The following is a 113,029-nucleotide window of genomic DNA, read 5'->3' on the forward strand; positions in this document are numbered from 1 at the left end:
CCGCGTTGCGAACGTCCTCGATCGCCATCGACAGGCCGCGCAGCTCGCGGCCGTCGGGCTGCGCGTCGCGTAGGCGGCCCATCTCGAAGGAGAGCGAGGAAACCTGTTGGGACAGGTCCTCAAGCCGCTTATCGCCGCTGCCGGCTTCGAGCAGGTCGCGAAGCTCGGCGATGTCATGCAGAACAGGCGCGAGGATCGTGCGATCGCCCCCGCGCGCCGCCAGAGCATCGACCTTGGCCGCCAGGTGAGCGATCTCCTGCTCGAAGCGCTGGTAGCCCCCGCCGGAACGATCCTGCGACAGGCGCGACACCTCGGATTCGATCCGCGCCAGCGGCTTCATGATCGGCTCGAGCCGGTCACGCTTGTCGAGCCTGTCGAGGCGGCTGCCGAGCTCGGCGAGCATCGCTTCGATCTGGCCAAGCTGCGGTTCGCGCTGGGCAGGCTGCGCTTCCTGTCGAACGGCCGTCGCGCGCATCGGCGGATAGGTTGGCTCGGCGCGTGCGCTGGCTGGCGCGATGCGGGCGCTGAGTTCGCGCAAATCGTCGCGCAGGGCGGAAATGCGGCTTTCGGGAATGCGGCTTTCGGGAATGGTCGCGCTGCCGGGAATGGTCGAGCTGCGCGAAGCCGGATCCTCGTCAAGGGCGCGCTGGCGCGTGCGGATATCGGTGACGGCGGCGGCCAGCCCGTCCCGGCTGAAGGCGAGGCGGGGCGCCTGTTCCGGCTGGACCGGCGCGCGCTGCGCTTCGGCGGTCTTGCGCTCGATGTCGACGATGCGCTCGCCCATCGTCTTGATCGCCTCGGCGATGACGCTGGTGGCGCGCTCCTGACGCTCGGCGGCAGCCCGTTCGCCGGAGCTGATGCGATTCTCGGTCTTTTCGATCCAGCGCGCGATGGAATCGAGTGCGCCGGCGGTCTTGGCGCTTGATTCGCGCGTCAGACGCTCGGCGCTGGCGGCCTGGGTGATGACGGCGTCGATCTCGTTGCGCGAGGGGACGGCCCTGACAGCCTTCGGCGGGGCGCTGAACGCCTCCTGCGGAGAGGTGTCCATCTGGCCCTGGGAGAGCTTGGCGAGGCGCTCGGACAAAGCCGCTATGTCGAGCTGCTCCGGCGGGGGGGCGGGCTGTTCGGCGCCGTCCTCGTCGCGAATCTTGAAGTCGAGCCATTCGCCGAGCGTCATTCCGGCGCGCCGCGCCGCTGCTTTGGCTGCGTCGCGGGTGCGGGGGTCGACGCCCTTGACGCTCCAGGGCAAGCTAGTGGCCATGTTGACGCTCGCCTACGGGGCTTGTCCTTGATCGGAAAGCGCAGGCCCCTGGAACCGCTGCCTTCCTCGCGAACCCGGTCAATCGTGAAAATAGCGTTGCTGATGCCACGATGCTGATCCGCGATGCCGACTTTTGGCCGCCGTGGTAAACAGCCGGTTAAGATTTCGGCCCCATCGGTTAATTTTTCACGAACGCGCCCTCCGAGGGGCCGCGAGCGTGGGGCGTGTAACGGTAACTTACCCGCCTCTTTAGCCACATTACCTGACGCTAGGAGATGTCTTCGCCTATATGGGGAGCAGCCATGGTCGCCGCTGTTTGCGCGGCGAGCCGATGCAACCCTCAAGGATTGACAATCAATGTCGCGCCACAGCCTTGCTCTGGCGGCCGCTCCGAATCGTGAAGGCCGCTCCAACAGTTCCACCGCCGACGAATCCGACACGACCGGCGGTTTCACCATCAGCGACCTCGCTCGTGATTTTGGCGTTACTCTTCGCACCCTCCGCTTCTACGAATCGCGTGGCCTGATCGCTCCAGCCCGCTCCGGCATGACGCGGATCTATTCCGGTCGCGACCGGGCCCGCCTGGCCCTGATCCTCAAGGGCAAGCAGCTCGGCTTCACCCTTGTCGAGATTCGCGCCATGCTCGCCAACGAGGACAAGAAGGGCGGCGAGTCCGGTGACAAGTCGGCCTCGGTCGGCGGCCTTCAGCTCAGCCAGGCGCAAGTCGTCGAGCAGCTGGAATTACTGCGCAGCCAGCATTCCGAGATCGAGGACGCCATTGCCGAACTCGAAGCTTCGCTTGCTCGCTTTGCCAAAGCCTGAACGCGCGAAGGCTTGAACGCGCGCAAGTCTGAACACGCACAGGTCTGAATACCCGCTGGGATCGCGCGGAAGCGAATACCCCATACGGTCGATCCCAGGCGTATCAGCTGACAGTCATGTGAAAACCCCGGCTTCTCGGCCGGGGTTTTTTGTTGCTTGATGTCGACCGCGTTCCCGTCACGACCCGGAAGCGCGCGCCATGAAAATAACCCGCCCCCGTTGCAACGTCAGAGAGATTGTTTATATATGAACTATTCGGACGGGCCGCCTGCGGGTGGCGCGCCGCTGCACGACGAGAGGGAGGATCACCATGCCGGTCTACAAGGCGCCCGTCGAAGACACGCTTTTCCTGCTCAACGACGTCTTCAACATCGAACGCTACAACAACCTGCCCGGCTTTGCGGATGCGACGCCCGATGTGGTCGAGGCCGTGCTGGGCGAGGGAGCGAAGCTCTGCGAGGAGGTGCTGCAGCCGCTGAACCATTCCGGCGATCAGGAAGGCTGCAAGCGTAACGCCGATGGCAGCGTGACCACGCCGAAGGGCTTCAAGGAGGCGCACAAAGCCTATGCCGAGGGCGGCTGGATCGGCCTGGCGATGGACCCTGAATATGGCGGCCAGGGCCTGCCCTATACGCTCGGCGCCGTGATGAACGAATATGCCTCCTCGGCGAATATGGCCTTCGCCATGTATCCCGGCCTGACCATGGGCGCGATCGCCGCGCTTTATGTCCACGGCTCGGACGAGCAGAAGCGCACTTACCTGCCCAAGATGATCGAGGGCACCTGGTCGGGCACCATGAACCTGACCGAGCCGCATTGCGGCACCGATCTCGGCCTGATCAAGACCAAGGCCGTGCCCAATGGCGACGGCTCCTACGCGATCACCGGCACGAAGATCTTCATCTCGGCCGGCGAGCAGGACATCACCGAGAACATCGTCCATCTCGTGCTGGCCCGCATCGAAGGCGCGCCTGCGGGCGTGAAGGGCATCTCGCTCTTCGTCGTCCCGCGCAACAAAGTCGGCGCCGATGGCTCTGTCGGCGAAAACAACCACGTCTCCTGCGGCTCGATCGAGCACAAGATGGGCATCCACGGCAACTCGACCTGCGTCATGAATTATGACGGCGCCAAGGGCTGGCTCATCGGCACCGAGAACAAGGGCCTCAACGCCATGTTCGTGATGATGAACGAGGCGCGGCTCGGCGTCGCGATCCAGGGGCTGGCTCAATCCGAGGTCGCCTATCAGAACGCTGTCGTCTACGCGAAGGAGCGTATTCAGGGCCGCTCGCTCACCGGCGCGAAGAATCCCGACAAGGCTGCGGACCCGATCATCGTCCACCCCGACGTGCGCCGCACGCTGATGTCGATCAAGGCCTTCAACGAGGCGGCCCGCGCCTTCGTGATCTGGAACGCGATCAAGTCCGACATCGCGCATCGCTCCGGCGACGCCGCCGAGCGCCAGGCGGCCGACGATCAGCTCGGCCTGATGACCCCGGTGCTCAAGGGCGTGCTGACCGATACCGGCTTCGACAATGCGGTAAAGGCCCAGCAGATGTTCGGCGGCCATGGCTACATTGCCGAGACCGGCGTCGAGCAGTTCGTCCGCGATGCCCGTATCGCCATGATCTACGAGGGCGCCAATGGCGTGCAGGCGATGGACCTCGTCGGCCGCAAGCTTGGTCGCGATGGCGGGCGTGCCATCATGGCCTTCTTCAACGAGGTCGGGGGCTTCCTGAAGGACAATGCCGAGGACGAGGCGCTGCGGCCCTTGCTCGCGCCCCTGCAGGTCTCGCTGGGGCATCTTCAGCAGGCGTCGATGTGGTTCATGCAGAATGCGCTCGCCAAGCCCGACAATGCCGGTGCCGGCGCACATGACTACATGCATCTGCTCGGCCTGGTCTCGCTCGGCTATATGTGGGCCAGGATGGCCAAGGTCGCGCAGGACAAGCTCAATGCCGGTGCCAATGGCGCGACCGAGCGCATGAACACCAAGCTGGCGACCGCCCGCTTCTTCATGGAGCGCTCGCTGCCCGAGACGGCCGCACATCTGGTCAGGATCACCAGTGGCGCGGATTCGACGATGGCGCTGAGCGCCGAGCAGTTCTGACGACAGCCGTCATGGTCGGGCTTGACCCGACCATCTCTTGCAGAATTTGCATCTCTTGCAGAACCCGCTGGATGACGAGATGGTCGGGTCAAGCCCGACCATGACGTCCGGCACGAGAACAAGCCGCCACGCTGCGGCCAGCCCGGGAGGCCCCGAATGGCAGACGCATTCATCTACGACCATGTCCGCACGCCGCGCGGCAAGGGCAAGGCCGATGGCTCGCTGCACGAGGTCACGGCGATCGAACTCGGGACCCAGACCCTGCGCGCCATCAAGGCCCGCAACAAGCTGGACACCAAGCTGGTCGAGGACGTCGTCTTCGGTTGCGTCGACCCGGTCGGCGAGGCCGGCGCCGATATCGCCCGCACCGTCGCGCTGAAAGCCGGCTACGGCCAGGAAGTGCCGGGCGTGCAGATCAATCGCTTCTGCGCCTCGGGGCTCGATGCTGTGAACCTCGCAGCGGCGCAGATCATGTCCGGTCAGAAGGACATGGCGATCGGCGGCGGCGTCGAGAGCATGAGCCGCGTCGGCATGGGCGCTTCGGGCTTTGCGCTTGCAGTCGATCCGTCAGTTGCGATCGACACCTACTTCATGCCTCAGGGCGTCTCGGCCGATCTGATCGCGACGAAATACGGCTTCTCGCGCGATGATGTCGACGCCTTCGCCGTGCGCTCGCACAAGCGCGCCGCCGCTGCCTGGCAGGAGGGCCGCTTCAAGAACTCGGTCATCCCCGTCACCGACGTCAACGGCCTGATCCTGCTCGATCGCGACGAGACCATCCGCCCCAACACGGATATGCAGACACTGGCCGGGCTGAAGGCCTCCTTCGTCCAGATGGGCGAAATGGGCGGATTCGATGCGGTCGCCACCGCCGCGCATCCGGATGTCGAGTTCGTCAACCACGTCCATCACGCCGGCAACTCCTCAGGGATCGTCGATGGCGCGGCGGCCGTGCTGCTCGGCTCCAAGAAGGGCGGCAAGGCCGCCGGCCTGAAGCCCCGCGCCCGCATCCGCGCTTTCGCTACGATAGGCTCGGATCTCGCGCTGATGCTGACCGGGCCGGTCGACGTCACCGAACTCGTGCTGCGCAAGGCCGGCATGACCACCAAGGACATCGACCTGTTCGAGCTGAACGAGGCCTTCTCCTCGGTGGTGCTGCGCTATCAGCAGGCCTTCGACATCGATGACGCCGTGCTCAACGTGAATGGCGGCGCGATCGCGATGGGGCATCCGCTTGGCGCGACCGGCGCGATGATCCTCGGCACCGTGCTCGACGAGCTGGAGCGCACCGACAAGACCGTCGCTTTGGTGACGCTCTGCGTCGCCGCCGGCATGGGCGTCGCCACCATCATCGAACGGGTTTGAGGAGAAAACAGATGAACCTCACCAATTTCCGCTTCGAGACCGACGCCGACGGCATCGCCACCGCGACCTGGGACATGCCCGGCCGTTCGATGAACGTCATCACGCCCGAACTGATGGCAGAGCTCGACCAGATCATCGACAAGGTCGCAAGCGACGACGCGATCAAGGGCTGTGTCATCACCTCCGGCAAGGAGAGCTTTTCCGGCGGCGCCGACCTGACCATGCTTCAAGGTCTGCGCGATCTCTATGTCGGCCTGGCCAAGGAGAAGGGCGAGCAGATCGCGATGCAGACCTTCTTCGACGAGAGCCGCAAGCTCTCGCTGCTCTATCGCAAGCTCGAGACCTGCGGAAAGCCCTTTGCGGCTGCGATCCACGGCGTCTGCCTGGGCGGCGCCTTCGAGCTTTCACTGGCCTGCCAGTATCGCGTCGTCTCGGACGACGCCTCGACGCGCGTCGGCCTGCCCGAGATCAAGGTCGGGCTCTTCCCGGGCGCGGGCGGCACCCAGCGCGTCTCGCGCCTGATGCAGACCGGCGACGCGCTGCAGATGATGTTCAAGGGCGAGCAGATCAAGGCGCTGCCGGCGCGCAATACCGGCCTCGTCCATGCCGTCGTGCCGCGCGACCAGTTGATCCAGAACGCCAGGGACTGGCTCAACGCCAACCCGCAGGCGAAGGCGCTCTGGGACGATCCCAAGTTCAAACTGCCCTCCAACAAGGTCTATTCGCCGGCCGGCATGCAGATCTGGCCGCCCGCCAGCGCGATCTATCGCCGCGAGACCAACGACAACTACCCGGCCGCCCGGGCCATCCTGTCGGCTGTCTATGAGGGGCTCCAGCTGCCGATCGACCTCGCGCTCAAGGTCGAGAGCCGCTACTTCGCGAAGATCCTGCGGACGAAGGAGGCGGCGTCGATGATCCGCTCGCTCTTCGTCTCGATGCAGGAGCTGAACAAGGGCGCGCGCCGTCCCGCCGATGTGCCGCCGAGCAAGCTGAAGAAGATCGGCGTCGTCGGTGCGGGCTTCATGGGAGCCGGCATCGCCTATGTCACGGCGCTGGCCGGTATCGAGGTCGTGCTGATCGATCGCGACCAGGAGGCGGCCGACAAGGGCAAGGCCTATTCGCACAAGCTGGTCTCCGACCAGATCATGAAGGGGCGCGCCAAGACGGCCGATCGCGATGCGCTGCTCGGGCGCATCAAGGCCAGCGCCGACTACGCCGATCTCAAGGGCTGCGACCTCGTCGTCGAGGCCGTGTTCGAGGATCCCAAGGTCAAGGCCGAGGTGATCGCCAAGGTCGAGGCCGTGATCGGCCCCAAGGCGATCTTCGGTTCCAACACCTCGACCCTGCCGATCACCGGCCTCGCCGAGCATGCGGAGCGGCCGAAGAACTTCATCGGCATCCATTTCTTCTCGCCCGTCGAGAAGATGCTGCTGGTCGAGGTCATCATGGCCAAGAAGACCGGCAAGAAGGCGCTCGCGGTGGCGCTCGATTTCGTCCGCGCGATCAAGAAGACGCCGATCGTCGTCAACGACACCCGCGGGTTCTATGCCAATCGCTGCGTCGGCAACTACATCCGCGAAGGCCATCTCATGCTGATGGAAGGCGTACCGCCGGCGATGATCGAGGCTGCCGGCAAGCAGGCGGGCATGCCGGTCGGGCCGCTCTCGCTCAATGACGAGGTCGCGGTCGATCTCGCCTGGAAGGTGCTGAAGGCGGCCAAGGCGCAACTCGGCGACGGTGCCGTCGACCCGGCGCAGGAAAAGCTGCTCTCCGACATGGTCGAGAAGCACGGTCGCCTCGGTCGCAAGAACAAGAAGGGTTTTTACGATTACCCCGAGGGCGGTCCCAAGCGCCTCTGGCCGGGCCTCGCCGATCTCGTCGGCAAGAGCCTCGACCCAGACACTGTCGACATGGAGGAGCTGAAGCACCGTTTGCTGGTGACGCAGGCTTTGGAGGCCGCCCGCACCTATGAGGAGGGCGTCGTCACCGATCCGCGCGAGGCCGATGTCGGCTCGATCATCGGCTTCGGCTTCGCCCCCTATTCCGGGGGCACCCTGAGCTATATCGACAATATGGGCGCCGCCACTTTCGTGAAGCTCTGCGAGGCCCTGGCGAAGACGCATGGCGAGCGCTTCAAGCCGAACCGGCAGCTCAAGCGCATGGCAAAGACAGGCGAGAGCTATTACGGCGCTGCGGAGAAGAAGGCGGCGGCCTGATCGTCCCTTCTCCCCTCGGGGGAGAAGGTGGCAGTGCGAAGCACTGACGGATGAGGGCCGAACCACATCCAAAAGCAAGAAAGGGCCGCATGCGCAGCCCTTCCCTCATCCGCCTCACTGCGTTCGGCACCTTCTCCCCCGAGGGGAGAAGGAAAGACCCTCAGTTCGCCACCGACCGAATTCCCCGGCGCAGCTTGTCGACCAGCTCGCCGACCTGGCTCTCGGTGATGATCAGCGGCGGTGAGAAAGCGATCGTGTCGGCGGCGGTGCGGACCATCAGCCCTTCATCGCGGAAGAGCCGGTCCATCGCCTCGAAGGCGCGCTTGCCGACGCCATCGGCTCGCGGCGCGAGATCGATGGCGCCGACCATGCCGACGGTGCGGATATCGACGACATTGGGTTCGCCCTTCAACGTCATCAGGGCATCGGCCCAGGCCGGCTCCATCGCGAGGGCGCGCTCGAACAGGCCCTCCTCGCGGTAGACATCCAGCGTCGCCAGGCACGCGGCGGCCGCCAGCGGATGGCCGGAATAGGTGTAGCCGTGGAACAGCTCGATGGCGTTGTCGGGGCCGTTCATGAAGGCGTCGTAGATGTGCTTGCGCACGATCACGCCGCCCATCGGCACCGTGCCGGAGGTCACGCCCTTGGCGAAGGTGATCATGTCGGGGGTGACGCCGTAGCGCTCGGCGGCGAAGGCATGGCCGAGGCGGCCGAAGCCGGTGATGACCTCGTCGAAGATCAGCAGGATGCCGTGCTTGTCGCAGAGTTCGCGCAGCCGCTTGAGATAGCCCTTCGGCGCCGGCAGGCCGCCGGTCGAGCCGGCCATCGGCTCGACGATGACGGCTGCGATGGTCGAGGCGTCATGCAGCGCGACGATACGGTCGAGATCGTCGGCGAAATGCGCGCCGTAATCCGGCTCGCCCTTGGTGAAGGCCTGCTTGTCGCGGTCGTAGGTGTGGGGCAGGTGGTCGGTGCCGGCCAGTAATCCACCGAAAAATTTGCGGTTGTTGACCATGCCGCCGACCGAGATTCCGCCGAATCCGACGCCGTGATAGCCCCGTTCCCGGCCGATCAAACGCGTCTTCGAACCCTTGCCCTGCACGTTCCAGTAGGCGAGCGCGATCTTCAGCGCGGTGTCAGCCGCTTCCGAGCCGGAGCCGGCGAAGAAGACGTGGTCAAGATCGCCCGGTGCCAGCGCAGCGATGCGGGCGGCGGCGGCAAAGACTTTCGGATGGCCGAACTGAAAGGAAGGTGCGTAATCGAGTTCTTCGGCCTGGGCCTGAATGGCCTGGATGATCGGCTTGCGGGCATGGCCTGCATTGCAGCACCACAGCCCGGCCGTGCCGTCCATCACCGGCTTTCCTTCCGGCGTATAGTAAAACATCCCCTCGGCCCGCGAAATCATGCGCGGATTTTGCTTGAACGACCGGTTCGCGGTGAACGGCATCCAGAAGGCTTCGAGGTCGTTCGGCGTATTGATCGGGCTCGGGGCTGAGGTCATCAAATTGTCCTGTTGGGATTATGGCCCCCTCAACCTAGCAGCACGGTACGGGCTGTAAATCGCCGGCCCGGCGGGGCATCCCTGCGCCCGGCGAGAGTCGGGTCATTCGCCGGCAACAGGGTGACGTTGCGTCGCGGATGGCGTAGTCTCAGGCGTAGGGGGAAGCAAACTGAACCGGACCCCTATGACCGACGGCCTTCCCGAACGGCTGGACGAGCAGTCCGTCGCGACTATTCGCGCGGGCCTGCGGCGCGTGCTTGCCGCCGACGCATTCCGCGCCGCGCCGCAACTTTCAGCCTTTCTCGCTTTCATCGTGGAGCGCACGATCGATGGTCGCGGCTCCGAGTTGAAAGGCTATACGATCGCCGTCGAGGCCCTCGGCCGCCCTGCGGAATTCGATCCGCAATCGGACCCGATCGTCCGGGTCGAGGCCGGCCGCCTGCGGCGAACGCTCGGCCAATATTATGCCGGCGAAGGGCAGGGGGATTCGGTGCGGATCACCATGCCGGTCGGCGGCTATGTCCCTGTCTTCGAGTTCACAGAGAACGCCCCAATCGATCGGCTCCGAACTGAGCCGGTCGGGGAGTCTTCGTCCCCTGCAAGGGACGAGTCGATAACCGCATCGCCCGACGAAATCTCCACCTCGCCCGCAGAGGTCGCCGACGACGTCATATCCCGCCGCTGGCCTGCGGCGGCGATCCTTGGGCTCGCCATCGCGCTGATCGCGCTTGGGGCCTGGTACTTCGCTTTCCACGCCAGCGGCCCGGTTGAGCCCGAGCGCCAATCGCATGCACCGCTCGCTGCAACGACTGCGTCGCGCGCGCCCATCGCGCAATCGCCGAGCAATCTGATCGTCATCGCGATCACGGCGGCGGATGTCCCAGCCGATCCGAAGCTTGCTGAAACACTGCGCCGGTATTCCAGGCTGCTCGTCGACGCCATGGCGCGTTTCGACGATCTGGTCACGATCAAGACCCCGCCAGTGGGCTCTGCCTTGACGCCTGATGTCGATTATGTGTTCGAAATTACCGCCCAGTTGGTCGACGGCACAGCCGAGGGTTTCGGTCGGCTGCGGTCCGTGCGGGATGACCGCATCGTCTGGACGGCCTCTTCGAGCCGCGCCCTGCCGACGGGCAAGGATCCGGAACAGGCAGAGCGGGCGCGTCGGCTCGCCATCAGGCTGGCGGAGCCCTTCGGCATCATTCATGCCGATTTCCGTCAGTATTCGGCGTCTCCGGTGATGAGCTGCATTTTCCAGGCCCTCGACTACCGGCGTACGCCGAAAGCGGACGATTATGGCGGTGCCCGGACTTGTATCGAGGAGCTGATCGTAAAGGAGCCCGGCTTTTATCCTGCCTGGGCGCAGCTGACGTTCCTGCTCCTGGGTGACTACGCATCCAGCCTCGACCCGGTGGCGGGACCTCCGCTCGACCGCGCTCTCAATGCTGCGGTGACGGCGGTGCGGCTCGCGCCGTCCAGCGCGCGTGCGCAGCAGGCGATGATGGATGCGCTGTTCGCGCGGGGGGCGACCGAAGAGGCGATCAAGGCCGGGCGTGAGGCCTTGACCCGCAATCCCTATGATCCCGCCATCATGGCCGATCTCGGCGCGCGCTACGTTCAGTTGAACCGACCTGCCGAGGGCCTTCCGCTGCTGGAGCGGGCGATCGAATTGAGCGCGGGGCGGCCGTCCTGGTATGACTTCTTCGCTTTTCTCGGAGCCCGCCTGATCGGCGCGAGGCGCTCGTCCGAACCCTTTGCGGCGGTGCTAGGCGCGGATTCCACTCCCCTCAGCCTTCTGGGGCGTGCTCTCCAGGCCGCTGATAGCGGGGACCGGCGGGGGCTGGAAATGGTGCTGAAAAACCTGTCCGCGAAGGCACCGCTATTTGGCATGGACCCGGGGCTCTATCTGTCGCGCAGCGGCTTCAGCGGGCCGGTCGTCGATCGGATACTGAGCGATCTCGGCCTCGAGACGAGATTGCGATAGCGCTCGCGGTCGCCAGGATGCCGCTTCCCCCAATTTTCTTGCATTTGGCGCGTCGCTTGCACCTGCATTGCTCGCATGAGGTCAGACGCCCGGTTAATGTAGCGAAAGCGTTGTGATTCGTTTTCGTCCCGATCAACCTCCCGCGCGAACGCTGCCTTGGCCCCTGTCCGCCTGAAAGCCCTTCACCCTCTCGCCAGCGCCGTCACCGGTTTGTCGATCGGCGCGGTCGTGACCATTCTCCTGCCGAGCGGGCTGGGCTCTGGGCTGGGCCTGCTCGCGGCAGGCGCGGGATGGATCGGTTCGGCGATGGTCATGGAACGGCGCGGCCAGTCGCAGCGCGAGCAGGTGCTGGCAGCGATCGGCGAGGTCAAGGTCAGGCTCGCGACCAATGCGATCCGCCTCGATTCACTGTCGCAGCGCGTCGAGCAGATGCCGATGCGCGATGTCGACGCGGCGCCAGCGCGCGCGGCGATCCACGAGCTGACCGCCGAGGTCGGGCTGCTCGGCGATCTCATCCACCAGGTTGCGACGACATTGTCTGATCACGACAATGTACTGACGTCCCTGTCGCGCGCGCCGACGCCGGTCGTGACCGCGCCCGAGGTCGTGATCGACCCGGAGGCGGCCCGCAAGGCGCGGATCGAGGCCCTGGCGGCCGAACGGGCGGAAGCGGCTCGCCTCGCGGAGGAACGCGCTGCCGGTGAGCGGGCCGCCGTGATCAGCGCAGCCCTCACCGAAGGCCGCGTCGAGGTTCATCTGCAGCCGATCGTCCAGCTGCCGCAGCGGCGCACGCGTGGCTATGAGGCGCTCGTGCGCCTCAGGCTGGACGAGAACACGCTGCTTTTGCCGCATGAGTTCATCGCCACGGTCGAGGAACGCGGTTTCGGGCCGACGCTCGATGCGCTCGTGCTGACGCGAGCACTGGCAATCGCCCGCCATCTCGGCTCGAAAGAGGGCGGCATCTTCGTCTCCTGCAATTTCAGCGCGGCGACCTGGAACTCGTCGAAGGCTCTGGCGGCGTTGTCGCGCATTCTCGACAAATATCGCGAGCATACCGGCCATCTGGTCGTCGAGATGCCGCAGAGCGTTTTCCGCGCGCTGGATCCGACGAGCCTGGGCCTCCTGGGCGCCATGTCTGCCAATGGCGTGCGCTTTGCGCTCGACCAGCTCAATGATCTCAGGCTCGACCCCGTTTCCCTGTTCGATCGCGGCATTCGCTTCGTCAAGGCGCCGGCCGAGCTGCTCCTGGCCCAGGTCTCGGCCCAAGCCAGCGGCCAGACGGCGACCGACATTGCCGCTGGCGATCTCTCGGCACTGCTGGCACGGGCCTCGATCGTCCTGATTGCCGAACGGATCGAGGACAACCCGACCGTTGCCGACATGATCGACCTTGGGGTCACCATGGCGCAAGGGTTGGTCTTCTCGCCGCCGCGCCCGGTCAAGCCCGAGGTCTTCGCCGAGCCCGAGGCGGCTGCCGAACTTGCTCCGGCTCCCCTGCCAGCAGCGCAGATCCCGGCGCGTCCAGCCGCCGACATCGTCGGCTACCCCGCGCCCGCAATTGCGCCGACCGGGGCGGGGCTGGTCGAGCCGAAGCCCGAACGCCTGCCGTTCCGCTCGGTGCTGCGCCGCGCCACGGCCTGAACAGGCGCAAGGTCCGCGAAACGCGGCAGCCGGGCATGCCGAGTTCGGGTTTCCTCTTGTTTCCATCTGCTCTAGAGCGGTGTCACCCAGCCAGAGGGAGTAACCGTCTTGTCGTCAGAGAGCCCCGCCACCCGCGCTTTATCGGGCTTTTCCGAGATCGCTGACCGCTTCGATCTGTGCCTTTGCGATGTCTGGGGTGTCGTTCACAACGGTGTCGTGGCGCATCGCGGCGCGATCGATGCGCTGGTTGCCATGCGCGAGCGCGGCACCAGCGTGGTTCTGGTCACCAATGCGCCGCGTCCGCGCGAACTGATCGCCGCGCAACTGGCGATGTTCGGAGTTCCGCAGTCGGCCTGGGATGCGATCGTGACCTCGGGCGATGTCTGCCGCGCGCTGATCCAGGCGCGCGCCGGCGAGCCGATGTACCGGCTCGGGCCGGACCGCGATCTTCCGCTGATCGCCGGCCTCGACGCTCCGGAAGTTCAGCCGGAAAAGGCGGGTTACGTGCTGTGCACCGGCCTGCTCGATGATGAGACCGATACGCCGGCGACCTATGCCGACCTGCTCACGGGCTTTGCCGGGCGCGGCCTCACCATGATCTGCGCCAATCCCGATCTCGTGGTCGAGCGTGGCGGCCGTATCGTCCCCTGTGCCGGCTCGGTGGCGCTCGCTTACGAGGAGATTGGCGGCAAGGTCATCTATGCCGGCAAGCCGCACAAGCCGATCTATGAGCTTGCGCTGGCAATCGCCGAGGAGAAGCGTGGGGCGCCGATCGCGAGAGACCGCGTCTGCGCAGTCGGCGACGCGATCCGCACCGATATTGCAGGCGCCGAGGCCTTCGGCGCGGCCGGCATCATGGTGCTGGCCGGGATTCACGCCCAGGATCTGATGGAAGCGTCATGGGATGAGCGCCATGGCTGGTTCGGGCAGCAGAGCCACCGTCCGGCCTACGCGCTGCCGCATCTCGTCTGGTGACGGCCGCTGCCAAGCAGGCGACCCTTCACTGAGCCCTCATCCTGAGGAGCCAGTCCGCAAGGAGTGGCGTCTCGAAGGATGCTCGAAGGGGCTCCGGAAACATCTGGATCATCCTTCGAGACGCCGCTTCGCGGCTCCTCAGGATGAGGGCTGAATTTTAAGCGGCCGTCAGGCCGGGCAGACCGACTCGATCTTCGATTTCAGCGTCTGCGCGTTGAACGGCTTGACGATATAGTTGTTCACGCCGGCCTTCTTGGCCGCGATGACGTTCTCGGTCTTCGACTCGGCGGTGACGATGATGAACGGCGTGCGCGACAGCGTGTCTTCCTCGCGGACGCGTTGCAGCAGCTCGAAACCCGTCATCGGCTCCATGTTCCAGTCGGAGATCACGAGGCCGTATTTCTTGTCGCGCATCTTGGCGATGGCGGTCGATCCGTCGGATGCGTCGTCGACATTCTCGAAGCCGAGCTGCTTCAGCAGATTGCGGATGATCCGGACCATCGTCTGATAGTCGTCGACCACCAAGATTGGCATGGAGGGGTCTAGAGCCATTGTACTGCTCCACGGAAAGACGGTTACGGCGCTGGGCAATACCTGCGCCGCGCCGCCTTACGAAAGGCGGCGGCTAGTGGCCACCCTCTTAACCGGGCGGCGTTTCAAAGCGGTTAATCCAATGCCGGAGTGACGCAGCGGCACGCGGGTCGTCGAGGGCGGTTACCAAAGTCCAATTGCGCTCATGCTGCAGTTGCGAGATGTTCGTGTCACGACAGATCAATCGCACGGGCGCGGCAATGCCCCGACCGGCGCCCAGACGGGCAAGGCTGATGCACAGCACCCTGTACAATGTCCATGCATTCGAGGATTTGGCCCTTGGCCAGAGCGAAAGCCTGATGCGGACAGTGATGGAGCGCGACGTTTCGCTCTTCGCCGAATTGTCGGGAGACGCCAACCCGATCCATCTGTGCGACCGCTTCGCCGCCAACACCAAATTCGGCCAGCGCATCGCGCATGGCATGCTGACCGCGAGCCTGGTCTCGGCGCTGCTGGGCACGCGCCTGCCCGGCCCCGGAGCGGTCTATCTCTCGCAGACGCTGACCTTCCTTGCCCCGGTCAAGATCGGCGACGTCGTCACCGCCCGTGTCGAGGTGGTGGAACTGGTGACCGAGCGTCGCCGGGCTCGGCTGTTCTGCGAGTGCCTGGTCGACGGCAAGGCCGTGCTTGAAGGGGAGGCCTGGGTCGCCATGCCTCCGACCCGGGCGAAAGCCTGAGGGCTTGCCCGTTCCCGTGGCCTACCTGCTCCCGATGCAAGGCGGGGACCGGGTGACGGCGCTTGACGCCTTCGCGGCCTTGAGGCCAAAGACTGTGCCGGCTCGGGGCTTCCCGGGCAGTCGGACGCTTTCGATCGATGAAATCCCCTGCTGATGTGCAGCCGGACGATGCGCATGCCGCCTTTGTCCTCGACCTCGAGAAACCTGCCCCGGATGCCTTGCGCGGCGCGGTCCTCGCGCTTGGCAATTTCGACGGCGTCCATCGCGGCCATGCCGAACTGGCGCGGGTCGCGGTCGCCATGGCGCGGGAGCGGGGCACGACAGCTGCGGCGCTGACCTTCGAGCCGCATCCGCGCAGCGTGTTCCGGCCGGATCAACCGGTCTTCCGCCTGACGCCTCCGGTGGTGAAGACCGAGTTGCTCGGGCGCGTCGGCCTGCCGCTGACCTTCGTCCTGCCCTTCGACCGCTCTATCGCCGCGATCAGCGCCGAGCGTTTCGTCGACGAGCTTCTGTTCGGCAAGCTCGGCGCGGCCGGGCTGGTCTGCGGCTACGATTTCCATTTCGGTCAGGGGCGCGCCGGCTCGCCGGAGATGCTGCAGGCGAGGGCGGGCGCCGCGAACATTCCCGTCACCGTGGTGCCGCCCTATGCGTGGGCCGGCGAGCCGGTCTCCTCGACCCTGATCCGCACGGCGCTGGAGCAGGGCGATGTCGCCCGTGCCGCCGATTTTCTGGGCCGGCCCTGGTTCGTGCGCGGTGTCATCGCCCATGGCGACAAGCGCGGCCGCGATCTCGGCTATCCCACTGCCAACATGCATCTCGCTCGCGACTGCAAGCTGCGCTACGGCATCTATGCGGTGCGGATGAAGATCGACGGTGTCTGGCATGACGGGGTCGCAAGCTTCGGCAGCCGCCCGACCTTCGATGACGGTGCGCCCCGGCTCGAAACCTTCGTCTTCGATTTCTCCGGCGATCTCTATGGCAAACAGGTCGATGTCGCGCTGGTCGAATGGCTGCGCGGCGAGGCGAAGTTCGATACGCTCGATGCGCTGATCGTGCAGATGGATGCCGACAGCGTCCGCGCACGCGACATCCTGACGAAGACAGCGCCCTTCCTTCCCTAACGCGCCTTTGCTAAAGCAGGCTGGAATTCAAGACCGCGTCCGTCATCCTGGGCGATCGTAGATCGACCCGGGATCTATCGTAGAGCTCAGTACCCTCCGATGGATCCCGGCGCTCCGCTTCGCTGCGGCCAGGATGACGAAGAGGTTCCTGACAGAGCAGTTGTGATCAAGAAGCCCGTGATGACCTCGTTCCGCGCCAAGACAAGAAGCATTGACCGGCGAATTACGGGCCCGGCTGCCGCCTCGCGCTAGACCGGCGCGGGCGCCGCGCAAGCCGGGATGACCATCGCCTTCCCCTGAGTTTCACGGATGGACCAGCGCAGCGCCTTTTGACATGGCCCGCTTGTCCGCATTGCCCCGAGCCGGACCCGAAATGACCGAAAATACCGCCGACAAGGCCGCCGCCGTCGATTATTCGCAGACGCTGTTCCTGCCGCAGACCGAGTTCCCGATGCGTGCCGGCCTGCCGCAGCGCGAGCCGGAACTGCTGGCGCGCTGGGCCAGGATGGACCTCTACCGCAAGCTGCGCGAGGCGGCGAAGGGACGGGACCGCTTCATACTGCATGACGGCCCTCCCTATGCGAACGGCAACATCCATATCGGCCATGCGCTCAACAAGATCCTCAAGGACCTCGTCGTGCGCTCGCAGCAGATGCTCGGCCACGACTCAAATTATGTGCCCGGCTGGGACTGCCATGGCCTGCCGATCGAATGGAAGATCGAGGAGCAGTATCGCGCAAAGGGGCTGAACAAGGATGACGTTGATGTCGTCGAGTTCCGCCGGGAATGCCGCGCCTTCGCCGAGAGCTGGGTCGATATCCAGCGCAACGAATTCAAGCGGCTGGGGGTCGAGGGCGACTGGGCCGATCCCTATCTGACCATGGCCTATGGCGCGGAAGCGCAGATCGCCCGCGAGATCATGAAGTTCGCCGAGACGGCGCAACTCTATCGCGGCTCCAAGCCGGTGATGTGGTCGGTGGTCGAGAAGACCGCGCTCGCCGAGGCCGAGGTCGAATACGAGGAGCATGTCAGCGACACGGTGTTCGTGGCGTTTCCGGTGCTGGGCGAAGACCTGCTGGCCGGCACCTCCGTTGTCATCTGGACGACCACGCCCTGGACGATGCCGGGCAACCGCGCGATCTCCTTCCACCACAAGATCGCCTATGGCCTTTACCGCGTCACCGCGGCGCCCGAGCAGAACTGGGCCAAGGTCGGCGCGACCTATGTGCTCGCCAAGAACCTGGCAGAGTCCGTGTTCAAGGCGGCCAAGGTCGACGCCTTCGAACTGGTTCGCGATGTCGATGCGGCAAGCCTCGCCGATCTGACCGCAGCCCACCCCCTGCGCGGCAATGGCTACGACTTCGACGTGCCCCTGCTCGACGGCGACCATGTCACCGACGAGGCCGGTACGGGCTTTGTCCACACCGCGCCCGGTCACGGCCGCGAGGACTTCGACATCTGGATGGCCAATGGCCGCCAGTTGCAGGCACGCGGCATCGAGACCCACATTCCCTACACCGTCGATGCCGATGGCCGCTTCACCAGGGATGCCCCAGGCTTTGAGGGGGCTCAGGTCATCACCGACAAGGGCGAGAAGGGCAACGCCAACGAGGTCGTCATCAAGGCGCTTGCCGCCTCTGGAAATCTCGTCGCGCGCGGCCGCCTGAAGCACCAGTATCCGCATAGCTGGCGCTCGAAGAAGCCGGTGATCTTCCGCAACACGCCGCAATGGTTCATCGCCATGGACAAGGCGATCGGCGAGGCTCCGTCTCCCACCGGCATCGGCGAGATCGCCCCATCGCTCGGCGGCAATGTCGACACGCTCCGCAACCGCGCGCTGCGGGCGATCCAGGAGACCCAGTGGGTTCCCGCCGCCGGCGAGAACCGCATCAACGGCATGATCGCCAACCGCCCCGACTGGGTGGTCTCGCGCCAGCGCGCCTGGGGCGTCCCGATCACGGTCTTCGTCGAGAAGGAAACCTCTGCGATCCTGGTCGATGCCAGGGTCAATGCAGCCATCGCCGCCGCCTTCGAGGCTGAGGGCGCCGACGCCTGGTTCACCGACACCGACGGCGCGCGCTTCCTTGCGCCTTTCGGCTACGAGCCCGCGAAATACGAGCGCGTCACCGACGTGCTCGACGTCTGGTTCGATTCAGGCTCGACCCATGCCTTCACGCTGGAGAAGCGGCCCGATCTGCGCGCCCGCCGGCGTGGCGACGGCGGCAACGACCGCGTGATGTATCTCGAAGGCTCCGACCAGCATCGCGGCTGGTTCCATTCGAGCCTGCTCGAAAGCTGCGGCACGCGCGGCCGCGCGCCCTATGACATCGTCCTGACCCACGGCTTCTGCCTGGACGAGAAGGGCGAGAAGATGTCGAAGTCGAAAGGCAACGTCACCGCGCCGCAGGACGTCATCAAGGACAGCGGCGCCGACATCCTGCGCCTCTGGGTGGCAGCGTCGGATTATTCCGACGATCTGCGCATCGGCAAGGAGATCCTCAAGACCTTCGTCGAGACCTATCGCAAGCTGCGCAACACCACCCGCTGGATGCTCGGCACGCTCGCCCATTTCAGCGAGCATACCCGTGTCGAGGAGCCTGCCTCGATGCCGGAGCTGGAGCGGCTGATGCTGCACCGGCTGGCCGAACTCGGGCCCCAGGTCGCGGATGCCTATCGCACCTACGACTACAAGAAGGTCGTAAACCTGCTCTCGCAGTTCATGAATACCGAGCTTTCGGCGTTCTATTTCGACATCCGCAAGGACGCGCTCTATTGCGATCCCCTGTCGAGCCATGTTCGCAAGAGCGCGCTGACGGTCGTCGACCATCTTTTCCGTTGCCTCGCCACCTGGCTGGCGCCGATCCTGGTCTTCACGACCGAGGAGGCCTGGCTGGAGCGTTATCCCGAGCTGAAGGGTCTGGACGGCTCCGTCCATCTCGAACTCTTCGCCGAGGCACCCGAAAGCTGGCTCGATCCGGAACTCGCCGAGCGCTGGAGCAAGATCCGCCGCGTCCGTCGCGTCGTCACCGGCGCGCTGGAGCTGGAGCGGGCGGGCAAGCGCATCGGCTCCTCGCTGGAAGCGGCGCCGACCGTCTTCATCAGCGATCCTGACCTGCATGCGGCCCTGTCGGGGCTCGATCTCGCCGAGATCAGCATCACCTCGGGCATTGCGATCATTGCCGGCGAGGGGCCCGAAGACGCCTTCCGTCTGGCTGATGTCCCGGGCGTCGCGGTGGTTTCGACCCGCGCGCCGGGCGTGAAATGCGCCCGGTCGTGGAAATATTTCGATCCAGCGACGGCCGATCCGGCCTATCCCGAGGTGACCGCGCGCGATGCCAAGGCGCTGCGCGAACTCGGGAAGCATGCGCGATGAGCCCAGTGCGTCGTCTGGGGCTTGCGATCGTGGCCATCGTCTTCCTGGCCGACCAGGCGCTCAAGCTATGGCTGCTCTTCGGGGTGCGGCTGGCCGAGACCGGCCCGTTCGCGGTCACGCCCTTCATGGACATCGTGCTCGCCTGGAATCGCGGCATCTCCTACGGGCTGTTCCAGCAGGATGGCATGATCGGGCGCTGGTTCCTGGTCGTCGTGTCCTTCATGGCGGCCATCTGGCTGTGGCGCTGGATGTGGCGCGCCGAGGGCCGCCTGACGGTGGTGAGCCTTGCGCTGATCATCGGCGGCGCGCTCGGAAACGGCGTTGACCGCGCGGTTTACGGGGCGGTCGTCGACTTCGTGCACCTCTATTACGGCAGCTTCAGCTGGTACATCTTCAACATCGCTGATGCGGCCATCGTTGTCGGGGTGCTCGGTCTGCTATATGAGTCCTTCCGTCCGAATGCTGAAAAGATGGCTTAACCTGGGTTCCGCCATCGTTTTGCCGTTCGTCTAGGGTTGAGACGGGGATGAGATTTTCCCGAGGGAGATTTGACATGGCTCATCGCACCCGCGTGACGCATCTTCTGCTGGCCGGCGGGCTTCTGCTCGCTGCGTCGCCGGCTTTCGCGCAGGAAGGCGTCCTTTTTCAGAATCTGATGAAGGGCGTCATCGGCACTGGCGGTGCCGACGACTCGATCGAATATCGTCAGCGCCCGCCGCTCGTCGTTCCCCCCGGTTCGGCCTTGCCGCGCCCGCAGGAGCCTTCGAGCACGCGCAATGCCGCCTGGCCCAACGACCCCGACGTTGCCAAGAGGCGCGCCGACAGCGCCGCTGCCCGCGTTCCGGCGGGAACGAAGGAGGCGTATCGCAACAACCCGATGCTCAGCCAGGAAGAGCTGCGGCGTGGCCGGATCGCCCGTGGCGAAGAGGCGCCGATGACGGTTGAGGAGCATAGCAACTACAACAACCAGATCGCTCCGATCCGGATCGGCAAGGAAGTTGCCTCCCGCCGCAACCAGACCGAGATCGACACGCTCGCCTATGGCCAGGAGCCGCCGCGGCGCCTGCTGTCCGAGCCTCCTGTCGGCTATCGTCGTCCCGCCGGCAGCGCGGCGCTTGGCCCCGGCCAGGGTGGCCCGGTCGAGGACAAGCAGGCGGTCGGTCAGCGTGAATTCGCGACGGGCGCCGGCCCGGTCATGCAGTAAGACGCAGCCGCTCGTTCCGCGTCGGTGGAAACGAGCGGTCGCCAATCGGCAGCCGGGCTCTGGCGCCGCCGGAGCTGCAGCACTATGTCCTGAGCGACGGGATGTCTTCCCGCACGATCCATTGCGATTCTCGATCCGTTGCGATTCATTCCATTGCGATTCATGGAGACGGCTTCAGGTGAACATGCATTCGCGCCAATCCCAGGCCGCCCAGCCGGTCGAATCGTTCCGGCTCGGCAATGGGATGGATGTCGTGGTTGTGCCCGACAGGCGCGCGCCGATCGTCACCCACATGGTCTGGTATCGCAACGGCTCCGCGGATGATCCGGCGGCTAAGTCCGGCATCGCGCATTTCCTCGAGCATCTGATGTTCAAGGGCACCGCGCGCTGGCCGGCCGGCGAGTTCTCCAAGATCGTCGCCGGCTTCGGCGGCCAGGAGAACGCCTTCACCTCCTTCGACTACACCGCCTATTTCCAGCGTGTGCCGAAGGAGCATCTGCGCGCGATGATGGATTACGAGGCCGACCGGATGACCGGGCTGGCCTTCGATGAAAGCGTCGTCGGACCCGAGCGCGACGTCGTGCTGGAAGAACGCCGCATGCGCGTCGATTCCGACCCGGCAGCTCAACTCGGCGAGGAGTTCTCCTCCGCGCTCTTCGTGCACCACCCTTACGGCACGCCGATCATCGGTTGGGAGCACGAGATCGAGGGCTTGAGCCGCGACGACGCCTTCACCTACTATCAGCGCTTCTACACACCCGAGAACGCGATCCTCGTGGTTGCCGGCGATGTCGAGGCCGCGGAGGTGCGCAAGCTCGCCGAAGAGACCTATGGCGCGATCGCCGCACGCGGCGCGCCGCCGGTCCGCAACCGCCCGATCGAGCCCGATCCGCGCGCCTCGCGTCGCGTGACCCTAAACGATCCCCGCGTGCACCAGCCCTCGCTCAGGCGCGGCTGGCTGACACCCACCTACACGAGTGGCGACCGCAACGAGGTCTTCGCGCTGGAAATCGTGGCCGAGATCCTCGGCGGCGGCACGACGTCGCGGCTCTATCGCAAGCTTTGCGTCGAGGACGAACTTGCCGCGGGCGCCAACGCCTATTTCATGGGCTCGATGGTCGATCGCGCCGCCTTCCAGCTTTCGGCGAGCCCGCGACCCGGCGTCGAGATGGCGGCGCTGGAGGCTGGGCTCGATGCGGCGCTGGCAGCCTTTCTCGCTGACGGTCCCAGCGAACTCGAATTAGCCCGTGCCCGCACGCGGCTGGTGGCCGAGACGATCTTCGCCCGCGACAGCCAGTCCTCGCTGGCTCGCATCTTCGGCTCCTCCCTGGCGGTCGGCGAGACGGTCGCGGACGTTCTGGCCTGGCCCGAGCGTATCGAGGCGGTGTCGCGCGACGCCGTTGTCGAGGCGGCCCGTCGCTATCTCCGGCCCGACCGCTCGGTCACCGGCCTTCTGCTGCCGGCCTGACCGGACTGCTCCATCTTGAACAGGCGGGGCGATGTACTCCCGCCGACAGGAAGCGACATGAACGCGCCCATCCCAGCCGCTCTTTCGACGCTTGCCGGCCCCTCGGTCGCCGTGCAGAAAATCCGCTCTCCCGCCGGGGTCGAAGCCTGGCTGGTTGAGGAGCACAGCCTGCCGCTGATCGCCGTCGACTTCGCCTTCGATGGCGGCGCGGCGCGTGATCCAGAAAATGCCGCCGGCAGCGCCTATCTGATCTCCGGCCTGTTGGACGAGGGCGCGGGCGATCTCGATGCCGAGGCGTTCCAGGGCAAGATGGCCGACCATGCCATCAGCCTGGGTTTCGACGCCCGCCGCGACGATTTCCATGGGCATCTCCAGACGCTGTCGCGCCATCGCGACACCGCCTTCGATTTGCTCGCGCTTGCCGTCAACGCGCCGCGCTTCGACACTGACGCGGTCGCGCGGGTGAAGTCCCAGATCATCGCCGGCCTGCAACGCCAGGCGCAGAATCCCGAAACGCTCTGCCGCAACGCGCTCTTCGCCGCCGCCTATCCCGGCCACGCCTATGGCCGCCCCGAAAAGGGCGATGTCGACAGCGTCTCGCGGCTTGAGCCGGCTGCGCTGAAGACCCTGTCGCGCAATTTCCTGAGCCGTGCCGGCCTGAAGGTGGTCGTCGTCGGCGATATCACGCCTGAGGAACTGTCGGCGCGTCTCGATCAGATCTTTGGCGCGTTGCCGGTCGGAACGCCGCGCGCGCTGCCGGGCGAGGCCCTGCCCATCCAGGGCCTCGGCCAGACCCATGTCATCGATCTCGACGTGCCGCAGACCGTGCTGCGTTTCGTCGGCCCGGGCCTGATGCGGCACGATCCTGACTTCATCGCGGGCAACGTGCTCAATCATATCCTCGGCGGTTCGGCCTTCACCTCGCGCCTGTTTCTCGAAGTGCGCGAGAAGCGCGGCCTCGCCTATGGCGTCTCCTCCAGTCTGCTGCCGCTGCGCGAAGGCGCGATGCTGGTCGGCGGCACGGCGACGCGCAACGATCGCGCCGCGGAATCGCTTGTCGTCATCCGCGAGGAGATGGCCAAGCTCGCGAATGAAGGCCCCAGCGAGCATGAGGTCCAGGAAGCCAAGAACTACATCATCGGCTCCTACCCGCTGCGCTTCGACACCTCGCCCAAGATCGCGGCGGAATTGCTCGGCCTTGCGATCAACGGCTTCGAGCCCGAGTTCCTGGCGGAGCGCAACCAGCTTTTCGCAGCCGTGACGCTGGCCGATGTCCAGCGCGTCGCCCAGCGCCTCTTCGGCGATCCGCGCCTGCTCGTTCAGGCCGTCGGCCGCCCGGCCGGCCTGGTCTGAAACCTGCTTCCCATCCTCCACCGCCTAGTGACGGATTGTCTCCAATGCTCCAGCAAAGCTTCGATCTCGCGCTCGAATCCAAGGTCGGCAAAGGGGGCATTCCCGATGCGGCTTTCGAGAAGGCGCTGGCGGATGTGGCGCCCGCGCTGGCAAGGCTGAAGGGGCAGGCTGACGATCGTTCGCTGCCGCTGCTGCACTTGCCGTCCGACACCGCCGATCTGCCGCCGGTCCATGCCGCGGCAAAGCGCTTGAAGCAGGGCGCGACGGATATCCTTGTGCTCGGCACCGGTGGCTCCAGCCTCGGCGGTCAGACGCTGGCGCAGCTTGCCGATTACGGCATCAGCGGCATTTCACGCTTCGCGCCTGACCCGCGCGTGCATTTCATCGATAATCTCGACCCGGAGACCTATTCGAAGCTCCTTGCCGATCTGCCCTTCGCGACGACGAAATGCGTCGCGATCTCGAAATCGGGCGGCACCGGCGAGACATTGCTGCAGAGCATCGCCGTGATCACCGCCATGCGTGCGGCCGGCTTGAGCGATGGCGAGATCGGCGAGCGCTTCCAGGGCCTGTCCGAGCCTGCCAAGCCCGGCAAGCTGCATCCTCTGCGGGCGCTGCTCGAACCCTTCGGCGTGCCCTTTCTCGAACACCACACCGATATCGGTGGCCGTTATTCCGTCCTGACCAATTGCGGCCTGCTGCCGGCTGCCGCCCTCGGTTTGAACATCGAGGCTCTCCGTGCCGGTGCCGCCAAGGCCGTCGCCCCCGTGCTGGCGGGCAAGAGCGTTCGCGAGACGCCCGCTGCCATCGGGGCTGCCCTGCATCTCGCGGCCATGCGTTCGGGCAAGAACATCGCCGTGCTGATGCCCTATGCCGACAAGCTGGCGCTGCTGACGCGCTGGTGGATGCAGCTCTGGGCCGAGAGCCTCGGCAAGGACGGGCAGGGGACGCAGCCCGTCGGCGCGCTTGGACCCGTCGACCAGCATTCGCAGCAGCAGCTCTATCTCGCCGGTCCCAAGGACAAGTTCTTCACGGTCCTGACGGTCGGCGCCAAGGGCAAGGGCCCCAAGATCGATGCGGGCCTGGCCGGCAAGATCGGGCAGGATGATTTCGCCGGCAAGACCATTGGCGATCTCGTGGCGGCCCAGGGCGTCGCGATGATCGACACCTTCGCCAAGAACGGCTGTTCGGTGCGGCGCTTCCATACCGACCACATCGACGAGACCGTTCACGGCGAATTGCTGATGCATTTCATGCTGGAGACGATCCTGACCGGTTACGCGATGGGTGTTGATCCCTTCGATCAGCCGGCGGTCGAGGAAGCGAAACTCCTCGCCAAGCGCTATCTTGCCGAAGGGCGCAGCTGAACGATTCGTCGCCGGTCGCGTCATGCTCGGGCTTGTCCCGAGCATCTCCTGCAAGAGATTCTCCGGGGTCTGCGGTTCGCATCGCCCGAGAATGACGAGAGCGCTTTGAAGCCATGACCGTTCGCCGCCTCGATCCTGTTCTCGTCGACCGCATCGCCGCCGGCGAGGTGATCGAGCGGCCGGCTGCTGCCGTGAAGGAATTGGTCGAGAACGCGATCGACGCCGGCGCCCGCGCGATCACGGTGACGATCGCCGCCGGCGGGCGCGAACTGATCCGCGTCGTCGATGACGGCGCCGGCATGACGCCCGAGGATCTGGTGCTCGCGGTCGAGCGTCACGCCACCTCGAAGCTGCCGGATGGCGACCTGTTCGCGATCAACTCGCTCGGATTTCGCGGCGAGGCCCTGCCTTCCATCGGCTCGGTCGCGCGGCTCTCGATCGCCACCCGCCGGCATGATTCAGCCCATGGCCACGGGCTCGTGGTCGAGGCGGGCGAGAAGGGCGTGGTGCGCCCGGTCGCGGCGGCGCCCGGCACGCGCATCGAGGTCAGCGATCTCTTCGCCTTCACCCCGGCCCGCCTCAAATTCCTGAAGAGCGACCGCGCCGAGGCGCAGGCCGTTTCCGACATGCTGCGGCGCCTCGCCATCGCCCATCCCGCGATCCGCTTCGCTCTGGAGGGCGAGCATGTCAGCCCCTTCGACTGGGCGGCCGAGGCGCTGGGCGAAGATGGCCAGCTGCGCAGGCTTGGCCGTGCGCTCGGCCGCGATTTCCCCGAGAACGCGCTGAAGCTCGACGCCGCGCGCGAAGGCTTCCGCATCACCGGCTTTGTCGGCCTGCCGACCTTTCATCGCGGCACCTCGGCGGGCGTGCATCTGGCGGTCAATGGCCGGCCGGTGCGTGACAAGCTGCTGCTCTCGGCGGTGCGCGGCGCCTATGCCGACGTCGTCCCCCCCGACCGCCATCCCGTGCTGTTCCTCGACGTGCTCTGCGAGCCGCGTCTGGTCGACGTCAACGTCCACCCGGCCAAGAGCGAGGTGCGCTTCCGCGACCCGGCTTTGGTGCGCGGGCTTGTGGTTTCCGGACTGAAGGCGACGCTGGCCGAGGCCGGCCACCGCGCCACGACGACGGGTGGCGCGCGAACGCTGGAGGCCTTCCGCGCGGTCTTTTCCGGCGGCTCGGGAAACCTCTCCGTACCCCGGCCGAATTTTGCCGCAGTGCCCGCCTGGCCGCTGCCTTCGGACGGGTTTGGAGCAGTTCCGCAGCACGGTTTCGAGGGTTTCGCCGCCCCCTCCGCCGATGCTCGCGCCCATGCGGCCGAGCCGGCCCCGGACGCTTTTGATCGGCCGCTTGGCGCTGCGCGAGCTCAGTTGCACGAGACCTATATCGTCGCCCAGACGCGCGAGGGCGTGGTCATCGTCGATCAGCATGCCGCTCATGAGCGATTGGTCTATGAGCGGCTGAAGGCCGAGCGCGCCAGAACCGGCATAGCCCGGCAGGCACTGCTGCTGCCCGAGGTCGTCGAACTCGACCCGGTCGATGCCGACCGGCTGAATGCCTCCTCAGACGAGCTTGCGACATTGGGGCTCGGCATCGAGCCCTTCGGTCCGGGCGCGGTGCTGGTGCGCGAGGCGCCGAGCCAGCTTGCCGGCGGCAATCTCCAGAAGCTGGTGCGCGATGTCGCCGATGCGCTGGCCGAGCATGGCACTGCAGGCTCGCTGGAGCGCCGCCTCGACCATGTGCTGGCGACGATGGCCTGCCATAATTCGGTGCGCGCCGGCCGGCGCCTGCGGCCCGAGGAAATGGACGCGCTCCTGCGTGAAATGGAAGTCACGCCCAATTCCGGCCAGTGCAACCACGGCCGGCCGACCTATGTCGAGTTGAAACTGTCGGATATCGAACGGCTGTTCGGGCGGCGGTAAGCGCTACTCAGCGCGCAGGATCATGACCTGCGTTTCGCCATAGTCGCGTCGTTCGAACGTCTCGAAGCCCTCAGGCAAGGTGATCTCCACGCCAGTCGCTTCTTCAAGGACGACGAGCGCGTCCTTCGTCAGCCACCCTCCGTCGCGCGCAGAGATCAGCGCCTTTTCGCCCAGCTCCTTGCGATAGGGCGGATCGCAGAAGATGAGGCTGAAAGGCGCCATCGGGCCGATTGCGCCGAGCTTCGTCGCATCGCGCCGGAAGACGCGGCTGTGGCCCGCAAGGCCAAGCGCCATCTGGTTTTCCCGGATTAGCCCACGCGCTTCGGTGCCGTCATCGACCAGCAGCGCGAATTCCGCACCGCGCGACAGGGCCTCGAACGCCATCGCGCCGGTGCCGGCGAAAAGGTCGAGCACGCGCGCGCCCTCGACCACGTCGTCATAGGCGTGCGCCAGCACGTTGAAGAGCGATTCCCGCAGGCGATCCGAGGTCGGGCGAATGGTCCCGATCCCCGGCTTGGGCCCGACGAGCGGCCGCCCGCCGAAGCGTCCGCCGACAATACGCATATCGCTTAAGCCTCAGTCACGCTTGCCGCCGGGACGGCCACCACCGCTGGGGCGACCGCCAGGGCGCCCACCACCGGAAGGACGCCCACCACCGGAAGGACGCCCACCGCCTGGTTTCCCGCCGAACGGCCGGCCACCGGCGGGTTTTCCTCCAGACGGCTTGCCGCCGCTGCGCTCGCCACCGGCGCTGCGGCCAGCAGGCCGCTGGCTCGAGCGCGCCGCATAGCTCTGGCCGGCCGGTTTGTCGCCGAAGCTGCGACCGCGTGGCTTGTCGTCGCCACTGCGCTCGGTGAAGCGGCGCGCGGGGCGCTCCGCACCCTCACGCGGGGCACGTTCCGGGCGGTCTCCGCGCGGCGCGCTGTCCTGCCAGGGCCGCTCATCGGCGCGGTCGCGTCCCCCTGCACCCTCGTCGCGGGGACGGCGCGGCGGCCGTTCGCCACCAGCCGCCCGGTCGAAAGAGCGCGGCGCGCGCGTGTCGGCCCCACCGCGCTCGTCGCGTGGCTTGCGGGAAGGCGGCCGCTCGCGGGCCGGAGCCTCATCCCTCGCGGTTGAGCTGACGCGCTCGACCAGCACGCGGCGGCCCTTGGGATCGGCGATCGCCTTGCCGCGCTTGCGCTCGACCTGGCCTGTCGCTTCGCGTGTCTGGCGCTCAAGCTTGGGGTCGGCGCCGCGCCTTGGCGGCGCCTTGCGCTCGCGCTGCGGCTCGGCCTCGGCATCGCGCCAGACGGTGCGCTTCCACGGCTTCTCGCTGCGATCGTCCTGCGACGGCGTGCGCACGACATCGCTGCCGCGGTCGCCGCGCTCTGCCCCGTCACGGCGGCGCTGACGGTCGTCTCCACCGGGCGCGCGCCGGCTCTCGCTGCTCGCAGGCGGCTTGGCCGCCGGCATCTCGTCGCGGCGCGGCGCTTCCAGATCGACGCCGGCCCGGGCGATCAGATCCTCGCCGAGCTGATCCCGGATCACGCGCGAGCGGACCTCGTCGGCCTCGCCCTCGGACAGGTCGCCAAGCTGGAACGGCCCGAACGAGACCCGGATCAGCCGGTTCACGACGAGGCCGAGATGTTCGAGGACCGTCTTGACCTCGCGGTTCTTGCCCTCGCGCAGATCGACCACCAGCCAGGTGTTCGCGCCCTGCTCGCGCTCGAAACGCGCGACCACCGGGCCGTAATTCACACCCTCGATGGTGACGCCATCGCGCAGCGTGTCGAGCCTGTCCTGCGTGATCGAGCCGAAGGCGCGCACGCGGTAGCGCCGCAGCCAACCGGTTTCCGGCAGCTCCAGCATCCGCGCCAGACCGCCATCATTGGTCAGCAGCAGCAGGCCTTCGGTGTTGATGTCGAGCCGGCCGATCGAGAGCACGCGCGGCAGGTCTTCCGGCAGGGCGTCGAAGACGGTCGGCCGGCCTTCGGGGTCATGATTGGTCGTCACCAGCCCACGGGGCTTGTGATAGAGCCAAAGCCGTGTGCGCTCGCGGGCCGGCAAGGGCTCGCCATCGACCAGCACGACATCGTCGGGGCCGATATCCAGCGCGGGGCTTTCCAGCACCTTGCCGTTCACGCTGACGCGGCCTTCAGCGATCATCGCCTCGCTGTCGCGGCGCGAGGCAACGCCGGCGCGCGCCATCACCTTGGCGATGCGCTCGGGCTCCTGGATCAGCGAAGGCAGCAGTTTCGCTTCGGTGGCCGGATCCGCCTCGCGCGCATGCCGGGGCCGCTCGCTGGCGCCGCGCGAACGCTCGGGCCTGTCGGAGCGCGGCCCGCGCGGAGCACCGCCCTCGCGCGAAGGCCTGCTCGAACTGCGCTCGCCATCGGGCCGTGCACGGAACGGCCGCTCGCCGCCCTCGCGCGGCGGCCTGCTCGAACTGCGCTCGCCATCGGGCCTTGCGCGGAACGGCCGCTCGCCGCCCTCGCGCGGAGGTCTGCTCGAACTGCGCTCGCCCTCGGGCCTTGCGCGGAACGGCCGCTCGCCGCCCTCGCGCGGAGGCCTGCTCGAACTGCGCTCGCTATCAGGCCTGGCACGGAACGGTCGCTCACCGCCCTCACGCGGAGGTCGGCTTGAGCTACGCTCGCCATCGGGCCGGGCGCGGAACGGGCGATCACCGCCCTCGCTGGCACGCGGGGGGCGCTCGCCGCCTTCGGGCCGGCTGCGGAACGGCTTGCGTTCGCCACCCGCCGACGCGCCGGAGCGCGCGGGGCCGCGGCCGTCTGCGCTACGGCCGAAGCCGCCGCCGCGAGAACCGCCATCCTTGCCGCCACCACGGCCGCCGGTGCCGCCGCCCTTGCGCGGGCCCCGGCTTTTCTGGTTGTTATCGTCGCTCATCACCGCTCCTGACATGTTCCGCAAAAGTGGAATGCTCTTTTGCGAAAAGGACATGCCCGAATTTTTGCTATAGCCGGCGCTTGTAGCAGACCCCCCCGGCCCCTGCGAGCGCCAAAGCTGAGGTTCGATGACGCAATTGAGGCCGATGCCGACGATCGACGCGATGGCGCTTGCGCTGGACGAAGCTCGCAGCGCAGCCGCGCGTGGCGAGGTGCCGGTCGGCGCTGTCGTGATGCGCGACGGCGCGGTGCTCAGCCGCGCGGGAAATCGCACGCTGGAACTCAAGGACCCGACCGCCCATGCCGAAATGCTGGCGCTGCGCCTGGCCTGCGAAGCGATCGACAGCGAGCGGCTCGTCGGCTGCGATCTCTATGTCACCCTCGAACCCTGCCCGATGTGCGCGGCGGCGATCTCGTTCTCCCGCATCCGCCGGCTCTATTTCGGCGCGGGCGATCCCAAGGGCGGCGCGGTCGAGAACGGCGTGCGGCTCTATGCCAGCCCGACCTGCCATCATGCGCCCGAGGTTTATGGCGGCCTGAGCGAGAGCGAAGCGGCGGGGTTGCTGCGGGAGTTCTTCAGGGCGAAGCGTTAGGACGTGCGATCTAGCGCCGTAAGGTCGGCGGACTGCTATGGGTGGGAAGCGGAAGTCGAGGGCTTGCCCGGAACCGGACGCTGGCAATTTCGGTCCGCCGCTCAGACCAGCTACCTATCAAGTCGCAGCGTATGATCTCCTCAAATGCGACCCGTCGGCATGCTCAAAGCCGCTCGGAGGGATGCCATCGACGATTTCAGACGCCGCGAGACGACCCAGGAGCGGCGCCAGTATCACCCCCGGATGACCAACGGCGAAGTAGAGCCCCTTGCAGCCGTCAGCATAACCCGTTCTGGGAAGGTTGTCTGAAAACACTGGGCGATGACCGATGACGCCGTCCTCGAACTCAATGCGTTCGCTACCCGAAACGAGTTCGCGAATACGCATCAGCATCTCCAGCCCCATGCCATCGATGGCTGAGGTGTCCGGCAACGGGTCTTTCAGGCTTTTGGCGACGAGCATCATGTTGTCCGGTAACTGCCTTATCTCCAGTTCTGGGCTTTTGATGATGTGCGACAGCAGCTGCCGATCCGAGGAGTAGCGCAGCAGGAGTGCTGGCGAGACAAGAAGGCCGAGCGACAAACCGAGCGGCCGCAACAGTTCCTCGGTCCACGCTCCGGCAGCCAGGACGACGAGATCGAACTCGACCGTCTCGCCCCCGATGATAAGGCCGGTTACGGCACCGTTGGAGGTGTGAAGGCTGGTGACCCGACTGTTTGCGAAGAACTTCGCGCCACGCTCGACCGCAGCCGCCATCAGGGCTGAGGCCAAGGCTGGCGGCTGCAAGGCCATGTCCTTGGGCGACGCAAGCGCGCATACAGGCACATTTCGGATGAGCGGCTCGCGCCTCACGAACTCGGCTCGCGCGATGAGTTCCACGTCCAGGCCCTCTTTCCGAAGCACCTCGACGAGGCTCTCGGTTTCGTCAGGCTCGCTTTTCCACAACAGCGAGCCGCGGCGCATGTATTGGAACGCACTTGGCAACTGTTCGGCGAGGCGTTCGTACTCGGCCGTGGCAGCGCGGCGCAGCGCTAAGACTTCTTGGTCGGACGGATCGACAAAGAGCGTGTTGACCCAGCCGAAGGCGTTACCGGTCGTGCCCGACGCAGGACCCGGTCCTCTTTCGACGACGCACACATCGATATCGCGCTGAACAAGGTGATAGGCGATAGAGGCGCCGATGATGCCGGCCCCCACGATGGCGACGCGGCGCTTCTGTTGGTTCGGCATTAATTCGGCGGGCTCACTATGATCGGCTTTTAGCCTAGGCAAGCCAGCAGAAAGAGCAAAAACAGGTGACCGCGATATGACAGAAGGGCACCTACCCAGATCAACAGGCTAGCGCACCGGCCAGGCTGCTTGCCAGCAGACATGCGCGAGGTCCGACTTGGGTCGATTGCAGACCTCGCTGCCAGCAAATCCCAGCGTTGTCTGGCAATCCCAATTGCCCGCAACGCTCAAGGTCGAGACGTCGATGACGACGACAGGGCAGCCCTCGCCTGCGCTTCCAATTCCCTCTCGTGCCGTCGTAGGAAGACGATGCCTGCCGCAACCAAGGCGATTGCGCAGGCGAGGATAAGCAGCCCTGCCGGCCCCGCGACGAGCTTGATCTTTTCGCCGAACAGATAGGCCGCGCCGCCAAACAATGTGGCCCAGACGATCCCTCCGAGCGCGTTCATGAGCAGGAAGCGCGGCCAAGGCATGCGGTTGGCTCCGGCGAGGAGGGCAGCGAAGGCCCGGAGGAAGGCGACGAAACGGCCGAAGAAGACGATCTTGCCGCCATGCCGCAAGAACAGATACTGGCCGATCTTGAGCCGGCCCTCGTCGAGGCGAACGTATTTGCCGTAACGGACGATCAAGGGCAGCCCGATCGACCGGCCAATGAGATAGCCGATATTGTCGCCGATGATGGCGGCAGCAGCGGCAACGCTCAAAACCGCGAGAATATCGATGTGATGCGTGGAGCCAGCGTAGAGGGCCGCCGTCAGCAGCACGGTTTCTCCGGGCATCGGCACGCCAATGCTTTCAAGCATCACCACTGCGAAGACCACCCATAGCCCATAGCTCTGGATCAGCTCCTGAATCCAAATGGGTGACATCGGCGGCGCGCCCTTCCGGTCGGTGGCCGGATGGTAGCAGCAGTGCCGACCACCGTCAGCGGGCGCGGAGTCGAGGGAACAAGAGCCCAAACCGCGCCTCGCCGAGACCTACCTCATCCCAACGCCCGCACCACCAGATACCCGCCCAGCAGCAAAAGCCCGGCGAAGAAGCACATCTTGAAGGTCGCAGCCGAGATCCGCTGCCTGATGAACTGCCCCACGGACATGCCGGCGAGTGCCGGGAGCAGGGCCAGCAGCGAATTCTGGGCGACGCCGATATCGAGCGCACCGGCGCCGATCAGTCCGATCGACAGGGCCAGCGTCGAGACGATGAAGGAGATGCCGAGCGCCTGGACCAACTCGTCCTTGTCGAAGCCGAGCGCCTGCAGATAGGGCACGGCCGGCAGCACGAAGACGCCGGTGGCGGCGGTGGCGATACCGGTCGTGATGCCGATGATCGGCCCCAACCAGCTTTCCGCCTTTGCCGGGACGCGCAGCTTCGCCGCCTTGAGCCCGACTAGCGCGTAGAGCACCAGCGCGACGCCGAGCCAGAGCGTGGCCGAGCCGTCCTTCTGTTGCTGGAGCAGGCCGGCGCCGGCCCATGTGCCCAGGCAGATGCCGGCCAGCATCGGCCAGAGCCGCAAGGCGATCGCCTTCAGGCCCGGCCCGGTCGCGATCTGCCAGCCATTGGTGATCAGGTTGGGCACCACCAGCAGCGCCGCGGCCTGTGCGGGCGCCATGACCACGCCGAGAATGCCGACCGCGATGGTCGGCAGGCCCAGCCCGATGACGCCCTTGACGAAACCGGCGAGCAGAAAGGTGGCGGCGATGAAGAGAATGAGAGTTGTGCTGTCCATGGCTCGCTTGTGGCATCGGCGCGCGCCTTTGTCTCCGGTCGATGCTACGGCCGTGGCCGTATCGTTCCCGCTTGCCCGGCACCATGGATGGCGCAAGATGGTGGTAGGAGACGACTGCCAGCATGGTCGTAGGAGACGACTGAAATGAGCACCAACGGACCCTATCTCGCCGAAATCGCCCATCTGATGGGCGATCCCGCTCGCGCCAACATGCTGCACGCCCTGATGGACGGGCGCGCGCTGACGGCCAAGGAACTGGCCTGGCTGGCTGGCGTCGCGCCGCAGACGGCGAGCGGCCACCTTGCCAAGCTGATGCAGGGCGCCCTGCTCGCGGTCACCGTGCAGGGTCGCCATCGCTACTACCGGCTGGCGGGGCCTGAGGTTGCGGCGGCGCTCGAAGGCCTGATGGTGCTGGCCGGCATGGAGCCGTCGCGTCGTCGCCTGCCGTCGCGCGTCGGCGAGGAGTTGAGCCAGGCGCGGACCTGCTACGACCATTTCGCCGGCCGGCTCGGCATCGGCATCCATGATGCGCTGGTCTCCGGCGGCCACCTCACGGTCAGCGAAGGCGGCTATGGTCTTACCGGATCGGGCGAGGCGGTATTCGCAGCGCTCGGCATCGAACCGGTACAGGCCAGCAAGGGGCGCCGCGCCGCCTTGCGGCCGTGCCTCGACTGGAGCGAACGACGGCCGCATCTGGCGGGGCATCTCGCCGCGACTCTGGCCTGCCGCTGCTTCGAGACCGGATGGGTGCGCCGCAAGAAGGACAGCCGTGCCGTCGTTCTGACCGAAGAGGGCAGGGTGGCCTTGACCAGGGCTCTGCCGGGTTTCCGCTGCGACGAGCCCGAAGCGCTCAGGCCCGCTTCTCGAAAGCCCGAGCCAGCGCTCGCTTGACCTCGTCCTTGACCGGCTCGGACGCATCCAGGATTGCCTGCGCCTTGAAGAAATCGAGCCCGCCGATGCCGTCGACCCCGGCGCGGATCAGGATATCGGGCGGCTGGCGTTCGATCATGCGCTGAACGATCGAGCGCGTCAGGATCTGGCTGACCCCAACCATCGCCTCCAGCGGCTCGGGGATGCGGCTGTCGCTGACGGTCGCCGGAGCGCTGGTGTCGACCGCCATCACGATACGTCCCGGCGCCAGCAGACGATCATAGGGCAGGGGGTTGATCGCCCCACCATCGATCAGCACGCGCCCGTCGATGACGACCGGCCGGATCAGACCGGGAATCGCCAGCGATGCCGCCACTGCCGGCGTCAGCGGACCGCTCGACAGCGAGACTTCGGCGTGGAGATGATAATCGGCCGCCAGCGCCGCGAAAGGCGTCTTCAATTCCTCGAAACGGTCCGGAACGGCTTCCGGCCAGAACAGGTCGAGCATCCGCTCGCCATCGATCAGCACGGGGTTGCCGAGGCCGCGCATCAGATCCGTGAACTTGCCGACGCGGGCGTCGAGCAGCCGCGCGATCACCCTTGCCCTGTCGCGGAATGTCAGCGCGACATGCTCCCGCAGCTCTTTGCCGGATAGTCCGGCGGCGTAGGCTGCGCCGACGATCGCGCCCATCGAGCAGCCGACGATCAGGGCTGGCTTGATGCCGAGCTCGTCGAGCGCTTCGAGCACGGGGATATGGCTCAGCCCGCGCGCGCCGCCGGCGCCCAGCACCAGAGCAAGCTCCGGCTCGCGCCGTTCGGGCTGACGTATCGCAAGTAGGGCAGGCTGAGACATGGCGCGACTTTGGGCCTGCGGCCGGTATCAGGCAACGGTCTTCGCCAGGAAAGGTTCGAGAAGAGCCAGCGTCGCCGACGGGTTCTCCTCGGGCAGGAAATGGCCGCTGGCGATGGCCTGGCCCTCGGCTTGTGGAGCAAAACTCTCGCGCCAGACATCGAGCGGGCTTGAACCCTTCGCCGGAATCCCGCCATCGCCCCACAGGATCAGCGTGGGACACAGGATGCGTTTTCCGGCCGCCCGGTCCTGCGTATCATGATCGAGATCCGTGGTCGCGCCGGCGCGATAATCCTCGCAGGCCGCGTGGATGCGAGCGGGGTCGTTGAAGGATTCGCCATAGGCCTTCAGGGCCAGAGGATCGAAAACGTCGAGCTTTTTGGCGCGCGTCCAGCTTGCGATCGTATGATCGAGCCAGCCGAGCGGATCGGCCTTGATCAGGTTCTCGGGCACGGGCTCGGGCTGGGCCAGGAAAGTCCAGTGATAGACCTCCATGGCGCGCGCTGCACTCATGCCCTCCCACATCGAGAGCGTCGGCAGGATGTCGAGCAGCGCCAGCCGTTCGACACGGCCGGGATGGTCGAGCGCCAGGCGATATGCCACCCGCGCCCCGCGATCATGGCCGACGACTGCGAAGCGCAGATGTCCGAGCGCCTGCATCACCGCGACGATGTCCTCGCCCATGCCGCGCTTGGAATAGGTTTCCTTGCCGCCGTCGCCATGCGGCGCCGCAGACCAGCCATAGCCGCGCAGGTCGGGACAGACGACCGTGTGGGTCTTGGCCAGCTCCGGCGCGAGCCTGTGCCATTCGGCATGGGTCTGCGGAAAGCCATGGATCAGCACGAGCGGCGGCCCCTCGCCGCCGACGCGGGCGAAGATCTTGCCGATGGGGCCGTCGATCCAATGCGCCTTGAACCCGGGGAAGAGGGAATCGAGATTGCTCATGGACGGGCTCCCGTAACGAGGGCGGAGGCGATGTCGGTCCGGCTGAAATCGTCGCCCTTGAAGAGGAGAGGGGCGTTCAGCGATTTCGCCAGAGCATAGGAGAAGCAATCGCTCATGTTGAGGCGGGCCGGGTGGCGGCCCTTGCCGAAGCGGAGGAAGGCGGTTGAAGCTGCCATTGCCTGTGCTTGGTCAAGCGGCACTGTGGCAATCCCGAGATCGTCGAGCAACTCGGCATGAAGTTCTGGCGGAGAGCCTGCGTTGCGGCTTGTCGCGACCATGTAGCTCTCGACGAAGGTGACCGTCGAGCAGAAGCTGCCTGCGCTCGCGTTCAAAACCGCCTGGAAATCCGGACTCTCCGACTCGCCCCGGAGGATCGCGATGATGGCGGAACTATCGACGACAACCGGCGAGGCCATCAGGAAGGCAAGCCATTTTCGTCATATCCAATGATCTCGTCATCGGTCAGATGGTCGTTGATCCTCGGATAGGATCGGATTCTGGCTAGGGTTTGCTCCAGTTTCGCTTTGTCGATGCGGCCTCTTTGCGGTGGTAGCCGCGTCAGTCTTTCGGCGGCCGCGATCTTCACGGCCTCAGTAATTGTCTCACCCGTGCGTGCCGCCAACTCTCGCACGATCCGGTCGGCTTCCGGGTCCTTGATCAGCACCGCCATTTCGGCCTCCAGGGTATATATCGGTAGTGTCCCAGTATATACTGCGCGGAGCCTTCTGTCAGCCTTCGCGCTCGCGCTTTACTGCCTGCCAGCCGATATCGCGGCGACAAAAGCCTTCCGGCCAGTCGATCGCGTCGACCGCCGCATAGGCGCGGTCTTGAGCCTCGCCGACGCTTTTGCCGAGGCCGACGACATTGAGCACGCGCCCGCCATCGGCAACGAGATCGCTGGCCGTCTGCTTGGTCCCGGCATGGAAGACCAGAACCTTGTCCAGGGCCTCCGCCTTCTCGACATCCCGGATGACGCTGCCCTTCTCCGGAGAGGCAGGGTAGCCCCTGGCTGCGAGCACGACCGTCAGCGCCGCCTCGTCCGACCAGCGCAGGTCGACTGCATCGAGCACGCCGTCGCAGGAGGCCAGCAGGGCCGGCACGATGTCGCTGCGCAGGCGCGGCATCAGCACCTCGCATTCCGGATCGCCGAAGCGGACATTGTATTCGATCAGCTTTGGCCCCTGCGCGGTGATCATCAGCCCGGCGAAGAGCACGCCCTTGAATGGGGTGCCTCGCTCGGCCATGCCGGCAAGCGTCGGGCGTATGATTTCGACCATCACCCGCTCTTCCAGCGCCGGTGTCATCACGGGGGCGGGCGAATAGGCGCCCATGCCGCCGGTGTTGGGGCCTGTATCGCCGTCGCCGACCCGCTTGTGATCCTGCGCCGAAGCCAGGGCCAGCGCATGCGTGCCGTCGCAAAGGGCGAAGAAGCTCGCCTCCTCGCCGATCATCCATTCCTCGATCACGACCTCGGCGCCAGCCGCGCCCAGCCCGCCCGCGAACATCATCTCGATCGCGTCATCAGCCTCGGCCAGGGTTTCGGCCATGACCACACCCTTGCCGGCAGCGAGCCCGTCGGCCTTGATCACGATCGGCGCGCCCTGGGCGGCGACATAGGCCTTGGCGCTGACGGCGTCGCTGAAGCGGCCGAAGCCCGCTGTCGGAATATTGAACTGTGCGCAGAGCTCCTTGGTGAAGGCCTTCGAGCCTTCGAGCTGGGCTGCCGCTTTCGACGGGCCGAAGACCTTGATGCCGGCGGCCGAGAGAGCGTCTGCGATGCCGTCGACCAGCGGCCCCTCGGGGCCAACGACGACGAATTCGATCCCTCGCAGCTTGCAGAAGCTCGCCACAGCCTGATGGTCGGCAATATCGATCACGACGTTCTCGCCGCATTGCGCCGTGCCGGGATTGCCCGGAGCGATGTAGAGCCGGTCGCAGAGCGGGGAGGCCGATATCGCCCAGGCAAGCGCATGCTCGCGTCCGCCCGAACCGATCAGAAGAATCTTCATCGCGTTGTCTCCGCCGGTCCGGCCATCTGCGTTGAGCCGCACCCTCATCGTGCAAAGGGCGCAATAACCCTCGTCCGCGCCCGGAGCAACGCTTCAGCTATCGCGCCCGCGCCGCTATGGTCGCGCGATGGACACCGAGTCGCCCGACACCCTCCCTTCCAATGCCCCCGAATGGTCGGTCTCCGATCTCTCCGGCGCACTCAAGCGAACGCTGGAGGATGCCTTCGGCTTCGTGCGGGTGCGTGGTGAAATCTCAGGCTATCGCGGCCCGGTCGCCTCCGGCCACGTCTATTTCTCGCTGAAGGACGTCAACGCCAAGATCGATGCGGTGATCTGGAAAGGCGTCTTCGGTCGCCTCAAGACCCGGCCGCAGGAAGGGCTGGAGGTGATCGCCACCGGCAAGATCACCACCTTCGCCGGCAAGTCGAGCTACCAGATCGTGATCGATTCGCTGGAGCTTGCCGGTGCCGGGGCGTTGATGGCGTTGCTGGAGGAGCGTCGCAAGCGGCTCGCCGCCGAGGGCCTGTTTGCCGAAGAGCGCAAGCAGCTCATCCCCTATCTGCCCCGCGTCATCGGCGTCGTCACTTCGCCGACTGGCGCGGTCATCCGCGACATCCTGCACCGCCTGGAGGATCGTTTCCCGCGCCATGTCCTGGTCTGGCCGGTGCGCGTGCAGGGCGAGACCAGCGCGGCCGAGGTCGCAGCCGCGATCAACGGTTTCAACGCGCTCCCGGTAGGCGGGCGTATCCCGAGGCCAGATGTCATCATCGTCGCACGAGGCGGTGGTTCGCTTGAAGACCTGATGGGCTTCAACGAGGAAATCGTCGTCCGCGCCGCCGCGAATTCGCAGATCCCGCTCGTCTCGGCCGTCGGCCATGAGACGGACTGGACGCTGATCGACCATGCCGCCGACCTGCGCGCGCCGACGCCGACCGGCGCCGCCGAGAAGGTCGTCCCCGTCCGGGCCGAGCTGATGGCGATGGTCGCCGATCTGTCGCGCCGACAGGCGGGCGCGATGCGCCGCCTGTCGGATCGTCGCCGCGGCGATCTGCGCGCGCTCGCCCGTGCCTTGCCGGGGCCCGAGGCTGTGCTCTCCGCGCCGCGCCAGCGGCTGGACCTCGCCGCGACGCGGCTGGCGCCGGCTCTGGCGCGCAATGCGCGGGCTCATGAGATGCGGTTGGCAGGCGTGGCGCAGCGGCTCGGCCGGCATTCGCCGACAGCTCGGCTCGCCGGCTATGCGGCCCGGCTCGATGGGCTGTCGAACCGCCTGCGCGCTGGCCGTGACGCCCTGCTGCGCGCGGAAAGGTTGCGAGTCTCGCGCGCCGGAGAACGTGTCGAGGATCTCGCCCAGCGCGCCGCTCGCGCCTTCGCGCAGAATATCGGCCGCCGCCGCGATCGACTGGGTTCGCTCTGGGCGCTGGTGCGCTCGCTCGGTCCCGATGCGGTGCTGGCGCGTGGCTATGCGCTTGTCCGTGACGAGGCCGGCACGCTGCTGCGTGGCGTGGCGCAGGCGCAGCCCGGGCATCTGCTGAGCGTTCAGGTCAGCGATGGCCGTTTCGATGTGACGGTGGCCGGAGGCGGTGAAGCGCCGCCGAAAGCGGCCCGCCTGCCGCGCAAGGAGCTGCCCAAAACCTCGCAGGGCGATCTGTTCTGAAAGGTTGAGGCCTCAATGCCCTCTGAGGAATGCGCTGACGCGCTTCAGCGCATCTTCCCGCGCGGCCGGGTTGGTGCCGACCATCGCCTTGCCGGTTCCGGTCGCAGAATAGGCGATGTCGCTGCGCTCTTTGACGTCGAGCCGGGGGTGGTCGAAATCATGCAGCGCGCCGGGATAGACGACGAGCTCGACCTTTTCGCCGCGCGCCTGCGCGGCCTTCGCGAGGTAGCCGCAGGGAGCGGCGGGCGTCCAGTCGTCGGCATCGCCCATCAGGATGAGGGTTGGCATGCGCGCTGCGAAGCTCGGCGATTCCGACTGTATCCGGCAGCTCGGGTAAAAGGCAGCCGCCCGGGTGAAATCTGGCTTGTCGTCGCCCGGTCGGCGATCCCTACGGATTGCAGCAAGGACTGTCGAGCCGCCGCCCGACCAGCCGAGCAGCGCGATCATGTTCGGGCGGATGTCGCTGCGCGTCTGCAGCCAGCGCCGCGCGGCCCCAGCGTCCGCGACGCGCTCCCGACTTGCCCGGACCGTCAGTTCCTTGACGCCGCATTGCGAGCCGAGCCCGCGTGAGCCGTAGCTGTCAGGCATCAGGACGGCGAAACCCTGATCGGAAAGCCGCTCGCCCCAATCGGCGTGCCGCATCGAGAGCTTGCCATTATCGCGCCACAGACCTCCGCAACCATGCAAGGCGACGACTGCCGGAAACGGACCCGGTCCAGCCGGCCTGTAGAGCACCCCATCGAGATGCCCGTTATCCATGGGGATATGCACGCGCTCGTAACCGCCGGCCTGGGCGGCGTTGACATGGAGCAGTGCGAGGCCGATCACGGCCGCCGCGAGGCGCAAGGGACTGGACATCATCGGCCGGAACGCTATCACAAACTCTAACTATCCTGATATTTCGTTTCACAATCAACGGTTTCGATGCAATCCCGATGAACATCAGCGAACGCCCTCCGGTTCCAGGCCCAGAAGCGACCCTCGATTACGGTCATGGCGAGTTCCGCGTCGTGCGTCCGGGCGCCTTCGTGCGCTGCGCGGTGACGGGTGCGCCGATCCGCCTGGAAGAGCTGCGCTACTGGTCTGTCGACTGGCAGGAAGCCTATGCCTCCCCCGAGGCCGTCCAGCTAAGGTTGCGCCGCGCGGGCCGGGCCTAAGGCTGCCGCGACGATCGCGGCGATCTGTGCCGGCTTCTCGAAGACCAGGGTGACCGGCACCACGACGAGCCTGTCGCGTTCGGCCGGGGGCCAGAGCGGCCCGAGCTTGGTGAAATCCTTTTCCGTCGTTGCGATCAGGCAATTGCGCGCCTTCGCGTCGGCGATCATCGCCGCGACATCGCCCGCGTCATAGGCGTGATGATCGGCGAAGGCCCGCTCCGCCACGACATGCGCGCCGGCCTCGCGCAATGTGGTGCTGAATTTATCGGGGCGACCGATGCCCGCAACCGCGATCACGGCTTGGCCCTTCAGCCGGGCCTTGGCCTCGGTCGCCGGTTCGAGACGCGCCTTTACCACCGCCACGCCGCGCGAGCGCGCCATTGCCGCGACGGCTTCGCCCGGTGCTCCGGCGCCGATGACGATGACCGCATCCGTTGACGCCAATTGGCCGCCAACCGGCGCACGCAAGGGGCCGGCGGGAACGCACAGGCCATTACCGACCCCGCTCGCGCCGTCGACGACGGCAAGGCGCAGCGTCTTGGTGAGCGCCGGGTTCTGCAAGCCGTCATCCAGCACGATCACGCTGGCCCCGAGCGCTCTGGCGAAGGCCGCGCCGGCCGGACGGTCTCGCGCGATGATCGTGCGGACATGTCTTGCCATCAGCAGCGGCTCGTCGCCGACATTGCCCGCGGCATGGTGCGCGGGGTCGACCTCCACCGGTCCTGCAAGCGCGCCGCCATAGCCGCGCATCAATACGAACGGCGTCTCGCCGCGTTGCGCCAGGAGCGCTGCGAGCGCCATCGCGGTCGGGGTCTTTCCGGCGCCGCCGGCGACGAAATTGCCGACGCAGATAACGGGCACTCCGGCCTCGCTGCCGGTGCCCTGCATGCGCCGCAGCGTGATCGCGCCATAGAGCCATCCCAGCGGCCAGAGCAGCCAGGCCAGCGCTCCAGGCGTCGCTCGCCACCAGAAGCGCGGCGCACGCATCAGAGGCTGCTGTCGCGCTGGCCCAGCGCCATGCGCATCAGCAACGGCTCGAGCGCCTGCATGGTCCGCCCCAGCGCGCCGCCGAGCTGCGTGCTCGTCTGGGCTGAGGCACGCGCCGCCTGCCTTGCGCTCGCGGGGTCGCTGAGCCAGCGATGCACGGCACCGGCCAGCGCCTGCGCATCGGCGACTTCGCGTGCGCCGCCGCCCTGGTCGAAGGCGGCGAAGATCTCGGCGTTGTTGTGGACATACGGCCCGTGCAGCAGGGCGCAGCCGAGCTTGGCGGGCTCGATCGGATTATGGCCGCCGATCAGCGGCACGAGCGAGCCGCCGAGGAAAGCCACCTGCGACAGGCGGTAGAACAGGCCGAGCTCGTTGACCGTGTCGGCGATATAGACCTCGACATCGCGCTCCGGCATGTCCCCGGAGGCTCGGCGCGCGACTGCTATGCCGTTCGCCTGCGCCAGCGCTTCGATCTCGATGCCGCGCTGCGGATGGCGCGGCACGATGATGGTCAACAGTTTCGGCAGATGCGGCTTGATCCCGAGATGGGCTGCGATCACCAGCTCTTCTTCGCCGGGATGCGTGCTGGCGGCGATCCAGACCGGACGGCCGGTGGTGAGTCCGTCGAGCATCGCCAGCGTGTTGGCGTCGGCCGGCGGGGCCGGCACGTCGAATTTGAGGTTGCCGGCGATGCTGACCCGCGGCGCACCGAGCTGGGCCAGCCGCTCGCCATCGCCTTTCGACTGGGCCAGGCAGGATTCGAAGCAGGACAGCAGGAAGCGGGAGGTCTGGGGCGTCTTGTACCAGCGCGCGAAGGAGCGCTTGGACATGCGCGCATTGACCAGAACGAGTGGAACAGCGCGCCTGCGCGCCTCGATCAGCAGATTGGGCCAGATCTCGGATTCGCAGATCAGCCCCAGCTCGGGGCGCCAGTAGTCCAGGAACCGGCGCATGTAGCGGGGGACGTCGAGCGGCAGATATTGATGGATGACGCCGGCCGGAAGCCGCGCCGCAAGGAGCCGTGCCGAGGTCACGGTGCCCGATGTCACGAGCACCGCCAGCCCGCGCTTCTGCAATTGCGCCACCAGCGGCAGCAGCGTCACGGTCTCGCCGACGCTGGCGCCATGCAGCCAGACCAGCGTCTTGTTGGGGCGCTTTACGCCGGGATAGCCGCGGCGTTCGGCAAGCCGCGTGGGATCTTCCTTGCCGCGCCGGCGCCGCCAGACCAGCAGGCCGGCGGCCGCAGGTTCGAACAGCGCGGTCAACAGGCGGTAGCCCGTCAGGATGGATCCCTTGCCGATCATGCCGGCTTGCCTGTGAGGGCAGGCTGCGCCTGCCGCAATCCGGCGCCGGGGTCCTTGCTGCCGATCAGCGCATAAGCGCGGGCATGGACGGCGTCGAGGCTCGCTTCGAGCGCAAGACGCGCTGTTTCGCAGGTTGCGTCGTCGGCATGGCGATCGACGCGGATCGCGTCGCCCACGACGATCGCACCGCGCCCGAATGGCAGCCCGATCGAGGCGCGGTCCCAATTGTTGAAGTCGATGCGCCGGCTGGTGACGACGGCGATCGGATGGATCGGGCGCCCCGAAGCCCGCGCCAACGCGATGATGCCGGGGCCGGCGACGCGGGCGCGTTTGGGAATGTCGGCGGTAAGCACCATCGTGTCGCCCGCTGCCAGCCGCCGGACCATGGCGAGGAAGGCGCTCGCGCCGCCCTTTTCCCTGACCTTGCGGCCAAGAGCGCCGGAGCCGCGAATGGCACCGATGCCAAGCTCGCGCAGGGCGACCGCATTGAAGCCGCCATCGCCATGACGTGAGACCAGCGAACAGGCGGGCATCCATTCGGGGCGCGCGAACGGGATCATGATGTGCTGGCCGTGCCACATGGCGATGATCAGGGGCAGATCCGGGCGCACGCGGTCATAGATGTCGGCGGGCTCGACGACGATCCGGTTGGTGCGGCGCACAAGCTTGAGATACCCGGCCAGCAAGCGGCCGAGCGCTTCCTGCGCCACGCGTGTCTTGAGTATCGAAAAGCCCATATGTCCTGTCCGAACCGTTCAGCGGTTCAGGATGTCGCCGTTTCGGGGTCCAGTAGCCTGTGCAGGTGCACGATGAAATAGCGCGTCTGCGCCTGATCGACTGTCGCCTGCGCCTTGGCCTTCCAGGCCGAATGCGCGCTGGCGTAGTTCGGGAACACGCCGACGACGTCGAGCTTGGCGAGATCCTTGAAGGTGATGCCTTCGAGCGAGCTCAACTCGCCACCGAAGACGAGGTGGAGAAGCTGCTTCTGTTCCGGTTCCGCGCTCATCGATCCCTCCAGTCCGAGTCAGTCACGCCCGCGAGCACATCAGCGATGAGCAGGCCGTGTCGCGGCACCAGATAAGCTATCCGTGCCGCAGGTGCGAGTGCTGAACGGCGCGGTTGTGCCGCAGCTTGCTCCGCCACGCTCGAAAAATCGTCAGATCCGCTGCGACTGTCCGTCGCGCATGCGTTGCAAGGCCGACATCAGCGGCGCTGCAAGGCTCGCGCTGCTGGCGACCAGCATGCCATGGACCGGCGTCTCGCGGTTGTAGATGACGGGTTGCCCCGTGCCGCCAGTGAGCGTCCCCCCGGCCTCGCTCAGCACCAGATCGGCGGCGGCGATGTCCCAGTCGCGCGCATCGGGCGAGACCAGGCCTGCGTCGATCGTCCCATCCGCGATCCGCACCAGCCGCAGCGCGAGTGAGGGAATCTTCTCGGTCGGCTCGAAGGTCTCCAGCCGCGCCAGCGCATCGAGCATCGGCTTGGGGCCGGCGATGCGCGCCGCAGCGAGGCTTGTCTTCAGCGATGCCGCGATGGTCACGCCATTGCGCTGCGCCCCGCCCCCGAGCAAGGCCGTATAGGTTGCGTTGCAGGCGGGCGCATGCACGACGCCGAGGATCGGCTTGCCCTCGTCGAGCAGGGCGACGCAGACCGCCCAATCCGGCGAACCGTTCATGAAGGCGCGTGTCCCGTCGATCGGATCGACGACCCAGACGAAGCGGCGCGACAGGCGCAACTCGTCGTCGACAGTCTCCTCCGAAAGCCAGGCCGCCTCGGGCATCAGCACGGACAGGCGGATGCGCAGGAAGGTGTCGACGCCGATATCGGCCTCGGTCACCGGCGACCCGCCGCTCTTCGACCAGGTGCGTGCCGCCGTCATGGCGCCCGGACGGAACAGGGCAACGGCGATCTCGCCAGCTTCGAGGCAGCTGTCGCGAACCGCCCGCAGCAGATCGGGGGCGATGGGTAGCGGAGATGCACTCATGCTCAATCCGTATCCAATGGGGTCGCTCCGGTTCAAGCCGAAAATGCACGCACGCACCGAAAGATTCCGTCAAGCATCAGGCATGAAACAGCGCGTTTGGAGCGTCAGTAGGGCGAAAACACAGTCCTTTAACCGAACCCTTTAAGCGCTCGGAGACGGCTGGGGCACAATCTCGACCTGCAAGCACGAGGGGCCCGGACTTCACAGAGGCCCCCGTAGCGGCAGGGATTAATAGAGAGGCGTTATAACCGATGGCCAGTGTCACGCCCGCGACCGGAGAGGCCGGCTTCATGCCGCACCTCTCCGGTTACGCGACGACCTCAGCGATAGTGTCCCGCAATCCGATGCCGGCGCAGCCTGAAGCGCCGCGGATCGAACGGATCGGCACCGTCAGAATCCTGCGCGGTTCCGCGGGATGGCGCGGCATCGCCCTGCGTATGGCCAATGCCACGGGCAATGATGACTGTTTCGCGCTGGCCCTGACCGCTGGCGACGGACGCTCGATCACGGTCGCGCTGGTCGATCAGGACGATGCCGTGGCGCTGTGGCGCGATTGCGGTCGTGCCAGCGGGCTGCCGCTTCTGCTGGAAACCAGCGAGGGCACGATCTCGGAGCCATTCCCGCAGATCGGTCGTCTTGCGCTCGGTCCGATCAGGATCAGGCGGCGTCATTCCTTCCTGAACGGTCGTCGTCCGCGCTTCCTCGTGCGGCGCAAGACCGGACGCCTGGCCGACCGACCCGTCATCGTCGCCGGCGAGCGGCTGACGGATTAGCTCTGCAAGGCGAAACCTTGGCTCCATTCCAGATCGAGTAACAGCTCGGTCTCGCTGTTCGGCAGGATTTTGCCAGTTTCCTGGAAGCCCATTGAGCGATAAAATCCCAGTGGACTTGCGGCGCCAAGGACAACGCTTGTTTTCAAGAGCTTGAGCCCCCGCGCGCGAAGCTCTTGAAACAGCAGCATCAAAGCTGATCGCGCATAGCCTTTACCCTGGTGCCGATGGTCGATCATGAAACGCCACAGATAGGCGGTCTTGGTATCCACAGTCGGTCGCCACATCAGAAAACCGACGGGTGTTTCGCCGCCATAGATGGCGCTGAAGCTTGCAGTCGGTTCAAAGTGCGCTTGTGCGATCGACACGGAATTCGGCGCCACGAACCCCCGTTGGTCTTCCCGGACCTCCAGCGCACAAATCATGCGCACCGTCGCTGCGGTGACCGGCCGAAGGGTGATTTCAGACATCGCCCGAATTTAGCCACGTAGCGCGTCGCAGCCAAGCCGCGCCCATCTCGTGACGTCAGCCCTGATCCACCCTGCTGTTCAGAGCGAGGGGAGGCCGAAACGGCTCAGCGCGTCCAGTGCAAAGCCGGCGGCCAGCAACAGGCCGGCATTGCGGTTCGAGCGGAACAGGCGCAGCGCAACCGGCGAGGTCGCGCCCTTGATCTGCGCGACCTGCCAGCCGAGGTGGCCGGCAAAGGCGGCGATGCCGATCCAGGCGAATACGCCGCCACCGACCAGCCAGGTCGCCAGCCCCGCAAGCAGCACGGAAAGGGCAAAGCAGAGCCCCACCGCCTCGCGGGCATAGCGGCCGAAATAGCGCGCGCTCGACTTGATGCCGGCGATCACGTCATCCTCGATATCCTGAAGCGCGTAGACCGTGTCGTAGCCGATGGTCCAGACCACTGCGGCCGCATAGATCAGGTAGGCCGGCGCATCCAGACGGTCGAATACAGCGCTCCAGCCGAGCAGCCCGCCCCAGGAAAAGGCGAGGCCGAGCACGAATTGCGGCAGGTTGGTGATCCGCTTCATGAACGGATAGACCGCCACGATCGCAAGCGAGGCGATGCCTGCCACCACCGTGAAGCGGTTGAACTGCAGCAGGATCGCGAGCCCTGCGAAGGACAGGCCGAGCATGAAGAGCGCCGCCGCCCGGGTCGTGATCTGGCCCGAGGGCAAGGGCCGCCCACGTGTCCGCGCGACCTGCGCGTCGAGCTTGCGGTCGACGATATCGTTGAAGGTCGATCCGGCCGCGCGCATCACGATCGCGCCGATCAGGAAGAGCAGGCAGTGCCAGGGATCGGGAAAGGGCTGCCTGCCCGCGATCGCCGCCAGCCCGGCCGCCCACCAGCAGGGCAGCAGCAGCAGCCACCAGCCGATCGGCCGTTCGATCCGCGCGAGCTTGAGATAGGGCCGCATCCAGAGCGGCGCCCTGGTATCGACCCAATGTCCTTTAAGGGCGTCAGGAAGCGGCGCATCCTGCCCCGATGAAGCGTTCGCCGGCGCCGGATTCGGCATGAGCTCTTGCCTGCAGCTGGAGCATTTTCAGGCGAGGCGAGTGCCGGTTCGCCGGAAGAAATGCGTCAAATCAGAAAGGCTGGAACCGATTAACGTTCCAGCCAGGCCGGGCCTGGCGCTAGAGCGCGCCCTGCGGAATGCGCATCGCGCCGCCGGTGATCGAATCGCCGCCGCCGAATGGGTTGCCGCCACCCTTCTGCTGCTGTTGAGCCTGCTGCTGCGCCTTGCGCTGCATGGCGGCATGCTGCTTCACCGCATTGCAGGCCTGGTTGCGGATGCCCGCGGCCTTTTCATTGTCGGCCTTCATGCCGTCGATGAAGGTCGGCGGAATCTGGCACCAGTCCATGTTGGCGGAGGCGAATTTCAAGGTGGCGCTGCCGTTGTTGACCAGCGTGCCCAGCGTGCTGCAGGCCTCGGCAGGCGTGAGCTTGCGCTTTTGCTTGGTGGCGGTATTCAGCCGGGCGACGATCGACTGCCGCTCCTGGAGCAGCTTCTGCATCTGCTCGCAACCGGACGCCTGGGCGTTCGCGGGAGCGACATCGAAAAACGAGGCCGCTGCGATGCCGAGTGTCGCGATCACTCCTGAAGCCATCCTTAGCCGCATGGTGGGTGTCCTGCTCCGAATTGCCTGTTCGCGGGGCGCCTTCGATCCGCGATTTCCTTACCAGCAACGCCGTGTTAGCGCCAACGACCCTTGCGAGTCTACTTGTCGGTTGCCGGGAAGCGCTTGCTGATAGGCCGGGATTGTGGCGGTTTTCGCGCTCGAACCTGCGCCATGAGCCTTTAAGTTGGAGCTGGCCGCGAAGATGTCCGTCCCAGATTTTGCCCGTCACCGCCTTTTTCTGGACCATGCTCTGGCGGCTGGAAGCCGGCTGCCGCTTGAGCGGGAGCAGGCGAATTACCTTCTCAACGTGCTCAGGATGAAGTCGGACGATACGGTGCTCGTCTTCAACGGGCGCGATGGCGAATGGCTTGCGGCCGTCAGTGCCGAAGGCAGAAAACAGGCCAGCCTGGGGCTCTTGCGCCAGACCCGCGCCCAGCCTTCCGAACCTGATCTCCATTATCTCTTCGCGCCCCTGAAGCATGCGCGGCTCGATTATATCGCCCAGAAGGCGGTCGAGATGGGCGCTGGCGTGCTTCAGCCCGTGTTGACCCGCCGCACGCAGGTCTCGCGGCTCAATCTCGACCGGATGCGCGCCAACGCGATCGAAGCCGTCGAGCAATGCGGCATCCTCACCCTTCCCGAGATTAGAGCCGAGAGCCCGTTGCAGGCCGTGCTCGCCGCTCTCGAGCCTGAGCGGCTGCTGGTCTTCTGCGACGAGGCGATGGCGCATGCGAGCCCGGTCGCGGCTCTTGCCGCGGCCCCGGCCGGACCTGTCGCTGTCCTGATCGGCCCCGAAGGCGGCTTCGACGAGGCCGAGCGCGATCTAATTCTGGCGCGGCCAAAAACGCTGGGGATATCGCTGGGGCCGCGCATCCTGCGCGCCGATACCGCCGCCGTGGCGGCTCTGGCCTTGGTTCAGGCTGTCATCGGCGATTGGCCCAGAGAGGGCTGATTCCATCGGAAAACCGAATAGGGCTTTCATCGAAGGGCCAAGGCGCCGCCAGGATGGGAACGCCTGGCCGTTTCGAGCGTTCCCCGAGATGCTGGGTGCTTTCGCGATCCATTCGCGATCAGGCTGCCGCGCCCGGCACGTGGACGGTAAAACCTCCAGCTCGACTGACGTGAATGGCCTGACGGGATGACAACATGAGCGACGCCTGCCGCTTCGGAATCGAAGAAGAGTATTTTCTCTCAAACGCGGCAAACCGCAGCATCGCGCGCAAGGTTTCATCGAAATTTATTGCCGCGGCGCAGGCGGCGTTCCCTGATGAAGTGCAGCGCGAGATGCTGCAATCCCAGATCGAAGTGGCCACCCCCGTCTGCGAGACGATGGAGGAGGCGCGGCGATCGCTTGCAACATTGCGAACCGGGCTGGCAAATCTCGCGCTCGAACACGAGATGCTGTTGCTCGCCTGTGGAACGCATCCGAGCGCCATCTGGTCGCGCCAGCGAGCCACCGACGCCTCGCGCTATGACAAGCTGATGCGTGACCTGCAGATGCTGGGCAGCCGCAATCAGCTCTGCGGTCTTCACGTCCATGTCGAGGTGGACGATGCCGATCAGCGCATTCGCCTGATGTCGCGCATGCTGCCCTTCCTGCCGCTGTTGCTGGCGCTTTCGACGTCCTCGCCGTTCTGGCAGGGGCAGCGCACCGGGCTGCTCGGCTACCGCCTCTCCGCCTATGCCGAACTGCCGCGCACCGGGCTGCCCGAACTCTTTACAGAGCCTGATGACTACCGCGCCTATGTCGAGACGCTGGTGGAAGCGGGCGCGATCAAGGATGCGAGCTACATCTGGTGGGCGATCCGGCCCTCGGAGAAACATCCGACGCTGGAATTGCGCATAGCCGATAGCTGCACGCGGCTCGATGATACGCTCGCCATCGCTGCGCTCTATCGCTGCCTGGTTCGCCATCTGCTGCGCAAGCCGAAGCTGAATACCGGGTTGACGGCCGCCTCGCGCGCCATCGCCGCGGAAAATCTCTGGCGTGCGCAACGCTATGGTATTCACGGTGGACTGATCTGTGCCGAAAGCCGGAGCATGCGCACCGTTCCAGACATCGTCGACGAGTTGGTCGAGCAGCTCTCTGACGATGCCGCAGCCCTTGGTTGCCTGCCGGAACTGGCAGCATGCAAGGCCATCGCCTCCAACGGCACCAGCGCCGATGTCCAGCTCGCTGTCTACGAGGAGGCCAGAACACGCGAGGGCGGGCAGGCGGCCGGGTTGGCCGCGGTGGTGGATTGGATTGCCTCCGAGACCCGCCTGGATCGCGCCGCATTGCCCAAGGGAGAGGCGGTTTCCCTGCGCCACGCGGTCTGAACCGCTTGCAGGATTGCTCGACCCCCGCCACCAGCGCCGGTCACTCTATGCATCAACGCACGACGGAGGTCGTTGTCGTGTGTTCTGTGCTCGCCTATGTCTGGCGCTCCGAGCCATGATCCCTTCGTCTTTTGCAGGCGGCGGGACGCCTGGCCTTTTATTGTTTCTGCCGGAGCGCCCATGGCTCGCGATGTATCCGACTCGACCTCGATCGGTTCCAAGGACGAACTGATTTCCTGGATCGCCGCCGGCGAGAAGCCGCCTTCCGATTTCAGGATCGGCACGGAGCACGAAAAATTCCCGTTCTATCGGAACGACCTGTCGGCCGTGCCCTATGAAGGGCGCGCCGGCAGCGGCGGCATCCGCAGTCTGCTTGAAGGCATGCAGGCCAGGCTTGGCTGGGAGCCGATCATCGATGCCGGCCATATCATTGGCCTTGCCGGCCCCGAGGGCGGCGGCGCGATCTCGCTGGAGCCCGGCGGCCAATTCGAACTCTCAGGCGCGCCTGTCGAGAACCTGCACGAGACGGCTGACGAGCTTGCGGCACATCTCGCCGATGTGAAGGCGGTGGCTGAGCCACACGACATCGGCTTCGTCGCGCTCGGCCATTCTCCACTCTGGAGCCGCGAGCAGACGCCCGTGATGCCCAAGGGGCGTTACAAGATCATGGCCAACTACATGCCGAAAGTCGGCACGCGCGGGCTGGACATGATGTTCCGCACCTGCACCGTGCAGGTGAACCTCGACTTCGCGACCGAGGCCGATATGGTCAGGAAGCTCAGGGTCTCGCTCGCCTTGCAGCCGATCGCGACCGCGCTTTTCGCAGCCTCCCCCTTTACCGAGGGCAAGCTCAACAGCTTCCAGTCGATGCGTTCGGAAATCTGGCGCGACACCGACAAGGCCCGCTCGGGCATGATCGCCTTCGCATTCGACGAAGGCATGTCCTATGAAGGCTATGTCGACTGGGCGCTCGACGTTCCCATGTATTTCGTCAAGCGCGGCTCGGTCTACCATGACGTCGCCGGCGCCTCCTTCCGGGATCTTCTTGCCGGTCGCCTGCCGCAGTTGCCGGGCGAGCGGGCGACGATTTCGGACTGGGCCAATCATCTCTCCACGCTGTTTCCCGAGGTCCGGCTGAAGCGTTTCCTCGAAATGCGCGGGGCCGATGCCGGTCCGCCGGATATGCTGAACGCCTTGCCGGCCTTCTGGGTCGGCCTGCTCTACGATCAGGCCGCGCTTGATGCCGCCTGGGAACTGGTGAAGGGCTGGACCACCGAAGAGCGTCAGGCCCTTCGCGATGCGGTGCCGAAGGCCGGGCTGGCTGCGACGATCGCCGGGCGTTCGGCGCGCGACGTGGCAATCGACGTCTTGTCGCTGTCGCGCCAGGGTCTGGCGCGACGCAACTGCCGGAATGCGGGAGGACAAGACGAGACGGTTTATCTCGAGCCGCTGAGCGCCATTCTCGCAGGCGACAAGACGTTCTCGCAGGAACTCGTCGAACGCTACGAGGCTGAGTGGGGCGGCAGGATCGAGCCCCTGTTTCCGTCGCTTGCGCTGTAAGGGTTCGGGCAGGCGGGGGGCGTCGAGAATCGACGCTTCCAGTGCATTGCAGAGGCCATATTAACGATTTGGCCGAGATTATCAGGTAATTCCCTGATCATGGAACGGATCAGGGTCACCTGTCTTAGGCTTGTGCGGGACGAGCGCGGGGTCACCGCAATCGAATACGCGCTCGTTGCTAGCATTGTCTCGATTGTGATCGTGACCTCGGTCACCCTCATCGGTACCAAGGTGAACTCGTTCCTGGTCTCGGCCGCGAACGCGTTCGTCACTCCCTGAACGATTTTCTGCCCGCCATCGCCGAGGCCGCCGCGCCGCTATTCCGCCGCCGTCTTGAAGCTCGCGAGATTGTCGAGGCTCTGGATGATGTGATCAGCCAGCGCATTGGACAGGACTGACGGGTCGAAGCGCGTCCGCAGCAGCCCGATCTTGCAGGATGGCAGCGTCGCATAGCCTTCCGATGGCCCGAGAATCCGCATGCCCGGCCGGATCGCGCTTTCCGGCAGCACGGAAACGGCCAGCCCTGCCACGACAGCCGCGCCCACCGCAGTGGAGTTCCAGCTCGCATAGAGAACCCGGAAGCGCCGACCCTTGGTCTCCAACGCATCGACTGCCGCCTGCCGCCAGTTGCAGGTCGGCCGGCCAAGCGCGAGCGGCAGCGGATCCTCCTCATGCACGCCGTGACGGGCCGAGGTGACCCAGAGCAGCGGCTCGATGCGGATGATCTCGCCCTGGCCCCGGCTTTCGGTATGGGTCACGATCGCGAGGTCGATGTCGCCCGTTGCGATTCGTTCGGCCAGCATCGGCGTCGGCTCGCAGACCACCGTGACCTCGGCGCGCGGGTTCGAGCGGGCGAAGCGGGCCAGGATCTCCGGCAGATAGCGGTCGGCATAATCGTCGGGCACGCCAAGCCTGATGCGACCCTTGAGGTCCGCGTCGGTGAAACTCGCGACGCATTCGAGATTGAGCCGCACGATTCGTCGCGCGTAATCCAGCAGGCGCTCGCCATCTTCGGTGAGTTTCGCGTGGCGCCCGTCGCGGCCGAACAGGGGCCGGCCCACCCGCTCCTCCAGTCGCTTCATCTGCATGGAAACGGCTGACTGCGTCTTGAAAACGATCTCGGCGGCGCGCGTGAACGAGCCGGTGTCGGCGATCGCGACGAAGGTTTTCAGCTGATCGGCATCGAGCACATGCACCATGGCGGCCCCCACTGGCGGTTCATCAATATCCGTGTTGTGAAGCATCATAAGCATTCGTTTGGCTGATGACCAGCGCGAAGCTAATCTTTGCTTACTCTCCAGGCCTTGCCAGCGGTGCGTCCAGGCCAAGCCAGGAGATGTCCGTCGCTGTGAACCCTGAGGAGGCCCGTCATGCTGATCATGACCCTAGTCACGAAGTCGCTCTCGTCCGTTTCGGCCGGCGTCACGCGTGTTGCCGCCACGGGATTCGCGCCGATCGTGTACCTCGTGAAAGCATTTGTGCACCGACGCGAAATTCTGCGCCTGGCTGAGCTCGACGAGCGCGGCCTCAAGGATATCGGCCTGGTGCGGTCGGATATTGAAGGCGCTCTCGCCACCTCCTGGCTGAAGGATCCCTCCACTGTGCTGGCCAGCCGCTCTCAATCGGTTGCGGACGTAGCGGCAGCTCGCCGTGAGACTGGGGTTCGGCAGGCTCCGGTGGACGCGCCGATCGTGAAGGTCCGTCGCGACATCGTCGCCATCGACAATTCGATTGCGTGCAGCGCCTGACCCCTTGGCTCTGCGCGTTCCTGCGGGCGGGAGCTTCGTGCTTCCGCCCTTTTTTATGCCGATGCTGAAAGATGCCGCATTGCGCCGGCCAAAGCCGTCAATTTTCGGCGGTTGAGCGGCTTTCTAACACAAAATTCACCATTCTGTTCAAAATTCCCTTGGGGGTAGCACTGCCATGTCCGGCGGCGCTCGACGTCATGGGCATGCCGAACATGAAGTTTTCGCTGCGCTTCAGTGATCTCAGGATCAGGACTAAGATCGCGATCCCGCTGGTGGTGATCGGACTGATCAGCGTTGCAACTGCGATCTATGCAGGGCGCGAATATGCCCGCATCCAGAACAGCTATTCCGAGCTGATCGACCAGCGCGCCACGGCGATCCTCGACTCGGCTCAGGCGACGCTGGCCACCAGCGACATCCTGCGCCATCTCTACAAGGCGATCGCCTATCCCGAATACATGAAGCAGAACGCGACGAGCATCGAGGATGTTCGCAAGGGCTTCGACAAGGCGCTGCAGCAGCTTGTCAATGCCAAGATCAGCTTCCCCGAGATGCATGCCGAATTCGACGCTTTGTCCCGCAGGATCACGGAGACGAAGCCGAAGATCGACGATGTCATGGCGCAGGCGTCCAGGGATGAAGACCTGCCGGCCCTGTCGGTGATGTCGGAGCTCGATCGTCTGCTCGGCGAGATCGTCGCAGATGCGGTCAAGCTGAACGGCACGATCAAATCCGATACGCAGGCTGCGACGGTGGTCCTCAACGCCGAGGCGCAAGGCCTCAATCAGCTCATTCTCGCCCTGTCGGTGGCGGGAATGCTGTTAGGCCTTGTCGGCGCGGTGCTGCTCGCCCGTCGCTCGATCACCGGGCCGCTCGATCAGTTGAAAGCGCGGATGGATGGCCTGGCTTCGGGCGATTACGGCGTCGCCATCGACGGCCAGACGCGCAGGGACGAGATCGGCGCCATGGCGCGTGCAGTCCAGATCTTCAAGGAAAACGGGCTCGCGGTGCGAAGGCTCGAAGCCGAGACCGCAGAAGGACGCGAGCTTTCCGAAGCGCAGCGTCTCCAGGTCGAGGACGAGCGTGCACTCCGCGCCCGCGAACAGCAACAGCTGGCCTCCGAGCAGCGCAGGGTGATGGACATGCTCGGCGATGGGCTCGACCGTCTTTCGCGCGGCGATCTGACCTGCCGCATCGATGACGAGATGACCGCCGAATACGAGAAGCTGCGCGACGATTTCAACCTCGCGGTCGGCCATCTCTCCGAGACCATCAGGACGATCCAGGAGACTTCGGGCGATGTCGGCCAGGCCGCGCGCGAGATCAACATGGGCGCCGACGATCTCTCGAAGCGCACCGAGGAGCAGGCCTCCTCGCTGGAAGAGACGGCGGCGACGACGGAGCAGCTGGCGGCATCGGTGAAGGCCTCCGCCACGGCCTCCAAACAGGCGGTCGCGCTGGCGGACGAGGCGATGGATGTCGCGCGCAAGGGCGGCGCGATCGTCAGGGACGCGGTCGACGCCATGGCGCGCATCGAGACGGCGTCGCGCAAGATCTCCGACATCACTTCGGTCATCGACGAGATCGCCTTCCAGACCAATCTCCTAGCCCTCAATGCGGCGGTGGAGGCGGCTCGCGCGGGCGATGCCGGCAAGGGCTTTGCGGTCGTCGCCTCGGAAGTGCGCACGCTTGCCCAGCGCTCTGGCGAGGCCGCCAAGGACATCACCGCCCTAATCACCGAATCCGGCAGCGAGGTCGCGCAGGGCGTCAGCCTCGTCCGCTCCGCGGGCGACGCGCTCGATCGCATCGTCGATGCCTCACGCAAGGTCTCGGCGACCGTGTCGGACATCTCGGCGGCTTCGGCGGAACAGGCCAACGGCATCGACGAGATGAGCCAGACAGTGGCGCATATGGACGAAATGACCCAGCAGAACGCCGCGCTTGCCGAGGAGAGCGCAGCCTCGGCGACGGCGCTCAGCAGCCAGATCCAGCGCCTCAACGGACTTGTCTCGAGCTTCCGGACGCGTGACGGCGTGGCAGACTTGCAGGGCGCTGCCGAGGCGATGGCCCGGGTCGCCGATCACGCCGATACATGGCACGAACGCCGGCGCGCCTGATCCATGTCCGTATGACCTGAGAAAGGCGAGCGCTATGGCGCCCGCCTTTTTCGTTTCAGCGGCGCGACTGTCCGCCGCCGAGCATGGAGTCGAGGATCGACTTCAGCGCGTTCTGATGGTCGTCCTGGACCTGCCGGCCGTGCTCGAACATCTGGTTCAGCGCATCCAGTCCGATGGACCCAGGACCAGGGCCGGAGGAGGGCGGCGGCGCCTCTTCCTCTGCCGGTTCGGCCGGGCGGCTGGTCGGGGCAGACGGGGACGTGCGGGTGTCCGGCTGCTGCGCGCCGCCGAGCATGCCGGTCAGAATCTGGCCGAGCATCCCGCCGTCGAAAGGATTGGCTCCAGGCTGTGCGCTCCCGGCCTGTCCACCGGGAGCCTGGCCGGGATTGGTGGGCGGCGCATTGCCGAACATGCCGCCGAAGATCGTGTCGAGCGGGTTTGCCGGGGCCTGCTGCTGTGGTTGCGGTGCCGGCTGCTGGCCGGGCATCTGCCCGCGCATCATCTCGGCGAACTGCCCGAGTATGCCGCCCAGCCCCTGATTGCTGGTCGATTTGACGAGCCCGCCCATCACCATCGAGGCGATGATCGGCAACATCTGCTTCAGGATCGCCTGGCTGACGCCGCTGGTTGCCGCGGCCTGCGCCGCAACAGCCTGGCTGACCTCCTTCGAGCCGAAAAGCTGGCTCAACACATCATTGCCGGCGGCCGTGGCGCTGGGCGGAATCGCGCTGCCACGAGCGTCGAAGATGTTGCCGAAGGGCGAGGCGGTCATCATCTGGGCCAGCGAGCCGAAGGCTTGCGGGTCCTGTGTCTGCCGCTGCAGCCCCATCGAGAAGGCCGGCAGCAGTGCCTCGATCGCCGATTGGGTCTGTTGCTGGCTCAGACCGTATTGCCGGGCGAGGTTTTGCATCGCCTGGCCGTTCTGGGCCGATTGCATCATCTCGAACAGGTTCATCATCTGAGCCTCCGGCCGGTTTGCCACGCTAGCGCCGTGTCTCGCCCGACGATAGCAGGGCCGGCTCCTCTGGCAAACTGGCAGCGACGGCTTCCGTCGCCTTGCGCTCCAGCCGCGCGATGCCGCGATAGGCGAAGATCAGGGCGATGATCCCGAAGGCGACGGCCCCCAGCGCGGAGCCGAGCAGCGCGCCTTTCGGCCCGGCATAATGGGCGCCGATGAAGGCGAGCGGCATGGTTCCCAGCGTAGCGCGGCCCCAGCTGAACACGGTCGACAGGATCGGCATGCCCAGATTGTTGAAGGCGGCATTGGCGACGAAGAGCAAGCCGACGAAGATCCACATCGGCCCGGCGATCAGGCAGAAGAACTCGACCAGCTCCGCCGTCAGGCCGGTGGCGCCGAAGGCGGCGACGATCGGGCCGCGCAACAGCAGCAGCGCAAGCCAGGCAAGGCCAACGCAGGCGATTGCGAACATCGCTGAATCGGTCAGTCCGCGGCGCACCCGGTCGAACCGGCCCGCACCCCAGTTCTGTCCGAGAATCGGGCCGATCGAGCCAGAAAGCGCAAACAACGCCCCGAACGCGACCGGGACGAGCCGGTCCATGATCGCCAGCGCCGCAATCGCGGCATCGCCGAAGCGCGCGATCACGGAGGCGAAGACGGCATTGGCGATTGGGTTCGACAGATTGGTCAGGATTGCCGGGCCGGCGATCGCCAGCATGCGCCCGGCATCCTGCCGCATCGCAGCGATCGTCGGGCGGGCGACGATGTCATGGATCTTGACGGCGCCGTGAAAACCGATCGCCGTGATGATGATGCGCGCCAGAACGATCGCCCAGGCCGCGCCATTGGGGCCGAGCCCGAAACCGAAGATGAAGAGCGGATCGAGTCCCGCCGTGACGATCCCGCCGCCAAGCGTGACGAACATGGCGCGGCGCGCATCGCCGGTGGCGCGCAGGATGCCGGAAAAGCCCATGCCGACGGCCATCAGCATGTTCGACGGCAGGACGATCCACAGGAAGGAGAGGGCGACCGCATAGGATTCGCCATGCGCCCCGAGCAGCCGCAGCAGCCAGGGCAGGCATGGCAGGACGACGGCCGAAAGGACGAACGCGACGATGGCCGTCAGCGCCAGCGTCGAGCTCGCCAGGCGCCTGGCTCCCATTCGGTCGCCGCTGCCCAGACTGCGCGCGGTCAGCGCCGTGATGGCGATCATCAGCCCGACATTGATCGAGACCATCAGGTAGAGAACGATGGTGGCAAAGCCGATGCCGGCCGTCGCCTCCGGCCGGCCGAGCCAGGAGACATAGAGCAGCGACAGCAGGTCGACGACGAAGACGGCCATCAATCCGATGGAGCCCGTCGCCGTCATCACCGCGACATGACGCATCAGCGAGCCGCTGACGAACACCGCTTGAGGGTTGGCAGGCCGATTCATGGAGCAAGTCGATTCATGAAGCAGGTCGATTCATTAAGTTTGGTGTCCGAGGCGTGCAGTAGCGTCTTGCAACGACGCCGCGAAATTGATCACGACCTGATGTCGCCGGCTGGATCGCGATTGATCCGGGATAGCATTCGCGATCATTCCTGAACTGCCCGAACGAGCGGCGGCGCATCGCCGCAGCTTCCTTGACATCATCCGCGCGAGCCCGAAAGAAGGCGTCGACCGATACGGAGCCCCGCCCGCACGTGACCAAGCCGCCGCTCGACATTCTGCTTTGCGCCCCGCGCGGGTTCTGCGCGGGTGTCGTACGCGCTATCGACGCGGTCGAGAAGGCGCTCGCGCTGCATGGCGCCCCGGTCTATGTCCGCCACGAGATCGTGCACAACAAATATGTCGTCGAGTCGCTCAAGCGGAAGGGCGCGGTCTTCGTCTCCGAGCTGTCGCAGGTTCCCGACGCGACGCGGCCTGTGATTTTCTCGGCCCATGGCGTACCCAAATCCGTGCCCGCCGAAGCGCAGGGCCGCGCCCTCTTCGCCATCGACGCCACCTGCCCGCTGGTGACGAAGGTGCATCGCGAGGCGGAGGTCCACCACAAGCGCGGCCGCCACATCCTGCTCGTCGGTCATGCCGGCCACCCCGAGGTGATCGGCACCATGGGGCAACTGCCACAAGGCGCGATCACCTTGATCGAGACGCTGGGCGATGTCGCGGAACTCTCGCCCCCGCTCGATCAGCCGCTCGCCTATGTCACCCAGACGACGCTCTCGGTCGATGACACCCGCGAGATCGTCGAGGCGCTGCAGGCGCGTTTCCCGCAGCTGATCGCGCCGCACAAGGAAGACATCTGCTACGCCACCACCAACCGTCAGGAGGCGGTGAAGCGCGTCGCGCCGCTGGTCGAGGGGCTGATCGTGGTCGGCTCGCCTAACTCCTCCAATTCGCAGCGCCTGCGCGAAGTGGCTGAACGCGCCGGCTGCCCGGTCGCGCGCCTCGTGCTGCGCACCGACGAGATCGACTGGTCGGTCTTCGGCAATATCCGCAGCCTCGGCATCACCGCCGGCGCCAGTGCGCCCGAGGTTCTGGTCGAGGAAATCATCGACGCCTTCGCCGAGCGCTACGAGGTTCGTGTCGAGACCGTCTCGACGGCCGACGAGAACGTCTTCTTCCCGCTGCCGCGCGAATTGCGGGGCGGGCCGACGCCGTCAGCGGCAAAGTGAGACAAGCGTTTTCGAGCGAAATGGCTACCCGTTCGCGTGAGAAAAGCGCGACAAAACAAAAGACTGGGGCTTTTGCGATCCGGCTGGATCGGAACATGCTCTAGAAGCATCGGCCCGAAAAGTGGAATGCGGTTTTCGGAAAAAGTCGATGCAAAAACAAGGAACTAGATCATCGGGCTGGATACGATCCGGGTCGATGATCTAGAGCGAAAGAGCAGGATCTTGGCCGTCTATACCGAAGTACCCGACGACGAAATGGCCGCCTTCGTGGCGCGCTATGGCATTGGCGAACTGCTCGCGGTGAAGGGCATCGCCGAAGGCGTTTCCAATTCGAATTTCCTGCTGCATACGACCAAGGCCTTCTACATCCTGACCCTCTATGAGGAGCGGGTCGATGCGGTGGACCTGCCTTTCTTCATCGGCCTGATGGAGCATCTTGCCGATCGCGGATTGATCTGCCCGCAGCCGGTGCGGACGCTGGAGGGCAGCGCGGTCGGCAGGCTGGCGGGCCGCCCGGCGGCGATCGTCACCTTTCTCGACGGGCTCTCGGTGCGCCGTCCCAACGCCATGCATTGCGGCGAGGTCGGGCGCGGCCTTGCGCTGCTGCACCAGGCGGGAGCGGATTTCACCATGCAGCGGGTCAATTCGCTGTCGGTCCCGGACTGGCGGCCGCTGGCGGAGCAGGCCGGCGCAGCGGCAGACACGGTCTCGCCCGGTCTCGCCCAGCGCCTGCTCGCCGAGATCGCGGTGCATGAGCGCTCCTGGCCGCAGGACCTGCCCAGCGGCGTCATCCATGCCGATCTCTTCCCCAACAATGTGTTCTTCATCAAGAACCGGCTCTCGGGCCTGATCGACTTCTATTTCGCCTGCACGGACGCCTTCGCCTACGATCTCGCGATCTGCCTCAATGCCTGGTGCTTCGAGGCCGATTCCTCGTTCAACCTGACCAAGGGCCAGGCGCTGCTCGCAGGCTATGAGAGCGTGCGCCCGCTGACGGGGGCCGAAGTCGACGCGCTGCCGCAGCTCTGTCGCGGCTCGGCGCTGCGTTTCCTGCTGACGCGATTGGTCGACTGGCTGAATGTGCCGCCCGGCGCCTTCGTCAAGCCGCTCGATCCGCTCGAATACGATCGCAAGCTCGCCTTCCACCAGCGCGTCACCGGCGCAAGCGATTATGGGCTGAAGCGATGAGCGACGCTGTCGAGGTTTGGACTGACGGCGCCTGCTCGGGCAATCCCGGCCCCGGCGCGCTTGGGGCCCGCCCCATTCGCGCACAGCAAGATCGCCGGGGCACCTGCCATGACTGACGCTGTCGAGGTTTGGACTGACGGCGCCTGCTCGGGCAATCCCGGCCCCGGCGGCTGGGGCGCGGTCCTGTCCTATAAGGGCAAGGAACGCGAGCTGTCGGGCGGCGAGGCGCAGACCACCAATAACCGCATGGAGTTGATGGGCGCGATCGCGGCTCTGGAGACGCTCACACGCCCCTGCACGGTCGCGCTGCACACCGACAGCCAGTATCTGCGCCAGGGCATCACCGCCTGGATTCATGGCTGGAAGCGCAATGGCTGGAAGACGGCCGACAGGAAGCCGGTGAAGAACGAGGAGCTCTGGAAGCGCCTCGATGTCGCGCTCGGCCGCCACAAGATCGAGTGGAAATGGGTCAAGGGCCATGCCGGCGACGAGATGAACGAGCGCGCCGACGCATTGGCACGCGCGGGCATGGCGCCGTTCAAGCCGCGGCGCTGAGGGCGAGCGAGGGGCAGCGCCTGGGCCTTGCAGCCGGCAGATGCCGCAGCGTCACAATTTGCAGCCATTCAAGCCAATGTGAGGGAACAGCCGGCGCATCTGCGTGTTAATTTGTGGTTGTTGAGTGAACTTGGTTGTTGAGTGGGAGGTCGCCATGCGCCGCCTGATCGTTCTCGCCGCTGCTCTCGTTCCCCTGTTGACCTTCGCTGCCGATGACGCGTCCGCGCAGCGACGCTTCGGCGGCGGAGGAGGTTTCCACGCCGGAGGTTTCCATGGCGGAGGTTTCCGCGCTGGAGGTTTCCACGGCGGCTTCGGCAATCGCGGGTTCGTTCGTCCGGGCTTCGGCGGCTATCGCGGAGGGTTTGGCTACGGGCCCGGCTGGAGAGGCGGCGGCTGGGGCTATGGCTATCGCGGCGCATACTGGAGGCGCGGCTACGACAACAATTGGGGCTGGGGTGCTGCCGGCCTTCTCGCCGGCGCAGCTCTCGGCGCCGCAGCGACCTATCCCTATTACGATGCGCCTTATTATTACGGCTCGCCATATTACAGCGCGCCCTATTACGCCGCTCCCGCCTACTACGCCGCTCCCGTCTATGCGGGCCCGGTTTCCTCCGCGATCGGCGGCTATTGCACGACGCCGGTACGAACCTGCGCGCTGATCAATCCGGCCGAGATCGGCGCAGGATGCTCCTGCCGCGTCAGCGGCGGGCGTGCCCGCGGCTCGGTGATCGGCCCGTAGTCAGGGAGCAGGACGCGCGTGCTGCTATATCGCCACGCGGCAGCAATGGTGCGGAACTATCGCCTGTAGCTCGCGCTCAGCCCAGCGCCTGCCGGTAGACGATGAAGCCCGATTTCTCGGCGACTTTGTCATAGAGTTCCTGCGCCTGCAGGTTCGTCTCATGCGTCTGCCAATAGACACGGAAGGCGCCCTTTGCCTGCGCCATCTCCCGCACGCTCTCGATCAGCTTGCGCCCTGCGCCGCTGCCGCGCGCGTCGGGCGTCGTGAAAAGATCCTGCAGATAGCAGATGTCCTTGGCGCTCCAGGTCGTGCGGTGGAGCACCCAATGGACGATCCCGATCGCCTGTCCGTCGCGCTCGGCAATGAAGCCGCCCATCGGGTCGGAGCCGCCGGTGAGCCGGGCGAAGGTGAGGTCGTGCTGTTCGGGCGGCAGGCTGCTCTTGTAGAAGGTCAGATAGCCCTGCCAGAGCGGCCCCCAGGCTGCGCGGTCTGACGCTTCGAGCGGGCGGATGGTGATCTCGGACATCGGTGTCTCCTGGCAGGTTGCAGGAGGCTAGCGTCACGCCCGGCCCCTGTCTCATGACAAGGCGATATCGCATTGATCACGCGCTGTTGGGCATCGGCCGAGAAAGTTGGCGAAGACGACAATCGCGCACAAAAAAGCCCGCGCGGCGCGAGGCCGGCGCGGGCTTGCTGATAGTGAATAGTCTCAGAGCTGCTCGAGCAGAGCCTCGGCGCCGGAGACGTCGGCCTTGCCGGGTGCGTCCTCGATGTTCAGCGCCTGCACGACGCCGTCTTCGACGATCATCGAATAGCGCTGCGAGCGGGTTCCCAGGCCAAAGCCCGAACCGTCCAGCGAGAGGCCGATCTCCTTGGCGAAATCGGCGTTGCCGTCCGAGAGGAATTCGATGACGCCGGCCCCGCCGGTCGCCTTCGACCAGGCGTCCATCACGAACACGTCGTTGACGCCGGTGACCATGATCGCGTCGACGCCCTTGGCCTTGATCTCGCTTGCCTTGCCGAGATAGCCGGGCAGGTGATTCTTGTGGCAGGTCGGCGTGAAGGCGCCGGGAACGGCGAAAAGAACGACCTTCTTGCCCTTGAACAGGTCATCCGTGGTCTTGGCGGCCGGACCGTCTGCGGTCATGATCCGGAATGTCGCCTGGGGAAGCTTGTCACCAACCTTGATGGTCATCGCGCCTGTTCTCCGTGAAGTCTGCGGCAGGGTGCCGTCCGCGTCACGAATTAGGGCTTGGCGACGGGGATGTCGAGTTCAAGTCGCGTCTCGACCGACTTCGGCGTTCCCCGCAGCGTGAAGATGAAGGGGATCGGGCCGGCCGCGCCCTTGGGCCGTTCGTTGATGCGGATCTGCGCGACCAGGCTGCCATCTGCCTGCTGGCTCAGGCGCGATTTGCCGAAGGACCACATGCCGGGTCCCTCGATGAAGACATCCTCGACCTTGCCGTCGGGCGGAACCTGCAGCACGAGGCGAAGGCCAGGGTCGACCACTTCATCATCGAGCTTCGCTTCGATGACCGAGGGCTTCTCCTTGTGCGGGCCAAGCTTGACCGGCACGGGCACCCGCGCCTCGAAACTTTCCAGCCGTGGCGAGGTCACGGAGGTCACGCCGGGTTCCAGCCAAAGCCGCGTCTCGCCGGTGGCGGGAACGCAGATCTTTTCGCAAACCGCATAATCGAGCTTCAGCACCAGCATGACCGGTTTCGCGGGGTCGACAGGCTGGACCGACACGGGAATCACGACTTCGCCGACATAGCCGATCGAATAGCCCGCCGAATCCTGGAAGCGCTCGGGCGCCGGCCAGCGCACGTCGAGACCGCCGATATTGGTCGAGCCGCTCCAGTCGAACACCGGTGGTACGCCGAAATCGCCGGGGCTGCGCCAATAGGTCTTGTAGCCGGGCGCCATCACGATCTCGACGCCGACGCGCTGCTTTCCGGACGGCGCGGTGGCGCCCGCGATCAGGCGCAACGAGGAATGGTCACCCTTCGACCAGTTCGAAGTAGCCGCCTCCTGCGCCAAGGCAGGGGTGCCCAGCACGAACGCTGCGGCCGTCAGCAAAGGAAAAAACTGTTTCACACTGCTGACTTATGCGTTGCGAGACGAAATTGCGAACAAAACCTCTTCCTTTGCGCGATGACCGCGCAATGGGGCGATGACTGCGGAACGATCACAGATGCGAATATTGACCCATGAATGGGGCGCAATCGCGATGTCGGTTTTTCAACCTGCGCTACCAGTTCACAGCGAGGGTGAAAGTGCTCTAGCATGCAGCCATGAAGATCGGCTCAAATCAGCGTGTCAGTGGTCGCAGCTATCTCGACGGACAATGTCTGATCGCGATGCCCGGCATGTCCGATACCCGTTTCAACCGCAGCGTCGTCTATATCTGCGCGCATTCGGAGGATGGCGCGATGGGCATCATCCTCAACAAGCCTGCGCCAGACACGAAATTTCCCGACCTTCTTGTCCAGCTCGATGTCATTCCCTCCGAGGAGCTGATCCGCCTGCCGAGCCAGGCCGAGCGCATGCAGGTGCTGCGGGGCGGACCGGTGGAGACCAAGCGCGGCTTCGTCCTGCACTCTGCCGATTTCTTCCTGGAATCAGCGACGCTCCCGATCGATGACGGTATCTGCCTGACGGCGACGCTGGACATCCTGCGCGCCATCGCCATCGGCAGCGGCCCCGAGAATGCTGTGCTGGCGCTGGGTTACGCAGGCTGGGGCGCCGGACAGCTCGAATCGGAAATCCAGTCGAATGGCTGGCTGCATTGCGCTGCCGACGCCGCGCTGCTGTTCGACGAGGTCATCGAGACCAAATATCACCGCGCGCTTGGCAAGATCGGCATCGATCCCGCCTTCCTGTCCCGGGAAGCCGGACACGCCTGAGCTGTTAGGCTCTCCGACGGAGAGCGAGCCTCAGGCCGCCTCGGTGGAGGCGGCGCGCGCGCCCATCAGCCGGCGTGCCTCTGCTGCCGTCATCGGCTGGCCGAAGATGTAGCCCTGCGCATATTGGCAACCGAGCTGGTAGAGCTCGATCGCATCGGATTCGGTCTCCGCGCCTTCTGCTACGACATCCATGCGCAGGTCAGCCGCGAGCTGGACGATCGAGCGCAGGATCACCGGCGGCTTGCCGTTGCCCATCTGCCGCACGAAGCTCTGGTCGACCTTGATCGTGTCGAAGGGGAAGCGCTGCAGATAGGACAGCGACGAATAGCCCGTCCCGAAATCGTCGAGGGAAAGACCGGCGCCGAGTTCGCGGATGCGGCTCAGCATCTGCGCGGCATATTCCGGATTCTCCATCACCAGGCTCTCGGTGATCTCGAGCTTCAGCGTGCCCGGCAGGATGCGCCGGCGGCCCAGCACCGTCTTGACGTCGTGCAGCAGGTCGTGCCGCAGCAACTGCCGGCTGGAGACGTTGACGCTGGCGAAGATCGGCGGGTCGACCTCGAGCGCCGCCTGCCACGCTTCCAGCTCGCGCGCCGTGCGATCCATTACATAGACGCCGAGATCGACGATCAGCCCGGTTTCCTCGGCGATGGAGAGGAAGTCCTGGGGCATCAGCCGGCCTTCGCGCGGATGGTCCCAGCGTACCAGAGCCTCGAAGCCGGCAATGGTCCGGTCCTCCAGCCTGACGATTGGCTGGTACATCACCTGGATCTCGCCGCGCTCGATCGCCCGGCGCAGGTCGCTTTCCAGTGCGAGCCGGTCGTTGCGGTCCGTCCGCATCGCCGGCACGAAGACTTCGATCTTGTTGCCGCCCTGCCGCTTGGCATGGGCCATGGCGAGTTCGGCGTTCTTCAGCGCATCGTCCTTGCGCGCGGCGGGCGCTGGATCGAACAACGCGAGCCCGATAGATGGCGTCAGCACGATCTCGCGCTCGGCAAAAGTCACGGGAGTCGAGACGGCGCGGCGCACCAGTTCCGCCAGCGCCAGGATGCGCTCTGGGTCGCGCTCCGAGACCAGGATCATCGCGAAAGTGTCGCCGCCGATGCGGGCCAGCGTGTCCTGAGCCCTGAGCAGGCGGCCGAGACGGCGCGCCAGCGTCAGCAGGATCGAATCGCCTGCCGAGAAACCGACGGATTCGTTGACCTGCTTGAAGCGGTCGATATCGATGACGAGCACGGTCGGGCGGATGTTCTCGTCGGCGCGGGTGAAGCCGAAGACTGCCCCTAGCCGGTCCTGGAACAGCTTGCGGTTCGGCAGCCCGGTCAGATTGTCATGCACGGCGTCGTGCAGCAGGCGCTCCTGCGCGGTCCGCTGTTCGGTGACATCAGACAGCGTGCCGATGACGCGGATGACCTCGCCGTCCGAGCCGATGACCGGCCGGGCCTTGAGGTTGAACCAGTGATAGGCGCCATTGGCCGAGCGCAGGCGCACGTCGAGATAGAGCTTGCCGCGGCGCTGCTCCAGCACGGCATCGAGCGTAACGCGGTAGCGATCGCGATCGGCCACATGCATGTGTTCCAACCAGCGCGAGGCCGAACCTTCGAGTGACCCGCGCGGCAGTCCGAGCAGCGTTTCGATCTGCGGCGAGACGAAGATCTTGTCGGCGCTGACATCCCAGTCGAAGACGAGATCGCCGGAGCCCGACAAGGCAAGCGCGCGACGCTCGGTATCGGAGACCAGCCCTTGCGACAATGCGCCGCCGGCAAAGGCGTGCTGGATCACCGTGAAGCCGATCAGCAGGACGATCAGGACGAGACCGCCCAACAAGGCAGGCGCGACCAGATCGCGTTGAAATTGCCCGGTCACCGTAAAGCCGGCGGCCGTGACCCAGACCGCCAGGAGGAACCAGGTCGGGATCAGCATCACCGCCCGCTCATAGCCATGCGTCGCCAGATGCAGGATCAGCACGAAGCCGACAGCCGCCACCGCCGCGATCGATATGCGCGCGATGCCGGAAGCCATCGGTGCGTCGAACACGGCAAGGCCAGTCAACCCGGCAAGGCCGAGGATCCAGATGATCGTGACGTGGCTGTAGCGCACATGCCAGCGTGACAGGTTGAGATAGGCGAAGAGAAAGACGAGCAATGTCGCCGCCAGCACGACCTCGGCGCCGGCTCGGTATATTCGTTCTATCGCCGGGGTCAGCGGGAAGATGCGCTGGAAGAAGCCGAAATCGAGACCCGCATAGGCCAGAACCGCCCAGGCAAGCGCGGCCGCCGCCGGGAAGATCACCGCGCCCTTGACCACGAAGATGATGGTCAGGAACAGCGCCAGCAGGCCGGCAATGCCGATGATGATGCCCTTGTAGAGCGTCAGCCCGTTGGTCTTCTGGCGATAGGCCTCCTGCTCGAACAGATAGAGCTGCGGCAGGTTCGGCGATTTCAGCTCGGCGACGAAAGTGACCGTGGTTCCCGGGTCGAGCGTGATCAGGAAGACATCCGCGTCCGGGCTCGCCTCGCGTTCGGGCGAGAGGCCCTGGCTCGCGGTCACCGCTTCGATGCGGGTGTCGCCGAGATCGGGCCAGATCACGCCGGAGCCGATCAGCCTGTGGAAAGGCGCGACCAGCAGCCGGTCGATCTGCTCGTCCGAGTCGTTGGTGAGCGCGAAGACGATCCAGTCGGGCCTTGCGCCGGATTCGCGCGCGCGCACCGCGATGCGGCGCACGATGCCGTCAGGCCCCGGCGCCGTCGAGATCTGGATGACGTCGCCGTCGGATTTGTTGCGCTCGACGACATTGGTCAGGTCGATCACGGGGACATCGACAGGCACACGAACGGCTTCGACGGCCAGGGCCGGATTGGTAGCCGCGAATGTGAACCACAAGGCGAGCCCGGCGACGGCGAGGCCAAACCGGAGGAGTCGGTCGGGAATGGACAAGCGGCGCTCGCGGCTGGGACGGAAGACTGTCATTACAATTTGAGCGACCAGTCCTATCGGCGGCTCATGGCGAGGGCAAGGCATGGAGTGCCCCGCCGAGCCCCACCTGATCACCGGTTGTCCCCCGGAACGTGGTCGCCCGAGAGGGCGGCATAGAGCAGATGATCGGCCCAGACGCCGTTGATCCGCAGATAGGAGCGCGCCACGCCCTCATGCTGGAAGCCGACGCGTTCCAGCAGCCGGCGCGAGGGCTCGTTATTGGGCAGGCAGGCCGCCTCGACCCTGTGCAGCGCCAGATCAGAAAAGGCGAAGCGCAACGCGCCCCGCACCGCTTCCGTCATGTAGCCCTTGCCGGCATGGCGCTGGCCCATCCAGTAGCCCAGCGTGCAGGCCTGTGCGACGCCGCGGCGCACGAGCCCGAGGGTCAGGCCGCCGAGCAGCGCGTCCGAACGGCTGTCGAAGATGAAGAGCGAATAGGCCTCGTCGCTGGCGATCTCGCGTGCCGCGCGCTTGGTCCGGAGGCGAAACGAGGTGCGGGTCAGGTCGTCCTCGTTCCAGACCGGCTCCCACGGCGTCAGGAAGGCGCGGCTTTCCATGCGCAACATCGCCCAGTCCGAATAATCGGCGGCCTGGGGCGCCCGAAGCACGAGATTGGGCGTGCGGAACAGGGGGCGTGTCGGGGGCTCGCTCGGGAAGCGGAAGAGCGCCATCGCCGGTCAGTCCGCTGCTCGCGCCGCATGCAGCAGCCGCTTGGCTGGCGGCAACCCCTGAAGAGGACCCACAGCCGCGATCGTCGGCTGGTGGCCGAGCAACGAGCGCCCGGCAGCGCGGACATCGTCCAGCGTCACCGCGTCTAAGCGCGCCGACAGCTCCTCGCGAGGGATGGCACGGCCGAAGAGCAGGACCTGCCGCGCCATCTGCTCGAGCTTGCCACCGGGACTTTCCAGCGAGGCGAGCAGCCCGACCTTCATCTGGGCGCGGGCGCGGGCGACTTCGACTTCACTCACATCTTCAGCCGCCTTGCGCAGGCTGGCGAGCGCGACTTCGATCAACTCCGCGACATCTTCGGGCGCTGTGCCAGCGCTGATGCCGAAGACACCGCAATCCGAGAATGGCCAATGGAAGGCGTCGATGGCATAGGCCAGGCCGCGCTGCTCGCGCACCTCCTGGAACAGCCGCGACGACAGGCCGCCTCCCAGCACCGAGGAAAAGATCTGCAGCGGGTAGTGCGCGCCGTCCTTGAAAGGCAGGCCCGGGAAGCCGAGCACGAGATGAACCTGCTCCTCGTCGCCCTTGATCCGCGCTTCGCCACCGACATAGCGGCCATCGGTGCGGGCCAGCGGCGCTGCGGGCTTTGCGGGCAACGCGGAGAGATGCTGCTTGGCCAGCGCGACGAGCTGCTCGTGATCGACCGCGCCCGACGCCGCCAGCACCATGTTGCCGGCGTGATAATGCCTGGCGAGATAGGCGCGGATCGCATCGGGCGTAAAACCCTTGACCGTCTTTGCCGTGCCTAGGATCGGCCGGCCGAGGGGCTGGTCCGGGAAGGCGGCCTGCAGGAAGCGGTCATAGACGAGATCGTCCGGCGTATCCTGGACGGCGCTGATCTCCTGCAGGATCACGCCCTTCTCGCGCTTCAGCTCCTCATCGGTCAAAGCCGGCGCGGTCAGGATATCCGAGAGGATATCGACAGCGAGGCCCAGGTCAGAGCCGAGGACGCGGGCGGTGTAGCAGGTATATTCGACTGAGGTCGCCGCGTTGAGATCGCCGCCGACGCTCTCGATCTCCTCGGCGATCTCCAGCGCGTTGCGCCGCGCCGTGCCCTTGAAGGCCATGTGTTCGAGCAGATGGGCAAGGCCATGCTCGTGAGGAAGCTCGTCGCGCGAGCCCGCGCCGATCCAGATGCCGAGCGACACGGTCGCCGCATGGTCCATGCGCTGCGAAACGATGCGCAGCCCCGAAGGCAGGATCGTCAGGCCGACATCGGGGTCGTGCTTGCCATGGCCATCGGGAACCGGAGCCACGATCGCAGCCGTCTCGGCCGGCCCTGTCGCGCTCATGCTGCCGCTCCCCTGACCGCGCGCGCATTCTGCCGCACGAAATCCTCGACGCGGGCCAGATCGTTGGGCAGGCAGGTAAAGCGCTCCTTGCGCTCCATCAGATCCGCCAGATGTGCGGGCAAAGCAGGCGTCACGCCGCTGGCGGCTGCGACCGCCGCCGGGAATTTGGCGGGATGAGCGGTGCCGAGCACGATCATCGGCGTGGCCGGATCTGCCTTCAGACCCTGTCGCGCCGCGCCGACGCCGATCGCGGTGTGGGGATCGAGCAGATAGCCGGCCTCGCGCCAGGTCCGGTCGATCTCGGCGGCGGTGGCTGTCTCATCGATCGCTGCCGCATCGAACTCGCTGCGGATTTTTGCGAGCGGTTCGGCCTCGATCTCGAAACGCCCCGACTGCTGCAAGGATTGCATCAGGCGGCGGACGGCGGCGCCGTCGCGGCCATGCACCTCGAACAGCAGCCGCTCGAAATTGGAGGAGATCTGGATGTCCATCGAAGGCGAGGTCGTCGCCGCCACGCCGCGCATCTCATAGGCGCCGCTGGCCAAGGTCCGCGCCAGGATGTCGTTGCTATTGGTGCCGATCAGCAGCCGCTCGATCGGCAGGCCCATGCGCTTGGCGACGAAGCCCGCCAGAACATCGCCGAAATTGCCGGTCGGCACGGCGAAGGAGACCTTTCGCGCCGGCCCGCCGAGCGCCACCGCGGAGGTGAAATAATACACCACCTGCGCCGCGATCCGGGCCCAGTTGATCGAGTTGACGCCCGACAGCCCGATCTCGTCGCGGAATGCATGATGGTTGAACATCGCCTTCAGCAGGTTCTGGCAATCGTCGAAGGTCCCGTCGACCGCGATGGCATGGACGTTGGGCGCATCGACCGTGGTCATCTGCCGGCGCTGCACATCCGAAACCCGGCCCTGCGGATAGAGGATGAAGACATCAACACGCGACAGGCCCTTGAAGGCGTCGATCGCGGCGCCGCCGGTATCGCCCGAGGTCGCGCCGACGATCGTGGCGCGCTCTCCGCGCAAGGTCAGCACATGGTCCATCAGCCGCCCGAGCAGCTGCATCGCCACGTCCTTGAAGGCGAGCGTCGGTCCATGGAAGAGTTCGAGCACGAAGAGGTTGTCGCCGAGCTGCGTCAGCGGGCAGACGGCCGGATGCCGGAAGCTGGCATAGGCCTCGGCGATCATCTCGCTCAGCGCCTTGCTTTCGATATCGCCATCGGTCAGCGCGCCCAGGACCCGCTCGGCAACCTCGGCATAGGGCTTGCCGGCGAAACCGGCGATCTCGCTCTGATCGAGCACCGGCCAGCTCTTCGGAACATAGAGCCCGCCATCGCGGGCAAGACCGGCAAGAAGAGCGTCGGAAAAGGAGAGCGCGGGAGCTTCCCCGCGGGTGGAAACATGCAGCACGGTTTCGGGCCTCGATGATCGTGGCTGATGCTATAGGCCGGGAGCGGAATTAGGGCAAAGGTTGCTGCGGCCTGCCGGCCATTCCTTGAGGGAAGGCGCGCCGGCGCTATGGCCGGACGACGCGGTAGCGCAGCGGCACGACGATCGGGCGTGAGAGCCTCAGACCGAAGGGCGCTGCCGCCCCTGCCATGCGAAAGCGCCGAACACGCCAAGCAACGTCAGCGCCAGACCGAACCATGTCAGCGCATAGGACAGATGGTTGTCGGGTATCCGGGCGATCAGTTCTTTCGCGTCCACGCCGGCCGGTGGGATGAGGCCGTTACCCTCACGCTCGGCTTCGAGATAGAAGGGCGCGGCATTGGTCAGGCCGAGCGAGGCTGCGATCGCGGCCGGGTCGCGCGTGTAGAATTCGCGGTTTGCCGGCAGGTCGGCGGGGGTGAAACTGCCGCGTGCCTCCGGCGCGCGCAGGAAGCCCGTGACGCGGGCAGGGCCGCTTGCCGGCGTGATCTCGCCGAGCCGGCCCTCGGGCACGAAGCCGCGATTGATCAGGATGAGGCCGCCGTCATCCAACCGAAAACCCTGGAAGATCCAGCGGCCGAAGCCGGATAGCTGGCGTGTGCCGGGAGCGCCGGCGGCGATCGTCGTGCGCACGCCCGCGAAGGCGCCGTCCACGAAGGTGCCGCTGGCCGCGACCCGCGTCAGGTCGAGTTTGCTCGGATCGAGATTGGCCCAGTCCGCAGCGGCAGGCATCGAAGCGGGCGCCCCGCTCGCCTGCGCTTCCAGCCTTGAGATGAAGGCGTGCTTTTCGCCCATCCGCATGATCTGCCAGCTGCCCAGCGTGCAGAGCACCAGCGTTCCGGCAATGGTGAGCAGCGCCGGCAGCAGCAGCGAGACGCGTCGCGTGGGGGCCGTCATCTCGCTCACGTCTCCCGCCGGCCTTCCTCGGCCTTGTGGGCATATTGCAGGGCGACAGCGAGCCCTTTCATCGGCCGCAGCAAGGCGAGGCAGACGATCACCGCCAGCGGCAGCCAGATCACCATGTGCAGCCAGATCGGCGGCTCATAAGCGATCTCGACATAAAGCGCCGCCCCAAGCACGGCGAAGCCCGCGATCAGCATGATGAAAACGGCCGGGCCATCGGCTGAGTCGGCGAAGCTGAAATCGAGGCCGCACGCATTGCAGCGCGGCCGGACCTTCAGGAAACCCTCGAACAGCTTGCCCTCGCCGCAGCGCGGGCACCGGCCCGCGATTCCGGTCTTGAAAGGGGAGGGCGGGGGCGTGTGATCGTCGGCCATGATGGCCTCCAGAAAGAGCAAAGGCGGCCTCGCGGCCGCCTTACGTCGTCATTGCGAGAAGCGAAGCGACGAAGCAATCCAGGGTATGTCGAGCGCGGCCGCCCCTGGATTGCTTCGCTATGCTCGCAATGACGGGTGAGGTCAGTGCGCCGCCGCAGCGACGCCGGAGCCCGCGCCCCAGACATAGATCGAGGCGAACAGGAACAGCCAGACCACGTCGACGAAATGCCAGTACCAGGCGGCGAACTCGAAGCCGAGATGCTGGTCCGGCTTGAAGTGGCCGAGATAGACCCGGTACAGGCAGATCGCCAGGAAGATCGTCCCGATGATCACATGGAAGCCGTGGAAGCCGGTCGCCATGAAGAAGGTCGAGCCGTAGATGTGTCCGGCGAATGCGAAGGTGGCGTGGGAGTACTCGTAGGCCTGCGTCATCGTGAACAGGATGCCGAGGATCACGGTCAACCACAGGCCCTGCTTCAAGCCCTTGCGATCGCCATGGATCAGCGCGTGATGCGCCCAGGTCACTGTGGTGCCCGAGGTCAGCAGGATCAGCGTGTTGAGCAGCGGCAGGTGCCAGGGATCGAAGGTGGCGATGCCCTTGGGCGGCCAGACGCCGCCGGTGAACTCCTGCCGGGTGTAGTTGATCGCCTCGCCCGAGAAGAGGCTGGCGTCGAAATAGGCCCAGAACCACGCAACGAAGAACATCACCTCGGAGGCGATGAACATCAGCATGCCGTAGCGATGGTGGATCTGCACGACCTTGGTGTGGTGTCCCTCGTGCTCTGCCTCGCGGGTCACGTCCATCCACCAGGCCAGCATCGTGTAGAGCACGCCGAGCATGCCGACGCCGAAGATCAGCGGGCCGAGCTTCATGCCGCCGATCGACATGGCCTTCATCCACATCACCGCGCCCATGGCCAGCACGGTCGCGCTGGCGGCGCCGACGAGCGGCCACGGGCTCGGATCGACGAGATGGTAGTCGTGGTTCTTGGTATGGGCCCCGGCCATCGTATCAGTCTCCGCGTCCGACTTTTCGCTCAGCGCTCGTTTCCGGCGCAATTTTTACAGGTTCGATTTGCTTGCGTCACCCTTGGCGGGGTCGCTTTTGCCTTCGGCTACCGGCTGCCCCGCCTTGGAGGCGAAGTAAGTGTATGACAGCGTGATCGAATTCACGCCGTCGAGCTCGCGGTTCTGCGCGATCTCGGGATCGATATAGAACACGACCGGAGCCTCCAGCGTCTCGCCCGGCTGGAGCGTATGCTCCGTGAAGCAGAAGCACTGGATCTTGACGAAATAGGCGGCGCCCTTTTCCGGCGCGATATTATACGTCGCGATACCCGTCGAAGGCCGGCTCGTGCGGTTGGTGATCTTGTAGAACACGGTCTGCGTCTGGCCGACCCGAAGCTTGATCTCGGGGCTCTCCGGCTCGAACTTCCAGCCCAGCCCGGGCGAGACATTGGCGTCGAAGCGCACCGACATCGTGCGGTCGAGGATGGTGCTGGCGCCGGCCGTGCCGACCATCGGGGTGCCGCCAAAGCCCGTCGTCTTGCAGAACAGGTCGTAGAGCGGCACGGCCGCAAAGGACAGGCCGGTCATGCCCATCGCGACGCCGGCGCAGATCAGCGCCGTGCGGCCGAGATTCTTGGGCCTTTCGACGTTCTTGGGCCTTTCGACGGGAGACGGCGCGGCGCTCATCACAGCGGCCGGTTCATGATCGCGGGGCCGGTCTTGACCAGCGTCACCACGAAGAAAAACACCACGAGCCCGGCCAGCACGAGCGCGAGCGCGACGTTGCGACGCCTGCGGCGCGCCATATCCTCGGGCGAAAAGGCGGCGGGAGCCACCGGCTGCTTGCGCGGCTCGTTCATCCGATCACCTTGGGCAGGGCCCACATCAGGCCCAGGCTGTTCTCGGCCAGAAGCACTGCGAAAAGCAGGAAGAGGTAGAGGATCGAGAAGCCGAACAGCGAATAGGCCGCCTTGTGCGCCGCGTCGCCCTCGGTCGTCCTGAGCACGCGGACCGCCAGCGCGATCATGGCCAGGCCGGTCACGACGGAAACGACGAGATAGATCAGGCCGCCGAAGCCCATCAGCGCGGGCAGCACGGCAACCGGCGCCATCACCAGCGAATAGGCAAGGATGTGCCGGCGGGTCGAGGCGGGTCCGGCGACATTGGGCAGCATCGGGATGCCGGCGCGCGCATAATCGGCCGATTTGACCAGTGCCAGCGCCCAGAAATGCGGCGGGGTCCACAGGAAGATGATCGCGAACAGCACGAGCGAGCGGATGCCGAAACCGCCGGTGACGACCGCCTCGCCGATCATCGGCGGGAAGGCGCCCGCCGCGCCGCCGATGACGATGTTCTGCGGCGTCCAGCGCTTCAGCCACATCGAATAGACGACGGCGTAGAAGAAGATCGTGAAGGCGAGCATGCCCGCCGCGAGCAGATTGGCGACAAGCCCGAGCACTAAGACTGCGCCGATCGACAGCGTCAGGCCGAAAGCGAGCGCCTCGGAAGGCAGGATGCGGCCGGCCGGTATCGGGCGCTTGGCGGTGCGGACCATCAGTGCGTCGATGTCGGCGTCGTACCACATGTTGAGGCAGCCCGACGCGCCGGCGCCGACCGCGATGGCCAGCAGCGCTGCGAACCCGATCACCGGATGTACGGTGCCCGGCGCGGTCGCCATGCCGGCAAGCGCCGTCACGATGACCAGCGACATCACGCGCGGCTTGAGCAGCGTGAAGAAATCGCGCGCCTCGCCGGTGGAGGTCAGCGCCGTGCCGTCGGTGCGGGGATCGAGCTTGTCGAACACAGCGGACATGGGTTCAGTCGTTTCAATTCCTGCAGCGCCACTTCGCGGCGCGTGATCTTCGGAAGCGGCTTTGCCGCCCGTCTCCGAAACGTCCGATAGGGCGTTCGGGAGAGAGGCGGCGGCGGGCGCTGGGCCCGCCGCCAGAAATTCTCAGTGGTCCGAGCCGGTGATGCGCGGCAGCGTCTCGAACTGGTGGAAGGGCGGCGGCGAGGGCAGCGTCCATTCCAGGGTGGTTGCACCTTCGCCCCACGGATTGTCCCCGGCGAGTTCCTTGCGCGTGAAGGCGACGAACACGCCGTAGAAGAAGATCAGCAGGCCGAAGGCAAAGATGTAGGAGCCGATCGAGGACACGAAATGCCACCCGGCGAAGGCATCGGGATAGTCGGCATAATGCCGCGGCATGCCGGCCAGGCCGAGGAAGTGCTGCGGGAAGAACAGCACGTTCGCGCCGACGAAGGCGACCCAGAAGTGCAGCTTGCCGATCCAGTCCGGGATGACGTAGCCGCTCATCTTCGGGAACCAGTAGTAGAAGCCGGCGAAGATGCCGAACACGGCGCCCAGCGACAGCACGTAGTGGAAATGCGCCACGACGTAATAGGTCGCATGCAGCGAGCGGTCGACGCCGGCATTGGCCAGCACGACGCCGGTGACGCCGCCGACCGTGAACAGGAAGATGAAGCCGATCGCCCAGATCATCGGCGCGGTGAAGCGGATCGAGCCGCCCCACATCGTCGCGATCCAGGAGAAGATCTTGATGCCGGTGGGCACCGCGATGACCATCGTCGCAAACACGAAGTAGCGCTGCGTGTTGAGCGAGAGACCGGCCGTATACATGTGGTGCGCCCACACGATGAAGCCGACGACGCCGATCGCGACCATGGCGTAGGCCATGCCGAGATAACCGAAGATCGGCTTCTTCGAGAAGGTCGAGATGATGTGGCTGACGATGCCGAAGGCCGGCAGGATCATGATGTACACTTCGGGGTGGCCGAAGAACCAGAACAGGTGCTGGTACAGGATCGGATCGCCGCCGCCGGCCGGATCGTAGAAGGTCGTGCCGAAATTGCGGTCGGTCAGCAGCATGGTGATGGCGCCGGCGAGAACGGGCAGGGCCAGCAGCAGCAGGAAGGCCGTCACCAGCACGCCCCAGGCGAACAGCGGCATCTTGTGCATGGTCATGCCGGGAGCGCGCATGTTCAGGATCGTGGTGATGAAGTTGATCGCGCCCAGGATCGAGGCTGCGCCGGCAAGGTGCAGCGCGAGAATGCCGAAATCGACCGACGGCCCGGGGTGGCCCGCCGACGAGAACGGCGGATAGATCGTCCAGCCCGTGCCGACGCCGTGCGCGCCCGGCGCGCCTTCGACGAACATCGAGGTGATCAGCAGGATGAAACCGGAGACCGTCAGCCAGAACGAGATGTTGTTCATGCGCGGGAAGGCCATGTCCGGCGCGCCGATCATCAGCGGCACGAACCAGTTGCCGAAGCCGCCGATCACGGCGGGCATGACCATGAAGAAGATCATGATCAGGCCGTGGCCGGTCACGAAGACGTTGTAGCTCTGGCCGTTGGCGAAGATCTGCATGCCGGGCTGCTGCAGCTCGATCCGCATCATGATCGAGAGGAAGCCGCCGACGAGCCCGGCCATGATCGAGAAGATCAGGTAGAGCGTGCCGATGTCCTTGTGGTTGGTGGACATCAGCCAGCGGCGCCATCCGGTCGGATTGGCGTGCGCTTCGTCATGTCCGTGGGCGTGAGCGTGCGGAGCCGCTGTTGCCATCGCCTTGGTCTCCTCGTGCGAAATCTGTTCGCGACAGTCAGTCAATCAGGTTCGATGCGGGCCGACGGCCCGCGACGGGGTTCACTTCGACGAGATGGCGAGCTTGCTGCCAGCATCTTCGGCGTTGGCGAATTTCTGCTTCGCCTCGGTCAGCCAGGCGGCATAGCGCTCGGCGCTGACGACGCGGAAGGCGATCGGCATATAGGCGTGGTTCTGTCCGCAGATGAACGAACACTGGCCGTAATAGATGCCTTCGCGATCGGCCTTGAACCAGGTTTCGTTCAGGCGGCCGGGAATGGCGTCGATCTTGATGCCGAAGGATGGCACCGTGAATTTGTGGATGACGTCGGCGCCGGTGACCTGGACGCGCACGATCTTGCCGACCGGCACGACCGCCTCGTTGTCGACCGCGAGCAGGCGCGGGGCCTCGGCGGCGGCGATCCTGTTGCTGCTGATCGCCTCGGCGCGCTGCTTCTCGTCGAGCATCAGCGAATCGAAGCCGAAAGTGCCCTGGTCCTGCGCGTATTCGTAGGACCAGTACCACTGCTTGCCGGTCACCTTCAGGGTGAGGTCGGCCTGCGGAATCTCGAGCTGCAGCTTGAGCAGGCGGAAGGACGGGATGGCGATGACGACGAGGATGAGGACGGGAATCACCGTCCAGGCCACTTCGAGCAGCGCGTTATGCGTGGTCTTCGAGGGAACCGGGTTGCTCTTCTCGTTGAAGCGCCAGGCGACATAGAGCAGCAGGCCGAGCACGAAGATCGTGATCGCGAAGATGATCACGTTGAGCCAGTCATGGAACCAGTGGATGTATTCCGAGACCTCGGTCGCGGCACCCTGAAGGTTCAACTGCCAGGGGCTCGGCATGCCGGTTCCCGCGCTGGCGCTGCCGGAAACAATTGCCGTCGCTGCGACGGCAAGGGCTCCAGCGGCCACGGTTGCAATGGTCCTGCTCAGAAATCGCATCGATCCGACATAGCTCCTCATCGTGCCCGGCATGGAGCCCCTTGATAGGCTCATGTCCATGCATGGCAAAGCGCGACCGCGAGGCCACCTTGCTCTTCGAGATTGCGATAAATCAAAGATCACGCTTGCGCCAGAGGGGCAATGCGAGCCGTCCACCCCAGCCGTGCGGCATAATCACGCTAGGCCGGGCAGAAGCCGCGGCCGCATTGCCGTCCGCGCCTTGACAGGACCGGGCCTGCATGGTCCCAACGCATTCAACGCTGAAGCAGCAGTCGGATTCATGGAGCACGGGCCGGTTTTCCGCCTGAATTCTGCTCCTTAAACGTCATCAGGCCCGGCCGCTGCGCCGGTTTGGAGGGTTAGCAGGGATGGGCAAGATATTCGGACCTGTCTGTGCGGCGGTCTTCGCGGTGATCGGCGCCTGTCTCGCCATCGGCCCGGCTTTCGCTCAGGGCGCGGTCAGGTCGACGCATGGTGACTGGCAGATGCGCTGCGAGGTGCCGCCCGGCGCCAAGGCAGAACAATGCGCGCTCGTGCAGAACGTCGCGGCCGAGGATCGGCCGAATCTGACGCTCCTCGTCATCGTCCTGAAGACGGCGGACCAGAAGAGCAGGCTCCTGCGCGTGGTCGCGCCGCTCGGCGTGTTGCTGCCCTCGGGGCTCGGTCTCAAGATCGACGACAAGGATATCGGCCGCGCCGGCTTCGTGCGCTGCCTGACGACGGGTTGTGTTGCGGAAGTGGTGATGGACGATACGCTGCTTGGACAGCTCAAGGCTGGCAAGAGCGCCACTTTCATCGTGTTTCAGACGCCGGAAGAGGGGGTGGGCGTGCCCGTTTCGCTCACCGGCTTCGGTCCTGGCGTGGAGGCCTTGCCGTGATTGTTGCGAATTTTCGCCAGCCGCGTTGGCTGATTCTTCCGGTTCTATGCCTGGGCCTGGCCGGCTGCGGCTCCTCGGGGTCGTCCTCGGGCCAGCCAAGCGCGTTTCAGAAATTCAGCAACGTCGTGATGTTCCAGTCGACGACGCCGCCGGCACCCAACCAGTTGCCGAAGGAAGAGCAGGAAGAAACTCAAGTCTGCCCCGAGGTCATCATTGCCGATGGCGGGGCGGCGCTTCGTTCCCAGTCGGGCGGCGATAGCGGCAGCCTGCGCCATCAGATCTCGATTCTGAACGTCGCTCGCGAGTGCACTCCGACAGGCGGCGGCGGTTTCCGTCTCAAGGTCGGCGCGGAAGGTCGCGTGTTGCTCGGCCCGGCCGGCGGCGCGGGCAGCTATAGCGCGACGCTGACCATCCAGGTCCTGCGTGGAACCACCGTCGTCGCGCGCCGCGCCTCCCGGGTTGGCGGCACGATCCCCAGCGGCCAGGGTGGAACCGACTTCTCGCATGTCGAAGATGGGATCATCGTCCCGCCCGGTAGCGGCGATGTCGAGATCATCATCGGCCTGAGCGCCGGCGGCGCTGCCACGCCTGTGCGCAGCCGCCGCAGATAGCCACAGCGATAGCCGGGAAACGAGACGGCGCCCGATTGACTCCGGGGGCCGGTCTTGTATCTCTGCCTCAGCCGTAAAATCCCCGCGGGAGAGACCGGGTCCGGACTTAGAAATCCGGATTCGGCGCCGAAGGCGCAACCGCCCCGGAAACGCTCAGGCAAATGGACCGCGTGGGACTTGGCGCTCTGGAAAGCGGCGGAAGCGATTCCGCCCACCGACGGGTGTAACTCGTCCGGCTGATTGCGCCGGTGCGGGGAAATCTCTCAGGTTCCAAGACAGAGGGGGCGCGCTCCGGACAGTTCCGTCCGGGGCTTGCGCTTGACTCTGGAAGGGGCCGTCCATGGCTGCCGAGGCCGCTGAATCCGACATTGCGAGCGCTGTTGCGCCGCTCAAGACCCCGCTCCATTCCCGTCATGTCGCATTGGGCGCCCGCATGGTACCTTTCGCCGGCTACGACATGCCGGTGCAGTACCCGTCGGGCATTCTGACCGAGCACAACTGGACGCGCGAAAAGGCCGGCCTTTTCGATGTCTCGCATATGGGGCAGGCCTTCCTCATCGGCCCCGACCACGAGACGACGGCGCGCGCGCTCGAGGCGCTGATTCCCGCCGATATCCTGAACCTTGCTCCAGGCAAGCAGCGCTATTCGCAGCTCCTGAACGAGGAGGGCGGCATACTCGACGATCTGATGGTGACGCGCTCAGCCGATCCCGACGAGGACGGCGCGCTCTATCTGGTGGTCAACGCCGCCTGCAAGAATGAGGACTATCCCCATATCGAGGCGCGCCTGCCCGCCAATGTGAAGCTCGTCCGGGCCGAGCATCGCGGCCTGATCGCCATTCAGGGACCTGCGGCTGCCGAGGCGCTGGCCGCGCTTGCGCCCGAGGCTGCCGAGATGGGCTTCATGACCTCGCGCTCGATGAAGGTCGCCGGCATCAAGGCCAATCTCAGCCGCTCCGGCTATACGGGCGAGGATGGCTACGAGATTTCCGCCGCAGCCGGCAAGATCGGCGAGATCTGGGACACGCTTCTGCTCGACGCTCGTGTCAAGCCGATCGGGCTTGGTGCGCGTGATTCGCTCAGGCTTGAAGCCGGGCTTTGCCTCTACGGTCACGACATCGACACCACGACCTCGCCGGTCGAAGGCGCGCTGACCTGGTCGATCCAGAAGCGCCGCCGCGAAGAGGGCGGTTTTCCCGGTGCTGCCCGCATCCAGCGCGAATTCGCGGAAGGTGTGACCCGCGTTCGCGTCGGCCTGCTGCCGGAAGGCCGTGCCCCCGCGCGCGAAGGCGCGGAGATTGCCACGCCCGAGGGCGAAATCGTCGGCAAGGTCACCTCGGGCGGCTTCGGCCCGACGCTGAACGCACCTCTTGCCATGGGCTATGTCGCAAAGGCTCATTCGGCTCCTGGCACGCGGCTTGATCTGATCGTGCGCGGCAAGCCGCTGCCGGCCGTCGTCGCCGCGATGCCCTTCGTCCCCAACCGTTACAAGCGCTGATCCTTCATCCCCTTTCCGGAGACAAGACCATGGCCGAGACCCGCTACACCAAGGACCACGAATACATCCGCATCGAAGGCGATACCGGCATCGTCGGCATCAGCGACTACGCCCAGTCGCAGCTTGGCGATGTCGTCTTCGTCGAGCTCCCTCCTGTCGGCAAGGCGATTGCAAAGGGAGCCGAGGCGGCGGTCGTCGAGAGCGTCAAGGCCGCGTCGGAAGTCTATGCGCCCGTCTCCGGTGACGTCGTCGCGGTCAACAGCGAACTCGAGGCTGCCCCGGGAACGGTGAACGAGGATCCGGCCGGCAAGGGCTGGTTCGTCAAGCTCAAGCTCAGCAACGCCGCCGAGCTGGAAGGCCTGATGAGCGAGGCCGAGTACCAGGATTACGTCAAGACGCTTTGAAGCGACCTCGCCGTCATTCCGGGGCGCTGCGAAGCAGCGAGCCCGGAACCCAGAACCGATGCCGGTTCCGGAAAGTGGCGGTCCGTTCCAGCTTCCTTGCACCACTTTCGTTTCTGGGTTCCGGGCTCCTCGCTGCGCTCGGCCCCGGAATGACCGAGGAAATTCCATGCGCTATCTCCCCCTGACCGACACCGACCGCGAGGACATGCTCGCGCGCGTCGGCGTGCCCGACATCGACACGCTGTTCAGCGATGTCCCCGCCGGCAAGCTGCTCAAGGCGCCGCTGGATCTGCCGCGTGCCAAGGGCGAGCTCGAGGTCGAGCGGATCATGGGCCGCATGGCCGCCCAGAACATCGCGGCGTCCTCCGTGCCCTTCTTCGTCGGCGCCGGTGCCTATAAGCACCATGTTCCGGCGACGGTGGACCATCTGATCCAGCGCTCGGAGTTCCTGACCAGCTACACGCCCTACCAGCCCGAGATCGCGCAGGGCACGCTGCAATATCTCTTCGAGTTCCAGACCCAGATCGCCGCCCTGACCGGCATGGAGGTCGCCAACGCCTCGATGTATGACGGCTCGACCGGCACCGGTGAGGCCGTTCTGATGGCTCATCGCGTCACCAGGCGGCGCAAGGCCGTGCTGTCGGGTGGCCTGCATCCGCATTACGCCGATGTGGTCCGGACGCTGTCGGAGATGGCGAACGACACGGTCGTGACGCTTGATCCCGATGTTGCGGCCAATGAGGACATCCTATCGCAGATCGACGACGAGACCTCCTGCGTCGTCGTGCAGAACCCCGACGTCTTCGGCAATCTGCGCGACCTCAGCCCCATCGCCGCGAAGGCGCAGGCTCATGGCGCCCTTTTGATCGCGGTCTTTACCGAGGTCGTCTCGCTCGGCGCGGTCGTCCCGCCCGGCGCGATGGGGGCCGATATCGTCGTCGGCGAGGGCCAGTCGATCGGCAACGCCCTGAACTTCGGCGGACCCTATGTCGGGCTGTTTGCCGCCAAGACCAAGTATCTGCGTCAGATGCCGGGCCGGCTCTGCGGCGAGACGGTCGATGCCGATGGCCAGCGCGGCTTCGTGCTGACGCTTTCGACCCGCGAGCAGCATATCCGCAGGGACAAGGCGACCTCGAACATCTGCACCAATTCCGGCCTCTGCGTGCTGGCCTTCACCATCCATATGACGCTGCTGGGGCAGGCGGGTCTCGCGCGGCTGGCCGAGGTCAACCACGCCAATGCCGTCAAGCTCGCCGACCTGCTCGCCGGCGTGAAGGGCGTCTCCGTCCTGAACGAGAGCTTCTTCAACGAGTTCACGCTGAAGCTGTCCAAGCCCGCCGCACAGGTGGTCGAGGCGCTGGCCGACAAGGGTGTGCTCGGGGGCGTGCCGGTTTCGCGCCTGCTGCCGAATGCCGGGCTCGACGATCTCCTGATCGTGGCCAACACCGAAATCAATACGGATGAAGATCGGGCGGCCTTCGTCAAGTCGTTGGGCGAGGTTCTGGCGTGACGCCGACAACAGCGCTCGACCTGTCCCCTTCCCCCCGCTTGCGGTGGGGAAGGGTTAGGGATGGGGGGGCGCAAAGCCCGAGCGCCATCCTTCGTCGTCGCGCCGAGCGGCGCTGCCCCCCACCCCAACCCTCCCCACCGCAAGCGGGGGGAGGGGGTAGCGCGCGCCCTGCATCAGCCACAGCGACCGTCCTGACAGGAGCGACGATGAGCTCTTCGAGCCGCAAGGACCCACGCACTACCAATGCAAGGCGGCTTCGTCGCGAGGCGACATCTGCCGAGAAACGTCTTTGGCTTCATCTGAAGCAGCTGGAGTTGCCGGGCGGCCACTTCCGCCGCCAGGCTCCGATGGGGCCTTACTTCGCAGATTTCGTGCATTTCGGCATGAAGCTGGTGATTGAACTCGATGGCGGACAGCACGGTCTGCCCGAGTTCGCTGCTCATGACGCGCGCCGCACCGCCTATCTCGAGGCGCAGGGCTTCCGCGTCATGCGTTTCTGGAATCACGAACTCACCGACAATCTCGACGGCGTCGTCGAGACGATTTTTCGCGCCCTTCACGATCATTCCAACCCGACCGGAGCCCTCCCATGCTGAACCGTCAGGGACGTCCCACCCAGGCTGGCGCTTCCGCCGTCGAAACCCACGCCACCTTCACCGGCAACAAGGCGCTGCAGCAGATCGAGCCGCTGATCTTCGAGATCGGCCATCACGAGACGACCGGCGTCGACATCGATAAGCCCACAGCGTTCAAGTCGCGGCTCGGCAAGCACGCTCGCAAGGGTGAGATCGGCCTTCCCGGCCTCTCCGAGCCCGAGGCGATGCGCCATTACGTCCGCCTGAGCCAGAAGAATTACGGCATCGACACCGGGCTGTTCCCGCTCGGCTCCTGCACTATGAAGCACAATGCCCGCCTCAACGAGAAGATGGCGCGGCTGCCGGGCTTCTCGGACGTGCACCCGCTCCAGCCGCTGACGACGGTGCCGGGCGCGCTCGACGTGATGCTGCAGCTCTCGCATTATTTGATGACGCTGACCGGCATGCCGGCGGTGGCGCTGTCGCCTAAGGCCGGCGCGCATGGCGAGGCCTGCGGCATGATGGCGATCAAGGCCGCCATTGCCGCCAAGGGCGAGGGCGCGACCCGCACCGTCGTGCTCGTCCCGGAATCGGCCCATGGCACCAATCCGGCCACCGCGGCTTTGATCGGCTTCAGCGTGAAGTCGGTGCCGGCGCGTGAGGATGGCACGGTCGCGGTCGAGGACGTCAAGGCGCTGCTCGGACCCGACATCGCCGCGATCATGCTGACCAACCCGAACACCTGCGGCATCTTCGAGCCGCAGATCGTCGAGATCGCGGCTGCGATGCATGAGGCCGGCGCCTATTTCTACTGCGACGGGGCCAATTTCAACGCCATCGTCGGCAAGGCGCGGCCGGGTGATCTCGGTGTCGACGCGATGCATATCAACCTGCACAAGACCTTCTCGACGCCCCATGGCGGCGGCGGGCCGGGTGCCGGTCCCGTGGTGCTGTCGGAGCGTCTGGCGCCTTATGCTCCCGTGCCCTTCATCCATGTCGAGGCCGGCAAGCCGCGTCTCGTCGAGCAGAAGAGCGATGCCCCTGCGGGCAACGCGCCTTTCGGCCGCATGACCGCCTTCCACGGCCAGATGGGCATGTATGTCCGGGCGCTCGCCTATATGCTCAGCCACGGCTCGGACGGCATGAAGCAGGCTTCCGAGGATGCGGTGCTCAACGCCAACTACATCCGCGCCGGCCTGTCCGACCTGATGTCGCTGCCCTTCCCGGACCACCCCTCGATGCATGAGGCGTTGTTCGACGACGAGTGGCTGAAGGGCACGGGCGTCTCGACGCTCGATTTCGCGAAGGCGATGATCGACGAGGGCTATCACCCGATGACGGTGTATTTCCCGCTCGTGGTCCATGGCGCGATGCTGATCGAGCCGACCGAATCGGAATCCAAGGCCTCGCTCGATCTGTTCGTCGCGACCTTGCGTGACCTCGCCATGGCCGCGAAGGGCAATGACAAGGCGCGCTTCACATCGGCGCCGCATCACGCCCCGATCCGCCGTCTCGACGAGACCCGGGCGGCGCGTCAGCCGGTGCTGAAATGGGTGAAGCCGCAGCCTATCGCCGAAGCGGCGGAGTAATCCGCCGTCATTGCGAGCGCAGCGAAGCAATCCAGACGTCTCGCTCGACGTCCTCCTGGATTGCTTCGTCGCTTCGCTCCTCGCAATGACGGTCTGGCCAGCAACGCATTCCGGTGGGTAATTTCTGCGCCGCCTTAAGGCTTCCTTGACCATGTGCGAGGGATGATTCCGGCATGCGCCTTTGCGCATTCTGGGATCGATCCATGGACCTGCGTTCCTTTACGGCCCCTGCCGCGCTCGCGCTCGCGGTTTCCCTGTTTCTGGGATCCGCGGGTGCGCGTGCCAATGAGCCGAGCTACGGCCCCAATACCTATGACCGCACGCTCGAGGCGTTGATCGCCTATGAGGACATCGCCAGTCGCGGTGGCTGGCCCGTGCTGCCGTCGTCGGTCTCGGCGCTGAAACCCGATGCGCTCGGGCCCGACGTTGTGGCGCTGAAGCGGCGCCTGATCATGAGCGGGGATCTCGCCCCCGAAACGCTGCCCGGTGACGTCTATGACGCGAACGTGGTCGCTGCGGTCAAGCGCTTCCAGATTCGCCATGGCCTGTCGGACCTCGGCACGGTCGGCCGCCTGACGCTGAAGGCGATGAATACGCCGGTCGAAGCCCGGCTCAATCAGTTGACCGCGACGCTGGAGCGGCTGAAGGGCAACGGCTTCTCCTTTGCCGAACGCTATGTCGTGGTGAACATCCCCGGTGCGAGCGTCGAGGCTGTGGAGGGCGGTGTCGTCCAGCGCCGGCACCTTGCCATCGTCGGCCGGCCGGACCGCCCGTCACCCGTGCTGCAGGCCAATATCACCTCGGTCAATCTCAATCCCTACTGGACGGTGCCGACCTCGATCGTGAAGGCGGACATCATTCCGCATATGCGCAAGGACCCGGGCTTCATCACCAAGTCGAACATGAAGCTGCTTGGCGCCGAGAATCGCGAGATCGACCCGGCTACGGTCAAATGGGCCAGCCTGACCTCGCCCTATTTCACGGTGCGGCAGGATTTCGGCCCGACCAACTCGCTGGGCCAACTCAAGATCGACATGCCGAACACCGAAGCCGTCTATATGCACGACACGCCCAAGAAGACACTGTTCCGCAACGACGTCCGCTTCAACTCCTCCGGCTGTGCCCGTATCGAAGGGGTGCGCGATCTCGCCGCCTGGCTGCTCGAGGGCACGGAGTGGACGCAGGCCGGCATCGAGGCCGAGATTGCCAAGAACGAGCGCAAGAACATCCCACTGAAGAAGTCGGTGCCCGTCGCCTGGGTCTATCTCACGGGCTGGCAGGGGGCGGATGGCTTGATCCAGTTCCGCGAGGACATCTATTCGCTCGATACGCCGCAGGGCATCGTCACCTCGACGATCGTAGCGCGCAAGCCAAAACCCAAGCCGCTGGCTGCGACGGGAGAGCCCAAGCCGCCTGTTGTCAAGGCGACGCCGCCTGCGGCCCGCGCGCCGGCCAAGACCGTGACAGCGGTGAACTGAGACGCTGATTGTCTTGAGTTACAAGACTCGGACGGACGGCCAGGATGCCGGCTGCGTCTGAGCGCGGCCGCCTTTTGAGCATGCTGCGGTTTCGAGGAAAGGCGGGTCATCCCGGCCGGAGCCCTCGTGTCCGACCTTCGGTCGGCCCAAGGATAAACTCCGCGTAGAGCCGGGAACCATGCCTGAACGATGACCCCAGGCGCTCCGGGATGGATCCCGGGTCAAGCCCGGGATGACCCAGTTTTTCCGAGAACAATCAGCATGCTCTGGAGACCGATTCCCGAGGCCACGCCTCGACCCAACTTTGATCATGGCAGCCCGCCGCCAAGCTCCAGCCAGCGCTCCTCGCAACACATCAAAGCCCCTCAACGGCGAACGCCGCGATCCCCTGGGGGATCGCGGCGTTCGATGTCGTGCGGCAGAAGCTGTGACGCCGAAAGGCTCAGTTCAGCTTGGCCTTGACCTCTTGCAGCCCGGCGGCGAACAGGGTTTCGCCCGTCTTGCCGCCGACCTGGGAGCGAATGATCACCTCGGCGGCGCGGGTTGCAGCCTCGGCGGCAGCGGCGCGAACTTCGGCTTCGGCCTGGCTCTCGGCGAGCGCGATCTTGTCTTCGGCCGATTTGGTGCGGCGCGTGACGAAATCGTTGAGCTTGGCTTCGGCCTCGGCGGCGAGACGCTTGGCCTCGTCATTGGCAGCGGCGATGATCGCGGCGGCCTCGGACTCGGCGGCCTTACGCTTGGCGTCGTATTCGGCGAGCAGCTTCTCGGCCTCCTGACGCAGGCGCCGCGCTTCGGCGAGCTCCTGCGCGACCTTCTCGCCACGCGAATCGAGCGCGGCGACAATGGCCTTCGGCACGCCGAAATAAACGAGGACACCGAGGAAGATAACGAGTGCGACGCCGACCCAGAACGTATCCATCTGTCTTCTCCTCAGCCGCGCGCCAGAACCTGATCGACAGCATCCGACGCCTCGGTGGCGCTGGGCGCTTGGCCGGTCAGCTTGGTGACGATCGCGACCGCAACCTCGCTGCCGAGCCCGCGAACGTTCTTCATGGCCTTGGCCTTGGTGCCGGCGATGGTGGTTTCGGCCTGACCGAGCTTGGCGCTCAGTTCGGCCTCGACCGCATGGCGACGCGCGTCGGATGCCTTGGCGCCGGCATCTCGCGAAGCCTGCGCGATGCCTTGCGCATTCTTGCGGGCTTCCGCCAGGGCCTTCTCATAGGCCTGAGCGGTCTCCTCGGCCTTGGCCTGCATCTGCGAAGCCTTGTCGAGATCGCGCGAGATCGTGTCGGCGCGCTCTTCGAGGATCGCTCCCACGCGCGGCAGGGCGATCTTGGACATCAGCCAGTACAGCACGCCGAAGGTGATCGCGAGCCAGAACAGCTGTCCGGCGAAGGTGGACGAGTCGAAGGGCGGGAAGGAGGCCTTCTTGGCGCCGTGCTCGGTCGCGGCCTGCGCAGCACCCGCCAGCAGAGTGGCGAATGAGGCGGAAGCCACCGGAACGGCCCATCCTCGTCCGACGAACCCTGAAGATCGAACCGGCATGGGATGCCTTTCAGCGGAAGGAAACAGAGTGGTCGCGCCCGACGCTCTTGCGAGCATCGAGCGCGACGAGACGTAGGCCGACGAGAGCGTCAGACCACGAAGAGCAGGACGAGCGCGACAACGAAGGCGAAAATGCCCAGGCCTTCGGCGAGCGCCGCGCCGATGAAGGCGCGCGGGAACTGGCCATCGGCCGCGGAGGGGTTGCGCAGAGCGCCCGAGAGGAAGTTGCCGAAGATGGTGCCGACGCCGATGGCGGCGAGGCCCATGCCGAGCGAGGCGAGGCCAGCGCCGATGTACTTGGCTGCAACGGGATCCATGGTCTTTCTCCAGTGTGAAAAGCTAAAGGGTGGGTTGAACTCTCGCGAACTCTGGCTGGCTCAGTGGCCCGGATGCAGAGCGTCGTTGAGATAGACGCAGGTCAGGATCGCGAAGACATAGGCCTGCAGAAAAGCGACGAGGAACTCGAGTGCCGTCAGGGCGACGGCGAGCAGCAGCGGCAGCGGCGCGATCACATAGCCGAACACGCTGGTGCCGGCGAGCAGCGCGACCACGAAGCCGCCGAACACCTTCAGCGCGATGTGGCCGGCCAGCATGTTGCCGAACAGACGCAAGGAAAGCGAGATCGGGCGCGACACGAAGGAGACCGCCTCGATCAGCACCATGAAGGGCATCAGCCAGCCCGGCACGCCTGACGGCACGAACAGGCCGAAGAAATGGCTGCCATGCTTGACGATGCCATAGATCAGCACGGTGCCGATCACGAGGAAGGCGAAGGCCGCGGTCACGACGATATGGCTGGTCACGGTGAACGAGCCGGGCACCATGCCGAGCATGTTGCCGGTCAGCACGAACATGAACAGCGAGAAGACGAGCGGGAAGAAGCGCATGCCGTCCTTGCCCATCACGCCGGTGACGGTCGAGGCGACGAATTCGTAGATCATCTCGGCGAGCGACTGCAGACGTCCTGGAACGGTCGCGCGCTGGCTCGAGCCATAGATCATGATGATCGAGATCACGGCCACGATGATGACCATGAGCAGCGAGGCATTGGTGAAGGACAGGTCGAGCCCGAGCGGCTTCAGCCCCACGATCGGCTTGATCTCGAATTGGTGGATCGGATCGATTCCGCCGCCAGCCGCCATGTTTACGTCCCTTGTCGCACAGCCTTCGGCTGCCTGCCTCGGTCACTTCTCTTTCGGCGCGCTGTCTTTCGACCCGGAGGTCGGACGCGAACCGAGCCGATAGACGGAGCGGAAACCGGCGATGGCACCGATCACCAGAAAGGCGATCAGCAGGAACGGAGACGTTCCCAGCCATCGGTCTCCAAGAACCCCGATCAGGGCCCCCGCAATGATGCCGCCTGCGAGATCTGTCGCGGCGCGAAAGCCTGAAGACATGGCGCCAGCGAGGGCACCGTCCGGTCCAGCCGCGCTCGCGCCCGGCTTTTCGCTCTCTTCAGCCCGCTCCAGAGCGGTCTTGAGAGAGCCCAGTCTTGCGCGCAACTCCGAATCTGAGGCGTTTTTGTCAGGTTCCGACATGGCAGAGGCTCCCTCTGGATCGTGAAATGGCCACGATCGAGCAAAAAACCACTATAACCCTGTCCAAACCCGCGCATCGAGCCGTCGTCAGCACGGCCTCCTTTATTGCCCGGCCTCCGTGCTGTCAAGGCAGGCAAACTAGGCTTAACACATTGGAATATTTAGAAATTCAGGCGAGGTGCGACATTCTTGCCGCATTGCGGAGACGATTGTGGCATTTTTTCAGCCCGCCTCAGGGGATCGTTTCGAAAGATAGCCCTCATCCTGAGGAGCCGCTCAGCGGCGTCTCGAAGGATGCTCCAGTTGTTGCCGGAACCTTCTGGAGCATCCTTCGAGACACCATTCCTTGCGGAATGGCTCCTCAGGATGAGGGCTCAGGAAATGATCGCACTGAATCTCAGCCTGCCTCGCGGATGCGTTCGGCCGTCGAAAGGTCGACCGAGACCATCTGGCTGACGCCGCGCTCGGCCATCGTCACGCCGAAGAGCCGCTCCATCCGCGCCATGGTGATCGGGTTGTGGGTGATCAGGATGAAGCGCGTCTGCGTGTCCCGCGCCATCTCGTCGAGCAGGTCGCAATAGCGCTCGACATTGGCGTCGTCGAGCGGCGCATCGACCTCGTCCAGCACGCAGATCGGCGAGGGGTTGGTCAGGAACACCGCGAAGATCAGCGCGGTTGCGGTCAAAGCCTGCTCGCCGCCCGACAGCAGCGTCATCACCTGCGGCTTCTTGCCGGGCGGTCGGGCGAAGATTTCAAGCCCCGCATCCAGCGGGTCTTCGGAATCGACCAGCTTCAGCTCGGCGGTGCCGCCGCCGAACAACACACCGAACAGGCGCTGGAAATGCGCGTTCACCACCTCGAAGGCGGCGAGCAGGCGTTCGCGGCCCTCGCGATTGAGCGCGCCGATCGCCTGACGAAGCCGCCTGATCGCCTCGCTGAGGTCGTCGCGCTCGCCGGTCAGGCCCTCGCGCTTGGTCTTGACCTCGGCGAGTTCGTCCTCGGCCCGCAGATTGACCGCGCCCAGCCGCTCGCGCTCGGCCTTAAGGCCGGAGAGGCGGTGTTCGATCGTGTGCTGGTCAGGCAGGTCCTCGCCCGCCTTCAGCCCCGTCAGTGCCTGCAGGCCGTTCAGATCGGCCTCAAGCCCGTCCTCGATCTGGCGCGCGACATCGGCGACGCGTTGCCTGGCGGCCTCGAGCCGTGCTTCCGCCGAGGCACGCTGTTCGCGCGCACCCGAGAGCCCTTCGAGCGCGGCGCGTGCCTGCCGGTCGGCCTCTGCAAGGGATACCTCGCCGGCCGCCAACCTGTCGGCCGCGCTGCGTCGCGCGGTCTCCGCGGCCTCGATCTCGGCAAGCAGCCGTCGGCGCTCGGTCAGGAATGTGTCGGGCGCTTCGAGCAGGGTCTTCTGCTCCGCGCTGACCGCCGCGATGCGCCGACGTGTTTCGTCGGCGGTCTGGGCGCTTGTGGCGGCCCGCTCCTGCCAGGCCTTGATGTCGGCGGCGATCGCTGCGCGCCGTTTCGTCCGCAGATCCGCCTCGCGGGCCAGCGTCTGGACATGGGCGCGGGCGTCGGATGCGGCGATGCGCCGTTCCCCGAGCAGGACCCGCGCCTTCAGCAAGGTGCTTTCAAGCTCGATCAGGGGCGCAAGCGCGGCGAACGCCTCATCGTGGGTGGCCACCTGCGCCGCCGCCTCCGCAACATTCTGGCCGGTCCGGCCGATCGCTTCCGTCAACGCCGAGCGTTTCGCAGCGGCCTCGCCGGCCTTGCGTTCGGCGCTGGCGAAATGTTCGCGGGCCTGATCGAGGGCGCGCCGCGCCAATCGCGCGGCTTCGAGCGTTGCGGTTTCGGCCTGTCCGGCCGTCCTTGTCTCGACGCTGGCTGCATTCAGCCCCTCGCGCGCTGCCTCGGCTGCCTTGCTCGCGGCTTGAGCTTCCTGTTCGAGATCGCCGAGGCGGTTCTTTTCGGCCAGGCGTCGTGCAGCAGGTGAGGGCGCCTCGGCCGCGCTGGTGAACCCATCCCACCGCCAGATGTCGCCTTCGCGCGAAACCAGCCTTTGGCCAGGCTTCAGCGCCTCCCGCAGACGCGCGCCGTCGGCGCGCGCGACCACGCCGATCTCGCTGAGACGCCGATTCAGCGCAGCCGGACCGCGCACATGCTGCGCCAGGGCCTCGACGCCCTCTGGCAAGGCGGGGTCTCCCACGCCCGGGCCGCTATCGCGCCAATGGGTTGGCGCCGAGACATCGCCGGCCGCGTCGAGATCATCGCCCAATGCCGCTCCAAGCGCGATCTCGAAGCCTTTTGCCACGGTGATCGAATCGAGGATCGCCGGCCAGCGACCGCCGGTCGCCGGTGCCAGCAGCTTCTGCAACGTCCTGATTTCGGTTTCCAGCCGCTGCGCCTTGCGGTCGGCCTCCGCGAGCGGGCCGCGCAACTGCGCTTCGCGCTCACGCGCTGTAGCCAGGGTCGCGCGGGCAGCAGAGGCGGCGGCATCCGCATCCCGCATCGCCGCTTCAGCGCCCGCGAGGGTTTTCCGCAGGCTGTCCAGCGGCGTCGCGGCATTGGCGGCGTCGAGGGCTGCCTGATCGCGCAGCAGGCGCTCGCGTTCGGAGGTGGCTCGGGCTTCGCGCTCGCGGGCCTCGCGCAGGGCTCGCTCCAGCGCGCCGCGCCTCGCGCCGAGTTCGGACAGCGCGGCCTGCGCCGCCCCATGCTCCGCCTCGGCGGAAGCGAGCGCAGCTTCCGCCGTCTCGAGCGCGGATTTTGCCGCATCCGCGCCGGCTGTGGCGCCGTCGCCTTCGCGGTCTAGGCCCCAATCCTCTTCCGCGAGCCGTGTCAGGCTTTCGGTCGCGTCGCGTGCGACATTGTCCTGGCGGACGAGATCGGCCTGCAGCTCCGTCAGCCTTCGGCCAAGCTCCTCGGCCCGTTGCTTGGCGCGCCGATTCTCGGCCTCCAGTTCGTCGAGCCCACGCTTGAGGCGCACCAGCGCTGCGGCCGCCGAAGCCTCGCCTTCGCGCAAGGCGGGCAGCTCATGGGCCGCGATCGCCTGCTTTTTCGCGGCTTCCGCCTGTATTCCGGTCTGTTCGGCGACGACGCGGACGGCCGCCTCCAGCGCCCGCTCTGCCTGTGCCTCCTGCCCGCGCGCCTGGTGGTGGGCGATCAGCGCCAGCGTCGCCTCGGCCCTGCGGATGTCGGAGGCGATGCTGCGATAGCGCCCCGCCTGCCGAGCCTGCCGCTGCAGGGCCTCGATCTGCGCATCGATCTCGCCGAGCACGTCCACCAGCCGGACGAGATTGTCCTCGGCCCCGCGCAGGCGCAGCTCCGCCTCGTGACGGCGGCTGTGCAGACCGGCGATGCCGGCGGCGTCTTCCAGAATTCGCCGGCGCGATTGCGGCTTGGCGGAGATGATCTCGCTGATCTGCCCCTGCCGCACGAGGGCGGGCGAGCGTGCGCCCGTCGCGGCATCGGCGAAGAGCAGCTGCACGTCGCGCGCGCGCACCTCCTTGCCGTTGACGCGATAGGTCGAGCCTTCCTCGCGCTCGATCCGGCGGGTGACTTCGAGGATATCGGTCTCGTTGAAGGCGGCGGGCGCCTTGCGGTCGCTATTGTCCAGCGTGAGCGCGACCTCGGCCATGTTGCGGCCCGGGCGCTCGTTCGAGCCGGCGAAGATGACATCGTCCATCCCCGAGCCGCGCATGTTCTTGAACGAACTTTCGCCCATCACCCAGCGCAGGGCTTCGACGAGATTGGATTTGCCGCAGCCATTGGGGCCGACGATGCCGGTCAGCCCCGGCTCGATCAGGAATTCCGTCGGTTCGACGAAGGTCTTGAAGCCGGTGAGCTTGAGGCGCGTCAGATGCATGGGCAATCTCCCTTCTCCCCTCGGGGGAGAAGGTGTCTGCGCAGCAGACGGATGAGGGCAGTCACGCGCTGCCCTGCCATCCTTCCCTCATCCGTCAGCGCTTCGCGCTGCCACCTTCTCCCCCGAGGGGAGAAGGGAAACCCGCGCGCTTCTTCAGCCCGCGAGAAGCGGCTCCAGGATCTTGTCGAATTCGGCGATCGAGAGCGCACCTGAACGCTTCTGCCCGTTGATGAAAAAGGTCGGTGTCGAGTCGACGCCAGCCTTGGACCCACCATCCTTCACTTGCGTGACGGCGTCATAGATATCCTGCCGTTTCAAGCAGGCTTCAAACGATTCCTGTGTGAAACCGGCCTGTTTGACCAGGGCCGAGAGCGCATCGACCGGCTTGTCGGTGAAGGCCCAGCCCTTCTGCTGCGCAAACAGCAGATCGGTCATCGGGAAATACTTGTCGTTGCCGTTGCAGCGGGCAAGCATGAAGCCCGCCGTCGCCAGCGGATCGAGCGGGAATTCGCGCAAGGTGAAGCGCGCCTTGCCGGTGTCGATGTATTTCGCTTTGAGCGCCGGCCAGGTGTCCTTGTGGAAGGTGGCGCAGTGCCCGCAGGTCAGCGACGCGTACTCGATGATCGTCACCTTGGCGTCGGGCGATCCGAGCCAGACATCGCCGAGCGGGCCGGCCGTCTTCAGATCGGCCTGGGCCTGCGCGGTCGTTGCGCCGAAGACCGTGGCGCCGACCATTGCGGCGGCTGCGATCCCGGCCGTTCCGGTCAGAAGCTGTCGCCTGTTCGTCATCGTAAAAGTTCCTCAAGGGGGTCGAATTGGTGTCCGGACCATAGAGGCGATCAAGATTGTGGCAAGATCGGTTCGTGCCCGCAGGGCCCAACCTCACGAAGCCGTGTCGAGTTGTGCCCGGTTTGCGTTCTGCGCCACGGATCGACCCAGCCGCTCCAGCGCTTCGCGCAGGCCCGCATCCTCGATGCCCGCGACCTGCGCGGCGACCTGGGCGACGATCGCGGGATCGGGCGGGAGCGGCGCGGCCTTGACGACAGGCGCTTCCACCGGCCCCTGTTTCAGCACGAGCTTGCCGACCGCGCGCCAGCCGAGATGGGTGTTGACCCGCTCCAGCACCAGCGGACCCATTTGCTGCATCTCCAGCGCAAAGGCGCCCTCGACCCGGACCACCATCGTGGCGGGCTCCGATATCTCGCCCGGCGATGGCCGCCGGCGCGGCCAGTCGATCTTCAGCGGTCGCGTGCGCATGGCCAGCCGCTCGCCCACGATCTCGGGCCAGAGCGACACGATGGCGCGGCCGGCAAAGCCCTGCGCTGCCAGAGCAGGCGCGAGGCAGTCGTCTATGAGGTCAGCGAGCGGTTTGGCGGCCATGTGCCATTGTGCGGGAGCGGCGCGGCTGCGGCAAGCCGAGTCTCCGGAAACAGTGTCTAACGCGCCGCGCGCCGCGCCCGCCATTCGGCAGCCGTGAGTTCCCAGATTTCGGCGAAATGCGATCCGGAGACATAAGCGCGCATTTCCGTGCGAATGATCCTCATCCCCCCGCGTTCCGAGATTCGACGCGAGGCGATGTTGGCGCCGGCCTTCGGGACCTGCAGGACCTCCTGCCCCAGCACGTCGAACCAGAAATCGGTCACGGCGTCGCAAGCCTCGCTCATCAACCCCTGTTTGCGCCAATCCGGCGCAATCCAGAAACCGCGATTGTCGCCGGGGCGCGCCATCAGGCTGATTCCGCCGATCAAAATCTCGGGTTCTAGCTTCGGCCGCAGACTCCAGTGCCATTCCTCGCCGCACGCCATGCCGGGCAGGGCTACATTGCGCAAAAAGCTCTCGGCGCCGTCAGCCGGATAAGGCCAGGGAATGCTGTCGGTCAGGTAGCGCACGATCTCCCATTGCGGAAACAGTGCCTGGATGGCGGGAGCATCGGAGAGAGCGAGCGGCCTGAGCTGGAGGCGGCGGGTCTCAAGGGTGGGGATTATGTCGGGCGTTTGCGGCATCGGGTCAGCTCTGTGGTTTCGCATGGCGCTTTCGTCAGCGCGCTTGCGGTCCAAGGCAGGCAGGCTAAACCGGGATCATGACCCTCGCAACGCGACAGCCTGCTGCAAAGGCGGCCGACCTCCTCAGCTGGTATGATCGCCACCGTCGCGCCTTGCCCTGGCGTGCCCTTCCCGGCGAGAGCCCCGACCCCTATCGTGTCTGGGCGTCCGAGATCATGCTCCAGCAGACGACGATCACGGCGGTGAAGCCCTATTTCGAGCGCTTCATGGCGCGGTTTCCCACGGTCGGCGCCCTTGCGGCTGCGCCCTCGGAGGAAGTCATGCAGGCCTGGGCCGGGCTCGGCTATTATTCGCGGGCGCGCAACCTCCATGCCTGCGCCAAGGCGGTCGTCGAACAGCATGGCGGACGTTTTCCCGATACGGAGGAGGGCTTGCGCACCCTGCCGGGCATCGGCGCCTATACGGCAGGCGCCGTGGCGGCGATCGCCTTCGACAGGCCCGCTGCTGCCGTCGACGGCAATGTCGAGCGCGTCATGACGCGGCTCTTTGCCATCGAGGCGGTCCTGCCCGGCGCGAAACCGCTGATTCGCGAGCATGTGCTGACGCTGCTGCCGGCGGCGCGGCCCGGCGATTTCGCGCAAGCTTTGATGGATCTCGGCGCCACGATCTGTACGCCGCGCAATCCCGCTTGCGGTATCTGCCCCTGGCGCGACCCTTGCGTTGCGCGGCTTGAGGGAACGCAGGAGACCTATCCTCGCAAGACCGCGAAGAAGGCGGGTTTCACGCGCTATGGTGCTGCTTTCGTGCTGATGCGCGAGGATGGCGCGATCCTGGTCCGGACGCGTCCGGCCAAGGGCCTGCTCGGCGGCATGGCGGAAGTGCCAACCAGCGACTGGCGTCCCGATTACGAACTGGACGGAGCCGCGCAGGATGCGCCGGTCGTCGCCCGCTGGCGCAGGCTCGATGTCCCCGTGCGGCACGTCTTCACGCATTTTCCGCTGGAGCTGACGGTGCTCGTGGCGAGGGCGGGCGAAAAGGCGCAGGCCCCTCAGGGCATGCGCTTCACGTCGCAGGGCCGGCTCCGCGAAGAGCCGTTCCCGAGCCTGATGCTCAAGGTCGTCGAAGCCGGGCTGGAGGCCCTCAGGCCGCCGCCATCTCCGCCCTGATCTCGCCGCGCAGATTGTCCAGCAGCATCAGGCCCGCGGGCCGCTCGACATGCCAGAAGGTCCAGCCATTGCAGGCGGGCAATCCCTGAGCCAGTGCGCCGACCTTGTGGATCGAGCCGACCGCTGGACCAAGAGCCAGCGTGCCATCGGCCCGGATCGTCGCCTTGTGACGGCGCTTCTCGTCGACGACGATCTCGCCCGCCTTCACCAACCCGGCCTCGACGAGGCTGAGGAACGGCACGCGCGGCTCGCTGCGCTTGGACGGCGCGGTCGAGAACGCCTCCGGCGGCAGCGGTTCGATCGCGGCGATGCGCTTGCGGGCAGCCTCGGCATAGACGGTGTCGCGTTCGACGCCGATGAAATGGCGCCCGAGCGCCTTGGCGACGGCGCCGGTCGTGCCGGTGCCGAAGAAGGGGTCGAGGATGACGTCGCCGGGATTGCTCGCCGACAGCATGACGCGGGCGAGCAGGGCCTCGGGCTTCTGCGTCGGATGCACCTTTGCTCCGGCGCCGTCCTTCAGGCGCTCTTCGCCCGTGCAGAGCGGCAGATACCAGTCCGAGCGCATCTGAAGGTCTTCGTTGCCGCCCTTCAGAGCCTCATAGTGGAAGGTATATTTCGAACGCTCGCCGCGCGCCGCCCAGATCAGCGTCTCATGCGCATTGGTAAAGCGCCGGCCGCGGAAATTCGGCATCGGATTGGCTTTGCGCCAGACGATGTCGTTCAGCATCCAGAAGCCGAGATCCTGCAGGATCGAGCCGACGCGGAAGATGTTGTGATAGGAGCCGATGACCCAGAGCGCGCCGTCGGGCTTCAGCACGCGCCGGCAGGCGGTGAGCCAGGCGCGGGTGAAGGCGTCGTATTCGGCAAAGGACGAGAACTTGTCCCAGTCGTCATCGACGGCATCGACGAGGCTGTCGTCGGGCCGGCGCAGATCGCCGCCGAGCTGGAGATTATAGGGCGGGTCGGCGAAGACGAGGTCGACACTCGCGGCCGGGAGACGATCGATCGCAGCGACGCAGTCGCCGATGAGGATCTGATCGAGGGGGAGTTCCAGAGGAAGGCTTGCAGCCTTTATCCGAGACTCCAGCGCGGGCCGTCCGGTACGCGGAACTTGAATCCGGACGGCGGCGCTGGTGGTCCCGGTACGCAAAATACCCATGAGTGCTCAAGACCGTTACGCAACTTCAACAGTCACGATCATGCCGAGTCAGGGTAAAAGCCGGGTTTCCACGATGAAAAAAATGCGTCCCGTTTTGGGGCTGCAGGATTTGCCTAGCCCTTTGGAACTCAAGCCGAATTGCTAAATTCGGGTTAACGGCGCGCCCGCCTCGGCGGGGTAGTTCAGCGCCGCCAGACGCCCTTGACCGGGGCGAAGGAGTAGCGGTGCTCGGGGCAGGGGCCGTGCTCGATGAGCGCGGCGCGATGCTGGGCCGTGCCGTAGCCGACATGCGCCGTGAAGCCATACGCGGGATAGCGCCGGCCGAGCCGCACCATCATCCCGTCGCGCGTCACCTTGGCTACGATGGACGCTGCCGCGATCGAGGCGACAAGCCCGTCCCCCTGGATGATCGCCTCGCAGGAGCAGCCGAAAACCGGCGGATCATTGCCGTCGACCAGCACGCGCAAGGGCGCGACCGGCAGCGCCGCCACCGCGCGGCGCATCGCCAGCAGCGTCGCCTGCCGGATGTTGATCGCGTCGATCTCGGCCGCAGTCACGCTGGCGATGCCGATGGCCAGGGCGGATTCGGCGATGTCGCGGAACAACTCCTCGCGGCGCAGCGCGCTCAGCCGCTTCGAATCGTCGAGCCCGTCGGGCACGGCCTTCGGGTCTAGAATGACGGCGGCTGCCACCACCGGCCCGGCCAGCGGCCCGCGCCCGACCTCGTCGACTCCCGCAAGGGGCCATAATCCGTCCGTGATGGCTTGCCGCTCGCGGCTGAAATCGGCGCTCATGGCGCGGCTTATGCCGCAGGTCGCCGGGCTAGAACAGGCTGAGTTGCGCCTTTTCCCGCTCCGGCTTGAGAAACAGGTCGCTGCGCAGCCGCAGCCGCGTCCCATTGAAGCCGAGCCGCTCGGCCGCCATCTCGAAGCGCCGGCCGATCATCCAGGCATAGGGACCCGAGCCGACCTGACGCTGGCCCCAGGCAGCGTCGTAATCCTTGCCGCCGCGCGTCGAACGGATCAGCGAGACGACATGCCGCAGCTTGTCGGGATGATGCGTCAGCAGCCAGTCCTGCACCAGATCCTTCACCTCCAGCGGCAGCCGCAGCAGGACATAGCCCGCCTCGCGCGCCCCAGCCGCCTTGGCCGCGTCGAGGATGCGCTCGATCTCATGCTCGTTGATTGCGGGAATGATCGGCGCGACCAGAACGGTGACGGGGATGCCGGCCTCCGACAGGGCCTTGATCGTCTCCAGCCGCTTGATCGGGGAGGCCGCCCGCGGCTCCATGCCCCGCGCCAGCTTCGGGTCGAGCGTCGTCAGCGAGATCGCCACCTTGGCGAGCCCCTTTGCCGCCATCGGCGCGAGGATGTCGATGTCGCGCTGGACCAGCGCCGATTTCGTCACGATCCCGACCGGATGGTTGAACCGCTCCAGCACTTCCAGGATCGAGCGCATGATGCGCAGCTTTTTCTCGATCGGCTGGTAGGCGTCGGTATTCGTGCCGATCGCGATGGTGCGCGGCTGGTAGGACGCGGCAGAGAGTTCCTTCTCCAGCAGGATCGCGGCATCGGGCTTGGCTGTCAGCCGGCTCTCGAAGTCGAGCCCCGGCGACAGGCCGAGATAGGCATGGCTCGGCCTTGCGAAACAGTAGACGCAGCCATGCTCACAGCCGCGATACGGGTTGATCGAGCGATCGAAGGAAATATCGGGCGAGTCGTTTCGCGTGATGATGGTGCGCGGCTTCTCGATCGCGACCTCGGTCTTGAACGGCGGCAATTCGCCGAGCGAACCCCAGCCATCGTCCTCGTTGACACGCTGCTCCGACTCGAACCGGCCGCCGGGATTGATCGTCGCGCCGCGCCCGCGCCGCCGTTCAGGGTCGATGCGATGGCCGGCATAGGCGAGCGGCTCGATGGGGGCGATGCGTGCCGAGACCGATGCCGAGACAGACATCGGTTCGCCGTCCTGCCGCCTGAGTGGCTGGGCCGGAACGGGCCGGGCAGAGGGTCTGCTCGACGAGCTTGCAAAGGGTTTGGCCTGGCGCATGCGCTGAACCGTCCTGAAAGCGCCGGGAATCGGCGCCTGATCACATCTTCAATGTGAACGTATAGAGAACAAATTGCAAGTGACAGGATTGCGACATGTTGCGTCGCGTCATATTGCTTTGCGCATGCTCACAGCCGTGATCCGAGCCGCTGGCTCGCCCAAAGCACTCGCCGCGACCTTTTCTGTCCTGATCCCTGCCGTTGCGGACGGCTTTCTGGGCCATGCGGTTGTCGTCGATGCGATCGGCAGCAGCGATATCGAGCGGCTCGCCGACGCGACCGGCGCGAGCTATCTGCGGGCTGGAAGCGCCGATGGCTGGCACCTGGGCGGCGCACAGGCGCGCGGCGACTGGCTGATCCTGCTCGATGCCGGCGACGTGCCTCTGCCCCATTGGACGCAGGCCGTGGAACGCCATCTCATTCTGGCACCGGACGTGCCGGCGCTGATTCCGTTGCGTGGCGTCGCCGGTTCGCTGCGCGAGCGCGCTGCAGTCTCGTTTGGCGGCCGTCGGCTGCGCGCCGGCCTCGTCGTGCCCAAGGGGCTGGTGCTCGCGGGCAAGCTGGGCAGCGCCCCGCGCCGCCTCGCTATACGCCGCGAGCGCGCGGAGCCCTGAACGTCAGAGCTGGTTGGTCCGGAAGGTATCGCAGCTCTGCATCGAACCCGTCGTCAGCCCGGTGTTGAACCAGCGCGTGCGCTGTGCCGACGAGCCATGCGTGAAGGAGTCGGGCACGACCTGACCCTGAGACGCCCGCTGCAGGCGGTCATCGCCGATCGCGGCGGCCGTCTTCATAGCCTCCTCGACGTCGCCGGAGTCGATGCGTCCCATCGCCTGGACGTTATGGGCCCAGACGCCGGCAAAGCAGTCTGCCTGCAATTCGATCCTGACCGAGATCGCGTTCGCATCGCGCTCGGAGGAACGCTCGCGCAATTGATTCGCCTTGGGCAGGATGCCGATCAGGTTCTGGATGTGATGGCCGACCTCATGGGCGATGACATAGGCATAGGCGAAGTCGCCGCCGCCGCCGAGCTTGCGCTGCATCTCCTGGAAGAAGGACAGGTCGAGATAGACGCGCTTGTCGGGCGGGCAATAGAATGGCCCCATCGCGGCCTGCGCGGTGCCGCAGCCCGAGCGGTCGACGCCTGAGAACAGCACCAGGCGCGGTGCCTGGTAGCGCGTATTCGCCTGCTGCGGCAGAACCTTGGTCCAGACGTCCTCGTTCTGGGCCAGCACGGCCGAGACGAAGCGGCCCATCTCGTCCGAAGGCGGACCTGCTGATTTGCGCGTCTCCTGCGTCGGAGGGCTGCGTCCGCCGATGCCGCCGATCATCTCGGCACCGCCAATCAGGATGCGCGGATCGATGCCCAGCGCCCAGCCGACAAGGCCGAGCATCACCATGGTGCCGATGCCGAGCCCGCCACGACCACCGGGCATGCCGGCAAAGGTGCCGCCCCCGCCGCCACGCCGGTCCTCGACATTCTCGGACTGACGATAATCTTCCCACTTCATGGCTCAGCCCCTCGAACGCGTCCGCGCAATCTCGTGGACAGACGGCGAGAACTCAAGCCGTCATTCCAAGAGAAGGTAATACACGAGACCGAGGACGGTTCCGGCGCAGCTAGTGATAGCCGCTATCGGCCCTGACCTTGCCCCTGAAGGTCCAGTACACGAAGGCGGTGTAGAACAGGATCATCGGCAGCAGGAAGCTGACCCCGATCAGCACGAAGACATGCGACGATGGCGCCGCCGCAACGTCCCAGATCGTGAGGCTCGGCGGGACGAGGAAGGGGTAGTTCGAGATCGCCAGCCCGAGGAAGCAGAGCACGAAGATCGCGATGGTGAAGGCGAAGGGCGTGAACTCGTGCTGACCGTGCAGCCGCTTCCACACCATGTAGCCGCAATAGGCGGTGAGCAGCGGGAACGGCCAGAGCAGCATCATGTTGGACGGGGTGAACCAACGCTCCGCGATGCGCGGGTGAGCATAGGGCGTCCAGAGCGAGACGAGGACGGCGAAGGCCATCAGCCCGAGCAGCAGCATCTTGGCTTGGCCGCGGGCGCGCTCGGCGACCTTGCCGTCGGTCTTGTAGACGAGCCATGTCGCGCCCAGCAGCGCATAGCCGACGACCACGCCGACGCCGCACATCACGGTGAAGGGCGTCAGCCAGTCGAAGGGGCCGCCCGCGAATTCCCGATTCACGACGGTGATGCCCTCGATCATGCCGCCGAGGATGAGACCCTGCGAGAAGGCGGCAACGGTGGAGCCGAGCCAGAAGGCGAGATCCCAGACCTGATGCTTCGGCTTGGCGACCCAGCGGAATTCGAAGGCGACGCCGCGGAAGATCAGGGCCAGCAGCATCAGGATCACCGGGATATAGAAGGCCGGCATGATGATGGCATAGGCCGTCGGGAATGCGACCCACAGGCCGCCGCCGCCCAGCACCAGCCAGGTTTCATTGCCGTCCCAGAACGGCGCGACCGAATTCATCATCTGGTCGCGCTCGCCCTCGTCCTTGGTCGTGGGGAACAGGATGGCAATGCCGAGGTCGAAACCGTCGAGGATGACATAGAGCAGGACGGCGATGCCGATGAGCCCGGCCCAGATTACGGGGAGATACCATTCCATCTGATCTCTCCTCAGTTCGCCGGTTGGATCTTGTCGTCGCCGGGATGACCGTCGCCGAAGATTTGGGAGGCCGGCCCCTGAGCCGCCTTGAGCGGGCGCCGGGATGGCTGTTCCGGCGGGTCATCCGCGCTGATCTCGTCGGGCCCCTTGTCGATCAGCCGGTTGATCAGGGCGATGCCGGCCGCAAAGACGACGGAGTAGACGCAGAAGAAGAGGGCGAGCGAGATCGCAACCTGCGTCGTCGTCACCGGAGAAACCGCGTCGACCGAGCGGATCACCCCAGTCGCCAGCCAGGGCTGGCGGCCGACCTCGGTGACGAACCAGCCCGACAGGATGGCGATGAAGCCGAGCGGCCAGGTATATTGCGCCACCCAGAGCCAGCGCCGCGACTCGAAGACCGTGCCCCGCCGCCAGAGCCATGCGCCGAGCCATCCGAATGCGATCATGCAGACGCCGATGCCGACCATGATGCGGAAGCCGAAGAAGGGAATTTTCACCGGCGGCCGGTCCTGGACGGCGAAATCGTTCAGGCTCGGGAACAGCGCATCCATGCTGCCATGGGTCAGCAGGCTCGCGACGCCGGGAATCGAGATTTCGAAGCGATTGACGCCGGCGACCTCGTCGGGCCAGGCGAACAGCACCAGCGGGGCGGGCTTCGACGAGTCCCAATGCGCCTCGATGGCAGCGAGCTTGGCCGGCTGGTATTTCGCCGTCTGCTTGCCGTGGAAGTCGCCGATCAGGGCCTGCGCCGGGGCGGTGATGGAAATCATCAGGATCGCCATGCGCACCATCGTCTTGGCCGATTCCGTGCGGTGCCCGACCATCAGATGGCGCGCGCCGGTCGCCAGCACCACGAAGGCGGTGGTGAGATAGGCCGCGGTCATCATATGCGCGAAGCGCAAGGGGAAGGTCGGGTTGAAGACGATCTGCAGCCAGTCGACCGGGTAGGCGATGCCGTCGCGAACCTCATGGCCCGCCGGATACTGCATCCAGCTGTTGGCCGAGAGGATCCAGAAGCCCGACAGCGCCGTGCCGCCGGCGACGATGAAGGCCGAGAGGCAGTGCAGCCAGGGCGGCACGCGCTTCCAGCCAAACAGCATCACGCCGAGGAAGGAGGCCTCCAGGAAGAAGGCGGTCAGCACCTCATAGCCGATCAAGGGGCCGATGACATTGCCGACGGCAACCGAGAAGCGGCTCCAGTTCGTGCCGAACTGGTAGGAGAGCACGATGCCCGAGACCACGCCCATCGCGAAGGAGACGGCGAAGATCTTGGTCCAGAAGCGCGCCAGCAGATGGAATTTCTGGTCGCCGGTCCTGATCCACAGGGCCAGCAGCGTCGCGATATAGGCCGAAAGGCCGATCGTGAAGGCTGGAAAGACGATGTGAAAGGAAATGGTGAAGGCGAACTGGATGCGCGATAGCAGAAAGGCGTCGATGATCATCGCAAGGCTCCGTCCGGCTTCACCGCGAGAGCGGCTGGGACGACACTGCCCTGTCAGCAGCATCGCTGCATATGATCTACGTCAAAACCGGTGCGCTCACCTTCTGCTGGCAATGTCGCAGGCGGTCATGTGTTCTCCTCGAGCGCCGATTTCAGCGCCCGCATATCGCGCCAGGCCAGGCGTTTCTGCAGCGGCTGGCGCAGCAGATAGGCCGGGTGCAGCGTGGCAAGCGCGCGGATTCGCCGCGTGCCGGTATCATACTCCACCCATTTGCCGCGCGAGGCCAGAATGCCCGTTAGCCCCAGCAACCCTTGAGCCGAGGGGCCGCCGACGCAAACGAGGATGTCGGGATCGGCCAATTCGATCTGGCGCTGGATGAAGGGGAGGCAGATCGCGACCTCCTGCGGCGTCGGCGTGCGGTTTCCCGGCGGCCGCCATGGCAGAAGATTGGCGATATAGACGTGTTCCTTGCGGCTGAGGCCGATCGACGCGAGCATCCGGTCGAGCAACTGGCCGGAGCGACCGACGAAGGGCAGGCCGAGCCGGTCCTCGTCGGCGCCCGGCGCCTCGCCGACCAGCATCACGCGTCCCGCCGGGTTGCCGTCAGAGAAGACGAGGTTTTTCGCCGTGGCCTTGAGCGCGCAGCCTTCGAAGCGCCCGAGCGCCTCCTTCAGCGCCTCCAGATTCAATGCTTCCTGCGCCAGAGCCTTTGCGCTGATCGCCGCATCGTCGGGCGCGGTGGCCGCCGCCGGCATCGGCCGCGTTGCCGAAACCGCCCTGCCTGACGACGGAACCGCGCGTAGCGCGGGCGATCGCATCGCGGCATTGGTCTGGGGCAACGGATCGGCGAAATGGTTGTGCGGCGTCTCGTCCAGCGCCTCGGTGATGCCCATTTCGGCATACCAGGTCACGAGTTCAGTGGGATCGAGGGAGACGGACAAGCTCATGGCCGTCAGCCTATCACGTCTGAAGGGCTCTTCGCGAGCCGCTGCGGTTGCAAATTGGAACGCGCGCTTGGATAGAGGGTTTCCAGACTGACGCACCGTGCGCGATTGAGCGCATGGAAAATATGGTTCATATATAAACTAAACAGGTTTGAGGCCGGTTGGGGCCTTCGGAGGGCGGGATGGATCTCAAGGAAGCGCAGAGCGAACCACGCGAGAGCATGGATTATGACGTCGTCATCGTCGGCGCCGGTCCTGCCGGCCTCGCGGCGGCGATTCGCCTGAAGCAGCTGGACGAGACCATCTCCGTCGTCGTGGTCGAGAAGGGAGCCGAGATCGGCGCCCATATCCTTTCGGGTGCGGTCATCGACCCCATCGGCCTCGACAAGCTCCTCCCGGACTGGCGCCAGGACGATGCCCGCCCGCTGACGACCGAGGTCAGCGAGGACGTATTCTACTTCCTGACCGAGCCCAACGGCATCCGCCTGCCGAATTTCGGCATGCCGAAGCTGATGAACAATCACGGCAATTTCGTCGGCTCGCTCGGGCTGGTCGCCCGTTACCTTGGCGCCCGTGCCGAGGCGCTGGGCGTCGAGATCTATCCGGGCTTTGCGGCAGCCGAACTGCTCTTCGACGATAATGGCGCGGTCCTGGGCGTCGCGACCGGCGATATGGGCATCGCCAAGGACGGCACGGTCTCCGAGCGCTTCACCCGCGGCATGGAATTGCGCGGCCGCTACACGCTGCTGGGCGAGGGCGCACGCGGCTCGCTCTCGAAGATCGCGATGCGGAAGTTCGGTCTGGACAAGGACCGCGAGCCGCAGAAATACGGCATCGGCCTGAAGGAGATCTGGCAGGTCAAGCCGGAGAAGTTCCACAAGGGCCGGGTGCAGCACTCCTTCGGCTGGCCGCTTCAGAACGGCACCGGCGGCGGCTCTTTCCTGTACCATTTCGACGATAACCTCGTCACCGTCGGCTTCGTCGTGCACCTGAATTACGACAACCCGACGCTCTCGCCCTTCGACGAGTTCCAGCGCTTCAAGACCCACCCGCTGATCCGCGATCTCTTCGACGGGGCCAAGCGCCTCTCCTATGGCTCGCGCGCGATCACCGAGGGCGGCTGGCAGTCGGTGCCGAAGCTCACCTTCCCGGGCGGCGCGCTGATCGGATGTTCGGCAGGCTTCGTCAACGTGCCGCGCATCAAGGGCAGCCACAACGCCATCCTGTCGGGCATGCAGGCGGCCGAGCATCTCGTGCCTGCGCTGGCCGCCGGCCGTTCGCATGACGAGGTCATCGAGATCGAGCAGGGTTGGCGCGATTCCGAGATCGGGCGCGACCTCAAGCCGGTTCGCAACGTCAAGCCGCTCTGGTCGAAATACGGCACCTTGCTTGGGATCGGCCTTGGCGGCATCGACATGTGGCTGAACCAGCTCTTCGGCTGGTCGCCTTTCGGCACGCTCAAGCATGGCAAGCCGGACTATGCGACGCTGAAGCCGCTCAGCGAGGTCAAGCCGATCTCTTATCCGAAGCCCGATGGAAAGATTTCCTTCGACAAGCTGTCATCGGTCTTCCTGTCCTCGACCAATCACGAGGAAGACCAGCCGGCCCATCTGAAGCTGCTCGACCCCTCGATCCCGATCGCGAAGAACCTGCCTCTCTATGGTGAGCCGGCGCGGCTCTATTGCCCGGCGGGGGTCTATGAGGTCGTCTACAAGGATGCCGAGGCGAAAACCGAGCCGCGCTTCGTGATCAACGCGCAAAATTGCGTGCACTGCAAGACATGCGACATCAAGGACCCCGCCCAGAACATCAACTGGACGGTTCCCGAAGGTGGCGGCGGGCCCGGCTACTCGAATATGTGATCGGGTTGCGGCATCGGAACTGTTGCCATTTCAACGAAAAAGGCGCGCCGTGAGCATGGCGCGCCTTTGTTGTTTTCGACCGTTAGGTCGGGGTCAGCCCTTGCGGATGACAGTCGGGGCCGGCTTCTCCGGCTGGGCGCAGCCAGCAGCAAAACCCGCCAGCATGAAGACGGCGGCAACGCTGAGAACGATCTTTTTCATTTGAATGATCCTAGACGAATCGTCGCGACACGTGCGAGCGAAATAAGCCTAGTCCCGAAAGCTTGACGAATAGAGAATGATTGCTTGCGAACGCCGCGTTTTGGCGTGCTTTTCAGCGAGTGTTGCAGCGCCGCTACGCAGGCGCGGCATTCGCGTTGGGGGCGGCTTGCCGGCCTGCCTGGAAACGGCCATCTTGACGGCATACGCGAAGCGGTCACGGTCGCGCTGAAGGACCACGCCCCCCGCGACAGTCGAGGCGGCGGACCGAAGGAGAATGGCAGTCGTGACATTTCTGAATAAGGTCCGTGGCCCGGGCGCGGCGGCCGCTCTGGCATTGCTATTGGCCTTGCCGGTCGGAGCAGCCGCTGCGCAGGGAGCGACCCCCGTCCGCACGACCGACCAGCTTGAGCCGGCCGAGAGCCTGGAAGGCAATTATCTGGCAGCGATCGTTGCCGGGGCCGGGCGCGATCTCGGCGCGGCATCGATCTATCTGCGTGAGGCCATCAAGGGCGATCCGCAGAACAACGACCTGCTGGAGCGGGCCTTTGTCGCCTTCCTGGCCGATGGCGCGATGCCCGACGCGTTTCGCGCCGCCGACAAGCTGATCCAGCGCGATCCCAGCAACGGTCTGGCGCAGCTCGCGATCGGCATCCGCGCGATCAAGCAGAAGAGCTACCAGACCGCGCGCAACCATCTGCAGCGTGGCGGCAGGGGGCGCGCTGCCGACATCACCGCGACGCTGCTCTCGGCCTGGTCCTATCTCGGCTCCGGCCAGTCGACACGGGCGATCGAAACGCTGGAGCGCCTGAAGGGCGAAACCTCCTACAATCTCTTCCGCGATTATCACGCGGGGCTGATCCTCGATGCGGCCGGCCGCAAGGCCGACGCCGAGAAGCGGCTGAAGAGCGCATATGACGCCGAGAAGACGACCTTGCGCCTTGTCGATCTCTGGGCCCGTTTCCAGGCTCGCAGCGGCGATCTCGACGGCGCGTTGAAGACCTATGGCCATTTCGATCGCCTGCTTCCGAATCATCCGATCATCCGGGACGGGATGACGCGCATTGCCGCCAAGGAGGCCCCGGCACGGCAGATCTCGACGGCGCAGCAGGGCGCGGCCGAAGTGCTCTACGGGCTCGCCAGCGCCGGAAACCGCCAGGGCGACGAGGCCGCGGCGCTGCTTTATCTGCGTCTGGCCATCTATCTCGATCCCTCCCACGACCTCGCCATCCTGACGCTCGGCGACATCCTGGAGCGTGCCCGGCAGCCGGAGGATGCGGTTGCGGTCTATGACAAGATGCCGGCATCCTCGCCGCTGCGCCCCAATGCCGAGATCCAGGCCGGTCTCGCGCTTGAAAACCTCGGCAGGTCCGAGGAGGCGGTGAAGCATCTCCAGAAGCTGATTGCGGAGCGGCCCGACGATGTCGATGCCCTGTCGGCGCTGGGCAATATCTATCGCTCCCGCAAGCTTTTCGCCGATGCCGCCGACACCTACGACAAGGCCATCTCCAAGATTGCCTCGCCGGGGCGCGCGAACTGGGACCTGTTCTATTTCCGTGGTATCGCCCGCGAGCGCACCAAGCGCTGGCCCGAGGCCGAGGCGGATTTGCGCAAGGCGCTCGAACTCCTGCCCGAGCCGCTCGGCCGCGAGCGGGCGCTGGTGCTGAACTATCTCGGCTACTCGCTGGTCGATCAGCATCTCAAGCTCGACGAGGCGCTCGACATGCTGCGCCGGGCTGTCGAACTCCGCCCTCGCGACGGCTACATCACCGATTCGCTCGGCTGGGCCTTCTATCGGCTCGGGCGTTATGACGATGCGGCGCGCGAGCTGGAGCGCGCCATGGAGTTGCGCCCCTCCGATCCGGTGATCAACGACCATCTCGGCGATGTCTACTGGAAGACCGGGCGCCAGCTGGAGGCGAAGTTCCAGTGGAACCACGCCCGCGATCTCAGCCCCGAGCCCGAGGATCTGGCGAAGATCCAGCGCAAGATCGAGCGTGGGCTCGACGAGCCGCCATCCGCCAATGCGGCAGAGCCCGGCAAGGACGAGTCCAAGAAGGACGGCGGCTGAGACCTGGTGTTTGAGGTCTGGCGTTTGAGGACTGGCGTCTGACGCCATTGCTGCGAGCATGACGTGCCTTCGACGCTGACGACGCGCGCCCGCGCCAAGGTCAATCTGAACCTCCGGGTGATCGGCCGGCGCGCCGACGGCTATCACGAGCTCGAAAGCCTCGTCGCTTTCGCCAGCGTTGGTGACACGCTGACGCTTGAGCCGGCGCCGGAGCTGTCGCTGACCATCAGCGGCCCGTGCGGCAATGGCTTACCGGTCGATGGCGACAATCTCGTCCTGCGCGCCGCACGCGCGCTTTCTGGCGAACTCGGCGCATTGCGCTGGGGCCGTTTTCATCTCGTCAAGCGCTTGCCGGTGGCCTCGGGCATCGGTGGCGGTTCGGCCGATGCGGCCGGTGCGCTGCGCCTGCTGGCGCGCCTGAATGGATTGCAGCCGACCATGCCGGCTTTGCTCGATGTCGCGGCCAAGGTCGGTGCCGACGTGCCGGTCTGTCTCGAATCGCGGGCGCGGCTGATGATGGGTATCGGTGAGTGCCTGGGGCCGCCCTTGCGCCTGCCGCCGCTTTTCGCCGTTCTGGTCAATCCCGGCGTGCCCGTCGAGACGGTCGCGGTGTTCCGGAAGCTGGGTCTTCAGGCGGGACAGGCTCTTTCCTCGTCCCGCACGCTGCCGGAGACGAATAGCGAGACAGCCCAAGACCTGATCGCCGTACTCTCACGATCCGGCAATGATCTCGAAGGCCCGGCGCGAGCGGTGGCACCGATCCTCGATACTGTTCTGCCGACGCTCGCCGGGCTGCCGGGATGCAGGCTCGCCCGCATGTCAGGATCGGGCGCGACCTGCTTTGCCCTGTTCGACGATTGCCGCGCCAGCGCCGACGCCGCCAAGTCCCTGCAGCGGTCCCATCCGGGCTGGTGGGTGACGCCGACGCTGCTGCGCTAGCCGCCGGCCGCGCGCCTCAATGCGCCCGCGCGACGCAGAAATCGACGGTCTCGTTCAGCGCCTGCTTCATCGGCGAGGCCGGGAATAGGCCCAGCGCATCCTTGGCCATCTTGGCATAGTGCTCGGCCCGCTCGATCGTGTCGTCGAGTGCACGATGGCGGCGCATGATGCCTTGAGCCTCTTCAAAGTCGCCATCCTTGATCTCACCGTCTTGAAGTGTGCGCCGCCAGAAGGCGCGCTCACTGTCGCTGCCGCGCCGGAAGGAGAGCACGACCGGCAAGGTGATCTTGCCCTCGCGGAAATCGTCGCCGGTATTCTTGCCGAGCTTGGAGGCGACGCCGCCATAGTCCAGCGCATCGTCGATGAGCTGGAAGGCGATGCCGAGATTGAGGCCGTAGCTGCGGCAGGCCGCGGCATCGGCCTTGGACGAATTGGCGATGACGGGGCCGACTTCGCAGGCCGCCGCGAAGAGTTCCGCCGTCTTGCCGCGAATCACGGCGAGATATTCGTCCTCGGTGGTCTCGGTGTTCTTGGCGACGGACAGCTGCAGCACCTCGCCCTCGGCGATGACGGCGGCTGCTGTTGAGAGAATGTCGAGTGCGCGCAGCGAACCGACCTCGACCATCATCTTGAAGGCCTGGCCCAGCAGGAAATCGCCGACGAGCACGCTCGCCTCGTTGCCCCAAAGCATGCGGGCGGCGAGCTTGCCACGGCGCATGTCGCTCTGGTCGACGACATCGTCATGCAGCAGCGTCGCCGTGTGCATGAACTCGACGGAGGCCGCGAGCTTGACGTGGCCTTCGCCGCTATAGCCGCACAGCGCAGCGGTCGCGAGCGTCAGCATCGGTCGCAGCCGCTTGCCGCCCGATGAGATCAGATGGTTGGCAACCTCGGGAATCATGGTGACGTCCGAGCCGGTGCGCGACAGGATCATCGCGTTGACGCGCTCCATGTCGCTACGGGTCAGGTCGACCAGGGTTTCGATGCGGGCCTGGCCCACTTCCTTGTCTTCGAACGGTACGACGACGCCCACTTGATACACTCCGGCCAGCTTCCGCATTACGCGGCGCGGTGACTGTTGCCCTCTCACAACCGTGGCATGGGCGGCAAGCCCCCGCAATTGCACCCTGACGCCGCACCCGGTTTTCACCGGAAAACCGGCGGGGACTTGCGCACAGGCCTGCGCTTGCGCTCCATGCACCGATGCATGAGCTCATCCGCACCAACGACATCGTTTTGCTCGGGGCCATCGAGGCCCTGCTGGCGTCTGCGAATCTCGATTGCCTGATCGCCGACCAGCATATCAGCGCGCTCGAGGGCATGATCGGCGTGTTCCCGCGCCGCCTGCTGGTTCGCGATGCCGATCGCATGCGGGCCCGCGCGCTGCTCGTCGAGGCTGGCTACGGCGCCGAATTGCGCGATGCTTGATGCCGGGGCGACATCCGCGCTCGGCGAGATTGTCACGGACCGGCTGCTCGACGGGCGCCTGATCGTGCGCCAGCCCAAAAAGGGCCATCGTGCCGGCAGCGATGCGATTCTGCTGGCGGCGGCCTTGCCCGAACTGGGCGAGGGACCCTTGCTCGATATCGGCGCCGGTGTCGGCACGATCGGGCTTGCTGCCGCACTGGCGCAGCCCGCCCTGCGGGTGACGCTGGTCGAGCGGGATCCCGATCTCGCGGCGCTGGCTCTTGAGAATGCCGCGCTCAACCAGCTCTCGGAGCGCGTCGATGTGGTCGCCGCCGACATCGCCGCGTCCGTTGCCGTCCTGTCGGCAGCAGGGCTGCGCCCGGCCAGCTTTGCCTGCGTCGCGATGAACCCGCCCTTCTATGCGGCGGCGGAAACCAGGGCCTCGCCGGTGCCGAACCGGCGCGCCGCCCATGTCGTCGAGGGTTCGCTGGCGCCCTGGTTCAAGACGGCCCGGCGCGTCCTGCGTCCCGGTGGGCAGATCGCGATCATCCACCGCGCGGAGGCGCTGGCGGAGCTTCTGGCAGGGCTGGCAACCGGTTTCGGCGGCATTTCCATCCGGCCTATCCATGCGCTGGCGGACCGGCCCGCCATTCGCGTCGTTGTGACGGCTGTCCTGAACAGCAGAAAGCCGGCAGAGCTGCTGCCGGCTTTCGTTCTCAATGGGCCTGACGGCCGCCTCACTGAAATCAGCGATGCGGTTCATCGTGGGCGCACGACGCTGCGCTGACGGCCGCGCCCGACGTGGCGATTACCAATGGCGATTACCAGTAGTAGCGCGGTCCGTAGAAGGGACGCGGACCATAGAAGCGCGGCGGTCCATAATAGCGCCGCGGGCCATAGTAGCGCGGCCCGTAATAGCGCGGCGGACCATAGTAACGGCGCGGGCCGTAATAGCGGCGCGGACCGTAATAGTACTGCGCCTGCTGCACCATGTCGCCCGAGGGCTGTGCCAGCTGCCCGGCGGCGATCGGCGCAGCCGAGGCTGGCGCTGCAGCGAGAGAAACGCCGCCAAGTGTCGCGGCTGTTGCGAAAGCGAGAAGCATTTTGCGGAACATGAGATCCTCCTCAATGTGGCGCCGGCGGCCCATGCCGCACGATCGACCGTCGTTCCTGAGTGGAAGACTAGGCTCCCGAACCTGAACGGCACGAAACCGCGCCGTTCAGCTTGTCGTCAGATTGCGGCGTCATCTCGGCAGGCCTTGTCGCGGTTAACCTTCTCAGCGGCAGACGCGCACGGGGCGAACGACCCAGCCGTAACCGGTCCAGACGCGTCGGTTGGTGTAGAAGCAGCGCGGGCGATAGACCGGCCGGCCATAATAGCGACGCGGACCGTAATAGCGGCGCGGGCCGTAATACTGGGCCTGCTGCACGAGATCGCCCTGCGACTGCGCCGTCTGAACAGTCCCCATCGAAACGGGTGCGGCAGAGGTCGGGGCGGCGGCGAAGGCCGCGACCGCCAGGGTGAGGGCGCCAAAGGTTGCGGCGGCGATGCGGGATGACAGCATATCGGTTCTCCTGGTCACTATGGACCGCCGATCCGGCTCAAGCGCTCGCCCCGAACGCCGCGAATCCACGGTTCAGGCGAAC

Annotated in this window: 106 protein-coding genes and 1 riboswitch (1 of these 107 only partly in view); of the genes, 47 read left to right on the forward strand and 59 right to left on the reverse strand. The window is 65.9% G+C overall.

Going from position 1 to position 113,029, the window contains the following annotated elements; genetic code table 11:
• Positions 1–1,261 carry the beginning of an SEL1-like repeat protein gene (locus C4S73_RS02575; protein ID WP_146071252.1) on the reverse strand. 2,246 nt of this gene lie to the left of the window's left edge, so only the first 1,261 of its 3,507 coding nucleotides appear in the window; the start codon lies at positions 1,259–1,261; the stop codon falls past the left edge of the window.
• Between the two features lie 357 nt (positions 1,262–1,618).
• Between C4S73_RS02575 and C4S73_RS02580 the strand changes: the two genes are divergently transcribed.
• The 4 genes from C4S73_RS02580 (at position 1,619) to C4S73_RS02595 (ending at position 7,771) form a co-directional block, all read left to right on the forward strand.
• Positions 1,619–2,083: a MerR family transcriptional regulator gene (locus C4S73_RS02580; RefSeq protein ID WP_103870876.1), complete on the forward strand. Its 465-nt coding sequence runs from the start codon at positions 1,619–1,621 to the stop codon at positions 2,081–2,083.
• A gap of 310 nt (positions 2,084–2,393) precedes the next feature.
• Positions 2,394–4,190 carry an acyl-CoA dehydrogenase C-terminal domain-containing protein gene (locus tag C4S73_RS02585; RefSeq protein ID WP_103870877.1) on the forward strand — a complete coding sequence of 599 codons (1,797 nt, stop codon included), beginning with the start codon at positions 2,394–2,396 and terminating at the stop codon, positions 4,188–4,190.
• Positions 4,191–4,346: 156 nt separating this feature from the next.
• A complete protein-coding gene (locus C4S73_RS02590; protein WP_103870878.1) occupies positions 4,347–5,555 on the forward strand; it encodes an acetyl-CoA C-acetyltransferase in 1,209 nt (402 codons plus the stop codon).
• Positions 5,556–5,566: 11 nt separating this feature from the next.
• The gene (locus C4S73_RS02595; protein WP_103870879.1) at positions 5,567–7,771 is read left to right on the forward strand and encodes a 3-hydroxyacyl-CoA dehydrogenase NAD-binding domain-containing protein; all 2,205 of its coding nucleotides are present in this window, start codon (positions 5,567–5,569) and stop codon (positions 7,769–7,771) included.
• A gap of 160 nt (positions 7,772–7,931) precedes the next feature.
• Here the strand turns inward: C4S73_RS02595 and aptA are convergent, their stop codons facing one another.
• Positions 7,932–9,272, reverse strand: coding sequence for an omega-aminotransferase AptA (gene aptA / locus C4S73_RS02600; RefSeq protein ID WP_103870880.1), 1,341 nt, complete (start codon positions 9,270–9,272; stop codon positions 7,932–7,934).
• Positions 9,273–9,456: 184 nt separating this feature from the next.
• Here aptA and C4S73_RS02605 point away from each other — a divergent pair, with 184 nt between their 5' ends.
• The 3 genes from C4S73_RS02605 (at position 9,457) to C4S73_RS02615 (ending at position 13,872) form a co-directional block, all read left to right on the forward strand.
• Complete coding sequence (locus C4S73_RS02605; protein WP_103870881.1) at positions 9,457–11,256, forward strand: tetratricopeptide repeat protein; 1,800 nt, start codon at positions 9,457–9,459, stop codon at positions 11,254–11,256.
• Positions 11,257–11,412: 156 nt separating this feature from the next.
• Complete coding sequence (locus C4S73_RS02610; RefSeq protein WP_146071253.1) at positions 11,413–12,897, forward strand: EAL domain-containing protein; 1,485 nt, start codon at positions 11,413–11,415, stop codon at positions 12,895–12,897.
• A 108-nt stretch (positions 12,898–13,005) separates the two neighbouring features.
• Positions 13,006–13,872, forward strand: coding sequence for a TIGR01459 family HAD-type hydrolase (locus C4S73_RS02615; RefSeq protein ID WP_103870883.1), 867 nt, complete (start codon positions 13,006–13,008; stop codon positions 13,870–13,872).
• A 168-nt stretch (positions 13,873–14,040) separates the two neighbouring features.
• On the opposite strand, the gene C4S73_RS02620 is transcribed toward C4S73_RS02615, so the two are convergent.
• The gene (locus C4S73_RS02620; protein WP_103870884.1) at positions 14,041–14,424 is read right to left on the reverse strand and encodes a response regulator; all 384 of its coding nucleotides are present in this window, start codon (positions 14,422–14,424) and stop codon (positions 14,041–14,043) included.
• A 272-nt stretch (positions 14,425–14,696) separates the two neighbouring features.
• On the opposite strand from C4S73_RS02620, the gene C4S73_RS02625 reads away from it, so the two are divergent.
• From C4S73_RS02625 to mutL, 9 genes are all read left to right on the forward strand, one after another.
• Positions 14,697–15,140 (forward strand): MaoC family dehydratase, encoded by a 444-nt coding sequence (locus C4S73_RS02625; RefSeq protein ID WP_103870885.1) that lies wholly within the window; start codon positions 14,697–14,699, stop codon positions 15,138–15,140.
• 137 nt (positions 15,141–15,277) lie between these two features.
• Complete coding sequence (locus C4S73_RS02630; RefSeq protein ID WP_103870886.1) at positions 15,278–16,261, forward strand: bifunctional riboflavin kinase/FAD synthetase; 984 nt, start codon at positions 15,278–15,280, stop codon at positions 16,259–16,261.
• A gap of 373 nt (positions 16,262–16,634) precedes the next feature.
• Positions 16,635–19,634, forward strand: a complete 3,000-nt coding sequence (ileS, locus tag C4S73_RS02635; protein WP_103870887.1) for an isoleucine--tRNA ligase — start codon at positions 16,635–16,637, stop codon at positions 19,632–19,634.
• The gene (gene lspA / locus C4S73_RS02640; protein ID WP_103870888.1) at positions 19,631–20,113 is read left to right on the forward strand and encodes a signal peptidase II; all 483 of its coding nucleotides are present in this window, start codon (positions 19,631–19,633) and stop codon (positions 20,111–20,113) included. The genes ileS and lspA overlap by 4 nt, the downstream gene beginning before the upstream one ends.
• Positions 20,114–20,187: 74 nt before the next feature.
• The gene (locus C4S73_RS02645; protein ID WP_103870889.1) at positions 20,188–20,838 is read left to right on the forward strand and encodes a hypothetical protein; all 651 of its coding nucleotides are present in this window, start codon (positions 20,188–20,190) and stop codon (positions 20,836–20,838) included.
• 184 nt (positions 20,839–21,022) lie between these two features.
• Positions 21,023–22,306 (forward strand): M16 family metallopeptidase, encoded by a 1,284-nt coding sequence (locus C4S73_RS02650; protein ID WP_103870890.1) that lies wholly within the window; start codon positions 21,023–21,025, stop codon positions 22,304–22,306.
• Between the two features lie 57 nt (positions 22,307–22,363).
• Positions 22,364–23,659 (forward strand): M16 family metallopeptidase, encoded by a 1,296-nt coding sequence (locus C4S73_RS02655; RefSeq protein ID WP_103870891.1) that lies wholly within the window; start codon positions 22,364–22,366, stop codon positions 23,657–23,659.
• Between the two features lie 44 nt (positions 23,660–23,703).
• Entirely contained in the window at positions 23,704–25,026 is a 1,323-nt protein-coding gene (locus C4S73_RS02660; protein WP_103870892.1) for a glucose-6-phosphate isomerase, read from the forward strand.
• Positions 25,027–25,139: 113 nt separating this feature from the next.
• Positions 25,140–26,945 (forward strand): DNA mismatch repair endonuclease MutL, encoded by a 1,806-nt coding sequence (gene mutL, locus C4S73_RS02665; RefSeq protein ID WP_103870893.1) that lies wholly within the window; start codon positions 25,140–25,142, stop codon positions 26,943–26,945.
• A 3-nt stretch (positions 26,946–26,948) separates the two neighbouring features.
• Here the strand turns inward: mutL and rsmD are convergent, their stop codons facing one another.
• Together rsmD and C4S73_RS02670 are read right to left on the reverse strand one after the other, a co-directional pair.
• Positions 26,949–27,509 (reverse strand): 16S rRNA (guanine(966)-N(2))-methyltransferase RsmD, encoded by a 561-nt coding sequence (gene rsmD, locus C4S73_RS27830; RefSeq protein ID WP_146071254.1) that lies wholly within the window; start codon positions 27,507–27,509, stop codon positions 26,949–26,951.
• 12 nt (positions 27,510–27,521) lie between these two features.
• Positions 27,522–29,177, reverse strand: coding sequence for a pseudouridine synthase (locus C4S73_RS02670; RefSeq protein WP_425290311.1), 1,656 nt, complete (start codon positions 29,175–29,177; stop codon positions 27,522–27,524).
• A gap of 778 nt (positions 29,178–29,955) precedes the next feature.
• Between C4S73_RS02670 and C4S73_RS02675 the strand changes: the two genes are divergently transcribed.
• Positions 29,956–30,420, forward strand: coding sequence for a nucleoside deaminase (locus C4S73_RS02675; protein WP_244595405.1), 465 nt, complete (start codon positions 29,956–29,958; stop codon positions 30,418–30,420).
• A 117-nt stretch (positions 30,421–30,537) separates the two neighbouring features.
• On the opposite strand, the gene C4S73_RS02680 is transcribed toward C4S73_RS02675, so the two are convergent.
• From C4S73_RS02680 to C4S73_RS02690, 3 genes are all read right to left on the reverse strand, one after another.
• Complete coding sequence (locus tag C4S73_RS02680) at positions 30,538–31,650, reverse strand: NAD(P)/FAD-dependent oxidoreductase (protein ID WP_103870894.1); 1,113 nt, start codon at positions 31,648–31,650, stop codon at positions 30,538–30,540.
• Between the two features lie 227 nt (positions 31,651–31,877).
• The gene (locus C4S73_RS02685) at positions 31,878–32,519 is read right to left on the reverse strand and encodes a DedA family protein (RefSeq protein ID WP_103870895.1); all 642 of its coding nucleotides are present in this window, start codon (positions 32,517–32,519) and stop codon (positions 31,878–31,880) included.
• Positions 32,520–32,632: 113 nt separating this feature from the next.
• On the reverse strand, positions 32,633–33,376 hold the full coding sequence (locus C4S73_RS02690) for a sulfite exporter TauE/SafE family protein (RefSeq protein ID WP_103870896.1): 744 nt from the start codon (positions 33,374–33,376) through the stop codon (positions 32,633–32,635).
• 144 nt (positions 33,377–33,520) lie between these two features.
• Between C4S73_RS02690 and C4S73_RS02695 the strand changes: the two genes are divergently transcribed.
• A complete protein-coding gene (locus C4S73_RS02695) occupies positions 33,521–34,267 on the forward strand; it encodes an ArsR/SmtB family transcription factor (protein ID WP_103870897.1) in 747 nt (248 codons plus the stop codon).
• Here C4S73_RS02695 and C4S73_RS02700 read toward each other — a convergent pair.
• Genes C4S73_RS02700 through purD form a run of 5 tightly spaced genes read right to left on the reverse strand, consistent with a single transcriptional unit; the run spans position 34,227 to position 38,050 of the window.
• Positions 34,227–35,099: a patatin-like phospholipase family protein gene (locus C4S73_RS02700; protein WP_103870898.1), complete on the reverse strand. Its 873-nt coding sequence runs from the start codon at positions 35,097–35,099 to the stop codon at positions 34,227–34,229. The genes C4S73_RS02695 and C4S73_RS02700 overlap by 41 nt on opposite strands.
• Positions 35,100–35,126: 27 nt before the next feature.
• A complete protein-coding gene (locus tag C4S73_RS02705; RefSeq protein ID WP_103870899.1) occupies positions 35,127–36,041 on the reverse strand; it encodes an alpha/beta fold hydrolase in 915 nt (304 codons plus the stop codon).
• On the reverse strand, positions 36,038–36,457 hold the full coding sequence (locus C4S73_RS02710) for a type II toxin-antitoxin system VapC family toxin (RefSeq protein WP_103870900.1): 420 nt from the start codon (positions 36,455–36,457) through the stop codon (positions 36,038–36,040). The genes C4S73_RS02705 and C4S73_RS02710 overlap by 4 nt, the downstream gene beginning before the upstream one ends.
• Positions 36,457–36,711 carry a type II toxin-antitoxin system VapB family antitoxin gene (locus C4S73_RS02715; protein ID WP_103870901.1) on the reverse strand — a complete coding sequence of 85 codons (255 nt, stop codon included), beginning with the start codon at positions 36,709–36,711 and terminating at the stop codon, positions 36,457–36,459. Before C4S73_RS02715 ends, C4S73_RS02710 begins: the two co-directional genes overlap by 1 nt.
• A gap of 58 nt (positions 36,712–36,769) precedes the next feature.
• Positions 36,770–38,050: a phosphoribosylamine--glycine ligase gene (gene purD, locus C4S73_RS02720; RefSeq protein WP_103871259.1), complete on the reverse strand. Its 1,281-nt coding sequence runs from the start codon at positions 38,048–38,050 to the stop codon at positions 36,770–36,772.
• Between the two features lie 127 nt (positions 38,051–38,177).
• On the opposite strand from purD, the gene xseA reads away from it, so the two are divergent.
• Entirely contained in the window at positions 38,178–39,704 is a 1,527-nt protein-coding gene (xseA, locus tag C4S73_RS02725; RefSeq protein WP_103870902.1) for an exodeoxyribonuclease VII large subunit, read from the forward strand.
• A 12-nt stretch (positions 39,705–39,716) separates the two neighbouring features.
• Here the strand turns inward: xseA and C4S73_RS02730 are convergent, their stop codons facing one another.
• Positions 39,717–40,583 (reverse strand): dienelactone hydrolase family protein, encoded by an 867-nt coding sequence (locus tag C4S73_RS02730; protein ID WP_244595406.1) that lies wholly within the window; start codon positions 40,581–40,583, stop codon positions 39,717–39,719.
• Positions 40,584–40,639: 56 nt separating this feature from the next.
• Here C4S73_RS02730 and C4S73_RS02735 point away from each other — a divergent pair, with 56 nt between their 5' ends.
• The gene (locus C4S73_RS02735) at positions 40,640–40,861 is read left to right on the forward strand and encodes a DUF2093 domain-containing protein (RefSeq protein WP_103870903.1); all 222 of its coding nucleotides are present in this window, start codon (positions 40,640–40,642) and stop codon (positions 40,859–40,861) included.
• Here C4S73_RS02735 and lpxK read toward each other — a convergent pair.
• The 5 genes from lpxK to C4S73_RS02760 form a co-directional block, all read right to left on the reverse strand.
• The gene (gene lpxK / locus C4S73_RS02740; RefSeq protein ID WP_103870904.1) at positions 40,832–41,848 is read right to left on the reverse strand and encodes a tetraacyldisaccharide 4'-kinase; all 1,017 of its coding nucleotides are present in this window, start codon (positions 41,846–41,848) and stop codon (positions 40,832–40,834) included. The two genes, C4S73_RS02735 and lpxK, sit on opposite strands and share 30 nt — an antisense overlap.
• Positions 41,848–43,152: a 3-deoxy-D-manno-octulosonic acid transferase gene (locus tag C4S73_RS02745; RefSeq protein ID WP_103870905.1), complete on the reverse strand. Its 1,305-nt coding sequence runs from the start codon at positions 43,150–43,152 to the stop codon at positions 41,848–41,850. Before C4S73_RS02745 ends, lpxK begins: the two co-directional genes overlap by 1 nt.
• A complete protein-coding gene (locus C4S73_RS02750) occupies positions 43,149–43,889 on the reverse strand; it encodes a lysophospholipid acyltransferase family protein (protein WP_103870906.1) in 741 nt (246 codons plus the stop codon). The genes C4S73_RS02745 and C4S73_RS02750 overlap by 4 nt, the downstream gene beginning before the upstream one ends.
• 26 nt (positions 43,890–43,915) lie before the next feature.
• Positions 43,916–44,158, reverse strand: a complete 243-nt coding sequence (locus C4S73_RS02755; protein ID WP_103870907.1) for a DUF4170 domain-containing protein — start codon at positions 44,156–44,158, stop codon at positions 43,916–43,918.
• Positions 44,159–44,308: 150 nt separating this feature from the next.
• The gene (locus C4S73_RS02760; protein WP_103870908.1) at positions 44,309–45,136 is read right to left on the reverse strand and encodes a 3'(2'),5'-bisphosphate nucleotidase CysQ; all 828 of its coding nucleotides are present in this window, start codon (positions 45,134–45,136) and stop codon (positions 44,309–44,311) included.
• Between the two features lie 251 nt (positions 45,137–45,387).
• Here C4S73_RS02760 and C4S73_RS02765 point away from each other — a divergent pair, with 251 nt between their 5' ends.
• Positions 45,388–45,909 carry a DUF6101 family protein gene (locus C4S73_RS02765; RefSeq protein ID WP_103870909.1) on the forward strand — a complete coding sequence of 174 codons (522 nt, stop codon included), beginning with the start codon at positions 45,388–45,390 and terminating at the stop codon, positions 45,907–45,909.
• Here C4S73_RS02765 and C4S73_RS02770 read toward each other — a convergent pair.
• The 3 genes from C4S73_RS02770 to C4S73_RS02780 all read right to left on the reverse strand — a co-directional run bounded on the left by C4S73_RS02770 (position 45,906) and on the right by C4S73_RS02780 (position 48,009).
• Positions 45,906–46,376 carry a GNAT family N-acetyltransferase gene (locus C4S73_RS02770; protein WP_103870910.1) on the reverse strand — a complete coding sequence of 157 codons (471 nt, stop codon included), beginning with the start codon at positions 46,374–46,376 and terminating at the stop codon, positions 45,906–45,908. The genes C4S73_RS02765 and C4S73_RS02770 overlap by 4 nt on opposite strands.
• A gap of 78 nt (positions 46,377–46,454) precedes the next feature.
• Positions 46,455–47,429 (reverse strand): 4-hydroxybenzoate octaprenyltransferase, encoded by a 975-nt coding sequence (gene ubiA, locus C4S73_RS02775; RefSeq protein ID WP_103870911.1) that lies wholly within the window; start codon positions 47,427–47,429, stop codon positions 46,455–46,457.
• A 118-nt stretch (positions 47,430–47,547) separates the two neighbouring features.
• Complete coding sequence (locus C4S73_RS02780) at positions 47,548–48,009, reverse strand: hypothetical protein (RefSeq protein WP_146071256.1); 462 nt, start codon at positions 48,007–48,009, stop codon at positions 47,548–47,550.
• Between the two features lie 226 nt (positions 48,010–48,235).
• On the opposite strand from C4S73_RS02780, the gene C4S73_RS02785 reads away from it, so the two are divergent.
• From C4S73_RS02785 to C4S73_RS02800, 4 genes are all read left to right on the forward strand, one after another.
• The gene (locus C4S73_RS02785; RefSeq protein ID WP_103871261.1) at positions 48,236–48,985 is read left to right on the forward strand and encodes a 16S rRNA (uracil(1498)-N(3))-methyltransferase; all 750 of its coding nucleotides are present in this window, start codon (positions 48,236–48,238) and stop codon (positions 48,983–48,985) included.
• A 194-nt stretch (positions 48,986–49,179) separates the two neighbouring features.
• Positions 49,180–50,352, forward strand: a complete 1,173-nt coding sequence (locus C4S73_RS02790) for a carboxylate-amine ligase (protein WP_103870913.1) — start codon at positions 49,180–49,182, stop codon at positions 50,350–50,352.
• 180 nt (positions 50,353–50,532) lie between these two features.
• Positions 50,533–51,912, forward strand: coding sequence for a glutamate--cysteine ligase (locus C4S73_RS02795; protein WP_103870914.1), 1,380 nt, complete (start codon positions 50,533–50,535; stop codon positions 51,910–51,912).
• Between the two features lie 99 nt (positions 51,913–52,011).
• Positions 52,012–52,191: a Flp family type IVb pilin gene (locus C4S73_RS02800; protein WP_103870915.1), complete on the forward strand. Its 180-nt coding sequence runs from the start codon at positions 52,012–52,014 to the stop codon at positions 52,189–52,191.
• A 38-nt stretch (positions 52,192–52,229) separates the two neighbouring features.
• On the opposite strand, the gene C4S73_RS02805 is transcribed toward C4S73_RS02800, so the two are convergent.
• On the reverse strand, positions 52,230–53,111 hold the full coding sequence (locus tag C4S73_RS02805) for a LysR substrate-binding domain-containing protein (RefSeq protein ID WP_103871262.1): 882 nt from the start codon (positions 53,109–53,111) through the stop codon (positions 52,230–52,232).
• A 171-nt stretch (positions 53,112–53,282) separates the two neighbouring features.
• Between C4S73_RS02805 and C4S73_RS02810 the strand changes: the two genes are divergently transcribed.
• Together C4S73_RS02810 and C4S73_RS02815 are read left to right on the forward strand one after the other, a co-directional pair.
• Entirely contained in the window at positions 53,283–53,660 is a 378-nt protein-coding gene (locus C4S73_RS02810) for a DUF1127 domain-containing protein (protein ID WP_103870916.1), read from the forward strand.
• 197 nt (positions 53,661–53,857) lie between these two features.
• The gene (locus C4S73_RS02815; RefSeq protein ID WP_160115654.1) at positions 53,858–55,777 is read left to right on the forward strand and encodes a methyl-accepting chemotaxis protein; all 1,920 of its coding nucleotides are present in this window, start codon (positions 53,858–53,860) and stop codon (positions 55,775–55,777) included.
• 55 nt (positions 55,778–55,832) lie between these two features.
• On the opposite strand, the gene C4S73_RS02820 is transcribed toward C4S73_RS02815, so the two are convergent.
• Both C4S73_RS02820 and C4S73_RS02825 read right to left on the reverse strand, forming a co-directional pair.
• Positions 55,833–56,735 (reverse strand): DUF937 domain-containing protein, encoded by a 903-nt coding sequence (locus tag C4S73_RS02820; RefSeq protein ID WP_146071257.1) that lies wholly within the window; start codon positions 56,733–56,735, stop codon positions 55,833–55,835.
• A gap of 25 nt (positions 56,736–56,760) precedes the next feature.
• Complete coding sequence (locus tag C4S73_RS02825) at positions 56,761–58,170, reverse strand: MATE family efflux transporter (protein ID WP_103870919.1); 1,410 nt, start codon at positions 58,168–58,170, stop codon at positions 56,761–56,763.
• A gap of 251 nt (positions 58,171–58,421) precedes the next feature.
• Here C4S73_RS02825 and ispH point away from each other — a divergent pair, with 251 nt between their 5' ends.
• From ispH to C4S73_RS02845, 4 genes are all read left to right on the forward strand, one after another.
• Entirely contained in the window at positions 58,422–59,393 is a 972-nt protein-coding gene (ispH, locus tag C4S73_RS02830; protein ID WP_200827901.1) for a 4-hydroxy-3-methylbut-2-enyl diphosphate reductase, read from the forward strand.
• A 222-nt stretch (positions 59,394–59,615) separates the two neighbouring features.
• Entirely contained in the window at positions 59,616–60,581 is a 966-nt protein-coding gene (locus C4S73_RS02835) for a homoserine kinase (protein ID WP_103870921.1), read from the forward strand.
• A 108-nt stretch (positions 60,582–60,689) separates the two neighbouring features.
• Positions 60,690–61,136: a ribonuclease HI gene (gene rnhA / locus C4S73_RS02840; RefSeq protein ID WP_103870922.1), complete on the forward strand. Its 447-nt coding sequence runs from the start codon at positions 60,690–60,692 to the stop codon at positions 61,134–61,136.
• Between the two features lie 154 nt (positions 61,137–61,290).
• Positions 61,291–61,875: a hypothetical protein gene (locus C4S73_RS02845; RefSeq protein WP_103870923.1), complete on the forward strand. Its 585-nt coding sequence runs from the start codon at positions 61,291–61,293 to the stop codon at positions 61,873–61,875.
• Between the two features lie 76 nt (positions 61,876–61,951).
• Here the strand turns inward: C4S73_RS02845 and C4S73_RS02850 are convergent, their stop codons facing one another.
• The 3 genes from C4S73_RS02850 to C4S73_RS02860 all read right to left on the reverse strand — a co-directional run bounded on the left by C4S73_RS02850 (position 61,952) and on the right by C4S73_RS02860 (position 63,933).
• Positions 61,952–62,401 carry a GNAT family N-acetyltransferase gene (locus tag C4S73_RS02850; protein ID WP_103870924.1) on the reverse strand — a complete coding sequence of 150 codons (450 nt, stop codon included), beginning with the start codon at positions 62,399–62,401 and terminating at the stop codon, positions 61,952–61,954.
• A gap of 183 nt (positions 62,402–62,584) precedes the next feature.
• Complete coding sequence (locus C4S73_RS02855; RefSeq protein WP_103870925.1) at positions 62,585–63,070, reverse strand: peroxiredoxin; 486 nt, start codon at positions 63,068–63,070, stop codon at positions 62,585–62,587.
• A 50-nt stretch (positions 63,071–63,120) separates the two neighbouring features.
• Entirely contained in the window at positions 63,121–63,933 is an 813-nt protein-coding gene (locus C4S73_RS02860; protein WP_146071258.1) for a protein-disulfide reductase DsbD domain-containing protein, read from the reverse strand.
• 236 nt (positions 63,934–64,169) lie between these two features.
• Between C4S73_RS02860 and C4S73_RS02865 the strand changes: the two genes are divergently transcribed.
• Complete coding sequence (locus C4S73_RS02865; protein ID WP_103870927.1) at positions 64,170–64,781, forward strand: YqgE/AlgH family protein; 612 nt, start codon at positions 64,170–64,172, stop codon at positions 64,779–64,781.
• A 30-nt stretch (positions 64,782–64,811) separates the two neighbouring features.
• Here C4S73_RS02865 and C4S73_RS02870 read toward each other — a convergent pair whose 3' ends face one another.
• The 12 genes from C4S73_RS02870 to coxB all read right to left on the reverse strand — a co-directional run bounded on the left by C4S73_RS02870 (position 64,812) and on the right by coxB (position 78,042).
• Positions 64,812–67,751 carry an EAL domain-containing protein gene (locus C4S73_RS02870; protein ID WP_103870928.1) on the reverse strand — a complete coding sequence of 980 codons (2,940 nt, stop codon included), beginning with the start codon at positions 67,749–67,751 and terminating at the stop codon, positions 64,812–64,814.
• Between the two features lie 77 nt (positions 67,752–67,828).
• On the reverse strand, positions 67,829–68,428 hold the full coding sequence (locus tag C4S73_RS02875; RefSeq protein WP_103870929.1) for a GNAT family N-acetyltransferase: 600 nt from the start codon (positions 68,426–68,428) through the stop codon (positions 67,829–67,831).
• A gap of 6 nt (positions 68,429–68,434) precedes the next feature.
• A complete protein-coding gene (locus C4S73_RS02880; RefSeq protein ID WP_103870930.1) occupies positions 68,435–69,778 on the reverse strand; it encodes a M16 family metallopeptidase in 1,344 nt (447 codons plus the stop codon).
• Positions 69,775–71,190 (reverse strand): threonine synthase, encoded by a 1,416-nt coding sequence (thrC, locus tag C4S73_RS02885; protein WP_103870931.1) that lies wholly within the window; start codon positions 71,188–71,190, stop codon positions 69,775–69,777. The genes C4S73_RS02880 and thrC overlap by 4 nt, the downstream gene beginning before the upstream one ends.
• Before the next feature lie 159 nt (positions 71,191–71,349).
• On the reverse strand, positions 71,350–72,105 hold the full coding sequence (locus C4S73_RS02890) for an SURF1 family protein (protein WP_146071259.1): 756 nt from the start codon (positions 72,103–72,105) through the stop codon (positions 71,350–71,352).
• 5 nt (positions 72,106–72,110) lie between these two features.
• A complete protein-coding gene (locus C4S73_RS02895) occupies positions 72,111–72,485 on the reverse strand; it encodes a DUF983 domain-containing protein (RefSeq protein ID WP_103870933.1) in 375 nt (124 codons plus the stop codon).
• Between the two features lie 141 nt (positions 72,486–72,626).
• The gene (locus C4S73_RS02900) at positions 72,627–73,493 is read right to left on the reverse strand and encodes a cytochrome c oxidase subunit 3 (protein WP_103870934.1); all 867 of its coding nucleotides are present in this window, start codon (positions 73,491–73,493) and stop codon (positions 72,627–72,629) included.
• Positions 73,494–73,547: 54 nt separating this feature from the next.
• Positions 73,548–74,180, reverse strand: coding sequence for a cytochrome c oxidase assembly protein (locus C4S73_RS02905; protein WP_103870935.1), 633 nt, complete (start codon positions 74,178–74,180; stop codon positions 73,548–73,550).
• Positions 74,180–74,353: a hypothetical protein gene (locus tag C4S73_RS28425; protein ID WP_200827902.1), complete on the reverse strand. Its 174-nt coding sequence runs from the start codon at positions 74,351–74,353 to the stop codon at positions 74,180–74,182. Before C4S73_RS28425 ends, C4S73_RS02905 begins: the two co-directional genes overlap by 1 nt.
• Entirely contained in the window at positions 74,350–75,306 is a 957-nt protein-coding gene (locus tag C4S73_RS02910; RefSeq protein WP_103870936.1) for a heme o synthase, read from the reverse strand. Before C4S73_RS02910 ends, C4S73_RS28425 begins: the two co-directional genes overlap by 4 nt.
• A 141-nt stretch (positions 75,307–75,447) precedes the next feature.
• Positions 75,448–77,076, reverse strand: coding sequence for a cytochrome c oxidase subunit I (ctaD, locus tag C4S73_RS02915; protein WP_103870937.1), 1,629 nt, complete (start codon positions 77,074–77,076; stop codon positions 75,448–75,450).
• Positions 77,077–77,157: 81 nt separating this feature from the next.
• The gene (gene coxB, locus C4S73_RS02920; RefSeq protein WP_103871263.1) at positions 77,158–78,042 is read right to left on the reverse strand and encodes a cytochrome c oxidase subunit II; all 885 of its coding nucleotides are present in this window, start codon (positions 78,040–78,042) and stop codon (positions 77,158–77,160) included.
• A gap of 368 nt (positions 78,043–78,410) precedes the next feature.
• On the opposite strand from coxB, the gene C4S73_RS02925 reads away from it, so the two are divergent.
• The 8 genes from C4S73_RS02925 (at position 78,411) to C4S73_RS02960 (ending at position 86,585) form a co-directional block, all read left to right on the forward strand.
• On the forward strand, positions 78,411–78,920 hold the full coding sequence (locus C4S73_RS02925; protein WP_103870938.1) for an invasion associated locus B family protein: 510 nt from the start codon (positions 78,411–78,413) through the stop codon (positions 78,918–78,920).
• Positions 78,917–79,531: a hypothetical protein gene (locus C4S73_RS02930; RefSeq protein WP_103870939.1), complete on the forward strand. Its 615-nt coding sequence runs from the start codon at positions 78,917–78,919 to the stop codon at positions 79,529–79,531. Before C4S73_RS02925 ends, C4S73_RS02930 begins: the two co-directional genes overlap by 4 nt.
• Before the next feature lie 75 nt (positions 79,532–79,606).
• Positions 79,607–79,710: riboswitch (glycine riboswitch) on the forward strand.
• A gap of 161 nt (positions 79,711–79,871) precedes the next feature.
• Positions 79,872–81,029, forward strand: a complete 1,158-nt coding sequence (gcvT, locus tag C4S73_RS02935; RefSeq protein ID WP_103870940.1) for a glycine cleavage system aminomethyltransferase GcvT — start codon at positions 79,872–79,874, stop codon at positions 81,027–81,029.
• Positions 81,030–81,058: 29 nt separating this feature from the next.
• Positions 81,059–81,433 (forward strand): glycine cleavage system protein GcvH, encoded by a 375-nt coding sequence (gene gcvH / locus C4S73_RS02940; protein ID WP_103870941.1) that lies wholly within the window; start codon positions 81,059–81,061, stop codon positions 81,431–81,433.
• Positions 81,434–81,599: 166 nt separating this feature from the next.
• A complete protein-coding gene (gene gcvPA, locus C4S73_RS02945; protein ID WP_103870942.1) occupies positions 81,600–82,943 on the forward strand; it encodes an aminomethyl-transferring glycine dehydrogenase subunit GcvPA in 1,344 nt (447 codons plus the stop codon).
• Positions 82,944–83,149: 206 nt separating this feature from the next.
• Positions 83,150–83,539, forward strand: a complete 390-nt coding sequence (locus C4S73_RS02950; protein ID WP_103870943.1) for an endonuclease domain-containing protein — start codon at positions 83,150–83,152, stop codon at positions 83,537–83,539.
• On the forward strand, positions 83,533–85,107 hold the full coding sequence (gcvPB, locus tag C4S73_RS02955) for an aminomethyl-transferring glycine dehydrogenase subunit GcvPB (protein WP_103870944.1): 1,575 nt from the start codon (positions 83,533–83,535) through the stop codon (positions 85,105–85,107). The genes C4S73_RS02950 and gcvPB overlap by 7 nt, the downstream gene beginning before the upstream one ends.
• Before the next feature lie 203 nt (positions 85,108–85,310).
• Positions 85,311–86,585 (forward strand): L,D-transpeptidase family protein, encoded by a 1,275-nt coding sequence (locus C4S73_RS02960; protein WP_160115655.1) that lies wholly within the window; start codon positions 85,311–85,313, stop codon positions 86,583–86,585.
• 442 nt (positions 86,586–87,027) lie between these two features.
• Here the strand turns inward: C4S73_RS02960 and C4S73_RS02965 are convergent, their stop codons facing one another.
• The 9 genes from C4S73_RS02965 to C4S73_RS03005 all read right to left on the reverse strand — a co-directional run bounded on the left by C4S73_RS02965 (position 87,028) and on the right by C4S73_RS03005 (position 95,524).
• Entirely contained in the window at positions 87,028–87,504 is a 477-nt protein-coding gene (locus C4S73_RS02965; RefSeq protein ID WP_103870946.1) for a F0F1 ATP synthase subunit B family protein, read from the reverse strand.
• 11 nt (positions 87,505–87,515) lie between these two features.
• Positions 87,516–88,082: a F0F1 ATP synthase subunit B family protein gene (locus C4S73_RS02970; protein ID WP_244595407.1), complete on the reverse strand. Its 567-nt coding sequence runs from the start codon at positions 88,080–88,082 to the stop codon at positions 87,516–87,518.
• Between the two features lie 137 nt (positions 88,083–88,219).
• Positions 88,220–88,447 carry a F0F1 ATP synthase subunit C gene (locus tag C4S73_RS02975; RefSeq protein WP_043231023.1) on the reverse strand — a complete coding sequence of 76 codons (228 nt, stop codon included), beginning with the start codon at positions 88,445–88,447 and terminating at the stop codon, positions 88,220–88,222.
• 60 nt (positions 88,448–88,507) lie between these two features.
• Positions 88,508–89,272, reverse strand: coding sequence for a F0F1 ATP synthase subunit A (locus tag C4S73_RS02980; RefSeq protein ID WP_103870948.1), 765 nt, complete (start codon positions 89,270–89,272; stop codon positions 88,508–88,510).
• A gap of 42 nt (positions 89,273–89,314) precedes the next feature.
• Positions 89,315–89,668 carry an AtpZ/AtpI family protein gene (locus C4S73_RS02985; RefSeq protein WP_103870949.1) on the reverse strand — a complete coding sequence of 118 codons (354 nt, stop codon included), beginning with the start codon at positions 89,666–89,668 and terminating at the stop codon, positions 89,315–89,317.
• A 397-nt stretch (positions 89,669–90,065) separates the two neighbouring features.
• Positions 90,066–93,521 (reverse strand): chromosome segregation SMC family protein, encoded by a 3,456-nt coding sequence (locus C4S73_RS02990; RefSeq protein WP_103870950.1) that lies wholly within the window; start codon positions 93,519–93,521, stop codon positions 90,066–90,068.
• Positions 93,522–93,674: 153 nt separating this feature from the next.
• Positions 93,675–94,310, reverse strand: a complete 636-nt coding sequence (locus C4S73_RS02995; protein ID WP_103870951.1) for a DsbA family protein — start codon at positions 94,308–94,310, stop codon at positions 93,675–93,677.
• 93 nt (positions 94,311–94,403) lie between these two features.
• Positions 94,404–94,901, reverse strand: a complete 498-nt coding sequence (locus C4S73_RS03000) for a DUF721 domain-containing protein (protein WP_103870952.1) — start codon at positions 94,899–94,901, stop codon at positions 94,404–94,406.
• Positions 94,902–94,957: 56 nt separating this feature from the next.
• Positions 94,958–95,524, reverse strand: coding sequence for a GNAT family N-acetyltransferase (locus tag C4S73_RS03005; RefSeq protein ID WP_103870953.1), 567 nt, complete (start codon positions 95,522–95,524; stop codon positions 94,958–94,960).
• Positions 95,525–95,601: 77 nt separating this feature from the next.
• Between C4S73_RS03005 and mutY the strand changes: the two genes are divergently transcribed.
• On the forward strand, positions 95,602–96,690 hold the full coding sequence (gene mutY, locus C4S73_RS03010; protein ID WP_103870954.1) for an A/G-specific adenine glycosylase: 1,089 nt from the start codon (positions 95,602–95,604) through the stop codon (positions 96,688–96,690).
• Here mutY and C4S73_RS03015 read toward each other — a convergent pair.
• The 3 genes from C4S73_RS03015 to C4S73_RS03025 all read right to left on the reverse strand — a co-directional run bounded on the left by C4S73_RS03015 (position 96,665) and on the right by C4S73_RS03025 (position 99,805).
• Positions 96,665–97,849, reverse strand: coding sequence for a site-specific DNA-methyltransferase (locus C4S73_RS03015; RefSeq protein ID WP_103870955.1), 1,185 nt, complete (start codon positions 97,847–97,849; stop codon positions 96,665–96,667). The genes mutY and C4S73_RS03015 overlap by 26 nt on opposite strands.
• Positions 97,850–98,031: 182 nt before the next feature.
• The gene (locus C4S73_RS03020) at positions 98,032–98,643 is read right to left on the reverse strand and encodes a ribonuclease HII (protein ID WP_103870956.1); all 612 of its coding nucleotides are present in this window, start codon (positions 98,641–98,643) and stop codon (positions 98,032–98,034) included.
• Positions 98,644–98,671: 28 nt separating this feature from the next.
• Positions 98,672–99,805, reverse strand: a complete 1,134-nt coding sequence (locus C4S73_RS03025) for a PA0069 family radical SAM protein (protein ID WP_103870957.1) — start codon at positions 99,803–99,805, stop codon at positions 98,672–98,674.
• Positions 99,806–100,022: 217 nt separating this feature from the next.
• Between C4S73_RS03025 and C4S73_RS03030 the strand changes: the two genes are divergently transcribed.
• Positions 100,023–100,511, forward strand: coding sequence for a glycosyltransferase family A protein (locus tag C4S73_RS03030; RefSeq protein ID WP_103870958.1), 489 nt, complete (start codon positions 100,023–100,025; stop codon positions 100,509–100,511).
• A gap of 3 nt (positions 100,512–100,514) precedes the next feature.
• On the opposite strand, the gene ypfJ is transcribed toward C4S73_RS03030, so the two are convergent.
• From ypfJ to C4S73_RS03050, 4 genes are all read right to left on the reverse strand, one after another.
• On the reverse strand, positions 100,515–101,405 hold the full coding sequence (gene ypfJ, locus C4S73_RS03035; protein WP_103870959.1) for a KPN_02809 family neutral zinc metallopeptidase: 891 nt from the start codon (positions 101,403–101,405) through the stop codon (positions 100,515–100,517).
• 109 nt (positions 101,406–101,514) lie between these two features.
• Complete coding sequence (gene cydB / locus C4S73_RS03040) at positions 101,515–102,519, reverse strand: cytochrome d ubiquinol oxidase subunit II (protein ID WP_103870960.1); 1,005 nt, start codon at positions 102,517–102,519, stop codon at positions 101,515–101,517.
• An 11-nt stretch (positions 102,520–102,530) separates the two neighbouring features.
• Entirely contained in the window at positions 102,531–103,961 is a 1,431-nt protein-coding gene (locus tag C4S73_RS03045) for a cytochrome ubiquinol oxidase subunit I (protein ID WP_103870961.1), read from the reverse strand.
• A 125-nt stretch (positions 103,962–104,086) separates the two neighbouring features.
• A complete protein-coding gene (locus tag C4S73_RS03050) occupies positions 104,087–104,908 on the reverse strand; it encodes a uracil-DNA glycosylase (RefSeq protein ID WP_103870962.1) in 822 nt (273 codons plus the stop codon).
• Positions 104,909–105,087: 179 nt separating this feature from the next.
• Here C4S73_RS03050 and C4S73_RS03055 point away from each other — a divergent pair, with 179 nt between their 5' ends.
• The 3 genes from C4S73_RS03055 to C4S73_RS03065 all read left to right on the forward strand — a co-directional run bounded on the left by C4S73_RS03055 (position 105,088) and on the right by C4S73_RS03065 (position 109,975).
• Positions 105,088–106,767 (forward strand): electron transfer flavoprotein-ubiquinone oxidoreductase, encoded by a 1,680-nt coding sequence (locus C4S73_RS03055; protein WP_244595408.1) that lies wholly within the window; start codon positions 105,088–105,090, stop codon positions 106,765–106,767.
• 484 nt (positions 106,768–107,251) lie between these two features.
• Positions 107,252–109,036, forward strand: a complete 1,785-nt coding sequence (locus C4S73_RS03060; protein WP_244595409.1) for a tetratricopeptide repeat protein — start codon at positions 107,252–107,254, stop codon at positions 109,034–109,036.
• A 63-nt stretch (positions 109,037–109,099) separates the two neighbouring features.
• Complete coding sequence (locus C4S73_RS03065; RefSeq protein WP_103870964.1) at positions 109,100–109,975, forward strand: 4-(cytidine 5'-diphospho)-2-C-methyl-D-erythritol kinase; 876 nt, start codon at positions 109,100–109,102, stop codon at positions 109,973–109,975.
• 16 nt (positions 109,976–109,991) lie between these two features.
• Here the strand turns inward: C4S73_RS03065 and C4S73_RS03070 are convergent, their stop codons facing one another.
• On the reverse strand, positions 109,992–111,008 hold the full coding sequence (locus C4S73_RS03070) for a polyprenyl synthetase family protein (RefSeq protein WP_103871265.1): 1,017 nt from the start codon (positions 111,006–111,008) through the stop codon (positions 109,992–109,994).
• 170 nt (positions 111,009–111,178) lie between these two features.
• On the opposite strand from C4S73_RS03070, the gene C4S73_RS03075 reads away from it, so the two are divergent.
• Both C4S73_RS03075 and C4S73_RS03080 read left to right on the forward strand, forming a co-directional pair.
• A complete protein-coding gene (locus C4S73_RS03075; protein WP_103870965.1) occupies positions 111,179–111,403 on the forward strand; it encodes a putative signal transducing protein in 225 nt (74 codons plus the stop codon).
• Entirely contained in the window at positions 111,396–112,169 is a 774-nt protein-coding gene (locus C4S73_RS03080; protein ID WP_103870966.1) for a tRNA1(Val) (adenine(37)-N6)-methyltransferase, read from the forward strand. The genes C4S73_RS03075 and C4S73_RS03080 overlap by 8 nt, the downstream gene beginning before the upstream one ends.
• Positions 112,170–112,203: 34 nt before the next feature.
• Here C4S73_RS03080 and C4S73_RS03085 read toward each other — a convergent pair whose 3' ends face one another.
• Together C4S73_RS03085 and C4S73_RS03090 are read right to left on the reverse strand one after the other, a co-directional pair.
• The gene (locus C4S73_RS03085; RefSeq protein ID WP_103871266.1) at positions 112,204–112,497 is read right to left on the reverse strand and encodes a hypothetical protein; all 294 of its coding nucleotides are present in this window, start codon (positions 112,495–112,497) and stop codon (positions 112,204–112,206) included.
• A gap of 162 nt (positions 112,498–112,659) precedes the next feature.
• On the reverse strand, positions 112,660–112,947 hold the full coding sequence (locus C4S73_RS03090) for a hypothetical protein (RefSeq protein ID WP_103870967.1): 288 nt from the start codon (positions 112,945–112,947) through the stop codon (positions 112,660–112,662).
• Positions 112,948–113,029 lie beyond the last annotated feature (82 nt).

The organism is Allobosea lathyri (assembly GCF_900108245.1).
Classification (GTDB): domain Bacteria; phylum Pseudomonadota; class Alphaproteobacteria; order Rhizobiales; family Beijerinckiaceae; genus Allobosea; species Allobosea lathyri.

Coding starts and splice junctions, on each gene's coding strand:
- C4S73_RS02580 (WP_103870876.1), top strand. CDS start 1,619: ATGTCGCGCCACAGCCTTGCTCTGGCGGCCGCTCCGAATCGTGAAGGC.
- C4S73_RS02585 (WP_103870877.1), top strand. CDS start 2,394: ATGCCGGTCTACAAGGCGCCCGTCGAAGACACGCTTTTCCTGCTCAAC.
- C4S73_RS02590 (WP_103870878.1), top strand. CDS start 4,347: ATGGCAGACGCATTCATCTACGACCATGTCCGCACGCCGCGCGGCAAG.
- C4S73_RS02595 (WP_103870879.1), top strand. CDS start 5,567: ATGAACCTCACCAATTTCCGCTTCGAGACCGACGCCGACGGCATCGCC.
- aptA (WP_103870880.1), bottom strand. CDS start 9,272: ATGACCTCAGCCCCGAGCCCGATCAATACGCCGAACGACCTCGAAGCC.
- C4S73_RS02605 (WP_103870881.1), top strand. CDS start 9,457: ATGACCGACGGCCTTCCCGAACGGCTGGACGAGCAGTCCGTCGCGACT.
- C4S73_RS02620 (WP_103870884.1), bottom strand. CDS start 14,424: ATGGCTCTAGACCCCTCCATGCCAATCTTGGTGGTCGACGACTATCAG.
- C4S73_RS02625 (WP_103870885.1), top strand. CDS start 14,697: ATGCACAGCACCCTGTACAATGTCCATGCATTCGAGGATTTGGCCCTT.
- C4S73_RS02630 (WP_103870886.1), top strand. CDS start 15,278: ATGAAATCCCCTGCTGATGTGCAGCCGGACGATGCGCATGCCGCCTTT.
- ileS (WP_103870887.1), top strand. CDS start 16,635: ATGACCGAAAATACCGCCGACAAGGCCGCCGCCGTCGATTATTCGCAG.
- lspA (WP_103870888.1), top strand. CDS start 19,631: ATGAGCCCAGTGCGTCGTCTGGGGCTTGCGATCGTGGCCATCGTCTTC.
- C4S73_RS02645 (WP_103870889.1), top strand. CDS start 20,188: ATGGCTCATCGCACCCGCGTGACGCATCTTCTGCTGGCCGGCGGGCTT.
- C4S73_RS02650 (WP_103870890.1), top strand. CDS start 21,023: ATGCATTCGCGCCAATCCCAGGCCGCCCAGCCGGTCGAATCGTTCCGG.
- C4S73_RS02655 (WP_103870891.1), top strand. CDS start 22,364: ATGAACGCGCCCATCCCAGCCGCTCTTTCGACGCTTGCCGGCCCCTCG.
- C4S73_RS02660 (WP_103870892.1), top strand. CDS start 23,704: ATGCTCCAGCAAAGCTTCGATCTCGCGCTCGAATCCAAGGTCGGCAAA.
- mutL (WP_103870893.1), top strand. CDS start 25,140: ATGACCGTTCGCCGCCTCGATCCTGTTCTCGTCGACCGCATCGCCGCC.
- rsmD (WP_146071254.1), bottom strand. CDS start 27,509: ATGCGTATTGTCGGCGGACGCTTCGGCGGGCGGCCGCTCGTCGGGCCC.
- C4S73_RS02675 (WP_244595405.1), top strand. CDS start 29,956: ATGACGCAATTGAGGCCGATGCCGACGATCGACGCGATGGCGCTTGCG.
- C4S73_RS02680 (WP_103870894.1), bottom strand. CDS start 31,650: ATGCCGAACCAACAGAAGCGCCGCGTCGCCATCGTGGGGGCCGGCATC.
- C4S73_RS02685 (WP_103870895.1), bottom strand. CDS start 32,519: ATGTCACCCATTTGGATTCAGGAGCTGATCCAGAGCTATGGGCTATGG.
- C4S73_RS02690 (WP_103870896.1), bottom strand. CDS start 33,376: ATGGACAGCACAACTCTCATTCTCTTCATCGCCGCCACCTTTCTGCTC.
- C4S73_RS02695 (WP_103870897.1), top strand. CDS start 33,521: ATGAGCACCAACGGACCCTATCTCGCCGAAATCGCCCATCTGATGGGC.
- C4S73_RS02700 (WP_103870898.1), bottom strand. CDS start 35,099: ATGTCTCAGCCTGCCCTACTTGCGATACGTCAGCCCGAACGGCGCGAG.
- C4S73_RS02705 (WP_103870899.1), bottom strand. CDS start 36,041: ATGAGCAATCTCGATTCCCTCTTCCCCGGGTTCAAGGCGCATTGGATC.
- C4S73_RS02710 (WP_103870900.1), bottom strand. CDS start 36,457: ATGGCCTCGCCGGTTGTCGTCGATAGTTCCGCCATCATCGCGATCCTC.
- C4S73_RS02715 (WP_103870901.1), bottom strand. CDS start 36,711: ATGGCGGTGCTGATCAAGGACCCGGAAGCCGACCGGATCGTGCGAGAG.
- purD (WP_103871259.1), bottom strand. CDS start 38,050: ATGAAGATTCTTCTGATCGGTTCGGGCGGACGCGAGCATGCGCTTGCC.
- xseA (WP_103870902.1), top strand. CDS start 38,178: ATGGACACCGAGTCGCCCGACACCCTCCCTTCCAATGCCCCCGAATGG.
- C4S73_RS02735 (WP_103870903.1), top strand. CDS start 40,640: ATGAACATCAGCGAACGCCCTCCGGTTCCAGGCCCAGAAGCGACCCTC.
- lpxK (WP_103870904.1), bottom strand. CDS start 41,848: ATGCGTGCGCCGCGCTTCTGGTGGCGAGCGACGCCTGGAGCGCTGGCC.
- C4S73_RS02745 (WP_103870905.1), bottom strand. CDS start 43,152: ATGATCGGCAAGGGATCCATCCTGACGGGCTACCGCCTGTTGACCGCG.
- C4S73_RS02750 (WP_103870906.1), bottom strand. CDS start 43,889: ATGGGCTTTTCGATACTCAAGACACGCGTGGCGCAGGAAGCGCTCGGC.
- C4S73_RS02755 (WP_103870907.1), bottom strand. CDS start 44,158: ATGAGCGCGGAACCGGAACAGAAGCAGCTTCTCCACCTCGTCTTCGGT.
- C4S73_RS02760 (WP_103870908.1), bottom strand. CDS start 45,136: ATGAGTGCATCTCCGCTACCCATCGCCCCCGATCTGCTGCGGGCGGTT.
- C4S73_RS02765 (WP_103870909.1), top strand. CDS start 45,388: ATGGCCAGTGTCACGCCCGCGACCGGAGAGGCCGGCTTCATGCCGCAC.
- C4S73_RS02770 (WP_103870910.1), bottom strand. CDS start 46,376: ATGTCTGAAATCACCCTTCGGCCGGTCACCGCAGCGACGGTGCGCATG.
- ubiA (WP_103870911.1), bottom strand. CDS start 47,429: ATGCCGAATCCGGCGCCGGCGAACGCTTCATCGGGGCAGGATGCGCCG.
- C4S73_RS02785 (WP_103871261.1), top strand. CDS start 48,236: ATGTCCGTCCCAGATTTTGCCCGTCACCGCCTTTTTCTGGACCATGCT.
- C4S73_RS02790 (WP_103870913.1), top strand. CDS start 49,180: ATGAGCGACGCCTGCCGCTTCGGAATCGAAGAAGAGTATTTTCTCTCA.
- C4S73_RS02795 (WP_103870914.1), top strand. CDS start 50,533: ATGGCTCGCGATGTATCCGACTCGACCTCGATCGGTTCCAAGGACGAA.
- C4S73_RS02800 (WP_103870915.1), top strand. CDS start 52,012: ATGGAACGGATCAGGGTCACCTGTCTTAGGCTTGTGCGGGACGAGCGC.
- C4S73_RS02805 (WP_103871262.1), bottom strand. CDS start 53,111: ATGGTGCATGTGCTCGATGCCGATCAGCTGAAAACCTTCGTCGCGATC.
- C4S73_RS02810 (WP_103870916.1), top strand. CDS start 53,283: ATGCTGATCATGACCCTAGTCACGAAGTCGCTCTCGTCCGTTTCGGCC.
- C4S73_RS02815 (WP_160115654.1), top strand. CDS start 53,858: ATGGGCATGCCGAACATGAAGTTTTCGCTGCGCTTCAGTGATCTCAGG.
- C4S73_RS02820 (WP_146071257.1), bottom strand. CDS start 56,735: ATGATGAACCTGTTCGAGATGATGCAATCGGCCCAGAACGGCCAGGCG.
- C4S73_RS02825 (WP_103870919.1), bottom strand. CDS start 58,170: ATGAATCGGCCTGCCAACCCTCAAGCGGTGTTCGTCAGCGGCTCGCTG.
- rnhA (WP_103870922.1), top strand. CDS start 60,690: ATGACTGACGCTGTCGAGGTTTGGACTGACGGCGCCTGCTCGGGCAAT.
- C4S73_RS02845 (WP_103870923.1), top strand. CDS start 61,291: ATGCGCCGCCTGATCGTTCTCGCCGCTGCTCTCGTTCCCCTGTTGACC.
- C4S73_RS02850 (WP_103870924.1), bottom strand. CDS start 62,401: ATGTCCGAGATCACCATCCGCCCGCTCGAAGCGTCAGACCGCGCAGCC.
- C4S73_RS02855 (WP_103870925.1), bottom strand. CDS start 63,070: ATGACCATCAAGGTTGGTGACAAGCTTCCCCAGGCGACATTCCGGATC.
- C4S73_RS02865 (WP_103870927.1), top strand. CDS start 64,170: ATGAAGATCGGCTCAAATCAGCGTGTCAGTGGTCGCAGCTATCTCGAC.
- C4S73_RS02870 (WP_103870928.1), bottom strand. CDS start 67,751: ATGACAGTCTTCCGTCCCAGCCGCGAGCGCCGCTTGTCCATTCCCGAC.
- C4S73_RS02875 (WP_103870929.1), bottom strand. CDS start 68,428: ATGGCGCTCTTCCGCTTCCCGAGCGAGCCCCCGACACGCCCCCTGTTC.
- C4S73_RS02880 (WP_103870930.1), bottom strand. CDS start 69,778: ATGAGCGCGACAGGGCCGGCCGAGACGGCTGCGATCGTGGCTCCGGTT.
- C4S73_RS02890 (WP_146071259.1), bottom strand. CDS start 72,105: ATGACGGCCCCCACGCGACGCGTCTCGCTGCTGCTGCCGGCGCTGCTC.
- C4S73_RS02895 (WP_103870933.1), bottom strand. CDS start 72,485: ATGGCCGACGATCACACGCCCCCGCCCTCCCCTTTCAAGACCGGAATC.
- C4S73_RS02900 (WP_103870934.1), bottom strand. CDS start 73,493: ATGGCCGGGGCCCATACCAAGAACCACGACTACCATCTCGTCGATCCG.
- C4S73_RS02905 (WP_103870935.1), bottom strand. CDS start 74,180: ATGAGCGCCGCGCCGTCTCCCGTCGAAAGGCCCAAGAACGTCGAAAGG.
- C4S73_RS28425 (WP_200827902.1), bottom strand. CDS start 74,353: ATGAACGAGCCGCGCAAGCAGCCGGTGGCTCCCGCCGCCTTTTCGCCC.
- C4S73_RS02910 (WP_103870936.1), bottom strand. CDS start 75,306: ATGTCCGCTGTGTTCGACAAGCTCGATCCCCGCACCGACGGCACGGCG.
- ctaD (WP_103870937.1), bottom strand. CDS start 77,076: ATGGCAACAGCGGCTCCGCACGCTCACGCCCACGGACATGACGAAGCG.
- coxB (WP_103871263.1), bottom strand. CDS start 78,042: ATGCGATTTCTGAGCAGGACCATTGCAACCGTGGCCGCTGGAGCCCTT.
- C4S73_RS02925 (WP_103870938.1), top strand. CDS start 78,411: ATGGGCAAGATATTCGGACCTGTCTGTGCGGCGGTCTTCGCGGTGATC.
- gcvT (WP_103870940.1), top strand. CDS start 79,872: ATGGCTGCCGAGGCCGCTGAATCCGACATTGCGAGCGCTGTTGCGCCG.
- gcvH (WP_103870941.1), top strand. CDS start 81,059: ATGGCCGAGACCCGCTACACCAAGGACCACGAATACATCCGCATCGAA.
- gcvPA (WP_103870942.1), top strand. CDS start 81,600: ATGCGCTATCTCCCCCTGACCGACACCGACCGCGAGGACATGCTCGCG.
- C4S73_RS02950 (WP_103870943.1), top strand. CDS start 83,150: ATGAGCTCTTCGAGCCGCAAGGACCCACGCACTACCAATGCAAGGCGG.
- gcvPB (WP_103870944.1), top strand. CDS start 83,533: ATGCTGAACCGTCAGGGACGTCCCACCCAGGCTGGCGCTTCCGCCGTC.
- C4S73_RS02960 (WP_160115655.1), top strand. CDS start 85,311: ATGGACCTGCGTTCCTTTACGGCCCCTGCCGCGCTCGCGCTCGCGGTT.
- C4S73_RS02965 (WP_103870946.1), bottom strand. CDS start 87,504: ATGGATACGTTCTGGGTCGGCGTCGCACTCGTTATCTTCCTCGGTGTC.
- C4S73_RS02975 (WP_043231023.1), bottom strand. CDS start 88,447: ATGGATCCCGTTGCAGCCAAGTACATCGGCGCTGGCCTCGCCTCGCTC.
- C4S73_RS02980 (WP_103870948.1), bottom strand. CDS start 89,272: ATGGCGGCTGGCGGCGGAATCGATCCGATCCACCAATTCGAGATCAAG.
- C4S73_RS02985 (WP_103870949.1), bottom strand. CDS start 89,668: ATGTCGGAACCTGACAAAAACGCCTCAGATTCGGAGTTGCGCGCAAGA.
- C4S73_RS02990 (WP_103870950.1), bottom strand. CDS start 93,521: ATGCATCTGACGCGCCTCAAGCTCACCGGCTTCAAGACCTTCGTCGAA.
- C4S73_RS02995 (WP_103870951.1), bottom strand. CDS start 94,310: ATGACGAACAGGCGACAGCTTCTGACCGGAACGGCCGGGATCGCAGCC.
- C4S73_RS03000 (WP_103870952.1), bottom strand. CDS start 94,901: ATGGCCGCCAAACCGCTCGCTGACCTCATAGACGACTGCCTCGCGCCT.
- C4S73_RS03005 (WP_103870953.1), bottom strand. CDS start 95,524: ATGCCGCAAACGCCCGACATAATCCCCACCCTTGAGACCCGCCGCCTC.
- mutY (WP_103870954.1), top strand. CDS start 95,602: ATGACCCTCGCAACGCGACAGCCTGCTGCAAAGGCGGCCGACCTCCTC.
- C4S73_RS03015 (WP_103870955.1), bottom strand. CDS start 97,849: ATGGGTATTTTGCGTACCGGGACCACCAGCGCCGCCGTCCGGATTCAA.
- C4S73_RS03020 (WP_103870956.1), bottom strand. CDS start 98,643: ATGAGCGCCGATTTCAGCCGCGAGCGGCAAGCCATCACGGACGGATTA.
- C4S73_RS03025 (WP_103870957.1), bottom strand. CDS start 99,805: ATGTCTGTCTCGGCATCGGTCTCGGCACGCATCGCCCCCATCGAGCCG.
- C4S73_RS03030 (WP_103870958.1), top strand. CDS start 100,023: ATGCTCACAGCCGTGATCCGAGCCGCTGGCTCGCCCAAAGCACTCGCC.
- ypfJ (WP_103870959.1), bottom strand. CDS start 101,405: ATGAAGTGGGAAGATTATCGTCAGTCCGAGAATGTCGAGGACCGGCGT.
- cydB (WP_103870960.1), bottom strand. CDS start 102,519: ATGGAATGGTATCTCCCCGTAATCTGGGCCGGGCTCATCGGCATCGCC.
- C4S73_RS03045 (WP_103870961.1), bottom strand. CDS start 103,961: ATGATCATCGACGCCTTTCTGCTATCGCGCATCCAGTTCGCCTTCACC.
- C4S73_RS03050 (WP_103870962.1), bottom strand. CDS start 104,908: ATGAGCTTGTCCGTCTCCCTCGATCCCACTGAACTCGTGACCTGGTAT.
- C4S73_RS03055 (WP_244595408.1), top strand. CDS start 105,088: ATGGATCTCAAGGAAGCGCAGAGCGAACCACGCGAGAGCATGGATTAT.
- C4S73_RS03075 (WP_103870965.1), top strand. CDS start 111,179: ATGCATGAGCTCATCCGCACCAACGACATCGTTTTGCTCGGGGCCATC.
- C4S73_RS03080 (WP_103870966.1), top strand. CDS start 111,396: ATGCTTGATGCCGGGGCGACATCCGCGCTCGGCGAGATTGTCACGGAC.
- C4S73_RS03085 (WP_103871266.1), bottom strand. CDS start 112,497: ATGTTCCGCAAAATGCTTCTCGCTTTCGCAACAGCCGCGACACTTGGC.
- C4S73_RS03090 (WP_103870967.1), bottom strand. CDS start 112,947: ATGCTGTCATCCCGCATCGCCGCCGCAACCTTTGGCGCCCTCACCCTG.